We start from the raw sequence: 115,343 nt of genomic DNA, 5'->3' as shown, positions 1-115,343 counted from the left end.
TAAAGTATCAGCATAAAAGTAAACTGGAGGCACTTATGGAAAACAATAACATCATCGATGACTGTCCTATTCAACCAGTTGTGGACATCATTAGTGGAAAATGGACCTCATACATTCTCTGGGAAATTTATAATGGAAATAATCATTATGGTGGTATCACGCGGGCATTACCTGGAATTAGTACCAGAACATTATCAACAAGATTAAAAATGTTAGAAGACAAGCAAATAGTTACGCGTAAAGTCTTTAATACAAACCCTCCCACTGTAGAATATAATTTAACTAAACGTGGAATGGATTTAGCACCTATTTTAAAGTCAATGAAGAAATGGTCAGAACGATATAAAGAAATAGAAGCAGAATGACTTTTGGAAGTCATTCTGCTTCTATTTCTTTATATTAAATTATCAACGATCGACAACCAGCTTATAACCCCGTATTGGTACCGTCTTAATCTTTTCTTTTAATCCAACTTGATCTAACTTGCGTCGAAGTAAACTAATGTCATCTTCAATGGCATCCTCGTCAATAAAACTTCCGTTCGCCCACAGAAACGTCATCAATTCCTTTTTGGATACTAACTTATTCTTATGCTCAATGAAAAGGACCATTAGTGAAGTCTCCGTTGGAGTTAGCTTAATCGACTGTGTATTACTGCTTAGTTCTCCCACTGCCGGATTTAAAGTGAACCCATCAAAACTAAATCCATTACTTTTATCTACCAAATTCTCATCTCCGATTTTATTTATTAAAATTGTCACAAAAAAAGGAAGCTACCAAGTAGCCTCCTTTTAGAGCTTATTAATCGTTGTCGTCCAAATCGTCGACAACCTTTTTGTAATCTTTCATAAATTTATCATAAGCAGCAGAATCGAACTTGTCGAACTTACCAACTTCATGAAGGGTGCGTTTAATTTCATGAATGGCACGGTGTTCTTCTAACCAACGATGAACTTTGTGGCCCTCTTGTGATTCAGTGCCTTCCTTGTCCAAAGTTTTTTGGAGTTCGTTCATAATTTCTGAAATCTTATCTAATGCTTTTGTTTCTTTACTTTCGTCTGACATAACAATCTCTCCCCTTTATTTAAGTATGACATCATTATATCTTGAAACATCAGGGGTTCAAACCAATATGCTCAAGGGTTTAAGAAAGTTATAAGAGTTCTTCTTGATTCTTGTGTCGCTGGACGTACTGCAGGATGTAAACGGCCAAAATAACCAGAACGGCACCAAGAACTTCAATCCAACTGATGTGGGTGTGTAAAAAGATCACACTCAAGATAAAGGTTGCAACCGGTTGAATGGCGTCTAGTAAACTAATAACTTCTGATGAAGTAAAGCGGGAAGCGTAGATCAGTGATGAGAATGTGAGTAGGGTTCCAAAGAGGATGATCCCACAAACACCAAGGACTCCACCCATTCCTAAGTGGGGCACGTTGGTCCAAACGGGATGATTGATGTTAAAGGCTAAACTGGCAATCAGAGTTCCCCAACCAAGAACCACGATTGGTGAATTGTCGTGAGCCAGTGGTCTTGGAAGCACCACGTACAAAGCGGCAGTAATTCCAGAAATAATCCCCCAGAAAAACGAGTCAAAGGGAATGGATAATTGAGAAAGGTCCCCTTTAGTAATTGAAAGGAAAACTCCAGCTAGCGCCAAAATGAAGACCACGATGTCCATCTTCATAGGCTTTTTGTGCATGAACAGAAAACCACCCAGTAGGATGAATAACGGTGACAGGTACTGCAAAATCGTGGTGGCAGCGGCGTTTCCAGTCTGGATACTAACGTAGAAACTTCCCATGTTGGCAGCCAAACCGAACAAACCGTATAAAACTAGCCACATGATTGATTTCCATGAACGGAAAACACTAAAAATGCCTTTTCCGTAAATAATGGCACTGACTAGTAATAATACAATGGCAGCCCCGGTAGTTCGTGCTGACAAGAACCACGCAGCTGGAATCCCAACGTTTTGTGAAACGTACTGCGTAATAACGCCAGCAACACCCCATGAAGTTGAAGCAAACGCCGCTAAACTAATTCCTTTAACGGTGTTGCTCATCTTACCCGTTTTACTTTTCATATTCTCTCCTCACAGTCTACTCTTGATCTAAATGTGACTTTGCCTCATCAATCAACTTCAAATCAACGTAATCATTTAAAAAACGTTCCATCGGTGTGTACAAATGTCGTTTTTTAAAAGATACACTAAAATCCGCCACAATGGCAACCCTTAATTTATTTTCCGTCAAAAAAACCTGACCAATGCGCTGAAAATGTCCCTTAGTATGTTTTCCGATTCGCCAAGTATGAAGTTTAAAATTACCCTGTTCATCCTTCTTAATTACATAATTACCGGAGTCATCCAGTTTAACTGGAACCCCGGTAAAACGAATTACTTTATATTTATCTGCCATGATCTTGGCTAAAGCTTCTGTTGTTTAATATTGCGACGCTTGGAATCCTGCAAGATGTAGATGGCAAGAATTACCAAGGCGGATCCGACAATTTCCATTAAACTAATTTTGGTGTGCAAGAAGATAACACTCAAAATGAAAGTCACTACTGGCTGAACGGCGTCAACTAAACTAACCTCTTCAGAGGAAGCAAAGTGTAAACTGTGAAGCAAACATGCAAATGGGATTACGGTTCCAATGATAACAATGGCACCAATCCCAATGATCGCACCCATCGTTAAGTGAGGTACACCAACCCAAACTGGTTGATGAATGTTAAAGACCAATCCGGCAATCAAGGTTCCCCATCCAAGGACGACAATTGGTGAATTTTCTTCCATTAATGGCCGAGGGATGACAACGTAGCATGCGGCCGTGATTCCTGAAACAATTCCCCAAAGTAACGCTGGCAGCGGAATAGCTAACTGATTAATGTCACCCTTGGTAATTGCCAAAAACACCCCCACAAGTGCCAACAGGAACACAATTAAATCAATCTTATAGGGACGTTTATGAAAGAACAAAAATCCACCTAAAAGAATGAACAGTGGTGATAAATACTGCAAGATGGTTGCTGATGCTGCGTTTCCGTCCTGAACACTAAGGTAAAACGACATCAGGTTGGCACCTAAGCCAATAATTCCATATGCTACAATACAAATAATCGACTTCCAGTCCTTAAAAACATGGAAGATTTTTTTCCCATACATAATCGAACCAATTGCTAAAAGTAGAATCCCGGAAAAAATAGTCCTGACGGACAAGAACCATGAAGCTGGAATAGCGGCATTTTGTGAGACAAACTGCAAAACAACCCCAGAAATACCCCAAAAAGTGGATGCAAGGGTTGCCCAAGCAATGCCTTTTAATACTTTACTTTTTCCAATGCTAGTCTTTTCTTCACTCATATTTTCACCCTAACTCGGCATAAACCGATTTATTTTTTTACACATCAATTTAATAGTTTAATTTTAGGCGTAAAGAACAGGGCGGTCAATAGTCCATGTCATTTTATCTAACATAAAAAAGCGAAACCAGTTTTACCTGGTTTCGCTTTTAAATTAAAAACTAATCTTCGTTTTTATCTCGTTTAAAACTCATTGGTTGATATGTTAACCGAATGGCAGCTGGTAATAGGATTGGCAAGATGATTACTAAGATAATCAAACCAATGATTACCCCGATGGCAACCTGAATCAGTGTCAAAATTCCTGATGGAATCAGTGCGGCAAACGTACCACCTAAAATCACAGCAGCAGATAATACCACTACTCCAATATAGTTGGCCGAATTAACGATTCGTTTCGCAGGCGTTCCGTCTTTGGTTTCTCGGTACCTCATCATCAAGAAGATACTGTAATCAACCCCCAACGCAATCAACATGATAAAGGTAAAGAACGGCGTGTTCCAAGTCAACATGCTCTGTCCGAGGAAAATATCCGAGAAGATCCGTGTCAACGTCAATGAAGTGAAGTACGTCAAAATTAATGTTCCTTCAATGTAAAGTGGTTGTAAAATTGAACGGGTTACAAACATCAGTGCAATCAGGATTCCGACTAACATGATGACAGCTGTTCTGAAGAAGTCTTGTGAGGCAATATCATGGGTGTCAGACATGGTTGCTGTCTCTCCCCCAATTGCAACGGTTGCATCATTTAAACTAGTTCCCTTCAGTGACTGTTTAACTTGATTTTGAACATCCTTAACCAAGTTCATCGACTTAGCGTTTGATGGGTTATCTTTTAAGACAAAGGTGATGCTTGTAATCTTGTCATTAGAAGAAACGTAGTTGTTTAAGGCTTGCTTGAAAGTATCACTTTGAAGCACCTGATTAGGAATATAGAACGTGTTCGCAGCCGCAGCTGAGTTCTGTAAGCCGGTCAAGTATTCATTTGACTGTTGCATGCCCTTATTAATCTTACTTAGGCCATCATTTGCTTGCGACAATTGGGCTTGAACACCCTGGAGTTGTTGCCCCATCGTCTGAGCATTTGCACCAATGTTTTGAGTATCTGAGGCAATCCCGGCCAATTCATTTTGAAGACCTGACATAGAAGCGGCCTGTTGCATTTGCACCTTGGAACTAACACTTTGAAGGCCACTAGCAACAATTTGTAACTGCTGGGGACTCATTGGTGACCCCATAGCGGTGGCTTGTTGTTGCATCTGGGCGATGACTTGCTGACCGGAAGTTTGACCAGGAGCGGTACTTGCTCCACTAGCGCCTTGAATGGTCTTTAAATGATCTCCAATTGATTGTGCCGAAGCACCAATTGCCTTTAGTTGATCGGCATTAAATGAACCACTGTTAGCCCCACTCTGAAGTTGGGTTAAACCAGCATTAGCCTGTTGCATCTTACCGTTCAAAGTCCCCAGCTGATCGTTTAAGTAGAGTTGGTTAATTGGTTCGCCACTTGGCTGGGTGACCGAAGCAACCGTCTTAATTTCCTTATTTTTCTCCAATTGACGAGTAATCCGATCAATTTCCATCATTGACTTCTCGTTATTGACCTTGTGTTTAGATTGAATATAAATCGTTGACGGTTCAGCAGTCCCCTTTGAGAAATGCTTGGATACCGTATTTAATCCTTGTTTTGAAGGCAATGAATTACTTAATTCAACCGAATTATCGTAGTTCAAGCTGCTCTTTCCCGCAAAGAAAATCAACGGCAAAGTCAAAACTAGAACTAAGGCAATCGCCATCACCGGATGTGCAACTGAATGACTGGACAAGAAGTACCAGATTCGACTACCCCGTTTCTTTGGTGACAGATTCTTAGCTGGCCAGTACATGGTCTTACCAAGGAGCGCCATAAAGAACGGATTTAATGAGAGAAGTACCAGTAATAGTACCACCACTCCGATGGCAACTGCCACTCCAGATTGGTAAATTGAGAACTTGGCTAGTCCAAGGGCAAAGAAACCGATTAGGACAGAACCACCACTGTAGAGAATGGTCTTACCGGCTCGTCTTCTGGCATCGACCGTCGCCTCAACTTTGTCCATTCCTTGTCCCAGATTATCCTTAAACCGGTCGTACAGCAGGATATTGTAGTCAGTCCCGATTCCAAACAGCACTACCACCATGAAGACCTGGGTAAAGTTTGAGAGTGGAAAGCCCATATACTTCGCCAAATTCATGACGACACTCAAAGAGACAATGAAAGAAACTCCCACGGTCAAAAGTGAAATCAACGGAACGATTGGAGATTTAAAGACAATGATCAACACAATCAAAATAAAGACTGCCGCAATGATTTCGGTTTGCTTGATGCCGTCGATCATTGACTGCCGCATGTCGTCATCTAAGACATCAGATCCCGTCACGTACGACTTCAAGTTCGCCGTTTTCGCACCCTTTTTGAGTTTGTTGTTCATCGTTTCAACCGAGTCCTTTTTAGAAACATTCAGTTGAACTAATTCGGTCGTACCGTCCTTTGAAATCAGTTGTTTCTTGGCGGCGGCATTCTCGTTTGCTGAGGTAACACCCTTAATTCCATAGTAATCGGCATCATTTTTTAACTTCGAAACGGTTCGATCGATGTTAGCCTGTTTACTAGCATTAATGCGTTTATTGCCGTTGTTATATACCAGTACAACTTGTCTGGTATCGCTAATGTGATGGCCCCAATGCTTTTGAATATTTTCAGCAACCTGACTCTGCATGTTAGCTGGAATCTTAGTTTGTCCATGTTGTGCAGTTACCTGTGAAATGCTAGGCAAAAAGAAAATGGCAGCTAAAACGGCAAGAACCCAAAATATCGCAAAAAATATGTATTTCTTGACGAACCTATTCATCAAACTCCTCCTCAATGTTTAATATTTTACTTAAAACATTAATTCATTCATAACGCTTCCAATTATACAAAATTGATCACAAACAAGCAATCCGCCAAAAGCAGTTCAATCAAAAAAGCACCAACCAATTAGTCAGTGCTGAAGTGATGCTTTTCTGGGTCTGATTGCCAGGATAAAAACGGTACTCAAGACCAAAATGCCACCAATGATTTCATAGATATTGAAACTGGTATGTAAGAAAACCACGGTTCCAATCGTTGCCGACAAAGGTTCAAACGTATCTAGTAGTCCAGCAGTCGTAGCGGACACGTACCTTAAACTCGATGTGAAGCATAGAAATGACAACATTGTGCCAAAAAGCACAATGAAGGCCACTCCCAAAATGCCACCAAGAGAAAGCTTGGGAACATCCACCCAAAAGGGATGAACGCAGGTGAAGATCACTCCACCAACGATCATTGCCCATCCAATGATGACAAACGTGCTGAACTTTTCCTGGAGTTTGACCGGCAGCATGGTCTGAAGCGCGCCAGCAAAGGCCAGGCAGAGGCCAAGCGTAAACGCTTTAGGACTCATTGCGAGATGGGTCAAATCTCCCTTTGTTACCAGTAACCACGTTCCAAGTAGGGCTACCACTACAGCGACACCCTGCTGAATCGTTGGTGCTTTTTTGTACACAATCACCGTCAAAATCATAATGATGACCGTTCCAAGGCTCTGCATGATAGTTGAAGTTGCCGCATTACTGGCTCTCGTTGTCAGTAAGTATAGGTACTGAACGGCCGATAAACCAAAAATCGCATAACAGAGCAGGATGACCCAGCTATATCCGGTGTGCCAAATCTTTAAAATCCTATTTCTTTGAACAAACTTTGTAAATAAAAGAATTAAGATGCCGGCAACCGACATCTTAACTCCCATTAACCATTCCGTTGAAAAATTCTTATCTTGAAACAAGAACTGCGAAACAGGTCCTTGAATTCCCCACATGATGGCTCCAGCAATTGCTAGGATGACACCAATGTAAGTTTTACTTTTCTTCAATATTTGTGCCCCATTTACTTATCTTCGTAACCATTTGGATGCTTAGTCTTCCAGGTCCAAGCGGTTTTAATGATTTCTTCAACGTTATCAAACTGTGGTTTCCAACCAAGAACTTCTCTCGCCTTGTCAGAGTTAGCAATCAAGGTATCAGGATCGCCACCACGTCTTGCGTCAATTTCAACCGGAATCTTCTTACCAGTAACCTTTCGAGCGGCATCAACGATCTGTTTATTGGAAAAACCAGTTGATGAGCCGAGGTTAAAGATGTTACTTGGATTACCCTTTTCCAGATACTTCATGGCTAAAATATGAGCGTCCGCTAAATCAAGGACGTGCACGTAATCACGAACGTTGGTCCCGTCTGGCGTGTCATAGTCATCCCCAAAAATCTTCATGGTATCCTGCTGACCTGCAGCCACCTTTAAGACGATGGGAATTAAATGGGTTTCTGGATGATGATCCTCCCCAATGGAGCCGTCTTCCTTGGCTCCAGCAGCGTTAAAGTATCTAAGAGCAACAAACTTAATGCCGTAAGCTTCATCAACCCACTTCATAATGTGCTCCATGATTAACTTGCTTTCACCATAAGGGTTGATGGGGTCTTTTCGGTCTTTTTCATAGATTGGAATTCGCTCTGGATTACCGTAGGTCGCAGCGGTGGAAGAAAAGACCAAGTACTTAATCCCAGCTTTCTTCATTGACTCCAACAGCTTAATCATCCCAATCACGTTGTTATCAAAATACTTCAAAGGATCCTTCATTGATTCGGGAACCAGTGAGAAAGCATCCATGTGGATTACAGCATCGATATTTTCCTTAGCGAAAACGTCATCCAAAAAGTCAGAATCACGAGTATCCCCCTCATAAAACTTTGCTTTAGGATTAACGGCCTTGCGGTGTCCCGTTGACAAATTATCAACCACTACAACATCGTAACCTTTATTAATTAATTGATCGACCATGTGTGAGCCAATGTATCCGGCTCCTCCAGCAACTAATACAGCCATCTTAATTACCTCCTATTTATCTAATAAATCATCATATTGAGTATTTTTTTCGAAAAATTTAACGGCAAAGGAACAAACTGGTTTGATTAAATCATGGTTTTCTTTGGCGTAATCAATCATTACCATAATTAACTTTCCAGCTAAACCCTGGCCACGATAACTGGGGTTCACAAATGTTTCGTTAATGGAGACTATTCCATTATCTTCAGTAAAAGTAACTTCAGCAATTAAATCACCATGGACATCGTTAGCATAGAAACGGCCTGGTTCATAATCAAATTTCATTTGTCTCACCACCTTAGCGTAAGTATATCACAGTCTTGACATCAATATAAAGGCGCTTACATTGACGGAGTGTCGGACTTTAATTATAATCCATATTAGAAGTTACAATTCAAACTATTCGACGTGGAAAAATTATTTCCAGGAGGAAAATTATGAGTGCAACAGATACTAAACAGGAATATGATAACTGGGTTTCTCAAGAAGATATGCCGGCAGAATTAAAAATCGATTTGGCCAAAATGAGAAACGATTCGGAACAAATTGAAGACGCTTTTGGGTCATCACTTTCATTTGGAACGGCCGGAATGCGTGGAACGCTCGGTGCTGGAACGAACCGGATGAACGTTTATACCGTTAGACAAGCCACTGAGGGTCTCGCCCAATTGATGGACACCCTTGATCCTGAGGTAAAAAAGCGTGGGGTTGTTATTAGTTTTGATCCCCGATACAACTCGCAACTTTTTGCTCACGAAGCGGCTCGGGTACTTGGTGCTCACGGCATCAAGACGTTTGTTTTTGATGACATTCGCCCAACTCCGGAACTTTCGTTTGCTGTGCGTCACTTACACACTTACGCCGGAATCATGATTACCGCTAGTCACAATCCAAAACAATACAATGGTTACAAGATTTACGGTGAAGATGGTGGTCAAATGCCACCCAAAGAATCCGATCTAATAACTACTTACATCCGCAAGGTCAACGACCTCTTCAAAATTCCAGTTTCAGAGGAAAAGGACCTTAGAAAGGATGGGCTCATGAGTATCGTTGGTGAAAACGTCGACGTTCCTTATCTAGAAGCCGTTCAAACGGTCAACGTGAACCATGACCTGATTAATAAGGTAGGAAAAGATCTGAAGTTTGTCTACACTCCCCTTCATGGGACTGGTAAAATTGTTGCTAGACGGGCACTCTCAGACGCTGGGTTCAAGAACTACGACGCGGTTGTTGAACAAACCATCGCCGACCCTGAATTTCCTACTACACCATTTCCTAATCCAGAATTCCCGCAAACCTTCGATCTTGCCATCAAATTGGGTAAAAAAGAAGATGCGGACGTTCTGATTGCGACCGACCCTGACGCTGACCGTTTGGGAGCCGCCGTTAGACAACCTGACGGTGAATACAAACTCATGACTGGAAACCAAATTGCCAGTGTTCTTTTAAATTATATTCTTCAAGCCAAAAAAGACGCTGGTACCCTTCCAAAGGATGGAGTAGTGGTCAAATCAATCGTTTCAACTGAACTCGCTACCGATATTGCCAAGAATTACGGGATTGAGATGAAGAACGTCCTAACCGGGTTCAAGTTTATTGCGGAACAAATCAAAAACTTTGAACAAAATCACGATCACACCTTCCTCTTTGGATTTGAAGAAAGCTACGGTTATCTTATCAAACCGTTTGTAAGAGATAAGGACGCCATTCAGTCAACCCTACTGCTTGCTGAAGTTGCTGCTTACTACCGGGAAAAGGGGATGACCCTGTACGACGGTCTTCAGGATATCTACAAGAAGTACGGTTACTTTAGAGAAAAGACCATCTCCAAGGAATTCGATGGTCTAGAGGGTAAATCCAAGATGGCCGCAATCATGAAAGACTTTAGAGACCATCCCATGACAACATTCAATGGCGCCAAGGTGATTAAGCTTGAAGACTTCCAGACTTCCACCACCACGATGGCTGATGGTTCAACCCAAAAAATTGAGTTACCACAATCGAACGTTTTAAAGTATTGGCTTGATGATGGGACTTGGCTTGCAATTCGTCCTTCTGGAACTGAACCCAAGATCAAGTTTTACATCGGGGTTAAAGCTGATACAGCAAAGGCAGCTGATCAAAAACTCGAGAGCTACACTCAAGCCGTTGACGATGAACTATTAAATAAATAATTTTAAGCAAACAAAAAACTGGACTCGTTTGAGTCCAGTTTTTTGATACTTTCATTTAGTTACTGGTTCATCAGCATTAACAAGTGCGACCGTGTACACTTTTTCAACCTTAAATTCCTTAATGGCCTTCTCACTACGCCAGAACATCTGGATCGCAGCATGACCAGTTGTCCCCTGGCGCATATCACGCCGCATTCCCGTAACATAATCAGAAACATACGTAATCATCTTAATCAACTGCGCAATTAAGGAGGCCAACTTTGATTTTTTGGGTGCGTCCATTCTCTTTAACAATTTAATCGAATAAGCGCATTTTTCAAGCAAGTTATCGTCATTGACTAGGTCACCAATCGCAAACGCAAATGAATTCTCAACGGTGTAACCATCACCACGATAATGAACTAACCCGGAGTTATCTTTAAAACTATTAACAACCGTTTCAAGGTATTTTCCTTCGTTATCAATGAATTGAACGTTATCCGCTAGTTTCGAATCCGAAAGGCTCGGGGTCTCCTTATCCGTCAAATTACTAAACCAACTTTTTAAGCTCAAATTGCCAACCCCTTTCTGATGTTTGGTTTGTGAATTATTACTTTCATTATATCATTAGCTGTAAGCGCTTACCAATAGTAACTTTCTCCCGGTAAAATCATTGGTTTGTTAATTCTTGCTTACATAACCAATTAACAATGATGTATCATTATTATCATAATGATAAATTAAGGAGTGAATCACATGAAAATTGGAGTATTAGGTGCCGGCCATATGGGCAGCGCCATCATTAAAGGACTTGTCAACAAATATAACGCGAGTGACATTTTAGTAAAGGGACATCACGTAACCGACGAGCTCAAAAACTTCTCAAAAGACCTTGGCTTCACAATTGTCACCGATGATTTTCCAAGTGACTTAAACGTCCTATTTGTAACAACTCCCGCACCAATCACAGTGGCAGTGCTGAAGAACACCAAATTGCCAGACCAAACTGTGATCGTTTCAGCGGCCCAGGGGGTTAGTGAACAAGCCATTAATGACGTGCACCAAAACAACTCAGTGGTTTGTATCGTACCTAACATCCCGGTTGCCGTGAACGCCGGTTGCATCGCCGTTGGTAAATCTAAGAATGCTAATGAAGCAGACGTTAAGTCGGCTTTAGACGTTGTCACTAACCTAGGAACGCTCATTAAGACCAGTAACCAAAACCTTGGCATCGTGGGAACGGTTGCTGGATGTGGCCCGGCTTTTGTCGACGTCTTCATGGACGCCTTAGCTGACGCCGCCGTTCAAAATGGCCTTGACCGTGAGACCGCCTTTAAGGTCGCTGCAAGTATGGTTCAAGGTAGTGGCAAATTAGCACTCGATACTGGCATTTCACCGGCAACTTTGAAAGACCAAGTTACCTCACCTGGTGGTTCTACCATTCGTGGGGTGGTTGCTTTAGACGCCACCGGCTTTAGAAATGCCGTCAACAAGGCGGTTAACGACGCCAACAAATAAAATACGGTAATGGAGGAAATTATTTGGATTCAAAAGTAAGCTTAAAAACCAAAATCGCGATCCTCGCCACCGCGTTACTATCATTTTGTGGAATTCTATTAGAAACTTCAATGAACGTTACGTTTCCAGAACTCTCACAAATTTTTCACATTTCGTTAAACTTAGTTCAGTGGATTTCAACTGGATACCTACTAGTCGTTACCATTACCATGGCAACGACAGCATACCTCCTAAAGAAATTCCCACTAAAAAACATTTTCGTCTTTGCGGTCACCGCGTTTATCCTTGGTGATATTTTGTGTGCGGTCGCACCCAACTTCTGGCTCCTATTAGTCGGACGACTAATTCAAGCAGCTGCCACCGGAATCTCACTTCCGATGATGTATCAAATCATTTTTGCTGAAGTACCCCGACCAAAAATCGGTTTTTACACTGGAATTGCTTCAATGGTTATCTCACTAGCTCCCGCACTGGGACCAACTTACGGGGGAACGCTATCATCACTACTTTCATGGCGTTACATCTTCATCGTGGCTTTCCCAATCGTCCTAATTACCCTGTTTATCGGACTTAAGAGCATTGATCTTAAAGCTCCGGGAATCTCCAAACGATTTGATTTCGTTAGCTTTGCCCTCTTGATCGTGACCCTATTCTCATTTGTTTGGGGTGCTAATCAGTTTGGCGTCAAGGGTGCAACGTTTATGAGTGGCTTCATTCCCATCGTCATTGGATTAATCACCCTGGTCTTATTTATCTACCTCAATGGTCATGGTGATTCACAGCTAATGTCGCTTCACCCACTCAAGATCCCCACGGTTTCACTGAACGCCGTGAACTACTTCTTGTTGATGTTCATTAATATTGGGGCGTCATTCGTAATTCCAATTTACGCTGAGACCGTTCTTCATACCAGTGCCATGGTTGCCGGACTGATCCTGCTTCCAGGTTCAATCATTGGTGGACTCATTTCGCCATTTGCGGGAGGCGCTTATGACCGGTTCGGAGCCTTTAAACCAATCATGATTGGGATGGTTCTGCTGTCAATCGCCACGTTCTTATTTAGTTCCATGACGGCGGCCTTCACGGTGGTCGTATTGACACTGTTATTCACACTTTTACGAATTGGATTTAACTTCGCGTTCTCCTGTACCATTACCAATGCTCAAGAAACCGCACCACAATCTGATTCAGCCGACGTGAACTCGTTATTCAACATGCTCCAACAATACGCTGGTTCAATCGGTACCAGTGTCCTGGCAACGATCTACGCCTTTAACCAGAATCAGGCTCACAGTGCTGCCCAATATGTCTCAAAGACGGTCATGGGTGGTCACATGGACTTCTTACTCCTGTTCGTACTGGCCGTTTTCGGCTTAATCCTTGCGCTAGTTAACTGGACCATTCAAAGAAAGCACCTCGCAAAAAATGCATAACAATCAAGCAATTAAGAAACTTGCTCCCAACCTTCACCATTTAACTACGGAACAGGAACAATTTATTAATCAAATCGAACAATTTATTAATCAACAAATCGATCAAAAACAACCGTCCGTTTTCACGATCTTTGGAGATGCCGGTACGGGTAAAAGTGTCATTTTGAGTCAACTCTTTTTCAACATTCAACAAGCCGCAAAGAAAAAAGGCAAGCTTCATGACACTAAGAACTACTTCTTAGTTAACCATCCAGAAATTTTGAAGGTTTACAAACAAATTGCTGGATCCGAAGATAATGTTTTAAAAAAGAACTTTATGCGTCCTACCTCATTTATTAACCAAATGCACAAGCGAAACGAACGTGCTGACGTTGTGATTGTTGATGAGGCCCATTTACTACTGTCTTCACCAGACCATTACAATAATTTCTACCAGGAAAACCAGTTAGAAGAAATCATTAAGTCAAGCAAGGTCGTCATTGCCGTCTTTGACATGAATCAGGTACTACGAACCAAGTGTTACTGGGACAAGCAACGTTTAAACAAACTACTTGAACCCTACTATCACGAAAGTTATCAACTGACCCATCAGTTTCGCATGACCGCTAAACCAGACTTGGTTCACTGGATCAATGAATTTACGAGAGGCAAGTTGCTGCCAATCCCCAAGGACGCCGATACTGGTTACGACTTTCAAATCTTTGATGACGCTGAAAAAATGCGCCAAGCGATTGTGAAGAAAAACCATGAGGTGGGCTTATCCCGAATTGTTTCGACCACCGGCTATCCATCAACTTTAGATGGCGGAAAACATTACATCAAAGAGCTTGGCGGTTTCAAAATGCCGTGGGATCAGTACAATTACACCAGTACCCCGTGGGCGGAAATTCCCCAGACCATCAATGAGGTTGGTTCCATTTACACCTGTCAGGGATTTGATTTGAACTACGTTGGCATTATTTTAGGGCCACCAATCTATCTTGACCCTAAAGACCATCGCGTAAAGGTTGACTTAAAAAAGCAAACCGATGTTGAAAGCAAAAAACACCGAAAAGACATCACGGATCAAAAAGAATTTGCACAAATAAGGCGGCAAATCATCCTGAACTCCGTGAACGTGTTGATGAAGCGCGGTGTCTTTGGGACTTTCATCTTTGCTCACGATCCGAAGCTTAGAGAAGCATTGATGAAATCATTTCAAAAGATCAACCACTAAGTAAGTTCCATTTTAAAGATAATTAAGCTAAAAGGCCCCATAATGTTCGCATTTTGGGACCTTTTTGGTTGTTCTGATAAAAAAATTTACTTTTGTGTAACAAAATGTGCCATCAGTGCTAGTAATTTCCTTTCAATGCGTATAATCTAGTCATAACCCCAAAATACATTTCTTGGAGCTTATGATAAGGAGGACAATTTAATGGGATCAATCATTCAATTCAAAGACGTAGAAAAGTACTACGGCAAATTTCACGCGTTAACCAACATTAACCTTGATATTCACGAAGGTGAAAACGTTGTGTTAATCGGACCATCTGGATCGGGTAAATCAACTTTACTTAGAACCATTAATGGACTAGAGACCATTCAACAGGGACAACTCATTGTTGACGGCAAAGATCTGTCAAGCAACAAAACCAACCTCAATAAACTTAGAACTGACGTTGGGATGGTCTTTCAACATTTCAACCTTTACAACAACAAAACCATCACCGAAAACATCACGTTGGCTCCACGAATCGTCTTAAAACGTCCTCAAGCTGAAAACGAAGAGGTAGCAAAAAAACTACTTGAACGAGTTAACCTACCGGAACAAGGAGCCAAATACCCAGCTCAATTATCTGGTGGTCAACAACAACGAATTGCTATTGCTCGCTCCCTAGCAATGAATCCTAAGGTGTTGCTGTTTGACGAACCAACCTCTGCCCTTGATCCCGAGATGGTCGGAAGTGTGTTAGACATCATGCAGGACATCGCCAACACATCGGACATGACGACCCTCGTTGTTACTCACGAAATGGGCTTTGCCAGATCCGTTGCTGATCGCGTTATTTTCATGGCTGACGGGAAAATCCTGGAAAATTCTAAAACCGATGAATTTTTCGATCACCCTAAGACCGAACGAGCTCGCAAATTCCTATCACAAGTTGAACATAAATAAAAAGTGAGGTAGATTCCATGAGTAAATTTAAGTTAAAACGAGTGGGTTTGATTGCCTCCGTCATCCTAATTGTCATAATCATTGGCGGCATCTTTACTGGTCTTGATGCTAAGAAACACCAATCGGTCGCAACCAATGACTACGCCAGGATCAAGGACAGCCATGTCATGCACTGGGGAGTTAAAGGTGATACCAGACTATTTGGCTTAATCAGTCCCAAGACCGGTCAAAGTGAAGGATTTGATGTCGACATGGCACGCGCCGTCACCGCCCAAATGGCCAAGGACGCCGGAACGAAAATCAAGCCCGAATTCACTTCGGTCACCACTAACTCTAAAATCCAATTACTAAAAAACAATCAGGTTGAAGCAGTAGCCGCAACAATGACCATCACACCCGAGAGAGCCAAAGTGATTGACTTTACCAAACCGTATTTTCCAGCTGGCCAATCAATTCTGGTTAAAAAAGATTCCCCAATTAAGGACATTCGTCAGTTAAACAATCCTAAATACACCGTGATCACGACGATCGGAACCACTGCGATTCAAACCATGAAACAGTTTGCTCCAAAGGCGAAGGTCATCTCGATGCCAGATAACTCCCAGGCCTTAAGTGCTCTTGAATCTGGTCAGGGAGTGGCCGTGACTACCGATAACGCCATTCTATATGGTCTCGCTGATCAAAATCGTTCCACCAAGGTTGTTGGAAAACCATTCACTAATCAACCCTACGGACTAGCAATGAACAAGCACCAACCTGAACTGAAGGCCGCCATGGATAAAGCTTTAGAACAAGTCATTTCCGACGGAACTTACAACAAGTTGATTAAGAAATGGTTCTCAAACGTGCCTGGATTAGATTGGAGGAGTCTTGAAAAATGATAAATATCTTTCTTGAAAATTGGAAAACTCTTCTAGACGGCTTCTGGATTACCATCCTATCCTCAATCATTGGATTAGTTGGATCACTAGTCTTGGGGACCATCTTTGCCCTTCTAGAAATGGCTCCAAATAAATTACTTAAATTCATCGGAAGTGCGTTTGTCGAATTCTTTAGAAACATCCCACTTCTGGTCATCACCTTATTCTTCTACGTGGTGGTCGCAGCTGATTTTCACATTTCTGGATTTTGGTCTGGGACCATTGGATTAATCCTCTATACGTCTGCGTTTATCGCTGAGTGTATTAGAGGTGGCGTTGATTCAGTTGATCCGGGCCAGATGGAAGGTGCCAGAGCGAACGGATTAACGTACACTCAGGCCATGATTCAAGTGGTCTTACCCCAGGGATTCAAGCTAGCCATTCCATCGCTTGGAAACCAGTTCATTAACCTGGTTAAAAACTCATCAATTCTGTCATTTGTGGCCGGATTCGATTTAATGTACCAGGCCAACGTTATCTCTGGTGAAAATCTTGACCCATTTAACACCTACATCATCGTTGGAATTTTGTACCTCATCATCACCGTCTCCGTTTCCAAATGCATGAGCGTGATTGAGCGCAAAGTGAACGGAGGTGTCACACAATGAGTGGAGCATTTAGTTTAATTAACATGCACTATTTACTGGGTGGTCTAGTCGTTACCATTCTGGTATCAGTGATTTCAATTATTATTAGTTTTATCCTAGGAACTCTAATCGGAATTATCCTATTTGAAAAAGTTCCCTACTTTACCAAAACGGTTCGTTTCATTTCCAACACCATCAGAAATCTTCCTTTACTGCTTCTTATCTTCTTCACCTTCTTCGCTTTACCAAAGTTAGGGGTGGAGTTGAATTCCTTTGCGGCCACGGTCGTTGCCATGTCGGTCTTTGAAGCCAGCATGGTTGGTGAGATTATCCGTGGTGGCTTACTCTCAGTTGGAGTTGACCAGGCTGAAGGTGCCCTTTCAACCGGGATGAATAAGGCCCAAACGTTATGGCACATCCTGTTGCCACAGGCCCTAAAGAAGTCCATTCCACCACTGATTTCCCAATTCATTTCACTAGTTAAGGATACTTCGTTAGCAACCGCCATTGTCCTTCCAGAACTAACCTTTAGGTCTCAGGTCATCTACGGTCAGAACCCTAATTACATGATCCCGATGTTTGTCACGATTGCCATCATGTACTTCATTATTAACTACGGACTCTCCTTACTTGCAAAATGGTTTGACAAAAGAATGGTCTAGCCTGCACAAATTGCTTCCCTTTCCCTTGATTTTGAGCTACATTGGATGAGGGCATATGGGAGGTTAATGCATGTTGACAAACAAAATTAAAATCACAGCAACAATGACGAGTAAGAATCAAATTACGATTCCAAAAACCGTCCGTGACATTCTCAATCTTAAGCAAAACGACCAACTGGAATTTACAATTCAAAAAGATGGTTCGGTAACAATGGCACCTAAAGAATCCTTTGAAGGGTTTTGGAAAATAGTTGAAGATCAGGAAAAGAAATACGGTAACGTCAGCAGTTCGGAACAAGATTGGGGCCCTGATCAGGGGTCGGAGGTTATCGATTAATGAATTATAAACAAGGTGAGATTTACTTCGTTAATCTTGAACCGGCACTTGGCACCGAAACCAAGAAAAAACGTCCGTGTCTGGTGGTTAGTAACAATCACTATAATCATCTAATGAACACGGTGATTGTAATCCCAATCAGTTCTTCCGCTAAGTACTTGGAAGAAAAGAAGTACGTGAAATCACCACTATACTTTCAGGTCAATAACAAAAACGTTCATGGGACTGCCATGCTTCAGCACGTCCGAACCGTGGACATGGAAGTTAGAAGTGAAACCAAGTTGGTCGCGAAATTAGACGATCGGGACATGCGGAAAATTACTAATAATATTAAACAGTTCTTTTAAAGGATACGAAAAAGAGGCCACACGAAGGTGTGACCTCTTTTTTATATGGATCCCTTCTAGTCAATTGACTAGAAAAGAAGACGCTGAGCTTCATTGCATGATAACGACTCCACAAAAGTCACATACAATTGGATAACTCTAATGCAACTTCATTTTTATTATAGCAATCAATTCGTCAATTTAGAATAAACCATGTTTTTTATTTATTCTAAATGATATAAAAAGCAGCGGACAACCTGTCTACTGCTTTCTTGTATTCATAAGTCATATGCAGATGGCATAGGTTGCAAAAATAAATATGTGGCTCAATTTTATTTTCGGATAAATAATTGTTCCAACAACATTTGGTCCACATCATTTAATGAAATGATTGTTTCTCATGAATTTAATCGATAATCTTAAATAAAGACATTTAAGTAATTAATTAAGGAGAGCAATAATCATGAAAACCAAAGAACTTGTTTATGACGCACTATTTGCCGCAATCGTCGTTGTGTTAGGCCTCTTTCCACCGCTGACACTGCCGTTTATCCCAGTTCCAATTACGCTACAAAGTATGGGCATCATGCTTCAGGGAAGTTTTCTAGGTAAGAAAAACGGCTTTCTAAGTGCCCTACTGGTAGTCATCCTGGTCTTAATTGGACTGCCAGTCCTTTCAGGTGGACGTGGCGGCTTAGGGATTTTAGCGGGTCCGACCGGTGGTTACTTCATCATTTGGCCCATTGCCGCCTTTCTTATTGGCTTCCTAGTTGAAAAATTGTGGAAGAAGATTAATTTCTGGAAGTATCTTGTTGCTAATGTCATCGGTGGTGTGATTCTGATTGATGTTTTTGGGGCCCTGTACCTTTCAGTGATTGCCCACATGTCAGTGACGGCCTCACTAGTTTCAAACTTAGCCTTCATCCCTGGTGATATCATCAAGGCCGTAATCGTTAGTCTAATCTGCGCTTCCACCAAGAAAATTAGTCTGGTGTTACAACTCAAACATGAATAATTTTATCTTTGGCACATACGCAAACAATCATTCCTTCATGCAGCAATTAGATCCGCGAACCAAGCTCATCAGTATCACGCTCATAACGATCACGTTCATGTGGTCAACCACGACCATTCAAATTGGAATTGGTGCTTTAGGACTAATTGGTCTGTATCACCTGGCACACATCAAGGTAAGCATGGCACTTAGTTCCATCAAGCCCATTTTATTTATTTTAGTGTTTATTTTAATTTATCATGGAATTTTTCCAACCAATCAGAATTTATATATAAATCAAATGAACGTGGGTGGTTGGCTTTATGGAAGCCAAATTTGCGTCAAAATCATCCTTCTGCTTCTAATGGCCGCGCTTTTATCGTTTACGACCAGTCCATCCTATTTATCGCAGGCAATCTCGCGACTACTGAGACCATTAACTTATCTGCATCTACCTGTATCTGAGTTTTCGTTAATGATTACCCTCACCCTGCAGTTTATTCCCATCATTTTAGGTGAACTAAACGACCTGAAAGTTGCCCAAACCAGCCGTGGGGTTGACTTTACTTCATCAAAATTGACCAAGAAAATCAAACTCCACGTTCAACTCATTATTCCACTGTTGTACGCGGTCACAAACCACGCTAATAAGCTAGCCAATACTTTAGATGCCCGTGGCTACACGCCTAAATCTCAATCAACTAGATATCACGAAACCCAGTTTAGTATGCGAGATACTATCTTTGACGGCGGTGTCATCATCTACTTAGCTTTAATTCTTACTTTAAGGTCATTTTAAAACTATCTTGAATCATCTTTTGGACCTGTTTTGAATCAACTTCACCAAGCACAACCGTAATCCAGTGCTCCTTGTTCATGTGATAAGCCGGTAAATATCCCTTAGACTGTTTCAAAAGTCCGGCAACATCTGGATCAACTTTCACGTCTAAGACATCGATCTCATCGGTTCCGTTTAATCCTAACTTATTTTGAGGCACGTTCATGACCAAGCCAAACCACTTCTGGTCATCTTTGTGACGAAAAGCCAAGTACTTCGGATATTCTTTAAAAGGTCGATCTGGTTCAACATCAAACTTCTTTTTAACGTATTCAACTACATCATCACGATTATTCATTTTAATTCCCTAACCCATTCTTAACCTGATACTCATGACTGAATTCAGAAACAGCTTTCATGGCATTCATCACATCTATTGGTGTTACTGAAACTGGTAAATTAGCCATGGTGTCACTTGGATCACACGCTTGAGTGGCTGCCTTCATTAACTCTTCATCACTAGCTTTCCCTAACTTCAGATCCGCTAGCGTCGTTGGTAAGCCAAACTCAAGATCAAATTTCAAATACTTCTCAAATTGACGGTGATCAGAACCAGTCAGAACCAACTCACATAGGGTTCCAAAGGCGACCTTCTGTCCGTGAGATAACTGGTCAATCTCACCACTTAAAGCCGTAAAGCCATTATAAATGGCGTGAGCAGCTGCTAATCCACCACTTTCAAAACCAATTCCACTAAGAAGCGTGTTGGCTTCAGCGACTTTATCAAGTTCGGAAGTAGCCGATCCAACCACGTTTGAAGCCACTGCCAAACTGCCATATTTAAACAACGTTTGTTCACACATTTGTCCAATCGCTTCGCCAGCAAGGGTTGATTTTCCACCTAGCATGTTCGTCCCGTTCGACTTGCGGGTATCTGTCGCCTCAATGTTAGTCGCCATGGCATCAGCCATTCCTGAAATCAGAAACTTGACTGGCGCCTGACTAATCACCTTGGTATCAAGAATCACCATGTCAGGATTCTTCTTATAAAAACGATAGTGGTCAAATTGACCGCTGTCAGTGTAAATTACCGATAACCGTGAACATGGCGCATCCGTCGAGGCAATCGTTGGGGCAATCACTACGGTTGTGTTCAAGTTGTCAGCAATCGCTTTGGCACTATCGGACACCTTGCCACCGCCCAGACCAATGACAATGTCATCATCGTTATTTTGCCCAATCTTAGTGACCCGATCAATCTCACTTTCAGATGACTCCCCGGCAAAATCAACGACGGTTACGTCAAAGTCATGTTGTTTCAAGTAATCAGCAAAGTTATTTCCAACCATTCTTAGTTCCGTCCCACTTGATAAAAGTAGCACCTTTTTCCCAAACTTACCGATTCGGTCCGCACTGTTCATTAATACATCTGAACCTTGGACATAATTACTAGGACTTGCATATAATTCAACCATTTTTTACTCCTCCTTTAAACTGTCATAATTATATTATTCACAAATTAAGAAGTAAATCATTTGAAAAAGGCATAAGAAAAAGCCGGGACGCTTGTCCCGACTTTTTAGACTTGTTCATCTAAACTATTAAAATACTCAACCTTGATATCTTTATCAGTAATAATCAGTTTAGTGATACTACCGTTCTTAGCTGGTTCACCAATATCCAACGCTGGATTATAACGATCAACGATGGAACGAATGGTCATCCCATGAGAAACAATCAGGATCTTGTCACCATCCTTGGTGTTTTTTCGGATTCGATCAATTCCACGGTCAACTCGCTTCCAAAACGTCTTGTTGTCCTCCGCATTATTGTACAAATCGGCTCTGGCAATCAAATCACGAGCCTTTTCAAGACCAAAGTTTTTGAGCACCCCAGCCTCAGAAGTCGTCTTGACCTGCTCACCAACAAACTGCCACATCTGCTCCAAGTTTTCACCCTCAAAGTAGCCGTGGAACTGTTCCCGTAATTCGGGGAACTGATAACTAATGATGTTAATGTTATTGTTGTTGGCTTGCAAAATATGGTGGGCGGTTTGAATGGCTCGACCAGAATCACTACTAAAGGCCGCATCAAAATTGATGTCCTTCAATCGTTCACCAGCGTTATCGGCGTCCTCAAGTCCCTTTTTGGTCAAGGGTGAATCAATCCAACCTTGTACCTTGTTATAAAGATTCATATAGGTTTGTCCGTGTCGTACTAAGTATGCAGTTACTTTCATAATTTATTACCTCACTCGTTTCCTTAACTCTAACCCAATTATAACAAAAAACATTCCCAAAGTATTTTGGGAATGCTAATTTCTATTTATTTCGTTTTCGATAGAATAGCCACTCGCAGAATGCCCCCAAAATTCCAACTAGGGTCAAAAGCAATCCCAGGATCAATCCTGGAGTGCGGTAATGGAAGTGAAGGGTGTGTTTACCGGGCTTTAATTTTATCCCAGTAAGGCCGTCAGCAACCATCAAAGTCTTGACTTTCTTGCCATTCTCAGTCACGTGCCATCCCTTGTCATAAGGAATACTCAATAAGAGCACGTTGCGCTTTGAACTCGTCTTAACGTGACCAGTGAAATCGGATCCTGAAAGTTTCAGGTTCTCAGGATGATCCACTCTCAGCTTGTATGGCTGAGTTTCGTCAACAAATTGATTGAAAGCCACACCGTCTAAGCCAGAGAAGCTCTTTAATAGACTCTTCTCCTTCAGACTATTAGAAGAAATAATCTTAACCGTAAATTTCTGTCCTTTATCAAAATGACCTAACTTAACGTTTTCAGTCCCGATCATCCGGTATCTTTCAGGAATCTTCTTGCCATTCACAAAGATTTTATCCTTGTAGAGGTTGGCCTGACTCAGATACATGTATTGGTTACCGGAAATAACCGGATTAACCGTCAAATTATACTTGTATCCGTCCACCGTATCCATTTGTCTAGTATCGTATGGATCAACCGTCTGATAACGGTACTTACCAGAATTATTAACGGTAACCTGAGCCTTATGCATGAACTTCTTCTTGGTTCCGGACTCGTCTTGAACGAAACGATTCAAGTTCTTAAAAACATGACCCTTGTTTAGTTTGGTCTTAACAATCCGATCAGAAACCGCATAGCCCAGTCCACTATAGCGTTCATTCTTTTTATTGATCGTCTGACCATTTTTCAAAATGGTTAACCGATTAGTAACTCCAAGTAGTTGGTCGGTAATCGGCGAACTACCAATCACGCTAACCCGGCGCACGTTTCTTGACGATAATCCCAGATTAGAAAGGACTGCTTGAGTATGCATGTTTAAAGTTGAACTATAGCCACTTACCCCACGGTAATTAAAGATAATTCCATCATTATACTGGTTGTAATCCTGATCAAAGATCCCACTGTACAGTTGATTATTCACGTCATTACGATGGAACGTCGTTTGATTCTTCTTATTATCAACTTTTTGGTCAATAATGCCTTTAGACTGGTTATAGGCATTTTCAAATTTTTTCTGATTCCCAAACATTGCAGGAGCATTCCTAAACGCATCAATCCGTCGTCCCTGAAGGGAAAGATAGAGGTTAACTCCCATCTCAACACACAGGACTGCGAAAAGCAGGTACCAAATCTTTTTGCCGTAGCGATTCGTTGCCATTAACAACAACGTGGTTACTAAGACAAAGATTAAAGCATAAATTAAGTGGGAATTCCCAGCAATAAGCTGAATGCCATACTGATGCATGTGGTTAAATAAGGCAACCAAATCGCCACAACCGTACCCAATTACTAACAGGAAGGAAACGATTAAACCAGCGTTTTTAACAACTCGATTGTCCTTAAACGCTCCGTTAATGTAAGCTTCATATGCGAACATGATGGTCACAAAACCGAACATGAAGGCTTCTCTATACGGGAATCCAGCTGGATTTTGGAACATGTGCCAAATAGTGTTAAAAGTGGTAATCCACATCCCGACGAAAATTGCCCCAACTAGCCAGAAGGAAGCGTGTTTCTGTCGTTTCGTAATCTTCTTCGATAACCAGAACACCAGGAGGCCCATGATGAAGATCGTACCCACAAAGATACTGGGATCATGGGACAAACGGCCCATAAAGTTATTGGCTCCCACCCCAAGATTAACAAAAACAGCAGGACTAAACCTTGGATAAGGCAGAAAGTCCCAGATTTTGAATAATCCCTTACTGGTTGAAAGCATCCCCACAATTGATGGAATCAACATGAAACACGACAACAGGGCGGCAATGATCGAACTAACGACGTACTTACACGTCATGGAACCATGAACCTTTAAGTAATGCCAAAACCCAGTTTTAGCTGGACGGTTCAAAAAGACGAGGTAGACAAAATAGATCAAAGAGTAAATACACAGCATATAGCCCATGTAGTAATTCATGATAATGATGGCCGTCAAAGCGACGACGTATCCGCCCCATTTCCCCTTATAAAACAGTCGTTCAATTCCAAGGGTTAAAAGCGGTAGAATCATTAAAGCCTCAAGCCACATGAAATCATAGAAGTAGAGGGCAACGTAACCACTCAAACTGTATGCTACGGCAGCCATGATTTGCATCATGTCCTGTCTGTGATACTTCACCTTCAAAAAGAAGGCCATTGACCAACCAATTAGTCCGATCTTAATCAAAATGATGATTGAGATCAGAATTGGCATGTGAACCACACTGAACCATGAAACCAATAAGTTCAGAGGACTCATTAAATAGTAAGTGTAGATCGGAACAGTATTATCACCAATCGAGACCAAAAACGAGTATGCACTAAAGGTATGATGGAGCATTTGATCACGAAGTAACTTAAAAAATGGCATGTACTGCGTGAGCAAATCACTGATAAGTAGATTATGGTTACCAAATGGTGTTATTCCGTAAATTGCGAAGACGATGGAAGCCACTACGACCGGAATGATAAATGCGGCCGCGTAGTATTTCCAAACATGCATTTTCTTTTTCATAGCTAAAAAATCCCTCGATATTAATATTTGTAAAATTATGTAACCACAGTTCATTGTATTATATTTTTGTGACGTAACCTAACAAATGTGACAATTCTTTAGGAATAATTTGTTAGTTCAATCATTTAACGCTAGCGTCTTTGACAAAACCAGCTAGCCTTCATAACTAGGATACGTCAATTATTCCAATTAACTTCCCTTAAAGTTAAATATCTCCCTAAATTACGTCATTTAACATTTCAATGGTGGTTTATTTCTTAAATTTTGGTAAAATGAATTTAAGCTTAGGCTAATAAATAAAAAGGAGTGTTCATATGTTTAGTAAAACAAAGGGCTTTGACCCGTTTTCACTGGTTATCGGAATCCTGAGTGTGATCTTATCACTCTTCATTTTGAAGAATCCATTGAACTCATTTAAGGCATTAGTTTTCGTCATTGCCATCTTGTCAATCGTTGAAGGGATCTTCAAGATTGCTGAAATTTCTCAACTAGACAAATCATTAGGGATGTCACCAGTTTGGCTTGTCATTAACGGTGTGCTTGATATCATCATTGGTATCTTGATCTTCTTAGACCCTGCCGTTGGTGGAATCTACATCTGGTTGATGTTATCAATCTGGTTCATCATCGATTCATTGTTTGAACTATGGTACAGTCGATTTGCCGAAAGAAACCACAAGGGTTACTTCTGGTTTGAAGTCATTCTTGGTATTATTGGCTTGATCTTAGGAATTGTTCTATTATTCCAACCAGCCATGGCAATGTCAGTTGCATTATTCTTAGTGGCATTTTACTTCATGTTCTTTGGAATTTTGTTAATTGTTCGTTCATTCTAATCAAAAATAAAAGATCGCGGATTCGCGATCTTTTTTTGTACCATTAATTATTTGCGATCCTTATTTGGTTCTTCAGGACGGTCACTACGTTCGATGTGTTTATGAATTTCCTTCCCATCGGTTGAACGGTTTTCATGGCCACGATCCTTTTTGTGATCGTCTTTTTCTAACTTATGCAATAAGTTCTTTTCTTGTTTTTCACTAGGTCTTCTGTCACTCATACTAAACCCTCCTCTTCTGTTTATACGTTCCCATTATATCATTATCATCGTGGCTTTCATAAAGAATCATTTCCAAAAATGGTTTAATTGCCTTTTGAAAAGATTCATGCTAGTTTCTAGATAACGAAAATGAAGGAGAAAATACTATGAAATATGGAGTTACTGCCGGAACGGGTCGTTTCGGTGAACGTGCTATCTTGGGCTTGATTCGACTGGTCCCTGTCGAAGACATCGTCGTAATCGCTAGAAACACGGAAAAAGCCAAAAAGATGTATCCTGCGGGAGTTGAAATCAGAAAGGGTGACTATAATGACACTGAAAGTCTGAATCAGGCCTTTGATGGAATTGACAAGCTCCTATTTGTCTCATCGCAACCTGATCCAGAACATCCCCGCTACGTCCAACACGAAAACGTGGTCAACGCCGCCGTCAAAGCTAAGGTCAAGTTTATCGCTTATACGAGCTTCCCCCACGCTGACATCGCCAAGGTGCCACTAGCAGAGGACCACGCCAAGACCGAAAAATTAATTGAGGCAACTGGCATCAACCATTCCTTTCTTAGAAACAACTGGTACCTAGAAAACGACCTCGACCTCATCAAACGTTCCGCTAAGGGAGCGGCTTTTATCTTCTCCGCTGGTGACGGCAAAGTTGGCTGGGCCGAAGAGAAATACTACGCGTTTGCGGCGGCCAAGGTCATGGCAAGCGACGAAAAGACCAAGGATGTCTATGAGTTCTATGGCAACGAACACACCTACGCCGACCTAGCAGCCTCAGTCGTTGCCAATACCAATAAGGACTTTAAAGTTAACTTGTTAAACGATGACAACTACCGCCAAGCTTTAGCAAAACGTGGCTATGACAAGGGTTCAATTAATTTCATGGTCGGCGTTCAAGGCATGATCAGGGCCGGGGTCTTAGATGAAAACATCGACGAACAGGCCGTCAAATTTGGCATGACTCATCAAGAAATCTTGGCAAACAATACTGACAACGATCCGGACCTGCCGCAGGTCATTGGTAGACCACTACCAACCCTTGATGAACAGGTTAAAGATTTATTATCCACTAAACCATCATATGAAATCTAAGCAAAAGAAGTTCTTTGATTAAAATTTTAATCAGAGAGCTTTTTTAAACCCATTGATTGCATGATTTCCCCAAGTGTATTAACTTAAACTTAATTAAAGACTAAACTTTCTAGCAGAATCGAAGTGAGTAACCATGCGGCAAGAATCACTTTTTAATAATCAAGACCAAAACGTCCCCTTGGCCAGTCGGGTTCGTCCCAAGACTTTAGACCAATTTGTGGGACAGCAAAATCTCCTTGGAGAGGGAAAAATTTTAAGAGAACTAATTGAAAACGACCAGGTTTCTTCCATGATTTTCTGGGGACCACCTGGGGTTGGTAAAACCACTTTGGCCGAAATTATCGCCAGAAAAACGCAATCAAACTTTTATAGTTTCAGTGCGGCCGACAGCAGCATCAGCAAAATTAAAAAAATCATGCGTCAGGCTGAGCAAGATCAAGCAATTGGGCAAAAAACGATTGTCTTCGTCGACGAAATTCATCGTTTCAACAAAGCCCAACAGGACGCCTTTTTACCCTACGTCGAACAGGGTAGCATCATCTTGATTGGAGCCACCACCGAGAATCCGTCGTTTGAAGTCAATTCGGCGTTACTATCACGCTGTAAGGTCTTCGTCCTGCACGCTTTAAAACCGTCTGACGTGGTTAGGCTCTTAAGCAACGCCTTAAAGAATCCTAATGGCTTTGGCAAACAGAACATCAAGATTGGCAAAGATGAAATTAACGAAATTGCTAATTTTGCTAACGGTGACGCCCGAAAAGCTTTAAACACCCTGGAAATGGCCGTCCTCAACGGTGACAAAAAAGACGGTGTCACTAAAATAACGTTAGATGGTCTGAAACAACTGATTGGTAATAAGTTTGTGCTGTACGACAAAAATGGCGAAGAACACTACAACATTATCTCAGCTTTGCATAAATCGATGCGTAATAGTGACGTTGACGCCGCCATTTACTGGCTTTCCCGTATGCTAGATGGTGGAGAAGACCCGCTTTACATTGCCAGACGACTGGTGCGGTTTGCAAGTGAAGACGTTGGCTTAGCTGATACCAACGCCTTAAACGTTGCCATTAACGTGTTTCAAGCCTGTCAGTTTCTGGGGATGCCAGAGTGTGACGTCCACCTCGTAGAGGCCGTTACGTACCTCTCACTCGCACCAAAATCAAACGCCCTCTATAAGGCACGACTGGCGGCCAAGAAAGACGTCAAGGAAACCGCTGACGATCCCGTTCCACTGCAAATCAGAAACGCTCCCACCAAGTTGATGAAAAACTTGGGCTACGGGAAAGGATATGAACTCGCGCATAACTATCAAGACAAACTAACGACGATGAAAACGATGCCACCATCAGTTGAAGGCCACGTCTACTACAAACCCACGAGTGAAGGCCATGAGATCCGGTTCAAGGAACGCCTTAAACAAATCAAGAAGTGGCATGAACAACATGATAATAAAAATTAAGTCAAAAAATTGCCAGCCCGATGTTTAATCAGAGCTGACAATTTTAATTTACTGTAATTTTAAGAAAAATCGACGCTACTAATAATTAAATAACGCCCCAAATACAACTAATACCAACATAATCAGTCCGAGAATCCAGAAATTAGCCGCAAACAAACCAATCGTAGCGACTAATAGAAACATCAACAAAAGACAACCACAAGCGGCACTGCTGATAAACTCAAACAGTAACCAGACCAGAAACAAAAAAATAAAGATTGATATTGCAACAGTCATTTTTCGCCTTTCTAAGATACGATTAATTCATACACTTTATATTTAAACACAAAAAATGAACCTCTCAAAGTTCCTTTAGAGATTCATAATATTACATATTTTAAAAGTAAACAACGAATAATTATAACATACTGTAAGAAGCCTCATTACAATAATTACAATTTGCTATCAAGTAATTGTTGAAACTGGTCCATGGTATCATCAAACTTCGGTAGTTTCCCCATATCCTGGGCATTTTCAACAATTTTAATAACCAAATCGTTGAATGGAGTCTTGATTCCATATTTCTTGCCCGTCTCGGAGATCACTCCATTGATGTCATCAACCTCAGTCTTTCTGCCCTTCTCCAAATCTTGCAGCATACTGGCCTTTAGATTCTTACTGTTGTTCATCGCGGACTTCAGGTAGGACAACTGTGCTGGTTCATCATTGGGATGTTCGATAGTAAATGAACTGAGGTCATGATTTCCCATTTTGGCAAATTTCACACCGTCAGCATGACCGACCTTTAATCCTTCATTGACGATTTTTAGCGCACTCTTTAAGCCAACCTCACTATCAGCAACCTGTCCAAACATAGCATCACTTGCGGCTGATAACCCACTAAACGATGAGTTAACCAAAAGTTTAGACCATTTGGTTCCAAGTAAATTATCGGAAATGATGGTGCCACCAACGTGACTCAGCACGTCTTTGACCTTCTTAATGCGGTCGGTGTCTTTCCCGTCAAGTTCACCAATCTGAAACGCCGCATTTTCAAAGGCAGGAAGTGCCGTGGTCAATTCGGATTCCGTGTGGTTAAGTTGGGTCCCACCAAATTCAACCGAACCAGCAACGATGTTTGCGGGATCAATGACCTTTGAAATCGCAATTTCTGGAACCCCGTTTTGAAGTGAAACTAAAGTTCCATCCGGTTTCAACACTTCTTTAACCTTGGGAAGAACTTCATCATTATGAGTCTGCTTGGTTAAAAGTAAGATGAGATCATACTCGTCCGATTTTAATTCATCTGGAGTCTTGGCCGATACAGAAACGGTAAAGTTAGCCGTATCAGTAACCGTCGCACCCTGATCATTTAAATCCTTAACGTGCTGGGGATTGTTGGCAATCAAATCTACGTTGTCTTTGCCGTATGCTTTGGTGAGATATGCACCAATAATGGTCCCAAGTGAACCAGCGCCGTAGACTGCAATTTTCATTATTACCATACTTCTTTCTTTTTGGAATACTTTGGAATACATGGAGAAGTATGTCGCTGTGAAGCGGGAATGTCAAAAACGAGGGCTTATAAAAAATCATTAATGATATTTTGTGAATTAGATTTTCTAATAAAGCAAACCATAAACAATAAACTAACAAGTACCACAATCGACATCGTTGTAACAGCCGAGACAATCTCACTAGCGGGAAGGACTTCATGGATTCCATTACTAGCTGAAGTCGTAAAATTCCACAAGAAGTGCATCAACATTGGAAAAAGAATGGTTCTGGTCCGAAGATAAATCACACCATTAATGATTCCCATTGAGATCGTGAACAGGACCTGAACCAGCGTTATCCATAATCCTTGATGAAGGGTTTCAATGTTAATTAAGTGAGTTCCCGAGAACATCAGACTACTAACCATGACCGCTATGAGACAAATAAGATGGGTTTTATTTTTTAGAACGGGAAGCAAGATTGACAATAACATGGTTAAAATGACTCCTCTAAAAAGAAATTCCTCTAAAACGCCTGAGCCTAACGAAATTATCAATAGCTTAATCATTGCCGTTCTAAAGATATCTACGGAAGACAGTTGCAATACAACTAAGCAAATATAAATTAGTATTATTACATCAATTATCCACTGCTTTTTAAACGAGATGTTTGATTTTAAGTAAATTGGCTGTTTTAACCACCAAAAATTTACCAAATAGAAAAACAAAAATAAAACGACGTATGTAACCGCAAATACAGCAATTCCCTTATTGGTAAGTTCATAAATTAAGTGAACACATGGAAATGATATTAAAATAGCAAAGTAAAACACAATTAATTGAAATAAATGATTTTTGGTTAACGACTTAATTGAAAACACATCCTTAAGTATTTAGGTATAAAAAATGAGTGTTGATAGGCACTCATTTTATCTTTTAATTATAAAATAATAAAACATCTTTCAGTGTGAAATTTAGTTAATCATGATTATTAACTAGCTTGTTGTATTTTTTATAAAAGTCCTTCGTATCCGTATACGCCAAACGATACAACTCATAGTAATTGTTATACTCTTCGTGTCTTTCTGGATTGGGTTCAATTTTTTCATTAATCTTGACCCACTTCTGGACTGCTTGTGGTTGAATTTGATTCAATCCAATTCCTGCCAGAATGGCACTTCCAAGGTCGGCTTCACCACCAGAATCAGTCGTTTTGACGGTCTTACCCGTCACATCCGCAATGATCTGGACCATTTTTTTAGAGCTGCTAACACCACCAACTAGAGTAAACGAGTCGCCAATATGATCCCCAAACTGTTCAATACTCTGACGAACGGAATAGGCAATGGCCTCCTGAAACGCCTTAAATAACTCGTAACGTTTTGTCGTCATTGAAATCCCAAAGATGGTTCCCCGAACGTTAGAATCCCAAACTGGACTGCGTTCTCCCATAAAGTACGGTAAAACAACCAAGCCGTTGCTACCAGTGGGAACGTGCTCACTCTCTTCGTCCAGCATTTTCGTACTGTTATTATTATCAACTTCCTGAGCGAATTCACGGGTGAACCACGCAATTACCGCGCCAGCCGTGTTAGCTCCGGCAAAGTTATAGTAGTATTCCTTCGGTTTGTAAGCGTACGGCCAAATAATCAGATTGTCATCTTTAAGTGGCTTGTCGGTCACAAGCGCCGCATTCATTGACGTTCCTAATGCAATCGTCATGCGACCGGTGCCAAGGACGCCAGTTCCAACCGTCGCTGGTCCAACGTCAACCCCAGTATTAAAGATTGGTGTTCCAGCTTCGATGCCTAGCCTTTGCGCCCACTTGTCAGTGACTTGACCGGCGACATCCGTGCTAGCAATCATCTTTTGTGGCAATTTTTTTAAATCAATGCCTAATTTAGTGGCCAGTTCAGTTGACCACTCATCATCATTAATGTTGAAAATCCCCGCTAAGTTACCAGCCGCAGAGTAATTAATACTGATGTTCCCCGTTAACTTGTAAATGACGTACGATTCTGGTGGCAAAAATTGATAAGTGTCGCGGTACAACTCCGGCTTGTTTTGTTTCAGCCACATAATTTTAGTGTAACCGTAATACGGATCGGCCAAGTTGCCAGTGATATCCATCAGTTCTGACTTACTGACAAGTTTCAGTGCTTCTTCGGTTTCTTTTGTAGCCCGGCGATCCATCCAAATTAACGCGGGACCGTGTGGTTGACCACTTTTGTCAATTGGAACTCCAGAACCACCGTAAAGACCGTCGATGCCAATACCAATGATGTGGGTACTATCGACTTTTTGGGCCAATTTTTTAATCAAGGACGTCACCGCCTGGAGCCAGTCGTCAGCATTCTCTTGCGCCCATTCTGGATGTGGGGTTTCTAACTGATATGAAGCTTTGTCTTGAGCGATAATTTCACCAGTGGTCGTCATCAAGATGGCTTTGGTGCTTGAGGTGCCGATGTCAATTCCTAAAATGTATTGGGTCATGGGAAGTCTCCTTTGCGAAATAAAGTGAGCTGTTTGATGACTTAAGTTTAGCTTATTGAGAGTAATTTGTTAATGAGTGAACATAAAACAATGTATCTCAAAAATAAGTATTACAATTCCATCTCAGTTGCTAGCTTGTGATTATCATGATGTTCAATTACTAGCCTTTCAAAAGCACTTCTATTCTTTGCCATCTGAAACAATGCATCTTGTTGAGTACTTTGTACAATATGGTTATTTTCAATCTGGTTCAGTGTTCCATATCCCATCCCCAATGTTTTAGCAAAGTCCCTACTAGACAATCCATAACTATTCCTGAGCTTTCTAACATCTGTTGGCACCATAAACCCCTTTAATTTACGGTAAGCATCAAATATCTTATGAATATTTTCATCTGGATCATTAAAATCCAGCCATTTTTCACCTGATTCATCAACGAGAAAATGTTCGTTAACATTAACATCTACGCCTTTAAAATTGACAGTTTTATTTTCGTAGACATCTTGGTATTGACCAGTTTGGTCTGTTTCTGGATTATATAATAATTTCGTCATTATTTTCTCCTTCCTACTTATAACGATACTGTATTGGATATTCAGCAATATGAATTGAAATCCAATATACTGAATTCTTCTTCAATTGAAATTTTAAATACAAATCATAATTTAATCTAGTTAACCCGAATACCCAAATGTCTCCAAAAATTGATGGAATGTGGTTATCACTTTCTGGACCACAAACATAATCCTTCCAAGAAAGATTGTCATAAAATTCATGATTCCTACTGAATCCATATCTAATTTAATTTGAGTTTCCAGGTTTTTAGAGCGTCTGCTTACCTACCAAGTTGATCGATTTTGTTCGATCTTCTTTAAAACACTTTTAACTTTAGGCTTAGATGCATTATTCATGGTGCTTATCACCATATCTCCCTTGGCTAATATCATTATACCATTTGTTTCTAATCAGAAACAAAACAATAAATTAACCAATAATAAAAACCACTTAGTTAAATTATTTAACTAAATGGTTTACATCGTGCATATACGCATTAATTACTTATCTTCACAGAGACTTTTTCATAAAAAATACTTTTCTGTTACATCCTACAACTCATACATATACTTCACATCATCCGCCTGGGCATCGGATTTAATCAACAACGTCTCAAACAAATCGGTTAAGCCGACAATTTCATTGGTATGAAAAGTAATGGTGTTCTCTTTTTTATCAATCTCAGTATCAAACGCATTTTCAGTAATACGCCAGTTTTCGTTGGTCCAGTCTTCCTGATTAAAGGCCTGAAAGGCAATGTAGTTATTAATCAACATCTCACCTTGTTTGGACAACCAAGCAAGTACGTTCAGGTCAATGCCTTGAAAACCCTCCCTTAAGTCTGGCTGCAAAATCTTCTCTGGATCATATGGCTGAAAGACCTCTAAATCAATGTTGTCCTTAATCAAATACTTTTTAGCCCCAATGTAACCACGTTGAAGCGAAGCAATGGTGGCCTCTTTCATCTTGTCATCCATGGGTTGCTCAAATTGACCGTAGACCTCCATGAAAGTTGAAAGGAACTTCTGCTGGTCCCGCTGGACGTGGTCGTAGAATTCATCCCCATTGTGATTCATATCAGCCGCTAGTGCTTCCACCGTCGACGGAATATCATCCCGATTAAAGTCAACGTTGACCATGTACACCCCAATTGCAGCGTTTGACAAATAATTATCGACGATTACGTCCATGATTTGCTGCGGAATCGGTCTGACCTTGTTGAAATCAAACTGATTACTGTTATCGTTGACTCCTGTCACTACCAATCGTTTAAACACTCGCCCGTTATCTGCCTTAATAATATGTTTCATTTTAAATACTCCATTCATTAATTGATTGTGATTATGACTATACAACATCACACATTTTTACAAAAGTCATTTCACATCAATTTATCGAAAATAAAAGAGACTTCACGACTGAAATCTCGATTTCATTATTTACTTTTTAGGATGCTCAAGATTTACCAAGAAATCACGGGTCATTTCGTTTGTCCGGTATGGATAACGTCCGTTTCGATCCGTTACCCGGTGAAGTGGCAACACGATCCAGATGGGACTTCTTGAAATGGCAGCCTCCACTTTATCCTGACTAACACCAGAACGGTCTGCCAGATCGGAAACCGTAACTAATTCACCAAACGGAATCTGGGCAATTTCGTTCCAAACCAACCGGTCTTCATCAGAACCGTACCCCATAAAATCAGTTGGCAAATCAAGACTGGTTGACTTACCTCGCAAATAGTTTTTAATTGTTTTACGATACTGCAAGCTGTGCTCACTATTTTTGGCGTACTCAAAATGATCATTCGTATAAAAATCAAGCAGTTGAGACACTCCTTGACCTGGACTGCTTACGAAATTCAATCCATGATCGTCAATCGTGAAGAAGACTTTATCCCCGTTAACATGAACGGAATCCCAATACAATCTTTGCATTTTTTTACCTCATCCCACTCTTTCCATATCATCATTTTATCATAAAATGTGATGGTAACCTAACTCCAGGGAAACAATTATCGCCGTCTGCGTGGTATCCTAGGGGTAGAATACGAAAAAGGAGAACGCTTATGACTAAAGAAATGAATGCCGTTGGTTACACAAAATACCTACCAATTGATGACCCCAAGAGTCTGTTTGATTTCACCACCGAAGTGCCCAAACCGGAACCACACGACCTGTTAGTAAAAGTGGCTGCCGTTTCGGTTAACCCAGTGGATGTTTTCACCCGTGAAGCTCAAAAAGAGCCACTAAAAGAACCGAAAATTATCGGATGGGATGCCGTTGGAATCGTTGAGGTAGTTGGTTCTAAGACCAATCGTTTCAGGGTTGGTGACCGCGTCTTCTACGCCGGTTCACACGTTCGTCCAGGTAGCGATAGTGAGTATCAGGTGGTTGACGAACGCATCGTTGGCATTGCCCCGAAGAAGTTAGACAATGCTCACGCTGCCGCCATGCCACTCACTAGCCTAACGGCGTGGGAGGCCATGTTTGAACAGATGAACATTGACTTTTACGACCGTGACGAACAGAACCACAATAAATCAATCTTAATTATCAATGGTGCTGGTGGAGTTGGTTCAATTGCGACCCAATTGGCCCACCGCGCTAACCTCAAAGTCATTGCCACTGCTGGAAAAGATGAGACGAAACAGTGGGAACTCGATCACGGCGCCGACATCGTTGTTGACTACCACGATGACATCGTTTCAAAGATTCACGACCAGGGCTTCAAATACGTTGACTACATCTTAGATTTACGTAACATCGACGCGTACTGGGACGAAATCTGTGAGTTAATTGCCCCATCTGGCACAATTGTATCAATCACCGGCTCTGGCAAGTCACTCGACATGAGTAAATTAAAGGAAAAACGTGCTCGCTTCGCCTGGGAATACATGTTTACCAAATCCGAATTCCATACTCCTGACATGATCACCCAACACGAAATCTTGGATAAGATTAGTATCATGCTCGATGAGGGGAATTTAGTAAGCACCATGACCAAGCAGTTTGATCCCATCAATGCCGAAAATTTACGAAAAGCTACCAAGTTAGTCGAAAGTAAGCAAATGATTGGGAAAGTCGTGGTGGCCAATGATGAAAACGAAAAATAATAGTGCTACAAAGGAAACCGAAGAACTAAAAAAGAATGGTCAACTCAAAGAGGCACTTGAGGGACAAAAAGACCAGAATCCAGATCACTATTCTGATATTAGTAAAGGCATTAACTGGAATAATCTTTAACACTAAAAAGGATTGAACCTTTCTCAAGGCTCAATCTTTTTTGTATGTCTATTATTTTTTCAACCAATGATAAATTCCCTTAATCATCACGCATCCGACCGTCACAATCCATGCCAACAGTGATAGAGCAACCACTGCCATGAAATGAGCCGGGTTTTGATATCCAACCGTCATCTGATTTTGACCAGCTTTTTCTTTAACCCTTGCCGCTCCAATATCGGAAACGCGATATTGATTACGACTAAGTTTGGCCCCGTTCAGTTTAACCGTCGAACTATGGTACAAAATTACCGGAACGGTTCGATAATCATTCTTCATCTGACTGGTATCAGTGTTCCACTTAACGGTTAAATCACCATTATGGTTCACTTGTTTTTTAAAGCCATGATTATTCATGACATCCGTATGGTACTGCGATCCAACCGAATTAAAGTTGGGATTACCAGAATCATTTGGCAAGTAGTCCCCGTTTGACTCAGAAACGTCGCGCAATGGCTTATCAAGGTTGCCACTTATAAAGTCTAAGCGAACCTGTTTCACGCTCAAATTTTTCTTAAACGGACTCTTAGCTGGTGGCAGGTACTTGCGTGGTGTCTCCACGTTTGGAAGGGCCCTAATCATATTACGCTTAATCGGAGAACTCTTTGGGTTATGCCAAACATCTACACCATACTGAACGTTTGAATATGCAAACCAGAGGGCAACAACCGCCATGACGGATACCACGATCCCGATGAAAATTTTCATGTAATTATAGCGAATATCACCGTGCGATGCACTGATTTTTTCGTACCAGTCACTACTAATCTGACTGATAGATATGAAGAAACCCACCATCAGCAAAATTGCCGCGTACGGAAAGAAACGGTATGGGAACTGGATAAAGTTCTGCATGTAGGTCCACTTCTCACCCATCGCGTTCCAAGGTAGAATTGCCGATGATACTAGGAGAAACAAGCCACCCACAATCGTGACCACGATGTTAGTCAGATTCTTCTTTTTGGCAATAATCATGTAACCCAGTTGGAAGACACAAATTAGAGTCAGCACGATTCCAACTTCATTGGGTAAATTATTATAAAAATTAAAATTAGCCGAATACGTACTCATGTCCTCCATCATAAACGGTGGCATGAGCTCGTTTTTCCCGAAAATGTTCAAGAAGCCCACGAAGTAGTTTCCAGCCAAAATCAACGTTAAGAGCACGTTCAACGCAATCTTGCCTAGATACTGCCACTTAGCTCGGGAACGCCAAAGACCAACGACCGCAAATAGGACTAGCATAATGACCGTGAACAAGGCACTCAGGATGTGCATCTCAAGTAAAATCGCAACGACTAACGCTAATGTCACGTGGATCTTCTTCGGTGAACCGTCCATTAAATCAAGAGCCACCATCACCGCAAACGGCAGGATCGCTGCGCCCCAAGCTAGGAACTGGGCATCAGTCTGCCAACCAGTAATGAAATTTTGCGATAAATAAATAATGGCGCCGGCTGTGGCAAAAAAAAGATTGACCTTGACTCGGCGAAGCAAGCCGTACGAACCCAATCCAGCGATGACATACAGGACAAAACTCGTTACCAGCTGGAAGCTAAACCAACTCTTAGTCGTTAGCAAAACTACACCCAAAATAAATGCCATGTAAGGTCCATAGACCGCGTTGACGATTCGCCCGGTCTGATTGAAGCCATAGTTAGTCATGAAATAATTGAAGTTGCCGGTCTGAAGCTGTCTTTCAACGTCATAAATGCGATTAAAATGAAAGAGCGAGTCGTTTCCTAGTAGGATACTGTGTGAAAAGTACTGAAGCGCAACTAAGAAAAGGGCCGCTAACAAAATTAAAAGAACCGCTAACGTCGTTTTAGCATATTTATTTTTCTTCATGATTTCCTCTTATAAATAATTGTGATTAACTTCTTAATTATCATCAATTATACACTAATTAATTGCCACAAAAAAAGACGGTTACCTATCGTACCGCCATTATCTCGCTATTTTTGATCAGAATTCTGTTGATTGGCTTCCTTTTGAAGTTTCTTCTTCTGGTGAATGTAAACTAGCGCCATTACACAGACGATAAACGTCGTAAAGACCACTAGTAATGCCAATAAAATCGTCCAGATCGAGGTTGGCTTGGTTAAAAAGTAAACCACGATAAAAATCACAACTAGCGGCGTTAAGCCCCAGTTGGCAAAGTTATGCAGATTCTTAATCTTTTTGTTTAATGCTTCCTCTTTACTTTTTGACTCCATTAAAAAGACTCCTTTAGTTTCCCCGTTTTGGTAGCAAAATCGTGATGATCAGTCGTCCACGTGTTAAAAATTGCTGAATTTTGGGCCGCTTTAAATAAATTATCCTGTTGTTTCGTTTGAACTATTTTATCATTTTCAATCCGATTAAGCATGCTTGAACTTATCCCAAGAATTTTAGCAAATTTTCGAACCGTACAACCATATCGTCTACGAACTTTTTTCACTTCGATTGGCGACATAAACCCCTTTATTTCACGATATTTATTAAAGGCGACACGCAAATTTTCTTCAGGATCATTAAAATCAACCCAAAGTTCACCCTCTGAATCCTTTAAATAATGCATTCTTAAAGTAATCGACTCATCTTTAACTTTGATTGTTTCAGTAGGAAAAACATCTTGATAAACGTCATATTTATCTAATTCTTCATTAAAAAGCTTACGTGTCATATAATTCACCTCATTTAAAATGATAATTTATTTTATGTTCAGCAATATGAATTGAAATCCAGCAAATTATCCCGGTATCCTTTATCTGATATTTAAGATATAATTCTTTACCACTAATTTTTAATCCAAATTTCCAAATTTGTCCAGGGACTGGAGGAACGTGATTATCTATTTCAGGACCGGATACATAATCCTCAACTGATAAATTATTAAAAATAAAGTCAAAAACAACTTCTGAAGACATTCCTAACTTTATTAAAGTAAGCATATTTTTTCTACGCTTGCTAATTTTCCACTTTCTTCTTTGTTCTTTTATATTTCTTACCGCCAAACAAACCTCATGTTTATTAATAAATGTCAAAAATCAAACCACCTATAGTAGTTCAATTTAATTATAGCATATGTGTTTCTCTCAAAAAACATAACCATCAATTAAAAGACTACGCATTTTTATGAAATACGTAGAAAAATAGAATAAATGTGTTTTGCATTAAATTTACTCACAAAAAAAGCGCTTTGTAACTACTAGATTCACCCTAGTAATTACAAAGCACTTCAATAAACTTTATATGGCACTCTTCAAAAGGTTCTCACTAGCACCACGTTGACTGATTAGTTCCATGATCTGACCAGCGATCATAAACAAGGCGACGTTATTAGCATAAAACATGTGGTCGGTAAAGACCCCTTCGATTAGTGTAATGATAATAATCAAGGCTAAATATGAGGCCACCGCACTGTCTTTCGACAATAAACGAACAAGTCCAATGGTAATTAAAACCATCAATATTACAAACACAATGTAGCCATCCATAAACAGCACCCGTGAAAAACTGGAATCAATGTAAAAGTAATGTAAGACATCACTCACCTTACCGCCATTTCCACGCTGCTTAATGTATTGACCAAACATGCCTGGCATGTACTTTAAATAGGCTTCATGCACCAGAGCCAACCGGTTACTAAACAGCTTATTTAAAGTTAACCAAAGACTATCATTTTTATAAAAAATCATTGATATGATGGTCCAGAAGGCAATCAAGAGCGGTGTCAGTTCCGCCAGTATCTTCGTGTATCGATTTCTTAAATTAATGGAAAAACATGAAAGGATGATAACAATCACGATCGCGATGTTAAGCAACAGATCGGTTCTGGAATCAGTAATCAAGTAAATGGCAATCGTTCCAACTGCCATTATTAATGCACCAATCAGCTTGTTCTTAAACGATATTTTATTAATCAATAAATAACTCGCTAACGCAACGTTTAAGAAAAAGACCGCTGAGGACAATAATAATGGGTAAACGAATCCTAAACTATTGCGAATTAATCCGTTTCGTGGGAATTGCAGGTTTGGCAAAATACCAAATGCGGAAAATAAAATAACTACCCCAATCACACAGATCGTAACAATTATTTCCGTTTTAATAATCCGTTTAATCGGAACGTCCTTCATACCAACAAGAAACACCATCGTATATAACAAACTTTGGTCTCTGGCAAAATGACCATTTATGAATATGAAGGTAATTAGGACGAAAATTCCCACCAAATAAATCGGCTTTAAGTTATCAAAGAAAAAAATCTTAAAAAACACATAGACAAACGCCAACAGGAGCACTAAATGTAACACGTGTCCAATGACTGGATGCATTTTAATGATCATCGTGGTCCCAACTAATGCATCGAGGATTCCGATTACCAGAGCACACAGATACAAAGAAGATTCATGTTTTTTTAAAAAATAAATTGAATCTTTTATCATTTTTCGGTTACAACTCCATTTACGTAATTCTCATTTAATAATTTCAACTGTTTATTAGCAGAATCGTCATTAGGCACAAAATCCTTATGGTTTTTATACTTAAAGTCGTATTTACATGACCTTAACGTTACTTTACTGCCCACCGTTGCATTACTAATCACTGGTTGCGTAATTATCGTCCCACTGAAGGGATGAATTGGCGGTTGAACGTCCATGCTAACGGGTTTATCAAGCATCGAGACATAGACGGTCTGATTTTTACGTTTACCGTTAACCTTAATCTCATACAAGTAATTATCATCAGATTGATTAATGTTGGTGATCGTACCAGTCTCATCAAAGTTAACTTGATTCGTCCTTTCAATCTCATTCGGGTCCACCGCTCTAGCCTTAACGTACTTAGAGCCAACAAAAAAGATTCCGATGAAGACGATCCCAATACAAACCAGCCATACACCTGTTTTTTTATGATTTGGTTTGATGCCATGGCTATTGCTTGCCTTGTCTTGATAGTAACTATTTCTGATCAAAACATATCCAAGGACTAAAATAACAAACGCTACCAGTAATATTAATAATACAAATAGTTTGCTAGATAGTAGCTCAGAGGCTTTGTATATAACCCATTGCGTATTTGAATATTTGATAATACCACTCCTACTTATAAATGATAATACGATTAATGTATATATTATTTTTAATTAATAGATACGTTAATAATACAGATATTATAGCACAAACCATTGTATCACTTTCATAAGCTTTAGATTAATACCATTTTCACGTCCTGCCAGACAATAAAATAAACAAAAAGTTAATTTCTTGCTAAATATAAAACACAAACCGCCTGAATTGAGTATAATTGTTACATAACTAATACAGAACTGGAGTGAGAGTAGTGAAGCTTTATTCATATTCATTTATTTCCCACAATTTCAATTTTACCAACTACATCTTTATTGGTTTAATCATTGTGATTGCGTTGGTCATCATTGGAACTGGGATCTTCTATTATCGAAATAGAAGTAATCTAAGATTTCGAAGCCTATTCATCCTAGTTACGATGTTAGGGGCACTGATTATCGCGATGCAGACGGGCCGAGTCTTTCAGCAAAAAAACGCTGATAGTCAAACTACTCAGACCGTCCAAATCATGAAAAACATCAGTAAACAGAAAAAAGTTCCGCTAAACCAGATGTATGCTAGTAGCAATAATCTGGTTGATGGAATGACGATTCAAGCGGGAAAAGACGCCTACGTGGTTCACTTCAATACTGACATGACCAACTACACTGTCACCCCAACTAAACTAGTATCTAAACCCAAGCATATCAACAAGGGTGGCTTCACGTGGAGTAGTAGTGACTCTCAATATTGGACCATCTTCTTGAAGTTCCTGATTGGATTCATCATGATTGTCTTACAGATTAACCTTTCTGGTAAAGGTAACCTGGCTCCATCAAATGCCGTCGACCAACTACAAAACTATATTCTTGGTGGAATTATTGGTGGTGTTATTTACAACCAAGACATCACTCCAATTCAATTTGTCATCATTCTGTTAATTTGGTCTGTTATCGTCTTTGCAAGTAAGTTCTTAACCGGAACGAGTAATACGCTGAACAAGCTGATTAACGGAAGTCCGCAGATACTGATTTTAAATGGTGTCGTAAACGTCAACCGTGCATTGCGGAACGGTTTAACTGCTAATCAGCTTGCTTTCAAGCTCAGAACTCATGGGGTTAACGACTTCAAGGACGTTAAGAACGCCACTCTTGAAGAAAACGGTCAATTGACCGTGACGTTAAACGATGAACCTACTATGAACTACCCCATTATCACCGATGGTCAATTAAACGAAAACGTTGCTAAACGTCGTAACTTAAATGACAATCAAGTTGAACAAATGTGTGAAAAACAGGGATGCACCATTCAGGATGTCTACTTAGGTCAGTTTGGATCTAAGGGTGATTTAGACCTTGTGTTGTATCCAAGAAAGAGAAAAAGTTTGAAGAAAACGAATAGATAGTAAATAAATAAGCCCAATCCAAATGGATTGGGCTTATTTATTTACTATCTAGCTTAACAGGGTTTAGCTTGATAAATCGAAGATTAGCAAGACAACTAATTTTCGCACTTTTGGGTGACTCAAAAAAATAGTGACGATCACTATAAGAGACATAAAAATGTTTTTTTGCTCTAGTAAGAGCAACATAAAATAATTTTAATATATCTTTTTTTGCTCTTCCGTCTTCAACACTTGATCCATGATTTTCTTTTATACTTTTTATGTCACCATAATTTGGGAATTCATTGTCTTCAAAATTAGCTAAAATAACATAATCCCACTCTAGTCCCTTAGCTCCATGTATTGTCGAAATAGTAACTCTTTTTTTAACATAAGATATACTTTGTCTCAAATTTTTAGATCCTAAAACATCAAATATATAATCATTTAAGTTACTTCTATGGACTCGATGAATGGCATCATATAAAAAATATTTTAGCAATATAACAAAAGACTTATGATATTGACACTCTTTAAATTCTTCATCAATACTTTTAACGAAATTATCTATCTGTTTTTGTAAAATAGGATTTTTATCAAATTTTATTTTGTATTTGTTTAAAACGAAATTTTGAAACTCAATAAACGTTTTATCTGTATCTTTAAACAATGCATTAAATAAATCTTCAGAAGCTATCATTTTTTCAAGAGTTTTATATAATTTTTTTGTGGTTTTTGAATTTTGTCTAACTAAAATACCAAAATTTGCAGTCGAATTTTTTCTCAAAACTGATTTAATAAGACAAACAATTTTTTTACACTCTTCATTTATTGTTTTTCCATGAATAACTTTTAAATCGGCATCAATTAAACTATTATCATTGATATTTAAACTTTTACCAACTTTTCTTAAATCTGAATCTAAATTTTTAAGATTATCATTATTTTGAAACCGATAATTGGTTTTAAGTGAAATTCTAGTTAATTTTTTAGAAAACAAATTATCGTTATCCATTATGTTTTTAAGCGAACCATTAAAACTAAAAATTTGTTGCATTGGATCACCAAAAGCAACAAGTCTGGTATGGGAACCAAATAATTGTCTAATTATTATAATACAAAGCATATTTGTATCTTGAAATTCATCTATGCAAATAGCACTAAAATAATTTTGATAAAATAACTTAATCTGTGGTTTCTTCTTAAATAATTCAATCACTAAAGAAATGATCGCATTATAAGGTATTTGATTATTATTTAAAAAATGATTAACAACTATCTTATTAAAAGAAATAATACTATTATAAATATCCTCTTTTATATATTCTTGATCGTTTAACTGCTTTTTTAATCCAATACATATTTTCTTGTCGTCATCATTAAGTTTACTAAGTGTTTTATTATCTAAATTCACATATTTAAAATTATCCAAATTTTTAAAATCTACATTATATCCTAAGTAATGCCCATAACTTTTAAGAACTTTACGGCTAAAACCATGAAAATTTGTTGTTTCCACTAAAGATGTTTTATATCTATCATGAATGTCATTATTTAAAATCATTTGAAATATACTATCTTTCATATGATACGCAGCAGTGACTGTATAAGATATGCATAATATTTTTTTTGGATAATTAATTTCACCATTGGAAATCCAGTTAGCTATCATTCCTGACATAACATGAGTCTTGCCAAAACCAGCAGGTCCAGTAATGATCATACTATCATCAGAATTAATAACCCTTAACTGTTGTTCATCAAAAGATCCATCTTTATTCATTCTTATCAACCACACTTAAAATTAATTTTTTATAAGAAGAAGGAACATAACTTAGATTGCGTGCTATAATTTCACCACTAAAAATTGATTTGGCTTTCATTACCTCATTTGAAAGCATACTTTCTTTGATTCTATTGTGTATATCCTTACTTTTATCTTCATCCCAATTTAAAATACATTTCTTAATAAATTCAAAAATACTACTTGCGGTATTTTTTCCTTTTAAATCTTTAATATTATGTAAATTATCTTTTTGTTCAACAGTAAGGAAAGGTTCCCAAATTTTCCCATCATATTTGTGATTAGTCAAAGTGTTATTAAGATCTAATAAATATTCATTAATATTATCAAGACTCATTGCATTAAAACACTCATTTTCAAAATCAACATCATCAGTTTGGATTATCCCCTTATACCTATCATTCTTATGACTATTTTTGTCTTTATCTATAATTGCAGAACAATTAATATGAAATTTTTCAAAAACCCGCCTTAGAGATTTTACATTATCATATCCTTCACACCTTACAATATTAATATTTTTATTAATTAACGAGATATCCAAATTTTCCGCAAAAACAGGAATTGCTCTTTCTTCAGTTTGCCCTTCTACAAGAATAATTCCATCTGCAAACATCGCATTAAGAATATTCTGAAGTTGCATTTTTACATGTTTTTCCAATCTATTGTTAAAATTAATTTCATTCCCAGATGAAACGTTAACTTTACCAGTTGGGGTAGTATAGTATCTACAAATTTTAGTATAATCATCTGACAATATGTTAGGAGAATGGGTTACAACAAAAAACTGTCCCACAATTTTATCTATTCCAAACAAACTTTTTAATAACTTGTTGAAAGATTGATCTTCACCACTTAATAATTTATTTACTTCTTTCATAAGTTTTAATTGCAAATTTGGATGTAAATGGGTTTCTGGTTCATCCAAACAAAAGATAACATTTATAATATTGTTGTCATTGTCTGAACTTTTAACTACATGTTTTTTCCATGTTGTTGGATACTTGTACCACTGAATAAGTTGATCAATTATTTTAAGCGGAATAAGACTACTAAACTGTAAACCATATCCTAAATTAGCAAAGTCTAAGAATCATTTGAAAATTCTGTGTCAGAACTATTATCATCTTTTTTTAAACTAAGAGCATTTAGCAAAAGTTTTACATAATCATCATCAAATCCAACTTTAATATTATTAGTTCTAAAATTTTCAATATTACCAAGTTCACTATTGATATCATTAATAATTTTTCTATTATTATCGGGCATTAATTCTTTTACATTATTACCATTAGACATTTTTTTAACTAAGAATGGAATCAATTTATATGGGCCATTGTTTCTAGTAAGATCATTTTCTTGTATTGGTTTTACACTAGAAGAATATTCAATAAAATTTGATGCTTTTATTTGAGATGTAGAAATGGAATTAGTTAATTCATCTTCATTATCATCATTAACAATCTCAATCTGTTCTTCGGGACTATCTTGTTTAAACTTAAGAACAATTTCGTTATATTTATCCCCTCGCATATTTTTATCAAAAATCCCAATCTCTTCATCTTCTAGACTCAATGTTAATTTAATAATAATTGCATCAGATAAATCAGAAAAATCATCCTCAGAAAAATTCTTTCCATTCAAAATCTTAGATAAAAGATCTAGTGTACTCGTTTTGCCAATATTGTTTTTTCCCTACTAAATAGTTGCCTTCTTTATTAAAACTAATACTAATACTATCTAGATTCCTAAAATTATGTATATCTAGTTTCGTGACTCTCATAATTATCTCCCTCCCATAAGTTATAAATATCAATAATACCTTATCACAAAAAAGCATATTGTGAAAAAAGTAATATTATTTTTTCACAATATGCTTTTATTTTTATGATTTAACTTATGGCAAAATCTCTTTTACAAATGGAACTTTCTTAATCACATAAACCACTAATCCACAAACTACATAAGTAAACAATGGCATAACCAAAATATCAATCCAACTATTGAAAGCCGTATGTGTAATGTGCATAAACAGTTTTAAGAAAAATGGATGTAAAATGTAAATGCCTAAACTAACTGAAGCCATATTAGCTAACAATCTCTGAACTTTAGGTTTTACAAATATCGTATGCAATTCAACAAAATCTTTAATCCAAAGATATAAACCAATAACATACAAAAATAGCAAGGGACTACCATATTCTTTAAGATTATTAAGCCAATCAGGCAATCCTTTAAAAGTAAACAACGCAATGATAATAGAGATAATTAACGCAGCAAAGGCTATCCATTTGGTGATCTTTAGCCACTTTTCATCGAAGTATCCTACCATAATCAAATAACCCATAATAAAGAATCCAACATAACTAGTAGAAGTAATTGGTAAAATATAAGGCGATAGGTCAATATGGAATAAATTATTGTTCACGTATAAAATTAAGGAATTAATTAAGAAATCCAATACTACAATATAAAACAAAACATTCTTATGGCTTTTGGCAAGAACTGACAATATTGGAGTGACTAAATAAAGAGCAATGACACAATAAAAGAACCAAAAGGTTCCATTAATATTTCCTGAAAGAAAACTGGCAAAAAAATCACCAATACTAGGGTTGTGATGGACAAAGTTAACATCTGGAAGGGGATTTTTTACAACAATATCTACAAGGTAGTAAATAATACTCCAGACAACCAAGGGTACTACTACCCTAAAAAATCTTTTCTTAAAAAATATCCTTGTATCATACTTTTCTCGATACCCAATTAAAGTTGTTCCTGAATTCATTAAAAACAGAAATACTGCAGGTGCAACGATTGCTCTAACAACTGAATCAAAAACTCCTAAAGCACTATTAGTTGAATCCCACGATGAATGAATAAACAAAACAAATATAATAGCAATGATGTTGATTACATCAATATAAGTTAATCTTTTTTTCATATTTTCTCCTAAATTATGTAATATTGAACACAAATACAATGATATCAAACTTTTAACTAACAAAAAACACTATTTACGCATATTAAAAACGTGGAAGAATGGTTTCTCCACGTTTTTAACTCTATTTAGCTACACTTTTATATTTTAATTGTCTACTAATCACACACTTACAAAGAATCCAAACTATTAATAAAATCCAACTAAGAAGACTGATCCATAAAGTAATAATTTGTGTAATAGTTTTTTTGTAAACGATATTAATATCGTTTATTCCTCTTCGGACAGGGATGTTAATAGCTTTGTTTTTATCAATTTTAATCGGTACTTCTATATTATTTACATAAGCATGAAATCCAGGATAATAGATATTAGGCATTGTAATACTTTGATAATTCTTTTGAGATTCTAATTTGTAATAGATTTTGTTATATGAAGTGCTCCACTGAATTTGTTGAATTTTTTTAGTGTCTTTATTCAAACTTTTAACAGAATGATCTAATAATGATGATTCAATTGGATTTGTAGTTTGGGGCAAATAATCAAAAACCTGACTATTAGTCATAACCTTAAATCCATTATCATTTTTGGAAATATAATAACCAACAACACTCGCTGGATTCGTCTTTACGTATTCATTAGAAGCAAAAGAAATACACAAACTAAATAACGTTAAACCACCAATGAAAATGACTTTTTTATTAGTATTAAATTTTCTACATAGAATTAACACACATTGGCCTGAAATTAATCCAATCAAAACTGTAACTAGTAGAAGCAACCTATATGGAACTTGTATAAACTTAAGTTCGTTTTGAACAAGTTGCCAAGGAAAAAAATTAGATACCATCAATAGAAAAATTATTGCTTCAAAACTCATATATTTATAAAATATCGATAATCTTTTCCACACAAAGATTGATAAGATTATAATTAGAATTCCAATAATTCCAATTCCAACTCCGAGTCCTGGACCTTGATCAGGCAAAAAATTAAAAATCATATTTTGAATAGGCATAGCATTAGCATACAAAGTTGCAGTTCCTATATTCATTTTCCCTGTAAATTTATAATCTTGAATAAATGGAATCAGAAATACACATGATAAAAGAATCGCAACAATGCCCGAAAGAACAGTAAATAATAATCTTTTAAGTTTGATTTTATTACTATCATGAATAAAAAGTAATAAACCTAGACTAAATAAAACCATTATTGAAGCCAAAAAAGTAGACAATACATGAGTTAGCATTATTAATGCCATTCCAATAGATAGAATCCACCACTTGTGATAATCTTTTACCAATAATTCATATAACCCATAAACAACAATTGGCAAGAAAATAAAGACAATACTTTCAGCTAAATCGCCTTGATAAAACATCACATGAATTTTATATTGAAAAAATCCATATACTAGTGCAGAAACCATACCAGCAAATTTTGATTTAGCAATTTTAGCAGAACATAAGTACATAGAAATAAAAATACCAAAATTGACTATCATGAGAAAGATATAATAAGCAAAGTAACCGTTTTTGATAATCACATGAATAATAGCTTCTGGAGTAACCATGAAAATTGGATAAAATAAATTCTGCGGATATCCAATTTTTCCAAAAGTCTTAGTCATAATATCTGGGAATATACCAAAAAAATTCCCTGATTTTAAGTTTAAATAACTTTCCTGTAAACGTGAAACATGGAAAGGCCCATCAACATTTGTTATTATGCCTGCGCCATGGAAATATGGCAATACAATTAAAACACTAAGTAGTGCAAATAATAAAATTATAAATAGGTTTGAATGTTTCTTGACGATGTTTTTACATTTTGTGATAACAGCACCTCATGGTCAATAAATATTAAATACATATATAATCATATCAGAACTTTTAAAAAATAAGAAATTTAATTTTACATACAAAAAGAGCGTGATGATTTTATCTCCACGCTCTTTTACGTATTATTCTATTTAAGTACTCTAAATCGCTTGCTATCATCCATGAAATCCTTTTCGCTAGCTGGAGTGTTGATTGAACCGAAGTTCATCTCAGCCCGTAATTGCCAATGATCCGGAATATCAAACGTTGAAGCCACCTGCGCATTAATCAATGGGTCATAATGTTGAATGTTAACACCTAAGCCATTTTCTTCAAGGCCGGTCCAAACGGCAAACTGAGCGTTTCCTTGTCCTTCTTCAGACCAGTTGTACATCTCGTATTGATAGGTCTTAAATTGACCTTGCAATTCTTTGACCTTGTCCATATCAGTGAAAAACAAGATTGATGCATAGGCATCCCTAAAAGTTGAGATTTTTGCCTTGGTGCGAAGGAATCCGTCTGCTGGCACCTTTTCTCTAAGGGCATCTTCAACGATATCCCACAACTTATCATGATTTTCGTTAAAAAGTACCACAGCTCGAACTGTCTGCCCGTTGAAGGCACTTGGTGTGTATTTGATTAATTCCTTGATATAAGTATATAGATCGTCTTGTGAGAAAGGCACATCCTTACCCAAGTCATAGATGGTCCGACGATTCTTCTCAAGATCTAAGAATTGTTTCTTTAATTCCATGTTCCAAAACTTCTTTCGTCAAATTTGATTCTTGGTCTTCCCCGTTGTCATTGCTTCGTGGAAGTTATCATAACTAACCTTAATCATGTCAACCGTGGCTGGCTTAGTCAGATAACCCATGTGCGGAGTAATAATAACATTTGGATAACGCTTCATCAATTCTAACACGTCTTTGTTTGGAAGATCATCTAATGAGTTGAATTCGTTACCGTCAATCTGATTCTCATCAATAATCACGTCAGCAGCGTAACCACCAATGTTACTACCCGACAATGCAATCGTAACGGCCTTGGTATCTACCAGTTCACCACGCGCCGTGTTAACTAAAATAGCGTTCCGTTTCATCTTGGCTAATTCTGGAGCCCCAATCATTTCATCATTTTCACCCGGTACATAAGGAACATGAAGTGAAACAATGTCCGACTTCTTTAACAATTCGTCTTCGTCAACGAAAGTCACATCTGGATTGTCATTTGGATGACGTTGATAGCCAAGCACATTGGCACCAAGATTGTGGTATAACTTGGCCTCCGCACTACCCATGTGACCAACTCCAATAATTCCAACGGTTGCATCATGAATTTCATTACTAAAATACGTTGGCAGGACCCGAAAGTCAGCGTTATTTGTATTTACCGTTGCCTGGGAAACGTGTCTGAATAGGTCCATTCCCATCGTGAGTGCTAATTCGGCAACGGAGTATGGTGAATAACTGGGAACGTTAGCAACCATGATCCCGTCTGCTTCAGCAGCATCTAGGTCAATATTGTTGTACCCAACAAAACGGGTAAACAGATACTTAATTCCCATATCCTTGACCTTATCCAAGACATCTTTATCAGCGATACAAGAACCGTCAATCAGGATGGCATCCGTGCCCATTGCCTCGTCAACCGTATCAATCTTCAATGGTTTTTCAACCAAATTTAAATCAAAGTCATATGAATTTAAATCCACAAAGTATTCTTTTTCAAATGGCCTTACATCATAAGCAGTAATCTTTGCCATTATATCTCTCCTTAGTTTAATGGATGAAGTGGTTTCCCGGTCTCAATCACTTTTTGAAAGTTATCAAAACTGATCCGAACCATGTCCTTATTGGCTTCCTCAGTGAACGAACCCATGTGTGGCGTGACGATCACATTGGGATAGTTCTTCATTAGCTTCTTGTCTTCAGCATTAGGAACATCATCCAAACTATTGAATTCTTTACCCATAATTTGACCTTCATCTAGTAGGACATCGGTTCCATAGCCACCAATTTCAAAGTTTTCAACGGCGTCAGCAACGGCGTTGTTATCAACCACGCCGCCTCGAGCTGTATTGACCAGGATGGCATCGTTCTTCATCTGATCAAGTTCGGTCTTGCCAATTAATTTCTCCGTACCAGAAGTGAGTGGTACGTGAATGGAAACAATATCCGATTTTGTAAGTAACTCATCCATGTCAACAAACTTAACGGAATGATTATCAGGATCAGCGTGACGTTGATATGCTAAAACGTTCGCTCCAACCGCATCATACATCTGAGCCTCAGCCGTTCCGATTCTGCCTGCTCCAATGATTCCAACCGTTGAATCGTGAATCTCACGACTAAAGTACAGTGGTAAGATACGAAAATCAGCGTCATGCGTGTTGGCGGTTGCTTGAGCAACATGTCTAAAGAGGGTCATTCCAAGGGTAAACGCCAATCCTGCTACCGAATGTGGTGAATAGTCGGGCACGTTAGCAACTTTAATGCCTTTTTCGGTTGCCCGCTTAATGTCAATGTTATTAACTCCAACCGAACGAGTAAATAAGTACTCAACGCCATAATCGGCTAAGTGGTCAACGATTGTCCCGTCAGCGTCACACATCCCGTCGATCAAAACCCCGTTTGATCCCTGAGCCTGGCTTACATTGGCCATCGTTAACTTTTCATTAACAAACTTTAAGTCGAATTCTGTTTGATTATAATCTTCAAAGTATTGCTTCTGCATTTCATCAGCATGGTATATTGTTATTTTAAACATTAAACTATCTCCTTATCTTAACAACCCAATTATGAATTAAATCGTGGTTAAAATGCAATTCTTTTCTCTTATTAAATGCTAAAATGTTCATAACCAATCAGAGGAGAATAGTATGGCAAACAAATTTAATAACTTTCACAAAACTCAAGTTAAACGAATCGTAGTAATGGCAGTGGTAATGATCATCCTGGTCATCGCTGGTATTTACGCAATTTTAACGAAATAATTAAGAAAAAGACGACTGATTAGTCGTCTTTTTTCAGATTAATAATTTCCAGCTACTTTAATACTTTTAGCTTTAAACATATGAGCATAACATGTGTTTTGCCAATCGTTTGGATTATCAGAGAGAATATCCCATAAACCATAATCCGAGTACGGAACACTATTTATTTTCGGCACAGTAATGTTTCCATTATTTTTCTTATTTTTTAGTTTAGTTTTAATCATATCTTGTTGTTGCAATAGCTCCATATCCGTTTTATATGAGAGAATGAATCCAGTACTTAAAGTTAATAATACATATCCACACAAACAAACTACAAAAGAATTTATCACTATTTTTATTAAATCATTATTAGACGACAATGGTATTAACTGAACAATGGCAATAATCAATAGCATCGTTCCAAAAAAGTAGCATCTTGATTGATCAACAGATTCAGGAGATAGTAATAATGCATAAAATGTAATAAGTGCTGAAATAAACAAAATACAACTACTTAAAATTGCATAACGATTCTTAACTAAATAAATATTAATAAATAGAACAATAATAAAGATAATAAGCAAAGGAAGAATATGTTGAAGAATATATTGATTAATTGTGGGAATATTAGTGGCAATCTTTTGAATAAATGATTTATTCAAAAAGCTTTGATCTCTGGACCTTCCTCGAACCATATTACCTGGAGCAATGAGCAACATTACATAACCAAAAACATAAGCAATCAATGAGATAACTTTTTTAACATTTAATCCTTTATATTTCTGAGTTGAAATTAACGTTAATCCAATAAGCAGAACAATTATTCCAATTCCAAGATTTTCATTACACCAACCTGCGACTATCCCCAGAACAATTAACAAAATACTATAAGAAATATTTCTTAATTTACTCGTATTGTTTTTATATTGAATCCACAAAATAACAAACAGTAAATTTATTATTCCAGTCCATAAATAATTCCCCGAAATTGCTCTGTATAGGAAATTAAGTGAGAAATTTGGGAAAAAAGCAAAAATCATTGCGACTATTAAGATGTACTTTAAATTTTTGTGCTTTGTATTGCCCGAAAACTTAAATGTTAGAACCAACATAAGTAATGGGAGAAGGATAAAAATTAAAGCATTAACTAGTCCATAAATTGATGGTGGTAAATTCACAAGAATTCTATAAAATGTTTGACCTACAAACCTTCCATTCCACACAAACCAATCATTTATTCCACTATGTAAAATTTCACTAGGACTCATCCTAACTGCTAAAGCATCATCTGAAAATAATGGAGTAATCATTCCCCAAAACGACACTAAGATAAACAAACAAACTGAAACAATTAATATAAAATACTTTTTACAAAAAGACACTATATTATCCATAGATAATTCACCTCATAATATAGATATTATAATTGTATCATAAGAAAAAATATCAAAATACAGAAAAAAGGGCTATACACATAGCATAGTCCTTTCATTCTCGTTTTAATAAATCTTATTGAGCCGTGTAGCCACCATCGACCACTAACTCACTACCAGTCGTGAATTCAGATTCATCAGAAGCCAAGTAAACAGCTGCATATGCGATGTCTTCTGGTTTACCTAAGTGTCCCATTGGAGTTTTGGTTCTTTGTGACATGGCTTTCGCAAAGTCTGGTTTAACCATTGGAGTTTGAATATATCCAGGATGAACAGAGTTAATCCGAATATCATAATCTTTCAACGCACAATCAAGTGCCGCTGATTTGGACATCATACGAACTGCACCTTTAGAAGCATTGTAAGCGCCTAGGTTAGGATCACCAACTAATCCTTCAATCGACGACATGTTCACAATTGAAGCACCAACACCTTTATTCTTCATTTGTTTGATGCCTTCACGTATCCCATAAAAGACTCCGTCTAGATCGATGCTTAGAACTTTATGCCACTCTTCGGTTGTAGTATCTTCAATAGACTTACCAAGGGCAATTCCAGCGTTATTAATTAGGGTCGTTACCTGTCCGAAATCTTTTTTGGTTTCTTCAAAGACTTCTGGCCAACGGTCTGGATCAGAAACATCCTGTTTCATGAATTTTACAGTTCCAGGATACTTTTTATCAATCGATTCAACTGCTTCGCGTCCACGATCTTCATTACGTCCAGTAATCGTTACTTTAGCTCCTTCTTTAGCGAACATTTCAGCAATAGCATAGCCAATTCCTAGTGTTCCACCAGTAATGATTGCAACTTTGTTTTTTAATCTGTCTGTCATAATATATCCCTCCAATTACTTAGTCATTTACCGACTTAACTGTATCATGAACCCTTATAAACGCACACAAAAAGGCTCATGACTTTCATCATGAGCCTTCCGCGCTAAAACTAATTTAGTACCAGTTATTACTTTCCCAATGCTTCTTAGCATTTTGCCATGAACCATAACGATCATGAACGTAGTTGTCAGCAGTACGTTCTTGATTCTCCTTCGAGTAATCCCCGTGAAGGTAAGTCTTAGTCAATTGATACTTGCCATACACTTGTGGATTAGTTGGATTCTCAGCATGATACTCACCACGTGATTCATGATAAGCAATCCAATTCTTAGCTGTCATCTCTGACGGACTTAATTTCGACACTGAACTTTCTGATTTTATAACTTTGACAGGTTTATTGGCGTGTGGTGCTTTTCGAAATTTGACTAGCTTATTAACGGTGGTGTAGCGCGATGAATCAGCATTAACATTAGCGCGTGAACTATTTGCGACTGCTATGCCCGTGGTAAAAATAGCTGTAACACTAACTGCTGTGAGAATAATATGTTTCCACTCCATTTTGTTCCTCCTCTCAACAGTCAATACATTAAGGGGAAAAAATTTCAATAATATTAGTAAAATATTACACGGATGTTAAAAAACATTGCAGAAATCGGGATTTAGTATTATTAATTTCCGCAAGTCATTTTACTATTTTGTATTCATAAATGAAGTGTTATTGAGCTTCCCCGAATCGAGAATGGGCTCCCTTACGTCCTTTCCTTCAGTGCTTTCTGGGGAGATTTTCAAAATGTGACTTTTCAAGATTATCTTGGCAAATTCACATGGAGTAATTAATTTTTCGTTTGTTAAATGATACATCCCATATGGTAAATCACTTTGGATTACAAACAACATAAACTCCGCCAATCTTCGGGTATCGGTTACCTGCATTGGTTGGTTACTAGTCTTAATCTCACCACTTTTTAATAATTCATCAACAAATTTACTTCCATTTTCATCATATAGATTGGCCGTTCGAATCGTATAATATTTCGTACTAATTTCTTCGATGGCACGTTCTGCCATGCGTTTCTGCTTACCATACTCACTTATTGGATTGGGAATGTCCGTTATCTCATGTGATTTAGAATTATCATTTCCGTCAAACACTCGATTCGTACTGATATGGACTAACGTTGCATTCACATCTCTAGCGGCTAAAGCCACATACTGGGTGCCAAGAAAGTTCACGTTCTTATTGATGGTCTTACCCGGTTCCTTTTCGGCGTTAACAATGTCGGTGTATCCAACGCAATCAAAAACAACTTCTGGTTGATGGACCTGAAAATAATCCATTACTTGTTTCTGATTAGTTACATCAACTTCTTTTGAAGAAGGTGCATCAAATTCGATTTGTTTCTCATTTAGCAGATTTGCTAACGTTTGACCTAACTGACCAGTTGAACCCAGCACTAATACTTTCATCATAAAATCACTCCCATAAAAAAATAACGACGTGATGATCATTAGCTAATAATATTAACTAATAGATTAACACGTCGTTTCTTAATTATCTTTCTTTTATCTTTTTAATAGTAATATTAATAATATTAGGTCTTAAAATCAGTAACATAATGCTATAAATGATTATACCAAGTAAAACTTCAATAATTAAGTGGCTCCACGAGATATGAAGATATAGATTAAGACCGAATACGATAGCAAACATTAAAACTCCTGCAGTTAGATACTTCCAAAAGTCTCTGAATAAGTTTTTAAAACTAATTTCATCCTTAATTGCATATAATTGTACAGCAGTGACACTTGCTTCTGACAGAACCGTTGCAATAGTAGTTCCAATTGCTCCCCATAATAAAATTAAAGGAACGTTGGCAACAATGTTAATAACAGCTCCAATAATAACTGAATAATTGTAGGCCTTGTTTTGGTTGGTAGGAACCAGGTACTGAACTCCAATTGCATTACTCCAGGCGATCATAACCACTACAATAGATTCAATCATCATAAGTGGAATGACTTCTAAGAATCTTTTAGATAAGAATAATGGAACAAATGTTGGTGCAACAGCCGCAATTCCAAATGCAATTGGAATGGATAGCGCCGTAACAAACTCAAAGCTTTGATAAAGATAACCTTTAACCTTCTCATGTTTTCCATGCATAAAGGCATTTGCCACATGGGGAAGCATGACTGTTCCCGTTGCAGTGACAACGGCTAACGATAATTTAACAATCTTATCAGATTGATCAAAGTAACCAGCCGCAGTAACAGAAGTCATTGCTCCCAGCATCGTTTTATTAACCACTAAGTAAATTTGAGTGGCAATCTCAGGAATAAAAAGAACCATTGACGGCCAAAAATGCCTAAACCAGTGGAAATTTTGCCAATCTACTTTCCCTAAATATCCCTTTAAGCTTGGAAATAAAGTCAAATTTCCAATCAACAATGACATCGACAAAATAAATATGTATAGCCATAAGTCATTGTAAGATTTAACAAAAGAAAAAATACTAATAAGAGTTATTATCTTTACAACAAAGTTTCTTAGAACCGTAACTCTAAAATTCTCCACACCCTGGAAAAACCAAGAAATATCAAAAGCTGCCGCAAGCAATGAGAAAGATTGCGCAATATAATAACTATGATAACGATGAACGAGAGCTAAAAAAATAAAAAAGGCGATGTAAGCAATACCAATTGTTACTATTCGCATAAAGAATATTTCATAAAAAGTATTGGTTAGTTTTTGCTTATTGTTTCGCACATACGCAATCTGCCGATTACCGTAAAGTGCGACCCCAACACTTCCAAAAATAATGAAGTATTGGATATTAGCATTAGTATATGAATTAATTCCCACACCCTGTGGGCCTAAAATACGTGCCAAATAAGGTGTGGTTAACAAAGGAACTATTAATATAAATAGTTGATAGGAAGCATTATATAAATAGTTCTTAATTACTTTACCCAAATTTATTCACCAAATTCGTTTTTAACTAGTCTCAAAGCTGACATGATGGTTTGATCCATGTTGTAGTAACGATACTGACCTAAACGGCCACCAAAGACAACGTTTGGCGCATCTTTTTCAGCTAATTCTACGTAATTCTTGTACAAAGAACGATTCTTTTTATCATCGATTGGATAGTATGGTTCATCCCCACGATGCCAGGTCTTGGGATACTCATGAGTGATGACGGTCTTGTGTTTGTTACCCTTACCGAACTCAAAGTGCTTGTGTTCAATGACTCTGGTATATGGAGTTTCAGCATCAGTATAATTGACAACCGCATTTCCTTGATAATTGTCAACATCTTTCACTTCAGTATCAAACTTCAAACTCCGGTACTCCAGAGCTCCCAATTGATATTCAAAGAATTGATCAATCATTCCGGTAAAGATAATGCGCTTATCGGACTTTAGATATTCGTCCTTTTTATCAAAGAAGTCAGTGTTAGTTTTAACATCGATTAAGTCGCTAGCAAGCATTTTTTCGATAATTTGAGTGTATCCACCAATTGGAATTCCCTGGTATGGATCACTAAAGTAGTTGTTATCATAAATGAATCGCACTGGGATTCTTCTAATAATGAAAGCTGGAAGATCAGTGGCTTTTCTGCCCCACTGTTTCTCAGTGTAGCCCTTCACCAATTTTTCGTACAAGTCAGGACCCACTAGTGAGATAGCCTGTTCTTCCAGGTTAGTTGGCTTATCCGGAATATGGGCACTCCGCTTTTGTTCCTCAATCTTAGCCTTAGCTTCTTCTGGTGTTCTAACACCCCATAGTTTATTAAAGGTGTTCATGTTAAATGGCATGTTATAGATTTCGCCGTGGTAATTGGCAATGGGACTGTTAACGTAGTTGTTAAAGTCAGCAAATTGATGGACATAATCCCAGATGTCTTTCATTTTGGTATGAAAAATATGAGCTCCATATTCGTGAACTTGGATGCCCTCTACTTCCTTGGTATAGATATTGCCACCAACGTGATCACGTTTTTCGATCACCTCAACGTGATTTCCGCGTTTAGCAGCTTCGTATGCAAAGGTTGATCCAAATAATCCAGAACCAACAACTAAATAGTCCATTAACATTCATCCTTTCTCATAACAAATTATTCACGGCAATTGACACAAACTATAATAAAAACAAACAACAATAATCATGATAACACAGTAAATATATCTCTTTCATTTCTATTTTATATGACAAATTAACATGTTACATTAAAACAAAAAACATATCTAAGATACATAACTATTATTTTACTTAACACTTTCAATTGATGGATTAAAGAATAAACCTGCAAAAAATCCTTTAATAAGAATCCAAACTTTTTTTAATTTATGATCTGTTTTAGTAAATAAAATCTCAAAAGACACACAAATACGATCAATAAAATACTTAATTACTTTTTTAAATCCAGCTTTTTTACACATAAAGCATCGATTTCGTGTTTCATAATAGTATCTCCCAATTCTTTTATAATCATCCGTAATTATATTAGCGCCATTATTAGTTTTGGTATGATGAACAACTTGACTGTCCATTACAAAATAAGAGGGATACTTTTGAGAAACTCTCTGTGAAAATTCTGCATCATCTCCCCAAATGAAGAATTCTTTAATTGGAAGACCACAATTCTCAAGCGCCCTATTACTTACAAGCATAGAAACAAATGATGCTGCTTTTAGTTCAACAATGTCATCTTCAACTTTGCCATTCCAAACTCCATTTACAGTTGGAACATTCATTAACGCTGGCGATCCATCAGTCCAGACCACATCACTTGCCAAAAATCCAATATCATCGCTCAATAAATCAGTAGTGTTCATTAACTTCCCTAAAGACGAAGACTCAGGATAAGTATCATCATCCATTATCCAATAATAATCGTATGGACCAGATTTATGAGCATACTTTAAACCAGCATTAAACCCACCAGCACCACCAACGTTTTTCTCTAAATTTTTTACATGAAGATTTGATTTGGTTTGTTTTAACTGCTTTAAATAATTACTAGTACCATCATTACTATCATTATTAATAACATAAACATCAGTTACCGGATAATCCTGTTCATAAATCTTTTCCAATGAACCCCTTAGCAAGTCGAGTCTGTTATAAGTAACAAGAACTAAAGCTACTTTCTTATCCATATAATTCTCCTATTTAATAATTTCATTTACATCATTTACAAATCTATTAGAATATTCATTATCATACAAAAAACTAATAGAATTCTTTATTTCTTGCCCATTAAAGTGAACATCATCATCAATAAATTTTTTCAAATATTTTTGAAGCTTTTCATAATCTCCAATATCGTATAAATATCCATTCTTACCTTGTTTAATCATATCATTAGGTCCCGTAGGACAATCTGTCGATATACATGGGATTCCAAAACTTAATGCTTCAGCAAGAACCATAGGAAATCCTTCGTAGTTAGAATTTAGTAATAATACATTGGCTCGATTGATTTTACTCCATGGATCACTTGACCAACCCTTAAAAATAACTTTATTTTTTAAAGATTTACTACTATCAACAAACTTCTCTAGCTTTTCCATATCATTACCACTGCCATATACATCTAGTTCCCAATTGCCAGACGTTTTACTTAAAAGATTGATAAGAGGAAATAAATTCTTTTGATTTTTAGCTTCTAATCTCCCAATATATATGAACTTACATACTTTAGAGTCAGGGACAATGGTCTTTTTTTCTTTTTTAACTGGATTGTAAATTATCTGTATACTTGTTGGATTAACTCCAGCATGGATCATTTCATCTCTTATTCCAGATGAAATAACAAGATGATCATCTGCCATTTTAATCATCCATACCCGTTCTTTTAAACCGTTTTGAATTAAAGCAGTATGAATCCACGAAATAACTTTATACTTTTTTCTAAAAATAATTTTAACGTATTTTGCAAATAAAATTTGAACCGGATTAGTAATTATAAGTGCATCGCCATCATATGTAATAAGAAAATGCAAATATCTCATCAGACACAAAAACTTTGAGGACATATTTGTATAATTAGTCTTCAATCCTTTCAATTTATTTTCAAGATCATGAAATTCGAATCGATTATAGCCAAATAATGAAAGATCTAAGCTCTTAGTGATTAAATTATCATGCATAACATGGTCAATAACCGTTTCTACTCCACCTCTCCCAGATAAAGCGACGACGATTGTTACTTTATTTTTCAAATCAACACACCTCTAGTTAGAAAAGCCTTGTAAAGCTTTAATAAATCTATTTTCATAGTTTTGGGGGTAAGCAAAATCAACTGATTTCTTAATAGTTTCAGGATTAAAAGTTACATTATTGTCAATGATACTATTCAAATCTTGAATCATTGTTCCGTAATCACCTACAGGATATAGAAAACCATTTTTACCATTTATAATCATATCATTTGGTCCTGTTTTACAGTCAGACGAAACACAAGGTATGCCGAAACTCAACGCTTCAGCAAGAACCATAGGAAATCCTTCAAAATTAGAATTAAGTAATAGTGCATTGGCATACTTAATTTTTGTCCAGGGATCATTAGTCCAACCTTTAAATGAAATTCTACGTCTTAAATTTGCGTCATTGTTAACATAATCTTCTAATTGGTCTTTTTGTGGACCATCACCGTATATATCAAAAGTCCAATTTCCAGATAATTTATTTATATGTTTAACTAACGGAAGAAGGTTTTTTTGGCTTTCGGTTTCTAAACGACCAACGAATATAAATTTACAAACATTTGGATTAGGAAAAATAGTCCTATTTTTTTCAGACACAGGATTATATATAATCTGAATATTTTTAGGATCTACACCATTTTTAATCAATTCATTTTTAATTCCAGATGAAATCACTAAATGATAATCTGCCATAGCAACTCGCTTGACATTACTTTGAACAGATTTATTTCCTAACGAAAAATGCATCCAAGAAATTATTTTAAAATGCTTATTTAATATTTTTCTAATATAATAAGCAATCATTATCATGGTCTGATTGGTAATTATTAAAGCATCACCACTGAAGTTAATTAAAAAAGATATATATCTAATCGTACATAAGAATTTATTATTTAACTTAGTTTTGCTGATCTTATTAAATCCAGCAGAATCAATAAACTTTTTATATCGAACATTATCAAAAAGAAAAAGGTTTAAATTAAAAGAATCATTTATTTTTTTATCATTGCCGATAAATGACAAAACAGTTTCGGTACCACCATGCCCACTTAAAAAAGAGGCTGCAATAGTAATGTTCTTTTTCATTTTAAATCTCACTTTCTTAATTTTTTACTTCATTAACGGCTTTCCCATTAATTTTGGTTCTTTTTTTGTCTCCGTTTAAAAACCAAGTATACTCCACATCGAAATGTCCGATATCAAGAACCTGTTTGTTTAAGGTTTTAGTCAGGTCATACGAAAGAATGGTCGCCGTTGGTCCCAGTGCAACTAGGACTAAGTCTGGATTTTCTTTTATGATGAGGTCTTTCGACTGCGTCAAGATGTCATCATACTGTTCAAAAGCATTATGACTTGGACATTCCACCCTCAGAACCTTACTGGCACTTTCTAACAAATCGTTTCCCTGGCCAAAGTGAGTTTGGTTTCCCTCAATTACTAACACCTTTTTATTTGCGACATATTTCTTAAATTCATTAAAAACGTGCTTAGCAATGTTCTTATCTTTTAAGTCCATGTACGGACGCGTCACACTGGTATTATAGTAAGTCTTATTTCGATCTAAATCTTTGAGCCATTCTGAGCCATACTTTCCCATTTCACGTTCCCAGTACATGTCAGCGTTCATGATACTTGGATCTCTAAATGCTTGAGGAAGACCAATTCCATGACCATTAAGATTCGAGTGCAGCACTTCCAAAAGTCGTTTGCTTAATTCTTTTGAATCGCGTTCAAACGATTTCTGACCCGTCATGTTAATCCATTTAAACTCGCCATCACCAAATCGGCTAAGGGAAATATGATACCTAGTAATCGCATCGATGGTTTGTTCAATGGACTTAACTTTCAAAGCTTGAAATTGTTTCTTATATTTAATTTGATAGATTGGGATGTAAAGAGCGTCGTTAAACGCCTTATACATAAAAGATTTTAAGTTCAAATCTATTTCTCACTTTCGTTTTGAATACAACTTAATGTAAGTCTTGGGCATCATGAAAGCCAAAATAATTGCAACAACATACTTCTTGCTCAATTCCTTTAAATCGGACGAACTAATTAAAGGTCGCAAGATCAAACGCTGCGATTGAGCGTCCCAATTCGGATTATTCAAGATGTTGCGGTGAACGTAAAACAAGTCAATCCGCGCCTTGAAGCTTCTGAAGTATTTCGCTAATTCTGGGTGGTTTGCGATTAATTTATCGACCTTATCAATGTACTCATTACACTTATCAAGTAATTGAGGATCATATGTATTCGTAGTAGATCCCTCGTGCTTGTTCAATAAATACATTGGTTGATTAATGTAGCCAATCTGTTCCCGATTAATCGACAACAGGTACTGAAGTACAAACAAACTGTCTTCAAAAAAGTTCTTGTTGCTCATCTTAATCTGATTTTTATCAATAATGGCTTTAACAAAAATCTTATTCCAAAGGCCGACGTCCATTTCTTGGTTCTTAGTCAGGTAATCCCCAAGCAGCTGAGCATCACTAGTAGCATCCTCCATTACCGAATGATCCTCAACCTCGACCCGACCATTCGGAAATTTCTTCTCGATTCCCGCAATTACTAGTTGCCTATCTTGAATCTTCTCACCCATCGCTTGAATGTATCCGGGTAAATATTCATCATCATCATCAGAAAACATGATGTATTTCCCGGCAGCATGACTAAGCCCCTTGTTTCTGGCCTCAGCTTGATACTGATGGTCAGTATAAAAAAGATGGATGCTCTTGTGATGGAGCATCCGTGACTTGATAATATTTACAGTGTCGTCGGAGGATCCATCATCAATAACTAAAAGCTCAAAGCTAAAATCGGTTTTCTGATTGAAAATCGAATCAATGGCGTTTCCAATTGATTTTTCCGAATTAAAACTGGGCATGATGATACTAATGTCATAGTCAGTCATTAATGGACTCCTCTTTCTAGTAATGCGTTTCGTCTTTTCCGACGTTACTGGAGAACTTTCGTTTTACAAAGCCCCACGCCTTTTTAACTAAATGACGATCGCCGATTTGAATCCAGTTGCATTCGATATATTTAACGTGATTTTTATTAATCCAAACGTCCATCAAAACTTCGGATAAATAACCGAAGACCCGCGCTTCTTGAACCGAATAATTGGAAATGTCAATTCGTTTTTCGACGTTAAACAGAATGTTAAAGAGCCATTTACAATAGTCGTCAAAGTAATTTGTTTTCATGATGAACATGTTAAACATGTGGGCTGAACGACTGTGCATGACCTGGTCAAAACTGGCTAAGTAATCGGGATCGATTTCTGAAATGACCTGACGAGTCTCCTCTAACGGCTCTTTGTAGTGAGAGTGCACATAATGCGAATAAATGGTTTCAACGACATAGTACCGTCTTCGTGGCAACACGACTGGAGCCTTTTCTAGCATCCTTTCGGCCTGCTCCTTAGTTAGCACCTTATCAAGCGAACGATCAAGGTGTTTGCTGAAAAGACGACGATAGTGGACTAGTCCAATCGCGTCAACGTCATGTAAGTTCTTCCATGCCCAGTAAACAGCAGTTAATTCATTGTAATTGGGATTTTTGGCCGAGATGTTGTCACCTTGATTATCCAGTTGAAAACCCTTTTGGCCCTTGTAATTTTTGTCAGCACCAACCAAAACTGGTCGGTACAAATCTTGATCTTTTGGCATCGGCGCATCTTTATGGGACGCCACCAAAATTGCAATTTTCATCCTTCAACCTCTTTAATAAGCAGCGTTTGGAACCACCATAATCTGAACCGTCTTGCATATGATCTTCAGATCAAACCAGAAACCACTGTTCATAATGTAGACGATGTCCAAATAAACCATGTCATCAAAACCGACGTTATTTCTCCCCGTCACCTGCCACAAACCAGTACAGCCAGGTTTGACTAACAGTCTCTGGCGGTCATAGTCCGTGTATTCGGCGACTTCTTTTGGAAGCGGTGGACGCGGTCCCACTAGTGACATTTCACCAATTAAGACGTTCACTAACTGAGGCAGTTCGTCTAAACTATACTTTCGAATGAAACGTCCGACTTTGGTAACTCGGGGGTCATCCTTCATCTTAAACATGGCCCCGTCAACTTCATTAAATTTTTTAAGTTCAGCTAATTTTTTGTCAGCGTTAGGGATCATCGACCGAAACTTATACATGTTGAAGACGTCCCCATTACAACCAACTCGTTTTTGCGTGTAAAAAACCTTACCATGAGACCCATCACACTTGATTAGAATGCTAAGCACTAAGAATAAAGGACTTAGTAAGATAAGCCCAATTAGACTGGCAGTGATGTCAAATATTCTTTTACACGTAAAGTAGACTGGGCGATTCTGGACTTTTTTGGGATCAAGCCAGATCGTCTTTCTCTTTAGGTTCTCTTCCATTCATCATGACTCCCTCATACTTAGTTCTAATTACCCTTTACGCTAAAATGTTCTCCTCATAAACTTAGGAGAACATCTCGTTGCTATTTAAATCTAGTGATAAGCTGCGGTTCCAGTCTTAGCGGCAGGCAAACCTAGATTCTTCCGAATAAAGTTGGTAGTCTGTTGCAATTGACTTTCCGTTGGCACCTGCATTGCTGAGTTCTCAATCATCTGGTTTTCACCCTGAAGATGATTATCAACAAAGTCACCGTGTTCTCGGTAACTAGTAGCAAGTTTCGTCAAATCACTTGAGTCCAAATCAGTCTGACTGGACTTGGCAATTGAACTAATGAAGTCGTTGTTCATGAGATGTGATACCGAACCACCCTTAGCTGCAATTGCTTGAAGAACCTGACGTTGCCGCATTGTTCTTCCGTAATCACCAGCTGGGTCAGAATATCTCATTCTTGAATAAGAAAGTGCTTCTTTTCCGTCCATCTTAGTTGGTTGACCTTTCTTGAAGTTATAGCCTTCATAACTAAAGGACAACGTTGGTGTGATAGTCACTCCACCTACTTGGTCAACGATTTCCTTTAAGCCACCCATGTTAATTAAGACATAGAAATCAATTGGAACGTTTAACAGTTTTTCAACGGTCTTAATGGCGGTCCCAGCACTTCCGTAAGTGTAAGCGGCATTAATCTTAGATGGTGAATACTGTGGGTATCCGGGAATATTAACGGCAGTATCACGTGGGATACTTGTGAGCGTCATTTTCTTGGTCTCTGGATTAAGGGTGGCAACCATTAAAGTATCGGTTCGACCTTTATAATCACGATCAAGAGCACCCGTATCAGTCCCAAGTAATAGGATTGAAATTGGTTTTTTATGATTTAACAGCGCGTCAGTATCTCGTTGTTTCTTGATTCCTGCACTCTTATAAGCTTTGTTAATTTCATTTGATGCAGATTTATACTTGTAAGCACCATATCCTAAAAACGCTAAAACAATCGCTACGATCACGATCACAACTAGAATAATGATGTTACGAGTCTTATGAGATTTCTTCTCCATGTGACGGCTTCTCATATTATTTCTCCTTAGAATAAAATCGATTTTGAATTAATCATAGTGTAATAATATCATAAGCTGCTAACGATGAAAACTTTATAAGGCAATAAGTTACCTTTTGTTACCATTATTTAAACTACATTATGTTAAAATTTGGGCGAAAATAGGAAAAAGACTGAGGTGAACTAAGTTGGCGACATACTTTAATAAAATGACACGCAACGGCTACAAACAGATTCAAAATGAAATCAAAAAGCTTCAAAAAAAGCGTCCGGGAAAAATCCAAGCCTTACACGATGCCGCTGCTCTGGGTGACCGTTCTGAAAACGCGGAATACAGTACCTCTAAAAGAGAGCTCCATCGATTAGAAAGTCGCTTGCGTTATTTTAGAAAACAGGAACAATATGCCGAGATTGTTAGAAAACCTGATAATGACCGAATCGGCATTGGTAGCGAGGTCAAAGTGCAATTTTTAGAAGACGGTGATTTAGATTCCTTCCTTATTGTTGGGAAACAAGAAGCTGAATTCTCTAAATTAGATGAAAACAAAATTTTTTACGATTCTCCGCTTGGAAAATCATTACTAGGTCATCATCTTAATGAAACAATTTCAGTAAAAGCCCCCGAAGTAAACTATAAATTAAAAATCTTGCAAATCGGCACCAGTCAAGGGAAATAGTTTGACCAACGTTGACCAAACCCGGTAGATATGAGCTAATTACTATGCATTCAATTCAAAACTGGTATAATTAGAATTGGAACTTGAGATATGTTCCTATTGTTTATCTTATGTAGTTATAAACTCACCAAGTGGTGAAAATAGGAAAGAGGGAAATTGCACATGGCAGACAATTTTGGAAATGATCCATTCGGAAACGGAATGGACGATTTATTTAATAGTCTAATGAATGGAGGAATGGGTCAAAACCCTAATGCTCGTTACGTTGTTAACGGTCACGAACTTACTCCTGAAGAAGTTGAAGCAATGAGAAAATCAGGTCAAATTCCTGGTCGTCGTGGTAGAAACGGCGGAGGCAACAACGCCAAGCAACAAAAGAAAGCCGAAAGTTACTTGGACAAAGTTGGCCGAAATCTAACTGATGAAGCTAAACAAGGTTTACTTGACCCAGTTATTGGACGTGACAAAGAAATTCAAGAAACCGCTGAAATTTTGAGTCGTCGTATCAAAAATAACCCAATTTTAGTTGGTGACGCTGGTGTTGGTAAGACTGCCATCGTTGAAGGTTTAGCTCAAAAGATCGTTAAGGGTGATGTCCCTGGCGCAATCAAAGACAAGCAAATCATTTCAATCGATTTATCTTCTCTTGAAGCCGGTACTCAATACCGTGGTTCATACGAAGAAAATATTCAAAAATTAATCAAAGAAGTTGAAGAACGTAAAAACGTTATTCTATTCTTTGATGAAATTCATCAAATCGTCGGTGCCGGTGCTTCTGGTGACGAATCTGGAAGCAAAGGGTTAGCTGACATGATCAAACCAGCTTTGAGTCGTGGTGAAATCTCAGTTATTGGTGCCACTACTCAAGACGAATACAGAAACACCATTATGAAAGACTCTGCACTTGCACGTCGTTTCAATGACGTTACCGTTGACGCTCCAAGTAAAGCTACTACCCTTGAAATCTTGAAGGGCATCAAGAAAGCTTACGAAGACCATCACCAAGTTACCTTACCTGACGATGTTTTAAAAGCTGCCGTTGACTACTCAGTTCAATACATCCCTCAACGTTCATTACCTGACAAGGCCATTGACTTGATCGATATGACCGCTGCTCACTTAGCCGCAAAGCACCCTGTTACTGACAAGGTTACCCTTGAAAGTGAATTAAAGGACGCTAAGAAGGAAAAAGAAGACGCAGCTAAAGCTGAAAAGTACGAAGACGCAGCTAAGGCTAAGACTAAGATCGAAGATATCGAAAAGAAACTTAAGAGTGACGACACTAACACTGACCGTCCTGTTGCAAAGGTATCTGACATTGCCGACTCAGTTGAAAGATTAACTGGTATTCCAGTTTCACAAATGAGTGCTAACGACCTTGAAAGATTGAAAGGCATGGACACTCGACTTAAGGGCCGTGTTATTGGACAAGACCAAGCTGTTGACTTAGTTGTTAACGCTATCCGTAGAAACCGTGCCGGATTTGACGAAGGTAACCGTCCAATCGGTTCATTCTTATTCGTTGGACCTACTGGTGTTGGTAAAACTGAATTAGTTAAGCAATTGGCTAAAGACATGTTCAACGATGAAAACTCAATCATCAGACTTGATATGTCAGAATACCAAGATGTAACTGCTGTATCCAAGATGATTGGTACTTCAGCTGGTTACGTTGGTTACGGTGACAATGGTAATACCCTTACTGAACAAGTAAGAAGAAACCCATACTCAATCGTATTGCTTGATGAAATTGAAAAGGCTAACCCACAAGTAATTACCCTATTACTTCAAGTTATGGACGATGGTCGTTTGACTGATGGTCAAGGTAACGTGGTCGACTTTAAGAACACCGTTATCATTGCTACTTCAAACGCCGGATTCGGAAACGATTCGATGAGCAAGAACAACAAGAAGGACATGTCAATTATGGACCGTTTGGCTCCATACTTCAGACCTGAATTCTTGAACCGATTCAATGCCATTGTTGAGTTCTCACACTTGACTAAGGAAGACTTAAGCAAGATTGTTGATCTTATGATCGGTAACTTAAACGACACCTTAGCTCAAAAAGACATGGAACTTTACGTAACTCCAGATGCTAAGAAATGGTTGATGGATCAAGGTTACGACGAAGCCATGGGTGCTCGTCCATTACGTCGAGTAATCGAACAACAATTAAGAGATAAGATTGCAATGTACTACTTGGATCACCAAGATGTAAAACACCTTAAGGCTGATCTTAGAAAAGACACCATCGAAATCACTAAGAATACTGACAAGACTAAACTTGCTAGTGGTGACTAATTAAGTTAGTTATATTTTTAAAAACATCTACTAATTCTGGTAGATGTTTTTTTGTGCCCAAAATCTTTTTCTTAAGATTTGCTGAAACCCGTATACAGTGCGGTCTTTGCGTGCTAGACTTGCTGTTATACAAACTAATAATTAGGGATCCAATAATATGAATAATAAAACTACAAAACGTCGGTTTATTACCGGCTTCACCGGCTTACGGGCACTTGCCGTTATCTGTGTCATCTTATACCACCTGTCACCTAGCGTATTTACTGGAGGATACCTAGGGGTTCCGGTGTTTTTGACGTTGTCAGGGTATTTGGTTACCGATCATCTGATTACCGAATATCATGAAACGAACCATTTCCGTTACGGCTATTTTTGGTCAAAACGATTAAAGCGGCTGTATCCCACCCTCATTACGATGTTATTTGCGACCGCTGCATACATAACATTGTTTCAACGTAATCTACTAGCGAATCTATGGCAGAGCGTGGTATCTAACTTAGCTTACGTATATAACTGGTGGGAAATCATGAATGGTCAATCATACTTCCAGAACTTTGCTGGAAGTGCTTCCCCATTTACTCACCTTTGGACCCTAGCAATTGAAGGACAATTCTACCTAATTTGGCCACTAATTGCCTACTTCTTACTTAAAAAATTCCACGGAAACAAACACCCCATCTTCTACACTGCCATTTTATTATCAGTTCTTTCAGTCCTTTTAATGGCCGTTCTGTATCATCCTGGTAGTGATCCTAGTCGAGTTTACTACGGGACTGACACCCGAATGTTCTCAATTCTTTTTGGCGCTGCCCTGGCCGTTTTCTGGCCGAGTACCCAGAAACGCGATAATGACAACCAAAAGTCATTTCTACTGGACGTCTTTGGTTTAATCGGAATGGTAGGAATGGGTTGGATCATCGTTACCACTGGTTCACAATCACCGTTTTTGTATCATGGTGGCATGGCACTGTTCTCAATCTTTACCATAATGGCCATGATGGCGGTTGTTCATCCTAATAGTCACTGGAATCGCATCCTAACCAACAAGTTATTTGACTGGATTGGTTCTAGAAGTTATGAAATCTATGTTTACCAGTTCCCTGTTTTTGTCTTCTTTGCCGACAAATTTAAAGATGTAGCTGATCATCAATGGTTATACGCTCTTATCGAAATTGCGATTATCATCGTTATCTCAGAATTATCGTACCGCTTCATTGAGGTTCCGCTCGCTAAATACGATTACCATCGGGTCCCTGAGTTTTTCAAGACTCTCTTCAACGTTTACAAGATGAGTCTTAACCAGATTAAAGATTGGCTGACCTCGTGCTTTAAACATCACATGGTCCTAAAGGTCCTAGCAATTATTGTATTAACCATTGGCACGGTTGGTATCTTCCAATCAACCACGGTTAATCCGAAGGCCGCCAATCACACGCAACTGGCCAACCGAATTCAAAAGAACTCTAAGGCGCAAGATAAGCACAACGAAAAACTAGCCAAAGAAATCAAATCCGGTAAAAAATCAAAGAACACGAAAGTCAATAAGAAGCTGGAAAAAGACGGCCTAACCAAGCAACAACTCCAAGAAGCTCAGAACCTCTCTGGAAGTGCGATCGGTGACTCAGTCATGCTATCTGGACGCGATAACCTCCAAAAGATCTTTCCAAAACTGTACATTGATGCTGCCACCTCGCGTCACCCTCAAGATGGCGTTGCCATCATGAAGAGTATGCAACAACAAGGTTTGTTGGGTAAAAACGTCATTATCGGCCTTGGAACTAACGGGGCTATCAGTGACGAGACGCTGAAGCAATACATGGAAATTGCCGGAAAGGACCGTCACGTCTTCTGGATTAACACTTACGTTCCAACTCAACCATGGCAGAATCAAGTTAACTCGTTTCTAAAGAAGGCTCAAAAGAAGTATAAGAACTTGTATGTGATCGACTGGTATGATTATGCTAAGTCACATCCACAGTACCTCTATCAAGACCAGACGCACCCTAACGTGCAAGGAACGCCGAAGTATGCTTCCTTCATCGCTCAAAACGTTTTGAAGCACGCCGAAAAATAATTAATAAGCCAACCCAAATGGTTGGCTTATTTTTTTCGAAAGAATAGACGTGGCTAAGATTTTCTTATAAGATATAGCTATAACATTTGGAGGAGTCTTTTATCATCGTAGAATTCATTAAAGAACATCGCATGGACATTTTAAAATACCTTGGCATTGTCATCGCCGTCCTCTTCTTTTACATCCTATTCATGGATTATTGGCCAGAGATTAAAATGATGTTCAATCCAGCTACCCGTGGCACGGCGATTCAAGAAATCCGTGACCACGGTCTAATTGATGCTGTCTTATTGATCTTCTTGTTGTACATCTTGACCATGATTCCAGGGGCACCAGTCGCAGTTGTCGGCGTTATCACTGGGATTTGTTTTGGAAAATGGCTTGGCATTATCATCAACGTGATTGGACTTTCAGCCGGAAACTTTGGGACGACTAAGATTGTTTCATCATTTAAAGGGATTGCTAGAAAATACGAGAACAATAAGTACGCCAAACACTTTAAACACTTAAAGCATCCCCTCCTCGGTCTGATTATCGGATATTCGATCCCCTTTATCCCAACGTTTCTAGTCAGTTTTCAGGCCAATCAGGATAAGAAACGGTTTCCAGACAAGAAAGTGAAGATTGCGACGATTCTAGGAAGCATTCCCATCTCAATCATCTATTCGCTTGGTGGTGACACGATTTTGCAGGGGAGTTTCAAGAAACTGATGGTGTTAGTCGGTATCATCGTCGTTTTTGCCCTCATTGTGTTCTTTTTAATTAAACGACTGGTAACCGATAAACTCTAATCGAGGTACCCGTTTCCAATTGTTTTTAAAAATGGTAATATAGTAGAGTATAGTAACAATTTATTAATGGAGGTTTTACCATGGCTAAGCATGACAAAAAAGATCAAATTAAAAACTTGCTTGACTTGGAATCCGATAACGGTCCAGTTTTAACAATCACTGTACCCTTGGATCCTAAGGAAGACAATACTCGTAGAGACAACACCCAAATCAATAGTTTGGTTGACACTGCTAAAAAAGCATTTCAAAAGCAATATAAACCAGAACTTTGGAACGCCTATGATTTTCAAATTAAGAACTACTTAAAGACTTTACAACCTAAGGCAACCATTGCTAAGGGGATCATCATGTACGTAACTAACGATTCCATCGAAGTTGCTCAATTGAACTACGCTCCACAAACAGCATTCTCATTCTCAGACAAATTGCAAATCTTACCAATCGTAAGACAATACCAATTCGTTCCTGACTTTGACATGTTGTTCTTACAACGTGACGACTTCAAAGTATTTCACGTTAACGACTTGAGCGTTGTTGATGATGACACCGATACCCCAGATCCATTTGACTCAGACAAGACTGAGACTGAGACCCAAGATGATCCTAGAAAGAACGGAGCTAAGTGGGACACTCACGAATACTACGAATTGGTTGACAAATATGTTCAAAAACATGTTTCAAACAAGGACCACAATCCATTAGTAGTTGTTGCAAACGCTGAAGACGAAGGCCGTTTCAACCGTGCTACTCACAACCCATACGTGGTTGAAGACAAACACGTTGAAATGGATGCCGCCGTTAAAAATGCTGGCGAAAACGTTCAAGAAGTTGCTCAAACCATCCATGATAACTTCGTTTCAGATGGTGAGAAATCAATGAAAGATGTCTATGACAAAGCCGACGGTGCTAAGAAAACCACTGATGACTACGATGAAATCTTGAAGGCTGCCATTGACGACCGTATTGCTAACTTAATCATCCAACAGGATGCTTACGTTCAAAGCAAGGATAACGGTGAGGACGTTGAAGTTAACGCCGAAGGTTCACGTCCATCTAATGAATTAAACTCATTAGCATTGACGGTTCTTGGCCTTGATGGTGATGTTACTGTATTGCCTGCTGACGATATGCCAACTGACAAGAAAGTTGCGGCTATCTTAAGATGGTAATTTTAAAAAAGAGCTTGGTAACCAAGCTCTTTTTTTATGCGCAAATTTAATATATTTTTAGCGTATGTATATTAAGGAAATTTAAATATGTCAATAGATGAGCAGCTAAACAGGGAATTACCTCAAGTTTTAGTCCTTACTAACTATAAAAATAGTAAATTAAAACAAATTAACGAATACAAAATGTTGTTAAAAAAGACATTAAAAAATAAATATATAACTAAAATTAGGATTCATAAGACACAATCAATAATTCCAAATAACAATTCATTTTTTATTGATTTTCTTAATAAAAACGAACTATTAGTAAGACGTTTAGGTCTTTCTGAAAAACGATTTGACTTAAATATAAATTTAATGAAGCAAATAAATAAACAATCAGAAGCATTAATTCACGAAGAAACTATTTATGGCTTAAAAGATTATAAGGGTTTAGATCGAATTCTAGGACAAATTAATCAATACGTTTTTGGAAAAGATCTTCATCCAACTATCATTGATAAAGCTACCTACATTTGGTATAAAATTGCTAAGAATCAATTCTTCACTAACGGAAATAAAAGGACGGCATTATTAGCTAGTCTTACTTTCCTTCAGCGTAACTATTATTATTTTGATGTAACTAGTAAATATGCACTATACGATATATCTTTAAAAATATCAATTAATAAAATGACTCAAATTGATTTAAAAAACTATATAACTAAACATTCTTTTCTTGATTTTAAACTAATGAAGAAGTATGCTAAAAGGTAGATTTTAATATGAATAGTTTAATTATTAAGGAGGCTCCATTAAAATGAAGAATGTAATGTCTAAATCTCAAGAGGAAGAATTGAAACAAATTCATGAAAATTTAAATGATCCTCACACAAGACAAAAGTTTTATAACGAAGCCGATAAACGAGTAACAAAAAATCCAAAAGTCATTGATGCTTTAAAAATGCTTTCTAAAATATAACTAACCACACAAAAAGACCTTGAACTCCACAGTTCAAGGCCTTTATTTTTACTTTTTTGCAAAGAAATCGTTCGCAATATCCTGATAAGCATTAATCGTATCAAGATAACTCGATAGTGTCGTATACTCGTTAATCTGGTGTGACGTGTTGTTCTTGTCAGGTCCTAACAAGATGACTGCCATCTTCTCGTTTTCCTGAACGTAAACACTCGCATCAGTTGCACCGTTATTGACAATCAACTCGGGCTTGCGATTCTGATAATCCTTTTTGGTAACCTCATAAGCATCTTGGACGAACTGATTGTCCTTATCGGTTTCAATTGGATAAAAGTTGTGAACCAACTTAAATTCGAGGTGATATGGCGTCTCGTCGTTCACTTTATCAACGACTGTTTGAATCAATTCAATCACGTTGTCGTTATTAAATGCAGGGGTCGGACGGACGTTTCCAAGCAAACTAGCCGAACCAGGAATGATGTTAACCTGTTCCCCACCGTTAATGACGGTGATACTGTGCTGGACTTTGCCAAGCACTGGATCAACTGGTAAATCGTTGAAGAAATCCGGCTCATCCTGAATGTATTTAACCAAACCAGTAATGGCGTTCAATCCCAAGTCAGGAGTCGAACTGTGAGCTGGTTTTCCGGTACTCGTGATCTGATAGTTCAAACTTCCAGAGTGGGCATAGGTGACATCCCCATCGGAGGGTTCACCGACAATCATAGCGTCCACATCGTCAATATACTTTGGTTCAATCTTATAAGCACCAGGAGCACCGAATTCTTCTCCTGAAGTCGCAATCAAACGAATCTTCCCATCAGGAACTTCGCCCTTATCAGCTAACTCACAGAGCGCAATCACCTCGGCCGCTAGCCCACTCTTCATGTCAGCGGCACCACGACCGTAGATCTTGTCACCCACGATTTCACCCTTAAACGGATCGTGTTTCCAATTTTCCGGATGAGCAACCGCCACCGTGTCTTGGTGTCCCTCTAAAGCCAGCACCTTGCCGGATTCACCAGTTCCAAGTTCAGCAATCAGGTTGGCACGACCGTCGCCAAACGGAAAAATCTTACTGTCAATACCGTGCTTTTTCAGCAGCTTCGACAAGTACTCTGAGATCTCAATTTCATTACCGTTCACGGACTTAATCTGAATTAAATCCTGTAGAATTTTGATTTTCTCTGCTTTTTCCATTCTTAAACACCCTTCTTTAAATTCTTATTTATTAACCTTGATCAGCGTGGTTAGCGAACTTGGCCCAGACGTCACCAACAACTTGAATAATCAGAACCATGATGACAACTAGGATCGTTGCGACCAAGGTCGTGTCGTTTGCGAAACGGTTGTACCCGTATGAGATGGCCATGTTACCAAGACCACCAGCACCAATGGCACCGGCCATTGCGGTTAAACCAACTAAACTAATTAATGTAACCGTTGATACTCGAATCAACTCTGAACGCGCTTCACTAAGGTACACGCCGAAGATTAAGTCCCAGTTCGTGGCCCCTAGTGATTCCGCCGATTCAATGATGCCATGATCGACACTCTCAAGGGCGACTTGGACCTGCCGCGCATAAAACGGAAAGACCCCGACTGATAGAGGTACTAAAGCGGCCGTCGTTCCGATTTGGGTTCCAACGATCTTTTGCGTCACTGGGGCAATGAAGGCCAGCAAGATGATAAATGGAACGGCTCGGAATAGCGAAACAACTTTGTCGATAATCCAGAACAGTGGATGACACGGCATAATCCCGTTATCCGCAAAAATCACTAAACAAACTCCAAAGATGATTCCTGCAATCCCACCAAAGATTGCGGACCAAAACGTCATGTAAATTGTCTGATTAACGGCTGTAATCCAGCCTTCTTCCCCATTTAATCCCTGTGAAACCACGTTGGGAAAATGAGTTGCAAACCAAGCTCCCATTATTCTGCCTCCTTCAATTCAGTGACCTTGATGTCTTGACCATTAAGGTACTTAACCGCTGCTTCTTGATCCTCTTGACTTCCAAGTAAATCAACAATCAACGTTCCAACGACCTGCTCACCCAATTTTTCAATATTACTGTAGATGATACTTGCCGAAATATGGAACTTCTCGTATAAGCTCACGATGATTGGATCACTAATGTCATCGGAGAGATACGTCAACTGAACTAGATTTCGCTTATTAACGTCAATGTTCATCGACTTCAAGATTTCAAGTGCGTTGAAACTGTTTCCAACAATCTTTCTGGTAGTTGGATTCTTCGAATCAACGAAAATATCAAGTAGATTACCAACATCAACCACTTTTCCTTGACTCATGATGGCAACTTCCTGACAAATCCGTTTGATGGCTTCCATTTCATGGGTAATCAAGATAATCGTTAAGCCGTATTTCTCGTTCAATTCTTTTAGTAAATCCAAGATTTGATCGGTGTTCTTGGGGTCAAGTGCAGATGTGGCTTCGTCAGAGATCAAAATCTTAGGGTCGTTAGCGAGCGCTCTAGCAATCGCTACTCGTTGCTGTTGACCACCAGAGAGTTGGGATGGATAGGCTTTTAAGTAATCACCCAAACCAACAATGTCGAGCATCTTCTTGGCTTTCGCTTCACGTTCCTTTTCCTTTAGACCACTGTGTTTTAATCCGAACTCAACGTTGCGTTGGACGTTTTGTTCCTCAAGTAAGTTGAAGTGTTGAAAAATCATCCCAATTTGACGCCGTTCATCACGCAACTTTTTCGTATTAATTGAAGAAACTTGGTCGCCTTCTTTTTTATAGAAGGTTTTCCCAAACACATCGACTTCCCCGTCGGTTGGTTTCTGTAGCAGGTTGATGGTTCGAACTAACGTCGATTTACCGGCACCGGAGTAGCCAGCAATTCCAAAAATTTCACCCTTAGGAATTTCCAACGATACGTCTGAAACGGCGTGAATCACATTCTTTTTTTGTTTGAACGTAACTGAGACGTCCTTGAATTGCACAATATTATTACTCATTAGTTCCTCCTAAAATTTACGATTCCAAGCAGGAATTTCGGTGTTTCCATAATACTTCTTGACCAGTTGCTCGGTTTTCTTGGTCTGGAATGATTTTACAACGTCTTTGTAGTTCTTGTTATTCTTCTGGTCCTTGTTAGCAGCAATCAAATTGATCCACTGTTTCGAATCATTGTTGAGTGGTTCGGTAAAGATCGTTTCCTTATCACCTAAGTGAGCGGGAACGGCGTAAGTGTTATTAATAACGGCACCATCGACACTGTTTAGTACTCGTGGGGTTTGTGATGCGTCCACTTCCTTGAAATTCAAGTGCTTGGGATTACTCTGAATGGCGTTTAATCCTAAAAAGCCCTTCTGGTTTTTCAAAGTGATAAGTCCCGCGTTCTTAAGGAGGTAAAGCGAACGACTCTCATTAGAAGTATCGTTTGGAACGGCAATCGTCCCACCATCCGGAATGTCCTTAACGTTCTTGTACTTCTTTGAATAAAGTCTGATAGGAGCGATGTAGGTGTTACCAACGGAAACAATGTCAGAATGATTTTGCTTATTCCAGTTGTCTAAGAAGGCATAATGTTGAAATGAGTTCAAATCAATCTCGTGTTGAGTCAAAGCCTTGTTCGGTTGTGTGTAATCAGTGAAGTGAGTGAACTTAACGTTAACCCCATACTTCTTCTTGGCAGTCTCAGCGACTGACTTCCAAATCTCATCGTCTGATTTAGAGCCGCTCATTAGACCAACGTTAACGGTTTTTTTACTCTCAGCCGAGTGTCTAGCAAAACTAAACCACCCTAACCCAACGATCACAACCACAATGATAATTCCAATAATCCACTTAGTACTTCTCCTCATGATGTCCACTTCCTAATTTTTATTTGATTGCTTAATTCATTAAATTAAATAAAAAAAGCATCCGCCCTTTAATTAAAAAGGACGAATGCTTTCGTGTTACCACCTTAGTTTACAGTTACCCTTTCAAGTAACTGCCTCAAAGACTGCTCTAGTCGACGTCTGAACTAGAAAAGCCTTGCGATGATATCGGTAGCAACCCCGTCACTGGTTTGAAAATCTCGCCAGCAAATGATTAAAAGTCCATATTCCCCGAATGCATCTCATCCCTTCACACCAACCAGAGACTCTCTTAGAAAATTCAACGGGTACTCAGCTTTTCCATCTCGTTTATTTAATTTGTTGTAAGTATACTAATCCGTCGACCAATATCTGTCAACAAAAATTTTAATTATTTTTTAAAACTAGCTAGTGAACCCATTGGGTCCCAAGGTTCAAGCATCTTAGGGGCCTGTTTTTGTTCCTCAAGTTGCTTGTCAGACATGTACTTCTTGTTGATAACGGTCTGGTAAACAAATTCGTTGAACCAGTCGTCACTCATGACAAAGTAACCTTTTTCACCGACCTTTTCACCCCAGCTGTTTTCAACCTTCCACTTGGTTGGTTGATCATCGACTAGGTCAACGCCGGTAATCACCATGGCGTGGGTCATCATGCTTTCCTTGTAGTCAAGTCTTGCACCCTTACTCATCTTAAGGTCGGTACTAAATAAAGCATCCTTGTGGTACAAGTGCGTATCCATGATGCCCTTTTTACGGTCAGAATCTTGGACAACGTCACAGCCGAACCAAACCGCTTCACCGTTCTTTAATTGCTTAATAGCTAAGTCTTTCAATTCATCAATCTTCAGGTTTAAATGCTTAACCTGTCTGCCACCAACGACGTTCCCTAACATTTCAATCGTGTAGGTCTGGTCAAAGGGCTTGTCACCAGTTGGTGAGTTAATCAATGAAACGTAGTCTTCCAGGTTGATGTTGACGTACTTATCAAAGAATTCTTTCGGAGTCAGGTCCTTATCAATGTGGTACTTATTGTCAGTATCACGGTATTCAAAATCAAAGCGCTTCGTTGGGCGACCCAGCGAGTATGCCAAAATGCGGTAAACATCGTTTAACATCTCACTCTTAGTTGATTCAAGCTTTTCTTCGGTCGCACCGTCCTTCACCATTTTACGCAATTCTTCCGCATCCCGACGTAATTTCAGGTTTAAAGTCTGATTCAATTCATCAGAGCGATTACTATTGTAAGTTTCAACCATGGTTAAACTTGGAACAACTCCGTACTTTTCAATGATGGCGCACAACATGTCCCACTGGCCCCCGTCTTGTTGTGGGGTTTCCATTAAGAAGTCGATCTTGCGTGAACCTAATGGTTGATCAGCGGTTTTAATCACGTTTTCTAAGAAATAGTTTGATTTTTCAAACTTATCCCAGAAGTTAACGTAGTTTTGTGATAATTCAAATTTTGGTGAAACCTTGTAGTTTTCGGCAATCTTAAAACGCATGGTGTTAAGTGCTGAAAACATCCAGCACCTTCCACTTTGCTTCTGATCAGCAACGTGTTGTTCGGGAACTTCGACCGAGAAAACTCGTTTCATTTTTTCATCAGCCTTGTAATCAGCAGCACTGTTGTTAATTCCATTATGAGAAACGGCCCGTTCTAAGACCAGACTGTCGTCTTTGTCTTCATAACTTTTTTCATACCATTCCAGGTCTTGCGGATTAATTGCTTTCTTATCCAAAATGATCACTCCTTAATATTTTTCTTGTCAGTATTGTATCACTTGTCCTCTCGTTTGAGACACTTTTAACTTGACCAATCCTAATCAAATCTCAATTTCAATCGTTAATCAAAAATTTGCATAACTAAACCCCTTCACAAAGGGATTTTCATCCGCTAAAAGTTACATAATCAAAGATGTGTATCATTTTCATTATTTAGCTCCCCTTACTCATGTCACAAGTTTTGTAACGTCAAGTAAAAACGTTGATATAACGTCACTTGCTTTAAAAATTTATTAAGATTCTTAAGAAAAATATAAAAAACGTATTTACTTTTGTGAAACACGCGCGTATATTCGACAAAAAGCAAAACAGCAAACATGGAGGTGTTTCATTTGAACCATAAGAAGATATTTTCAGTAGCATTCATTGGTGCCGCTTTAGCGCTAATGCTTACTGGTTGTTCTTCTGGAAGTAGTAAATCGGGGAGTAAGGACATGGCCGTCAACTCCAGCGATATTATTTCTACGATGGACTCAAGTATGGTAACGGATAGTATTGGAGCGCAAAACCTAAACAACACGATGGAAGGTCTTTACCGCTACAATAACCGCAAGATTGAACCTGGCATTGCGACCAAAGTCGTTACCCCAACCAAAGGTGGAACTCAGTATAATTTCGATCTGAGAAACGCCAAATGGTCAAATGGAGACCCCGTGACCGCGTATGACTTTGTCTACGCATGGAGAAGAATCGTTGATCCAAAGACGGCTTCTCAATACTCCTACATTTTTGAGGGAGTTAAAAACGCTGACAAGATTACCAACGGGAAGGCTTCACCAAAGACCCTAGGAGTTAAGGCCATTGGTCCCCATAAGTTACAAGTTAACCTGTCGCAACCAATTCCCTACTTCAACGCCCTATTAACCGGAGCATCATACTTGCCACTTAATCAGAAGGTCGTTGAAAAAGCGGGAAGTCAGTATGGATTAAACAGTAAGGACATGGTATTCGATGGACCATTCAAGTTAGATAAATGGCAAGTTGGAAACACCGCCTGGACTGAGAGCAAGAATAACTCGTACTGGAACCAAAAGAACATTAGATTGAACGCCGTTAAATACTACGTTGTTAAAGATCCCAATACCGGACTTAACTTGTACTCTAGTCACGTAATTGACCAGTACAACGGCCTAACCGGTGATTCAGCTAACCAACTGAAAAACGAAAAAGACTTCTCAACGAAACCAACTTCAAGTACTTTCTACATTGAGATGAACGAGAAGAAGGATCCGTTCTTCAAGAACACCAAGATTAGACAGGCCATTGGGCATTCAATCAATCGGCAACTCCTCTCTAACCAAGTGTTAGGTAAGACTGCTACACCGGATTCAAGTGTCGTTCCAGCTAAGATGAGTTGGAACAAACAAACGGGAGTCGACTTTAAAGACGAAAGTCAAAGTAAACAGGATGCAAATTATAACGACTACAATCCTAAGTTAGCTAAAAAGCTTTGGACTGAGGGTCTAAAGGAGACCGGAAAGAAAAATCTCAACTTAACCTTATTAGGTGACGATACCGATTCTTCCTTAAAACAATCCGAATTCTTGCAGGCTGAACTCCAGAAATTGCCTGGACTAAAAGTGACCCTTTCAAACGTGCCATTTAAGAACCGACTTCAACGTTCTTCTAGTGGGGACTTCGACATGGTTGTCTCAGCTTGGAACGCCGACTTCCCAGATCCAGTAACTTTCTTGAACCTCTTTGAAACTGGTGGTGCTATGAATGACGGTCACTGGTCCAACAAAGAGTTTGACCAACAGATCAAACAAGCATCTGATAAAAACGCCGGCAACTATCAAGCCCGTTGGCAGAACCTCCTGAACGCTCAGACCATCTTGACTAAGCAAGAGGGAGTCGTTCCACTTTACCAGCAAAACACCGCTGCTCTTACCAGAAGCGACGTTCACAATTACAACCTGTCACCAAACGGGAATTTCAATCTCGCGGCTACCTACAAGAAATAAAGAGAGGTAAATTAAAATGACTAAATACATCATCCGTCGAATTTTCTACCTAGTCCTCACTTTATTCATTGTTGCTTCGGTTACCTTCTTCCTGATGAAATTTTTACCCGGTACGCCTTACTCAAACCAGGCAAAACTCCAGCCAAGTCAAATCGCAATAATGAACCAAAAGTACGGATTAAACAAATCACTTTGGGATCAGTACTTAATCTACATGGGAAATTTACTCCACGGAAATCTAGGTACTTCATTTCAATTTAACAACCAACCAGTTACTCAATTGATTGCCCATGACATTGGTCCTTCAATGCAGATTGGTACCCAAGCCATGGTCGTTGGTTCTGTTCTTGGCATCATCCTTGGTGCCGTTGCCGCCATCAAGAAAAATACCTGGGTTGATTCAAGTGCCACCTTCATCTCAATCCTTGGAATCTCAATCCCAAGTTTCGTTTTAGCCGTTCTGCTTCAGTACTACTTTGGCTACAAACTACAATGGTTCCCAGTTGCCCTCTGGCAGAACTTCAGTTCTAGTATCCTACCGACGTTAGCGCTTGCGGCCTTTCCACTCGCAAACGTCGCCCGGTTCATGAGAACTGAAATGGTTGATGTCTTAGACAGTGACTACATTGAACTGGCAAAAGCCAAGGGTGATTCGGAAAGAAAGACGATTACGCATCATGCGCTAAGAAACTCACTGATTCCGGTCATCACCATCGTTGGTCCCATGGCCGTTTCAATCATGACGGGTTCACTAGTTGTTGAAAACATCTTCTCAATTCCTGGAATTGGTAATCAATTCGTTCAGTCCATTCTGACGAACGATTACCCCACCATCATGGGACTCACAATCTTCTACTCATTCTTATTAGTTGTCATTATCTTAGTTGTCGATATTCTTTACGGAATCATCGATCCACGAATCAGACTAGGAAACGGAGGTAAAGAATAATGGCCGAAAACTTACCACCACTTGAAGATCAGTTCCAGTTCGCAAGTGACGACCTTTCAAACTTGGACACTGAATCGGAATCAATTAACACCCCATCTTTAACGTACTTTCAAGACGTTAAACGAAGACTAGTTCGAAATAAAGTTGCCATGACTTCTTTGATTCTCTTAGTCATTATCGCCCTAGTCGCAATCTTCGCCCCGATTCTTTCACCACACGATCCAAACGCTCAAAACGTCCTGTATGCGAACTTACCACCAAAGTGGGGTTCACTTAACATCCCCGGTCTAAATGGGATTCACGAAGCCGGTGGCCACATGGTCAACGCATATCAAGCAGAACACGTTCCAAAGGGAACCTACTACATCATGGGGACCGACTACCTTGGTCGTGACCTCTTCTCAAGAATTCTCTACGGGACCCGGTTATCACTGTTTATCGCGGTCGTTGCGACAGCCGTCGACCTCTTAGTCGGTGTTCCTTACGGTTTAATCTCGGGTTGGGTCGGTGGTGCCGTTGACACCTTCATGCAGAGAATCGTTGAAATCCTTTCATCAATTCCTAACCTAATCGTCGTTGTTTTATTACTACTAATCCTTAAACCCGGAATCACTTCAATCATCATCGCCATTGCCTTTACCGGATGGATCACCATGTCACGTTTAGTTCGTGCTCAGACCTTTAAACTAAAGGAATCCGAATACGTCCTAGCCGCCAGAACCCTTGGTGAATCACCATTCAAGATTGCGATGAAACACCTGATTCCAAACCTCAGTTCTACTATCATTATTCAAACCATGTTTACCATTCCATCGGCCATCTTCTTTGAAGCCTTCCTAAGTTTCATTGGAATCGGGATCCCAGCACCAAACGCATCCCTTGGTACACTTCTAAACGATGGTCAGAAGGCCTTTCATTTCTTACCATATCAAATGTGGGTTCCAGCAATCGTACTGTCTGTCATTATGATTACGACCAACCTGCTTGGAGATGGATTAAGAGATGCGTTCGATCCAAAATCTAAGTAAAGGAGACAGATAAGATGGCTCAAAAAGTTTTAGACGTTAAAAACCTGTCAATTGATTTTGCTACCCTAAACGGAACCGTGAAGGCCATTCGTGACGTTAGCTTCCACCTTGATAAGGGAGAAACGCTCGCCCTTGTTGGTGAATCTGGTTCAGGGAAATCAATCACCGTGAGAACTATCATGCGTCTTCTAGCTGATAACGAAACCATCACCAACGGTACAATTGATTTTGAAGGCAAAGATATTTTAAAAGAATCCAAAAAACAAATGGATAAGATTCGGGGCGGCAAGATTGCCATGATTTCTCAGGATCCAATGACCTCACTGGACCCCACCATGAACATCGGTAATCAGGTGGCCGAACCACTCCGAGTTCACGAGGGAATGTCTAAGGGTAAAGCCCTTGAACAGGCCGCTGAAGTCTTAGAAGAAGTTGGAATTCCCAACGCTAGAGAACGAATGCGCGACTATCCCCACCAGTTCTCCGGTGGTCAACGACAAAGAATCGTGATTGCGATGGCAATTATCGATAAACCCGATATTCTGATTGCCGACGAACCGACTACCGCCCTGGACGTTACGGTTCAAGCTCAAATCATTAAGCTACTAAGAGAGTTAAAGGACAGAATTGGAACGTCGATTATCTTCATCACCCATGATTTAGGGGTGGTTGCTAACATCGCTGACCGAGTAGCCGTCATGTACGCCGGTAAGATTGTCGAGTATGGAACCGTTGACGACATTTTCTACAATCCACAACATCCCTACACGTGGGGACTACTTGATTCCATGCCAACTTTATCCATGAAGAGTGATCGATTAAACACGATTCCAGGGACCCCACCAAACTTGATTAACCCACCAAAGGGTGACGCTTTCTATGCCCGTAACAAGTACGCTTTAAAGATCGACCATGAACAACAACCACCCTTCTTCAAGGTCAGTGACAGCCACTACGCCGCCACCTGGTTGTTAGACAAGCGAGCTCCAAAGGTTACCCCACCGAAATCAATTCAAAAGCGTCAGGCTGAATTTAAGAAACGAGGTGAAAACGACCATGACTAAAAAGGATCCAATTGTTTCAGTTAAACATTTAAAACAATACTTTAACGTCGGAAAGCCCGACGAAGTTAAGGCCGTTGACGACATCTCATTCAACATTTATCCTGGTGAAACGCTGGGACTGGTTGGTGAATCTGGTTCTGGTAAAAGTACGACTGGAAGAGACATCATTCGTTTATACGACCCAACTGATGGTGAAATTGACTTTGAGGGGCAAAACATCTCGAAGCTAAAACGCAAACAGATGAAAAACCTCCGAAGTCAGATGCAGATGATCTTTCAGGATCCGTATGCCTCACTGAACCCCCGAATGAAAGTGGAGGATATCATCGCCGAAGGCCTTGATATCAATCACCTGGTTAAAGATTCTGATGAACGAGATAACCGAGTTCAAGAGCTCCTTCACCTCGTTAACCTAAACGAAGAGCATGCCAGTCGTTACCCATACGAGTTCTCCGGTGGTCAACGACAACGAATTGGAATTGCTAGAGCCCTAGCGGTTAAACCTAAGTTCATCATCGCCGATGAACCAATTTCCGCCCTTGACGTTTCCGTTCAAGCCCAGGTTGTAAACCTAATGCAGGACATTCAAGAAAAAGAGGGTCTAACGTACCTATTCATCGCTCATGACCTTTCAATGGTGAAGTACATTAGTGACCGAATCGCCGTTATGTACGCTGGTAAAATCGTGGAAATGGCTGATACCGATGAGTTATACAACCATCCCCTTCACAAGTACACCCAAAGCTTGTTGTCAGCGGTGCCAGTTCCTGACCCACACTCAGAGAAGCAGCACAAGATTATCAAGTTCGACCATAGTCAACCATTTAAAGAAGACCAATACCTTCAGGAAGTCCGTCCTGGTCACTGGCTCTACTGTAGTGATGAGGAAGCCCAACAATACAAATAGCCGTTTCAAAAACGTTCGATTGAAAATAAATTCAGTCGAACGTTTTTTATTTCTCTTAATTCAGCCTTCAATTGCGGGAGTAACAAGGGAATGGTATTATTAATGTGAATAATGAATTCAATCACAAGATGGAGGCTTATCTCAATGAATAACACTAACGAAAAATTCTGCATTAAATGTGGCAAGAAGATCCCAAAGGAAACAAAGTTCTGTCAGTATTGTGGTGCCAAACAACCAGAAATCAATTCGACCCCGCATAATGAGTCACAACCAAGTCCAGCAAGTATGCAACCTCAGACTACTAGCAATCAGGGCAATCCTGAAACCATCAGTACCCTTCTACTGGTGTTCGGTTGGATTTCCGCCGTTTTGTCGACCCTCTTTATCCCCATCGTGTTTGGAATTATCGGAATTGTCCTTGGCGCAATCGAACTTAAGTATCACCAAAACGCTGGAATTATTTTGATAATTGCGTCGGTCGTTTTGATGATCATTGGAATTATTTTCGGGATGGTCATGGGTTCACAAGTATTTTGAAAGTAGGATGAAATCTAATGAATAATACAAAGTTTTGTGTCAACTGTGGTAAAAAGATCAAAAAAGACGCGAGCTTTTGTCCGTATTGTGGAGTTGAGGAGCCCAAGACTACCCAGCAACAAACCAAAACCGCTCCGACTGAGAATCATCCCCAAAACAATAAAAGTAACTTGAAGAAACTGTTAGGTGGGATTGGAACCATTGTCCTTGCCGTTATTTTCGGTTTGAACTTCTACTTTAGGGCGCGCCATGTTTTCCCTAATCAGGATACGAATGCTAGTAGCGTGATTAAGTCGATTAATCACACAGCCCGTCCTGACAACGATGCACCTAATGGATTTTCATTAAGTGATGAACTTAGTGAAGCACATGCCACGTTAATGTACAATACGAAAGACAAATCATATAAATTTTACATAAAACATCCAAACGATAAAAAGAATGCAAATTATGGTAGCTTCTACTTGATCAAGGCCAAACTACCACACCAAAATCAGTCATTTTACATGTATAAAGTTCTAAACAATGACGATTCTAACGAAGATCCTAAAAAACTCCCCTTACAATTAGCTAGTAGTCTCACTGATACTTTCCACCTAACTAAAACCGCTATTAATATCAATTGGGGAAACAATATGAAATCGGGAAAACAATTTATTATGGGTCCACAACAATAATAATATATATACAAAAAACACTGCCGATTAAGCAGTGTTTTTTTACTGACTATTTTAATTTCTTCAAATAGCTAACATCTGGTCCGCCAAATCGATTGCCTTCGTCCACAGAGCTAAACAACATGAAAATGAAAACGATGATACTTCCAACAAATGGAATCAGTTGTAACCACCAGAAACCAGCTGAATAATTGATGTCATGAAATCTACGACAGGTAGAAGTGATTTGTGCAATACCTGCGGCAACACCAAAAACAAGAAATGCAATTCCAATCAATATTGTAATCGCGTATGCCACCGAAGAATCTATACTACCGAACACAAACATCAAGAAATAAAAAGCAACTGTAATTAAACATACATCTAAGTATGACCACCAATACGACGCCCTGCTCATCCTTCCAGAAATATGAAACATGTTCCCAAATAGGTCCTTAAACGATGTAATCATGTTAGGTGATGAATATTTCGAGCGAATATCCGCTCCATTATTGGATTCTGGCCGATAAGTCTGCTGCTCATTATTAGTTTCTTGATAACCATAATTAGCCTGTTGATTATCAGTGCTTTGATTACTTTGGGCATCAGCCATCTCGGGTTGAGCTTGACCGCAATAAGGACAGAATTTAACATCCGCCTTTAACAACTTGCCACAATTGGGACAGTGCTTGGTGTCATCCATCGTAAAACCTCCATAGTATGTATTTAAATCGATGCTAATGTAACATCTACTTTTATTTTACACTATTTGCCATGTCAAAATAGGCGAAAATGAACATTTTTGAACTATCTCCGTCAATTTGAGTCTGAATTGCCAAGTTAAAGGCACCATCACAGTTATTTTCTTTCACAATATCTCTAATTTTATTAAAAGCTTCCTGTTGAAAATCCCGCAAAATCTGATCATCATCTGGAATATAGTGGTCACTTAATGCCACTGACCCGTTTTGATTGAATTCATATCCATCAGGAATTGCACCAGCTGAAACAGGAATCACAATTTTAAGTTGACCATCGTCTTGTTTTTCATTTGAGCCAACTTCAACCGTAGTTGTCTCCTCTTCCTGATTCATTTCTTCCAACTCATCAATAGTAGGTTGTTTGTACCCACATTTCGTACAGAACTTCACGTCAACTGGAATTTCAGCTCCACAGTTAGGACAAAACCTTGTTTTTAATGTCATTTTTCTTTCACCTTTTCGTATGTATTAAAAGAACTCCAGCTAAAGCTAGAGTTCCGATCTATTTAGTTAAATACCATTCCACCATCAATTAACAATGACTGACCAGTCATGTAGTTAGAGTCAGGACCAGCTAAGAATGAAACACAGCCAGCCACGTCTTCAGGTTTTGAAAGTCGTTTCAAGGCAATGTTTTTTGCAAACTGTTCCATTCCCCATTCAAATGGTTTCCCGGCTTCATCAGCCACATTTTGGGCAATATCATTCATCATGGGAGTGACCACGATGCCAGGGCAGTATGCATTAACGGTAATCCCGTCATCGGCAAGTTCCTTGGCGGTTGTTTCAGTAATTCCTCTGATAGCGAACTTAGTTGAACCATAAACGGTCAAGTTCTCATTACCGGTCATCCCAGCTTGAGATGAAGCATTAATAATCTTACCGCAATGACCAAGTTCTTTGAATTTCTTAGCGGCAGCCTGAATTCCCCAAATAGTACCACCCACGTTAATTTTTTCGGCTTGTTCCAAGACCTCTGGAGTAACGGTCTGAATTGGTGTGGTTGGCGCAATTCCAGCGTTGTTCACAATCACGTTGAAGTCACCAAAATGTTTAGCGGCCTTTTCAACGGCTGCAAAAACTTCGTCACGATTGGCAACGTCAGCTTTAATGGCAATGGCGTCCCCATTGTCACTTTGAATCTCTTTAGCAACCTCTTCCACCTTATCCAAATGACGACCAACCAGTGCCACGGAAAAGCCATCTTTACTCAATCGTTTGGCAATAGCCTCTCCGATTCCTTGTCCAGCACCTGTCACTAGAGCCACTTTCTTATCCATCGTTCAATTTCCTCACTTACTATAATAATCAATCTTTATGTTAATTTTATCACAGCTAAATGCTTCTAAGATATAAAAAACGGAAAACTATTCTTAGTTTTCCATTCTTACTTATTTAAATGCCAGTTCAAAAATAAATCATGATTACCCAGTATATAATCTATATATTTTGTATTTTAATTTAATTGATTGGTAACAATTTGTTGGTAATTAAGCCAAAGTGCTGTATACGGAGAATTACTATTAAGCTGCCATGGTTTGGGTTTACCACAGAAATGAATTATAACCGTATTTTTCATAACCCAATCAAGGTCTTCTTTTCCCCCACTACGAGTTAAATAATTTAAAGATTGACGCGCATCAAAATTCCAGATATCTTCAGAGATTTCCTTGGTATCATTGCCATATAAATAATTTAGAATATCTTGATCTGGTAAAATTAGATAATCATTGTACTTTTTAATAGTATCAATAATGTCTTGAAGCCTAATTTTTTTACGCATTTGATCCAAATCCATCACCATAACTCCTGAATTATAATAACCCCCATCGGTATCAAGACGTAGATTATTAATAGATCTCATCATGTCAGTGAGCCCTTTATGAACTGCAGCCGCAAACATTTTTCCATCTAAGGGGAGATTCCAAAGAGGTTGAATGTCGTTAATAACTAAAAGATCAGGATCCAAATAAATTACTTTTTTTAAATCTTTTGGTAGAACATTACCACATAACAATCTAAAATACATTTCTTTTGGATAATGATAAACACTTAAAAAAGAATCTGGAATTTTTAAATTTTGACCCGTTTGGATTGATTGAAGTTCCATATGTAGTTCACCAGCATAATTAATAAGTTGTTGATCATTTTCTGGTGTAAAATCAGCTTGTAAAACCCAAATTCTAAAATTAACATCTGGATTGTTGAGTCTAAGTGAATATAACATAATTTTTAATGGATTAATGTACCCTTGATTGATAGTTACAAGAATTTCAATTGGTTGTTTTGTAGTCATATTTTACTCCCATAATTTATTTGATATTATTTCACCACATTTGAATATATTTCTCAACAATTATGTATAAATAATGGGAAGCCATCTCACGGCTTCCCATTTATCAATTATTCTTCATTTTGCAATCGAGAATGGTGAATCCCGTAAACAAAGTAGATCACGATTCCCAATGCTAACCAACCAATTACCGCAATCTTGGTCACGTTCGGTAACATGATAATGAAGTAGATACTCATCAGTCCGGCTAGGATTGGCAAGTACGGGTAAAGGGGCATCTTGTAACCAGTATTCTTGATGTCCTTTCTTCGTCTCAATGGAATGATCCCAAATGAGATAAAGGCAAACGCAACCAAGGTTCCAGCGTTAATCAATGAAACTAGTTGAGTCAATGGAACAACTCCAGCAAAGATGGCCTGAATGATAACAGCCAACCAAACCGCGTAGGTTGGAATTCCAGTCTTGTGGTTAATCTTCCCCATTTTCTTAGAAATTAGTCCGTCACGTCCAAGTGAGTAAACCAGTCGGGAACTCCCGATGACCATGGTGACCATGGCGGTGAAAATCCCAAACAGTGCTCCAATCGTGATGGCCTTGTTCATGAAGTTCAGGTGCACCATGGAGAATGCCAAAGCGGCTGGATCGTCAACGTTTAGTAGTGAGTAATGAACCATTCCAGTCAGGACCAAAGAGAACCCGACGTACAGGACGGCCGCAATCAGAACGGTTCCAAGAATTCCCTTGGCCATATTCTTATTAGGATTAATGGTTTCAGCGGAGTTCGATGCCAACGCGTCAAAGCCCATGAAGGCAAAAAAGACGGTCGCAGCGGCGGTCGAAATTCCACCCAAACCAAACGGTGGGGTGTGAAATTGCTTGGGGTAAAACGGAACGTAGTTACTTGACTTGATGTAAAAAACACCCACAACGATAAACAAAACAATGATGCCAATCTTGACCAGCACGGCAACGTTCTCAATCTTCTTGGAAAAATTAGTTCCCATTAAAGCGAGTAATCCAACTAACAGGGTAATGACAACGGCACTGATGTTGACGATGCCACCTTCCATTGGCCCACTTTGAAGAAACTTCGGAATGTTAATCCCAATGGCGGCTAAAATATTGTTATTAAAGTACGAAGCAAATCCGGTGGCCTCAGCGGAAACCGCCAAGAAGTACTCTAGGATTAGTCCCCAACCAAGAATCCACCCGATAATCTCGCCGTAAACGACGCTTCCAAAGGAGTATGCTGAACCAGCAACGGGCATCGCCGACGAAAACTCGGCATACGCCATACCCACGACCCCAGCTAAGATGGCAGCAAGCAAGAATGCCAGTGCAACCGCTGGTCCTGCGTGTAAAGCCGCTTCGTGTCCTGGAAGAATAAAGATCCCAGTTCCGACAACGGCTCCGACGCCAAGACCGATTAGATCTTTAGCGGTCAGCGTTCGCTTTAAGCCAGCATCGGCTTTGACGAAACTAGCAACCGATTCTTTCTTGAACATATTATGCATATGCATCACTCCTTTTCATTTGTATTGCATTGAATTGTACCGTGAAAAAAAGATGATGACAATTACTTTTTAAAGATTTTCTTAAATAAAAAAGAACTGAGACCATTGCATCCCAGTTCTTAATTAATTCTTTTACTTTTTAACCGCCCACTGTGGTTGTTCACCCTTTAGGACTTTTACAATTTCACTGGCAGCGTCATGCGCCATCCGGTTCATGCATTCCACCGTGTTAGAGGCAATGTGCGGTGTCAACAAGACGTTATCCAGCTTGTAGAGTGGACTGTCCATTGGTAGCGGTTCAGAATCAAACACATCCAGGGCAGCGGCCTTAATTTCGTGACTCTTTAAAGCGTCGATTAGATCATCTGTATTAATGAGTGCTCCACGAGCCAAATTAATGAGAACCGCCGAGTTGTCCATCATCTCAAATTCACGTTTACCAACGCTTTGTTTAGTAGAGGGTAGCACTGGCATGTGTAAAGTGACGATATCTGAATCAGTAAAGATGGCATCGCGATTAACCGCTTTACCGTATTCAGAGTCTTCAGCATGTGGTGAATTGTAGATGACATTCATCCCCAGTCCACTCACCTTCTTAGCGACCATCTTGCCGATTCGGCCATAACCGAGAATTCCGAGGACCTTGCCTTCTAAATCAAAACCCATATGATCTTTCTTGTAGTTCCAGTTCCCCTTACGCATCTCGTGCGAATCATTGGTAACGTTCTTTGATACGTCAAAGATTTCGGCTAACGTCGTCTCCGCAACCGTTGAGGCATTGGCGAGCGGCGTAATTGTTACATATATGCCATGTTGTAACATAAAGGGAACGTCGATGTTGTCATAACCCACACCGTTTCTAGCAATGATTTTTAAGTTCGGCATCTTTTCAATGGTGTCATTTGGAAACGGGGTCGTGCCAATCAGGATGCCATAAGCATCGGCGGCCATGTCAAGCAACGTTGAAATCTTCTTGTCAGGTAATTCCACAACATCAAAGCCACTGTCTTTCAGTAGCTGTTTTCCATCTGGAGCCAAACTTGCTTGTACTGCAACTTTTTTAGCCATCATAATCTCTCCCATCTACTTACGATTCACTAACGTGTTCTTTTTTATAAAATTCATTTAATTCACTTGGAGTAGGATAGCCGTCGTTATCACCGGGCGTCTGAACCTGAAGCGCTCCAACGGCATTTCCACGCATGACCGCACTCTTTAGATTTTTGCCCTCTAATAGTGCGGTAATTACCCCGAGCGCAAACCCATCACCGGCACCAACCGTGTCGACGACGTGATCGACCTTAAAACCGGAGACCGTGTACGAATCTCCATCTTTGGTCTTCACATACGCACCATCAGGGCCCAACTTAATGAGCACCGCGTTCGTGCGTTCGCCATTTTGGAGGTAAAAGTCAGCGATTTTTTCCGGGTCATCACTTCCCATGAGAACCTTGCCTTCGTTTACACCTGGCATCACAATGTCAGCGTTTTTAGCCAATTCGTTAATCGTTTTAATCATTCGATCATGATCACCCCACAGTCCGGGACGCAGGTTTGGATCAAACGTTATCTTGATTTCATTATTAATCAATCGGTCCATTAATGCACGATATGAGCCTTCCGCTTCAGCTGACAAAGCCGGGAAGATCCCCGTTAGATGAGCCATTTTGACGTCGTCAAGATTAATCTCGTCAATGACTCCCCGTTTTAAATGCGAAGCAGCCGATCCCGTGCGATAGTTGAACGTCTGGGGATCACCATGCGTTACCATCTGTTTTAATTGATGACCCGTCCAATGATCGGGATCGTCTTTAACATAGTCAATGCCAACGCCGTGGTCGATAATCACGTCTTTGGCGTATTTACCCAGCGGATCGGTTCCTACTTGAGACACATACTCAGCGGAATGTCCCAGTCGTTTAGCACCAATGGCCACGTTTAGTTCTGCCCCTCCGAGGATTTTTAGATAGTGGGTTGAATCAGCTAAAGTAGCGTCAGGATCGGTTGAGGCGAACGTCACCACTGGTTCACCAATTGTCAGAAATTCACTCATAATTTTCACCTTTCTTTAATCATCTATCCGAAGAATAAGTACACTAATATTTCGTTTAAAATGGAGACAATCCACATGATCGGAACTCCCAGTTTCAACAGTTGCTGAGGACGAACCTTCATGTAGTCAAGGCCCCAGACGTTCCATGACTGAGTGATATCAGTTGAAACCGCCATCAGGGTTGGAACGTACATTAACGGTAAGAGGAACATGTCATTAAACATTCCAGTAGCGGAAAGGACGGCGGCCGTCGCAGCTCCTGCACCCCAGACCTGAAGTGGTCCTCTAAACAATGCTAAGGGAGCAAGAACCCCGATTCCAAGTGCTAGAAGTAAATGACTGTTTGGTAGGATGGCACTGAAGATTCCCTTGAAACGACCAGCGTTTAACTGAGCCGCACCGGCAAACATAACCAGTGCCATCAAGAACATGATTAAGCCCGAAATGTCGTTAATGGACTGTTTAATCGTGGTATTAAGAAATTCTTTGAATTTTTTGTAGCCGTTCATCTTACCAGTCACAAGCATCGCTAGGATACTAGAAAGGATCAAAGCCGGAATGGCATCCCAGCCGAGCGCCATGTTCAAAATAACGGGAACAACTGGGATAGCGTACGCAATGTACGGAATCTTGTCGACGTCTCCCGGGTCAGTTGCCCCGATTTTCTTCAGGTTGGCCTCGGCATTCTTTGGATTGAACGTGTGACGTTTCATCACTAGAAACAAGATCACCGCAATTAGTTGCACCGCCATGGCCGCCCACCCAAATTCAAGGTAATGCAGATTGTATTGAGCCTTGGGGAAGAACGCCTTAATCTGATTAAATAACACGACGTTGACGTACATGGCCGAGCCAATCGACAAGGCAAACGTCGTTAGGGCCACGTCTCGTGGAATCCCCAACGACAAGAGGATTGGTAACAAAATGACACCGATGGCAATGACCGAACCCACTCCGTAGGAACTGACAAACAGCAGGGCCGTAACTAAGACAATCAGGATGGCGGCTAGTAAGGGATGCGATTTCCCAACCTTATTCGTTTTCTGTGAAATTGATGGCGCAATGCCACTGTCAACCAGCACCCGTCCAAACCATGAACCAAAGACAATGTAGATAATCGTCGAACCATACTTCAGAGCGGGTGTTGAGAAGACCGCCGTCAAAGCGGTGTGATATGGGATTAGGCCGATGACGGTCCAAAGAATCGCCATCACGAAGAAACCAATGGTTAGGTCCCCACCTTTAACAATGTAAAAGATAAAGCCAGCAAAGGTAATTAGTAACAGAATCGCAATAATGGTATTCATCAACTACATCACCTCATCTCTCAGCAACTTGACTTGACGTTCAACGTGTTCGTCGTCTTCCATCGGGAATTCAAGCGCCAAATCCGCCGTTTTCGGTAACTCGTTCAGGATGTTTTTCCAATCAAACATGCCGTCGTTTAGATCGTCCGCGGTCTGTAAGTCATCTTCATCAAACTGGTTGACATTCTTTAGATGAATATAATCGGTATACTGGTACAAAGAATCAGCCGCATAGTCCGCACTTTGATGGGTAAACGCCCAGTTTCCAAGGTCATACACGTACTTAATGGGCAGCCCATTCTTTTTCGCTTGGTTTAAAAAGTGTTTAACATTAGCCATTTTGCCACTCAATTTGGTTTGATCGTTTTCCACGTTCATTTGAATCTGATCGAGTGGTAAACCATCAAACGCGTGAGCTAAGTCACCATGGAAAGCCCGGAAGTTTCCCACGTTAAACTTGATTTTAGTAATTCCCATTTGTTGCCCCTCGTTGAAATACTGCTTCAATTTCGGATTAACCGAACCGTCCTTTAAAAACAGCTCATCGGGGACACTGTAATTCACTAGTAATCCCGTTCTCAATCTGGCATCATCAATCTCATCTAGTTCCTTTGAAAAATCCTTGATGTATTCTCGTCGAACCTCAATCCCGTCAACGTTCATTTGCTTCACGCGTGGAAATAACGCTGCCTGACTCGTACCGGCTTCGATGTCATTTACAAAGATCCATGTATTTAAAAACAATCGCATCAGTATTCACTCCTTTTTTAATTTGATACCGCTTTCATATTGATATTTATGGTAAACGTTTACATAAAAGTAGTCAATACTATTTGGTAATCTTTTTTCTAAAAATATGTAATCGTTTTCCATGACGCCATAAAAAAAGACCAGCCGCACTGGCTAGTCTTATTATTTTAAAATTGGGCTGGAATCTCAATTTTTTTCGCAATCGGTTGAAAATCACTCTCAATCCCCTCAATCAGGATCTGAGCTGCATTCACCCCAATCTGAAACGGATCCTGATTAATAACCTTGATTCCTGGATCAATATTATCTACCAGTGAAGTGTCGGAAAATCCCGTCATGTGCACCCCATCGGACTTCCGGATGACTCCATCCCGAATCAACTTAGGCAAAAACTTCAAGAGCCACCGTTCCTTTAAAGCAAAAATCAGACCCCCATTTGTTTCTTTGATGTCATTTTTCAGTTTGGAGTATGCCTGACGAAATGAAGCCTCATCGTTTCCCGGTTGAATGATCGTGACGTGGTTCCCATAGACTGCTTTAATCCCGTTCAGTCGTTGTTCTCGGGTGGAAACGTTTTTTACATTATTTGTAATCACAAAGACGTGGCTTAATCCCTGGTCTTTAAAGTATCGCGCCGCTTTCTTACTGACCTCATAGTTATTTGTAACCACACTCGGCCACGGACTGCCCTTAATCTGCCGATCTAACATGACCACCGGTACATTTGTGGGAATTGAGCTTTGAAAGGCGTCCAGGTCGTTACTTAACGGCTGAATCAAGACGCCACCAAACATTTGTTGGTTAAGTGACGATAACGTGGCAAGTTCCCGCCGTTCATCACTATCGGAGTCCATTAAGACCGCGATGAAGTTGTTCTTTTTTAAAACCGAATTAACACCCTTAAAAATCTCCGTGGAAAAGTAATCATCAACATCCGCCGCAATGACCGCCACCAATCGACTTTGCTTGGTAATGAGCTGTCTGGCGGATTCGTTTGGCACGTAGTTCAACTTCTTGATCGCTTCGGTAACCCGCTTCGCAGTAGCATCGGACATGTGGTTGGTCTTTCCGTTTAAGTAGCGTGAGATGGTGGCAGTTGACACTCCTGCTTCTGACGCAACGTCTCTAATCGTAGCTACTGAACCCATTTGGACCCCTCCCATCGTTTTTTTCATTCTACCATTTATTAAGCCATTGTTTCAGACCAATAAAAGAATTCATCAATTAATTGATGAATTCTTATTGAGTTACTTAAATTTAAGGTTCCAAGCCGCTTGTTGATTAATCCCGGACTCTTTCTTAATCAGTTTAGCGGTCTTCTCGGTCTGATAGGCTTTCACTAATTCCTTGATTTTCTTGCTATGTTCGTCGCGCTTCTTTGCGGCAATGAAGTTGACCCACTTATGCGAATCCTTGGTAAATGGTGCCGTATAAATGGCCTTCTTCGGACTCAGGTTCGAACTTTCAGCGAAGTTCCCGTTCACAACGGAAGCTCCCGCTGAATTCAGTAATCGTGGCGTTTGCGAGGCGTCAACTTCCTTAATCTTCAGGTTCTTCGGATTACTAGTAATGTCCTTGACGGTGGTGAACGCCTTTTTCGGATTTAACTTAATCAACCCCGCACTCTGAAGGACGTGTAAAGCCCGGGACTCGTTGTTAGTGTCGTTTGGCACCGCAATGGAAGTTCCACTGGAAATTTCATTAACCGACTTAAACTGATTAGAGTAAATCCTCATCGGTTCAATCACGGTATCTCCAACCGGCACGATGTCCGTGTGGTGGACGTCATTCCAATTGTCCAAAAATGGGTAGTTTTGGTAGGCATTCACGTCGATGTCTCCGTTAGTCAGAGCGTTGTTAGGCTGTGAATAATCGGTAAACGTCTGAAACTGAACGTTTAGGCCGTACTTATCCTTGGCGTCTTTAGCCACTTCGTTCCAGATGGCCTGTTCCTGTTTGGATCCGGCCATGATGCCAACGGTAATGGTGTTCGCTTCAGCTTCTGATTGGTGGAAAAAGCTGAAGTATCCGGCGATTCCAATAAACAATATAATTCCAATCCAAATTAAGTATTTAACCCATCTTCTCATCTGCGTTCCTCCCATTTATTAACCAAACAAAAAAGCATCCATCCTGTAAAAAGGACGAATGCTTCCGCGGTACCACCTTAGTTCATAGCCGTCTCACAACGGACTACCTCAACGGTTACTTGTAAAAATAACCGGGCCATGATATCGGCGGCATCCCGTCACCAGCTCACGATTTACTGATGAAAACTCCAAGTCCATCTTCAACAGCGCTAACTCATCTCATCGCACCAACCTGAGACTCTCTTTGAGTTTCTTCTGTCTACTCAACTTTTCCGTTTAGTTAATTTATTGTTTTTAATGGTCGTTACTTTACATGCTTTAAAACTCAATGTCAATCATTTTTGAGAAAAAATAGAATAACTTTTAAAGTTATTCTATAATAATGATATTAACTCACAAGGGGGAATTACCATTTCAAAGTTCTTACATAAGCATTTTACGCTATTTTCAATGATTTTATTTTTAATTCTAAGTGTGGCAATCGTTAGTCCCTATTTCTTTGGCAATCCAGTCCTACCACGCGAGGACATGCGTTTTCACCTTGCCCGGGCGTACGAGAGTTACATCCAGGTTCAACACGGTGGCTTCTTACATATGATTCCAGGGATGATGACGAAAACTTTTGTCAAGGTTGGCTATCCACTAAACGGGTTCTATCCGATCTTTGCCGTCTTACCCGAGGCCGTGATTCATCTGGTCATTAAGAATCCGTACACATCCTACTTACTTTACCTAATCCTAATCCACTTTCTGGTATTTATCTCCATGTATCTAGCAACCTGGAAAATTACCAATCGGAAACTGACTGGGCTCGCATCCGCCATCATCTACGGTTTATCGACGTATCTAACGTTCGACCTCTTTGTTCGCTTTGATGTGGCTGAAGGAATGGCGTTTGTCTTTCTGCCAGTTGTTCTCTACGGAATTTATCAAGTATGTATCAAAAACTATCGTCAGTGGTGGGTCTTAAGTGTTGGATTAACATTTTTAGTCTTAACCCACCTCTTGTCGTTTTTAATTGCTGGTACCTTTGCCGCCATGACGATCATTATTATCATGTTAAACCATGATTCATTGAAACTTAAGGTGAAGCGGGTCATAGCGCTAATCGCCGCTGCCGTCGGAACCTTTTTTCTGTCAGCTTTCTTTTTACTGCCATTAATTCAGAATTACCACTACGACCAAGAAATTTCCATCATGAAGTGTCGCCTCCAAGACATGAGCATCCCGGTCACCAATCTGTTTTTTGGTCCCACTCCGAACGGACCGTGGCAGTATGGCGCTGGCATTGGCATTGTCGGACTAATGATCATCATTTTGCTGTTCGTCTTCTGGCATCGAATCGACTTGTTCTCTAGATCAATGACGGTCCTCTCACTGCTCTTTCTGCTTTTTAGTTCCAATCTCTTTCCGTGGGACCTTTTGCAAAAGTGGGTGGGAATGATCCAATTCCCATTCCGTTTTCTGATCATCACCACCGTTCTATTAGCGTTTTTAGGCGGAGAAATTATCACCAAGATTTTTGCCAAAAACAATTCTACGGGAGCTCTCCTGATTTTAGGCGTTTTAGGACTTAGTCTCTGTTCGTCACTTGCCACCAATTTGCAGCTCAAATCGTGGGAACCTCAGGCTTCTTCACCACAGGAATTTGAAAAGGTGGGAAAATCGGCTGTTTATTGGGACTACCTCCCTCATGCTTCCGATTCACTAGAACCGCTACTCAAAGAACACTCTATTTTAAAAATGAATCCAAATCAGAAGGGCTTAAAACAAAAGAAACGGACTACCTCGTACAATCAAATTGAGTACCAGTTAGACGCTGAAAGTGCCACCAGGGTTCGTTTGCCAAATGTTTACTTCCCTGGCTACGTAGTGACCGTTAACAATCAGGCCGTTCCAATTAAAGTAGACCAAAAGCGTGCCATCCACATTCCCGTCAAAAAGGGAGCAAACACCATCAAATTGACGTATCACCGCACCCGCGTTCACATCATTGGGATTTGGATCAGCGTTATTTCTTGGTTACTTTTACTGGGATACCTTGGGCTGGCATTTTACAAAAAACATTTTAAATAAACGAAAATGGGACTCACGTGACGTGAATCCCATTTTTTAATAAAAAAGAACCGAAGCAATTACTCCGGTTCTTCCCTGGCTTATTAATCTCTTATTCTATTTTTCAACCTGATTGTTGGTCGTAACTTGACCATCAATCATTTCACCGTCATCTTTTAACTGTAAGAAGTTATTCTTGAAATCAAGTTTTAGACCTGGTCCGAAGAAAGTCATATCATTCTTGCTGGTTAAAACGTCAGCACCTTGATTGTTTTCAAGTTTAACATCATAGTCTGATGGTGCTTTTGAAACACCAACAACTTGAAAGGCATCTCCAACGGTGCAAGCACCGCCGGCACCTTCAGAGAAGTTATTTGATCCGTCATTTGCGGCCAACAGGTATGCGTTAGCACCTGCTAATCTTTTCTTCATGTAGGCCATTGCGTCATCAGTAATTGTTAGTTTCATATTTATAACCTCCTATAAGTGATTCAGAAATGAACCTCTTCAAATCTTCACTATTTATGATAGCAGGAATTCACCATAACGCAAGTAAAATGTACACAACTTAATTTTAAAGGGTCAATCAGTTCTTTCCCCTTTATATTAGTCTCTTAATGGGTTATTATAGTGTCAGAAACAAGTCCAATCCGCTTAACAGGATTAGAAATGTAGAGGTGTATATTATATGGTTATGTATAAAGATCTTGAAGGCAAGACGGCCGTAATCACTGGAGGAGACTCAGGGATTGGTGCTGCCATTGCTGAACGTTTGGGTCAAGAACACATGAACGTGGTTATTAACTACCACAAAAACGAAGATGCAGCTAACCAAGTTGTTGAAATCGTTGAAAAAAACGGTGGCCACGCCGTTACTAAGCAAGGCGACATTGGCGATGATGCTGGTGCTGAATCATTAGTACAAGCCGCCGTTGATTCCTTTGGTGATTTGGACGTTTGGTTCAACAACGCTGGGATGGAAAAGAAGACCCCTACAAACGAAGTTACCCTTGAAGAATGGGAAGCAGTCGTTAACGTTGATTTGACTGGTACTTTCTTGGGTACTAAAGCTGCTTTAAACTACTTCTTAAAGCACAACAAGAAGGGTAGTATCGTTCAAACTTCATCAGTTCACCAACAAATTCCATGGCCGACATTTGCAAGTTACGCTGCAAGTAAGGGTGGCGTTAAATTATTCACCGAAACTGCCGCAATGGAATTTGCTCAACAAAACATTCGAATTAACTCGATTTGTCCTGGTGCCATTAACACCCCAATCAACGCCAAGAAGTTCGCTAATCCAAAGACTTACGAATCAACTGTTAACATGGTTCCAATGCACCGGATTGGTAAACCTTCCGAAGTTGCAGCTGCTGCCGTTTGGTTAGCTTCTGACCAAGCTAGCTACGTTACTGGAATCTCACTTTACGTTGATGGTGGAATGACCTTATACCCATCATTTCAAAATGGTAACGGTTAAAATTACCAACCAAAAAGACTACGAATTCAAATTCGTAGTCTTTTTTTTGGTCTAAAATACCTTTAAAATTCTTTTGATTAACTCATTAATTCCGTGCCATCCAAACAGGACGCATGCAGCAACTAGTAAAACTCCTTCAAAAAAGAGGACCAACCGTTCTCTTTGATCCAGGATAAAATATGCAGCAATCACCCCGATTACAAGTAAACACGCAACTGTTAGTCTAATTTTGGCTTTGATTGGTCCACATCTCCTCAGCATTTCTGTCTCAATTCTACCAATCATTTCACTAAATTCAACTACTTAAAATACTGCTGAGAAAAGTTGACGACTTTTTGCGTATACGTATCAGGATCCTGACTCCGACCTTCAATGTGGCCAGCACCCTTAATGATCCAGATTTGTTTTGGACCAGCATCGTTCTTGTAGTTCTCATAGGCATTTTTAACGGGGACAAACTTGTCAACGTCACCGTGAATGATAAACAACGGAATCTGGTTGTGCTTCAGGGTCTTCTTTGTATTCCCATCGTTCATGTTATACTTCGCAAACATTCTTACATAGAGATTAACCGTCGGAACCAGTGGGAAACTCGGAATGTTAAATAGCCGCTTCAATTGGCCACCCAACTCCCCTTCGACACTGGCATAACCACTGTCTTCAATCGCAAACTTCACGTTGCTTGGCATTTTTGGCAGGGAATACATGACGGCCGAAGCTCCCATGCTTGTCCCAAATAACCCTAATTCGCCATCGGGGTGGTCATAATTGAGCACTCGAGCCCATTTTTCCAGGTTAGTGGCATCTTTGACACCGTACCCGATGTATTTACCACCACTGCCACCAAACGACTGGTTATCGGGTGCAAGAACATTATAACCGGCATCATGAAAGATTTTTATAAAGGATTCCATCTCTTCACTATTACTACCGTACCCGTGAACGACAATCATCGTCTTGTTGGTTGGTTTTTCCGATGGGACGTATCTAGCAACTAGATTGGTCCCATCACTCGCCTTTTCGTGTAGAACCTGTGCGTGATTATCACTAAACCACTCGGTATCGGGCGTCCCAGCATTTTCGTTGTACAAGCTGGCTAGTCCCGTCTTCCCAAAGGCAAAGTTAAACAGGAGATAGCCAACCGCCAAATCAAGGATGATTGCGAAAATGACAAAGAAGAAAGCCGTCACTCCAGTCCATTTCAGTATTCTTTTCATTGGACTTGCTCCTTTCTAATTGATTTTCACTTTTAAAAATGATTTTAATAAGTCTATGTACTATCTTAGTGGAGGTCAGACACAATGACACAAAAAAGGTTTAGTTTAGTGAAAAATTAATGAAAATAAAATACACCTATGAAAACCATAGGTGTATTTGTGCTTGTATAAGGATAAAATTACTAATTATATAATATGTTTATTTATTAGAATTGTTATCTGAACCTTGCTGGTTTGAATTCTGCTTCTCAGAGTCTGGTGTAACGTCCTTCCAATCACCCTTAGTTCCATCATCGTTAATCAAGTTCGTCTTAAGCGTACTAATGTTAGTAAATACCTGCCACATGATAATGGCCATCACAATGTGTGAAATCCATCCCACAATTGGAATGACTGCGATTATTGACAAGACAATCCCAACGATGAACTTGGGTTTGATGTTATCAATTTCAGCCTTAACTTTACCATCACTGAGTGAACTCACCATCTGCGAACTGATGATGAAACAAGTGATGTAAAGACCTAGTAGTACCAAGAGTGGAATCCAAAGCATGCTAACAATGATGATCCCGCCAAGAATTGGGAACAACAAAACCGTCTCAATAATTGAAATTACTAGGGTTAGAACATACAAGAAGTCTAACTTTTGAACAATATCTGATTTCTTCATAAATTCCTCCAATTAAATCTTTTCTATATTATTATTTTACCCTAAAATCGAATTCATTTGGGGAAATTAATCGTGATACAATTGGTGTAATTGCTTAATGGAGATGAACAACTTGCCGAAACGCACACACCACATTGATTTTTCAGACATTCGATACGTTCTCTTTGCAACCATTATTGGAACGCTGACGGGTGCCGTAATTGCGTCTTTTCGTTACCTAATCCAGGTCGCTTTAAAATGGTCGCTTACAATTTATCATGGACTTGACCACAATCTCAATCTTCTGTGGTTGGTAATTCCCACTTTCTTACTCATCTCAATCGTGACCGGTCTTATCATGAAGGGCGATCCTGACGTTAAAGGCTCTGGGATTCCACAGGTTGAAGCTCAACTTGCGGGCAACATTGAAACTAATTGGGTCTCTGTCTTATGGCGGAAATTTGTCACTGGTGTCCTAACCGTTGGAACCGGAATTTTCGTTGGACGAGAAGGGCCCTCCGTTCAGTTAGGTGGTGCCATTGGTCAAGGAATTGCCCAGGGCTTTAAAGAAGGCGGTTCTGAGCGGCGATTGATGATCGCAACCGGAGCTGCTTCTGGACTGTCGGCTACCTTTAGTGCGCCACTAGCGGGCACGTTTTTCGTCATGGAGGGCGTCTATCGCAATTTCTCCCCCGCCGTCTGGCTTTCGTCCCTCACGGGGTCAATCTGTGCAAATTTTGTTTCATTAAAAGTTTTCGGCTTAAAACCAATTTTACCCATTTTTTACAGCCACATTTTTCAACTCCAGAACTACTGGCAACTCATCATCTTGGGCATTATTCTAGGTGTTCTAGGCTACGTCTATAATTTAGGTTTATTAGACCTGCCAAAGTGGTTCGCTAAGATTAAAATTATTCCATGGTACTTTATGTGTGCGATTCCGATTTTACTGGTTATTCCCGTTGGAATGTTCTTTCCGACCACCATCGGAAGTGGTAGTCGGGTCATTATGACCGTCGCCACTCACAACGTGCCCTTAACCGCCATCTTTGTCTTTTTAATCGTCCGGTTTGTCTTCGGGTTAATTACGTATGGTGCCGGAATACCTGGTGGTTTCTTCATGCCGGTCTTGGCCGTTGGATCACTGATTGGTGCGGCTTACGGTGGTTTTATGTCACAGACTGGACTGCTCGGTTCCGGGTACGTCAACAACTTGTTAATTTTCGGGATGGCTGGATATTTTGCAGCCGTCAGTAAGGCGCCTTTTACCTCCATCATGTTAATCACCGAACTGGTCGGTAACACCAAGAACTTCATGGCGTTAGCGCTCGTGGTCCTTATCTCGTACGTCGTGGTCGACATGCTGGGTGGTCAACCAATCTATCAAGCCCTAGCCGAACGGTTAACGGCCATCAAGACATACTTCAACGCTGACAGCAAGACGGACAAGATTCAGGTCCCGGTCTACGAATTCAGTTCAATTGAAAACAAATTAGTCAAAAACATCCACTGGCCGAACCACTCCATTCTAATCACAATTAGTCGGGGTAATCTCCACATTATCCCTAATGGAAACACTAAGATTAAAGCCGGTGACACACTGATCGTTCTCGCCCATCGAGATAACATCGGACCAGTTAAGAAGCAGCTGGTGAAAATGGCGATGGAGATTGATGAATAATACCTAATCTCTAACAACTAACCATTTCGGTTAGTTGTTTTTTCTTTGTCATCATTAAATTAATATTCATTGAAAACGATTACATAACCTGCTAGTCTTAAATTAAGAGTTGTAACTACAAGGAATATTTATGAAAGTTGGTGCACACATGGAAAAGAACGTTTTAGGAATCGACCTCGGCACGGGATCGGTCAAAGTCACTGCTGTCAACAAGCTTGGTGATATCGTGGGACAAGAATCAACGGAGTATCCGAATCCGCATCCCAAACCAGGTTGGAGTGAACAAAATCCCAATGACTGGGTGAATGGTACGATTGCGGCCATCAGAAAACTAGTCAATGATGATAATGTTGATCCGGAGTCCATTAGTGGAGCTAGTTTCTCGGGCCAAATGCATGGACTAGTCTTGTTGGACAAAGATAATCAGGTCATCAGACCAGCCATCTTGTGGAACGACACTAGAACCACAAAACAACGCAAAGAGATTGAGGATAAACTAGGGAAGCGATTCGTTGAAATCACCGGTAATCAACCACTGGAGGGCTTTACCATCACCAAGCTCCTCTGGGTCAAAGAAAACGAACCGGAGAACTGGGCGAAAGTAAAAACCTTCCTATTACCAAAGGACTACCTGCGCTTTAAGATGACCGGTAACATTGCGATCGACTTCTCTGACGCCACCGGAACTACCCTCTTAGACATTCACGATAACAAGTGGAGTCTTGAAATCTGTAAGGCCTTGGGAATTCCCGAGAAAATCCTCCCGCCACTAATTCAGTCCATTGACTACGCGGGAAACGTCATCCCCGACTTCGCCGATCAAGCCGATATGTCAACCATTACCAAGGTCTATGGTGGAGCCGCCGACAACTCCGCTGGCGCAGTTGGAGCGGGCATCATGTCCCCCAATAACGCGCTAGTTAGTGTCGGAACCTCTGGCGTAGTCTTACATCACGAAGTCGACCTCTCAACCGACTATGGTGGTCGTCTGCAAATGGAAGACCATTCCATTCCGAACACCTACTATTCAATGGGTGTCACGCTGGCCGCGGGTGATTCATTAACATGGTACAAAAACACTTTCGTCAAGGACGAAGACTTTACCGAGATGACTAATGAAGCCGGTAAATCTCCGATTGGAGCCAACGGTCTCTTATTCACTCCGTACATTGCTGGGGAACGAATGCCTCACGCTGATTCGCAAATTCGCGGGAGCTTCATTGGAATTGACCGCACCCAGGTCCGACGCGACTTCACTAGAGCCGTGATGGAAGGGATCACCTTCAGTCTCCAAGATATCCTTACCATTTACGCCGAAATGGGTGCGACCATTGATCACGTGACCTCAATTGGTGGCGGCGCTAAAAGTTCCGTTTGGACCCAAATGCAGGCGGATATCTTCGACAAACCCGTCATCACCCTCGCAAACGAACAGGGACCTGGCATTGGAGCGGCCATGATTGCGGCTGTCGGACTTGGCTGGTTTACCGGCTTTCCCGCCTGTGCCGATCAGTTCATCAAGTTCGGTAAGACTTACGAACCAATTACCGCTAACGCAGCTAAATACGCCAAGATTTTTAAAATTTATCAACAAATTTATCCCCAAACGAAAAAGATTAGTCACGAATTACAGGATTTACGTTAATTCAAACCCCAAAATAAAAGGGCGCAGCCTAGGCTGCGTCCTTTTTACTAGTGAAACGAGTTTTAATTAATCCGATCAGAGCCGGAAGTAACGTAATCAAGATAATTGATAAAATCACGGCCGAAAAGTGTTCCTTAACGAACGGAATGTTGCCAAAGAAGTATCCGCCACCACAACATAGTGCGACCCATGCCACACATGCGGTAATGTCATACTTCACGAACTTTTGGTAACTGTAGTCACTGCTGGCAGCGACGAACGGAACAAACGTCCGCACAATCGGCATAAACCGACCAAGTAATATGGCCCATGATCCATACTTATCAAAGAATTGATGGGCTTTTTCAAAATCCTTGGGCTTAATGAACCTGCTCAAATGCCTATTGTCAGTGATGGCTAACCCAACTTTTCTTCCCAGAAAGAAATCCAGTGAGTCCCCCAAGGCGGACGCCAGAAAGAACAAAATCACAAAAATCCAGATGTTTAAATCATTGGTACTAGCAGCGGCCAAGGCGGCGGCCGCAAACAAAAGTGAATCACCCGGCAGAAATGGCATGATCACGGCGCCGGTTTCGATGAAGATAACCGCAAACAGGATCAGATAGGTCCAATTGCCAAACATGTTGACGAGTGTGACTAGGTGGTGGTCAATGTGAAGCACAAAATCGACTAAAAAACTCATATAATTAATCCCCACTTAAATTTAGTTATTTTCTAATTTTACCAAAATGCCGCTAGCTAGGATAGCCACGGAGCACCTATCGGCTTCTATTTAAACTAAAATTAATGAATATCAAAAAGACGACCGAACTATCTGAAAGTTCAATCGTCTTTTAATTTTTCCAAATTTAATTACAATTTCGGTTGAATCAGTAAGATGACCCCGATGACGGCCACCACTAGAATGGCAATGGCAAAGTAACGTTCGTACTTACCAAAGATTGGTTGACCAGGTGCGTACTGTTTTCTCGCGTACATAAACAGTGGAATCCCTAAGGCATAAATCACGAAGGCAATCGTCAGGTATTCCAATCCGGCGGCGTACCCCATGAACAGGGTGCCAAGGATCGCCAAGGCCGACACGAAGTAGGCACTCTTTCTTGAGACCGACAGCTTATTGCCATCTGGATTGAACGTTTTCTCATTGCGACTAATCTTGAACAGGTACATCATCGAAATCAGGTACGGTGGCACCGTCATCGTTCCCACGATCGTCAGCGTGAAATTAAAGGCCCGCCCCGCAAAATGGGTAAAGATAATGATTAATTGAATGACGATAACCGTCATGAACAGCGAGTGAATCGGAACGTTGTTCTTGCCCATCTTTCTAAAGAACTTCGGGAAGGTCCCGTCCATGGAGGCAGCTCGTGGCATCTCAGACAGAACTAAGACCCACGTCAACCAACTGGATAAGACGGCGACAATGACGCCAAAGGTGATGATTAAGCGTCCCAGTGGTCCCAAAACAATCTGCATCAAGGCCCCAGTTGACGGACTCTGCAGGTTCGCCAGTTGACCGTAACTGCGTAAGCCTAGTGGCAAAATCGAAACCAAGGCGTACAGAACCAAACAAATCAAGAAACCGTATTTAGTGGCCTGACGCACGTCCTTTTGACTCTTGGCGTTACTTGACAGAACCACGGCTCCTTCAACCCCAGAAAAGACCCACATTGTGGTCATCATGGCATTTCGGACTTGGGAAAACAAACTCCCCATGGCCTTGTCATCAACCTTTGGTAACGTCTGAGACGCAAACATGTTAGTGGAAAAAGCGTGCCAGTTGAACACCACAATCATCGTAATGATGAAGATGGCCACAATCGTCAGCATGCAGATGGTTCCAAACACATCGACGTGACTGGTAACCCGGATGCCCTTTAAAATCAGGTAGGTCATGAGCCACAACACGATGGTTCCTCCAATAATTGAGATCCAGTTATTGCCACCCGTAAACGTCCCAGGCCAAAACGCGTTTAAAGTCGACATCAAGAGGACCGAATACGCGGCAACGGCAAACGACTGACAGATCCAGTACCCCCAACTTACAAAGAAGGCGGTAAAGTTGCCAAAGCCAGCGTGGGCATAATGATACAAACCAGTGGTGTACTGTGGTCGAACCTCCGATAGGGTCATAAACGAACGCACAATAAACCAGATAATTAATCCCGATAGCACCCAAGCGATGATTTGGGCAATTGCGCCGGCATGGAGCGCCATGTTTTGGGGCAAATCGTAGATTCCACCACCAACCATCGCTGATAGTACAAACGCGGTCAGACCAATAGTTCCAACCTTTTCTTTTTTACTACTCAAATCTTCACTTCTTTCATCTTGAATTAAAAGAAAAAGGCGATATTATTCGCCCTCTTCTTGATAATTAATCCATTCGCATAATGTTTTTACTATTTAATTTCTTGGCTTCTTTAATCTGACTCTTCATGCTTCGACTCTGAAAGTTGACTTCAACGGAATTCCCGTCGTTACGCAAGTCTTCAGCGGTTTTTAGGGCCTTATCAAGAATCTGATTCTTAACGTCAGCTTCCTTATCTTTCACGTCGGTCGCAATGAAGTAGTCAATCGAATCACTGTCATCGTTAGAGTTCACGATGGTTGCCAACCGTTCCTCACCAAAGGCAAAGCCCACGCCACCGGTATCTTCTGGTCCACCAAACTCTTCCACCATGTGGTTGTAACGACCACCAGCACAAATCGTGGTGTAATCGTCTCCGAAGCTCGGATCCTTGGCCATGATTTCAAACACCGTATCGGTGTAATAATCAAGCCCGCGAACCAACCGATCATCAACGGTGTACGGAATGTCTAAAGCATCAAGGGCCGATAAAACATCATTAAAGTACTGCTTGGATTCATCCGTTAAACTGTCTTCTAATTTCGGAGCGTCAGCGACCAACTGCTGGTCCCCCTTATCCTTACTGTCTAAAATCCGGAGCGGATTCTGTTTTAAGCGCCGTTTGGAGTCTTCACTTAATTGGTCCTCATACTTTGAGAAGTAGGCTACTAGAACGTCATGGTAACGTTTCCGACTCTCTTCATCACCTAACGTGTTAATTTCAACCTTTAAGTCGTTAATGTCAACGCCCTTGAAGATGTCCAGGGCTAACGCAATCGTTTCAGCGTCAATCTGGGGACTGGTAGCTCCGATTGATTCACACCCAATCTGATGGAACTCCCGGTTATGAGTAGCACCCGGACGTTCGTATCTAAACATCGCCCCCATGTAGAAAACCTTAACGGGCTTGGGATGTTCTGGTCCAAAGAGCTTGTTTTCAACGAAGGAACGGACTACTCCAGCCGTTCCTTCCGGTCGTAGTGAGATGTCTCGCCCACTTTTGTCCTGGAAACTGTACATCTGCTTGGTGACGATATCCGAACTATCACCAGAGGTTCTGGTAAAGACAGGGGTTTTCTCAACTAGCGGAGTGCGCATCTCATGAAAGTCGTATCGAGCGAAAACGTCCCGCGCCGTATCTTCGATTCGTTGCCAAACACTGGTCTCATCAGGCAAAATGTCTGACATCCCTCGCACTTTCTTAAATTTGTCATCCATAATATTCCCATCTTTCTATTAATTGTTTAATTAAAATTCTGTCAAATAGATATACGTAGATTTTACCATTATTGAATTACTCTGTCTTGTCCGTCTTTATAAATCAGTCAAGCGCCAACTACATATGATTAAAGTTAACCAAAGAAAAATTGTTCGAGTTGTCATTGATGTTGCAACGTTTTTTATGGTATTCTATTAACAATTTATATAAAACTGAACAATAGGAGGAGTACGATGAAGGATTGGAATTATAAATTCGGGAAACAAGGATTAACATTTGACGATGTTCTCTTAATTCCTGCAGCAAGTGACGTGTTACCAAACCAAGTTGACTTAAGAACGACCTTAGGCAAAAACTTAAAGTTAAACCTACCCGTTCTAAGCGCAAGTATGGATACTGTCACAGAGGCACCTTTAGCGATTGCGATGGCTCAAAACGGTGGACTCGGCGTGGTTCACAAAAACATGAGCGCCAAAAAGCAAGCGGCTGAAGTTAAAACGGTTAAAAATGCTGAAGTTACCGGTGCCAATGCTGCGGTTGATGACCATGGTCATTTATTAGTAGCGGGGGCCGTTGGGGTAACTAACGATACCTTCGATCGAACTCAATTATTATTTGATGCCGGGGCAGACGCCGTCATCATCGATACCGCCCACGGTCATTCCAAGGGTGTATTAGAGAAAATTGCTGAAATCAGAAACAAGTTCCCAGACAAAACTTTGATTGCTGGAAACATTGCCACTGGTGCTGGTGCCAAAGCCCTCTTTGACGCTGGTGTTGACATTGCCAAAGTCGGCATTGGACCCGGTTCAATTTGTACCACCCGCATCGTGGCCGGTGTGGGAGTTCCCCAAATTACCGCTGCCTTCGATGCCGCCCAAGTTGCCGCCGATTACGGCAAGCAAATCATCGTTGACGGTGGGATGCAGTACACCGGAGACATCGTTAAGGCGCTCGCAGCGGGTGGAAGTGCCGTCATGCTAGGAAGTATGCTGGCAGGTACAACGGAGGCCCCTGGAGACGTTTATACGGGTGCTGACGGCAAGAAGTACAAAGCATACCGTGGCATGGGCTCACTGGCAGCCATGGAAAATGGTTCTTCTGACCGATACTTTCAAGGTAAGGTCAAAGAAGAAAAGAAACTCGTCCCAGAAGGAATTGAGGGTCAAACCCCATACAAGGGTGACGTCTCAACCGTTCTCTTTCAGATTGCGGGTGGCCTTCGTTCCGGGATGGGTTACACCGGCTCTCACACCATTTCCGACTTAATTAATAACGCTCAATTTGTTAGAATTACTAATGCAGGACTACGTGAATCACATCCCCACGATGTGCAAATCACCAAATCCGCACCAAACTATTCAATCGATAAATAGGAGGAATTTGATGGCAACTGGTACAAAAAAACGTGATTATGATGAGATTTTAGTTCTCGACTTTGGGAGTCAATACAACCAATTAATCACCCGTCGCATTCGTGACATGGGCGTTTATTCAGAACTAAAACCACACACCATCACTGCCAAAGAAATAAAAGCGATCGCCCCTAAGGGCATCATCTTTTCTGGCGGTCCCAACAGTGTCAACGGCAAAGACGCTTTAGACGTCGACCCTGAGATTTTAAACATGGGCATTCCGATTTTGGGAATCTGTTACGGCATGCAACTATTGGCCCACGACTTAAAGGGTGGTCAAACCACCACCGCTGACGACAGTCAGTACGGTCCCGCTGAAATCAAGGTCACAAGTAATGACTCCGGTACCTTTAAAGGACTGGACCCCGATCAAACCGTTTTAATGAGTCACGGAGACTTTGTGACCAAGGTTCCAGACGGTTTCAAAGTCACCGCCACTAGCGAACAGTGTGCCATTTCTGCCATGGAGGATCCCGATAAAGACATTTACGCCGTCCAATTCCATCCGGAAGTTAACCTCACCAAACAGGGAAACCAAATGCTGCATAATTTTGTCTTTGACATTGCCCATGCTAAGGACAACTGGTCAATGGACGACTTCATTGAAGATGCCATTGAGAACATCAAAGAAGAAGTTGGCGACAAACGCGTCTTACTGGGTCTCTCTGGTGGCGTTGATTCTAGTGTGGTTGCCGTCCTTTTACACCGAGCAATTGGCGACCAACTGATCTCCGTCTTCGTTGACCACGGTTTGTTGCGCAAGAATGAAGCCCAACAGGTCCTACACACTTTAGGCGATGAGTTTGGCTTAAACATTGACTTTGTAGATGCCAGTGATGAATTCTTATCCAAACTAAAGGGCGTAACTGACCCCGAAAAGAAACGTAAAATCATCGGGAAAGAATTCGTCGACACCTTTTCAAGTGAAGCCCGGAAGTTCAAGGACGTTGATTTCTTGGCCCAGGGAACCCTGTACACCGATGTAATTGAATCCGGAACGGATACCGCGCAAACGATTAAGTCCCACCATAACGTTGGTGGACTACCTAAAGACCTCAAGTTCAAGTTGATTGAACCCTTAAACAAACTCTTCAAGGATGAGGTCAGAGAAATCGGTGAAAAACTGGGAATGCCAGACGAGATGGTTTGGCGCCAACCTTTCCCCGGTCCCGGTCTTGCCATTCGCATTATCGGTGACGTGACTCCCGAACGATTAAAGAAGGTCAGAGATTCTGACGCCATTCTACGCGACGAGTTCAAAAATGCCGGTCTGGACAAGAAGGTTTGGCAGTATTTCACTGCCCTTCCTGGGATTCGGACCGTTGGTGTCATGGGTGATGAACGGACCTATGACGAGGCCATCAACATTCGTGCCGTTAATTCCGTTGATGGGATGACCGCTGAATTTGCGGAAATTCCGTGGGACGTCTTGAGTAAGGTCTCATCACGAATCGTCGATGAAGTTCCCGGGATTAACCGCGTACTCTACGATATTACCGGGAAGCCACCGGCAACCATTGAGTATCAATAAAAATAAATATACAAAAAAGATCCTCACTAAAAGTGAGGATCTTTTTTACTGATTACGGTCTCAACACCGCATACGCCTTGCCAATGAAGTCTTCAATTGCTTGAGAATCTGGCAATACAAATGAAACTTTCGGATAAAATGCAAAATTAGTCAAAATATCAAAGTGCCATTCATAGACATCACTCGTCGTTCCATTGGTGGTCGTACTAGCACCTCCGACCGCAAAGTTAATATTTTTAATTTGTAGTGGGATTGCTCCACCAACCGTGCCAGAGTTAGAAGTGGTCTGCGAACCAGTATGAACCCGTTCACGGCTGACTTCTTTGATGTTATCTTTGTTATAGATTACTAGCAGGTCTTTATCCAATTCAAAATACATAAATCCCTTATCGTAATAAATAATGGCCTGATTATCAGTTTTAAAGCTACGCCAAAAACTGTCATTCAATCCTAATTGATCCACTAAATTATTAATCAATTTATCCATATATTGATAGTAATAATCCAAATAAGTCTTTCTAGCATTGGCTAAGTTTTTTCTAACCATGTTAGGAAAAAGCCCTTTTTTACGCATCAAAAAAGCTAGAATCCAGAACAGAATTCCCAAACCATCTGCCACCAAAAAGAAGAAACCTAAAACAATCATTATCCATTTACCGAAGTTTAAAAGCACCAAGTAAGTGCCGTCTTGTGATTCAGTTTGAACATAATTCCTAGTAATTTCCTCGCCCTTTTCAGAATGCGCAAAATCTGGAAGTCCGGTGAATTCAAATAATTTATATTTGCCGGGTATTTTTATTTTATTGTTCATTTCTCTCTTCCTTAGTTGCCACTCCGTCCATAAACCACCGTGTGATTGTTATTACTAGTCCAAACCACAATCATATCAGTGTCATTTGGTTTGCCGTTAGACGTGTAAGAAGTTGTGGTTCCCTTTGGAAAGAAACTGACCGACCAGTTAATTGGTGTGTCTTCGTCTTGAAGCGAAGCAACCAACGAACCGTTATTTTCCTTATAAGTTAATGAATGTGACCCACTATTGTCGGTTAACGAATTAGCGTTCATCTTAATGTCACTATTTGAAATTTCATCTTTAGTAACACTCAAGTTGTCCGTTCCACCAGGTTGAACAGTTGGACCTTGAGTGCCAGAGCCACCCACATTATTTTCAATGTGACCGACTTCTTTCCACTGACCGGCAATGCTACTGTAATCACCGGACTGAATCTGACTAAGGTTCATTGCCGCCACTTTAGGGGCTGCAGTCTTAGTATCAGACTTACTGGTCGTTGCCCTTTTAGGCGCACTCTCTTTCTTGTGTTTAACCACGCTGGAAGAACTCGACGATTCCTTTTTAGGACTGTCGTTTTTAGAAGTACCACATCCAGCAAGGGTTAGAACGCTCAAGGCGGCAATGCCCACTAACATAACTTTTTTAGTTTTCATCTTTGGTATACTCCACTCCCATCAACTTAAATGACTTTCTATCATGCGTGATTTGTCCAGCCGTTTTAGCTTTGTGTTTCCCATTTTCTTCGGTCAACTTAATTTGGTTGTCCTTAATTTCATAGGAACCCTTTTTATTTCCCATTTGAGTAAAGTAATTCCCTTTAAACGTAAAACTCGGCTTCACTTTGGCTGGTACATTTTTGCCATCAGCGGAATACGTGCCACCAATATGGTTTCGATAATTGGTATACACTCCAATCCCAAGTAGTAGCAGCACTAAAATCGACATCACAATCCAAGTCAACCAACTGTGATGATTAGCTTGTTTTTTATCATTTTTCATCTTTGGTATATTTCATCCCCATCACATCTAACGACTTCCGATTATCGGATAATTTCCCTTCAACCGTACTGTTTTTACCATTATTCTTTTCGGTCAACTCAATATTATTACCATCAATCTTATAAGTTCCCTTTTTGCCGTCATCTTCAGTAAAACCGTTGCCTTTAAAGGTAACTCTACTTTTCACGTTCGTAATTAAGAGATTGGTATTATGCGTATAAGTTCCACTAAGATGAGTTCGTTGATCGTGGTAGATTCCAAATCCAACACCAAATATCACGACAACCACAGCAACGATGGCAGCAATACTAACATAACTAGCTTTAATCTCGTTCCCCGTTTTTTGACTCATTTT

At 39.8% G+C, this 115,343-nt stretch carries 116 protein-coding genes and 2 other annotated features (1 of these 118 only partly in view); of the genes, 39 read left to right on the top strand and 77 right to left on the bottom strand.

Translation table 11 applies throughout. The annotated features are described in order from the left end of the window. Positions 1 to 35 precede the first annotated feature (35 nt). On the top strand, positions 36 to 365 hold the full coding sequence (locus AC6UDF_RS00805) for a winged helix-turn-helix transcriptional regulator (RefSeq protein WP_500693397.1): 330 nt from the start codon (positions 36 to 38) through the stop codon (positions 363 to 365). Between the two features lie 42 nt (positions 366 to 407). On the opposite strand, the gene AC6UDF_RS00800 is transcribed toward AC6UDF_RS00805, so the two are convergent. The 9 genes from AC6UDF_RS00800 to AC6UDF_RS00760 form a co-directional block, all read right to left on the bottom strand. Next, a complete protein-coding gene (locus tag AC6UDF_RS00800; RefSeq protein WP_500693396.1) occupies positions 408 to 725 on the bottom strand; it encodes a winged helix-turn-helix domain-containing protein in 318 nt (105 codons plus the stop codon). A 76-nt stretch (positions 726 to 801) separates the two neighbouring features. Further along, complete coding sequence (locus AC6UDF_RS00795) at positions 802 to 1,065, bottom strand: hypothetical protein (protein WP_500693395.1); 264 nt, start codon at positions 1,063 to 1,065, stop codon at positions 802 to 804. 88 nt (positions 1,066 to 1,153) lie between these two features. Continuing rightward, a complete protein-coding gene (locus AC6UDF_RS00790) occupies positions 1,154 to 2,086 on the bottom strand; it encodes a DMT family transporter (RefSeq protein WP_500693394.1) in 933 nt (310 codons plus the stop codon). Positions 2,087 to 2,102: 16 nt separating this feature from the next. Beyond that, complete coding sequence (locus tag AC6UDF_RS00785) at positions 2,103 to 2,420, bottom strand: DUF7671 family protein (protein WP_500693393.1); 318 nt, start codon at positions 2,418 to 2,420, stop codon at positions 2,103 to 2,105. Between the two features lie 8 nt (positions 2,421 to 2,428). Then, on the bottom strand, positions 2,429 to 3,367 hold the full coding sequence (locus AC6UDF_RS00780; protein ID WP_500723738.1) for a DMT family transporter: 939 nt from the start codon (positions 3,365 to 3,367) through the stop codon (positions 2,429 to 2,431). 160 nt (positions 3,368 to 3,527) lie between these two features. Then, positions 3,528 to 6,257: an MMPL family transporter gene (locus AC6UDF_RS00775; RefSeq protein ID WP_500693391.1), complete on the bottom strand. Its 2,730-nt coding sequence runs from the start codon at positions 6,255 to 6,257 to the stop codon at positions 3,528 to 3,530. 132 nt (positions 6,258 to 6,389) lie between these two features. Beyond that, positions 6,390 to 7,301, bottom strand: coding sequence for a DMT family transporter (locus tag AC6UDF_RS00770; protein WP_500693390.1), 912 nt, complete (start codon positions 7,299 to 7,301; stop codon positions 6,390 to 6,392). Positions 7,302 to 7,315: 14 nt separating this feature from the next. Beyond that, positions 7,316 to 8,308, bottom strand: coding sequence for a UDP-glucose 4-epimerase GalE (gene galE, locus AC6UDF_RS00765; RefSeq protein ID WP_500693389.1), 993 nt, complete (start codon positions 8,306 to 8,308; stop codon positions 7,316 to 7,318). Positions 8,309 to 8,320: 12 nt separating this feature from the next. Then, positions 8,321 to 8,593 (bottom strand): GNAT family N-acetyltransferase, encoded by a 273-nt coding sequence (locus tag AC6UDF_RS00760; protein ID WP_500693388.1) that lies wholly within the window; start codon positions 8,591 to 8,593, stop codon positions 8,321 to 8,323. A 152-nt stretch (positions 8,594 to 8,745) separates the two neighbouring features. Between AC6UDF_RS00760 and AC6UDF_RS00755 the strand changes: the two genes are divergently transcribed. Further along, complete coding sequence (locus AC6UDF_RS00755) at positions 8,746 to 10,485, top strand: phospho-sugar mutase (protein WP_500693387.1); 1,740 nt, start codon at positions 8,746 to 8,748, stop codon at positions 10,483 to 10,485. A 51-nt stretch (positions 10,486 to 10,536) separates the two neighbouring features. Here the strand turns inward: AC6UDF_RS00755 and AC6UDF_RS00750 are convergent, their stop codons facing one another. Next, positions 10,537 to 11,037: a hypothetical protein gene (locus AC6UDF_RS00750; RefSeq protein WP_500693386.1), complete on the bottom strand. Its 501-nt coding sequence runs from the start codon at positions 11,035 to 11,037 to the stop codon at positions 10,537 to 10,539. Between the two features lie 183 nt (positions 11,038 to 11,220). Between AC6UDF_RS00750 and AC6UDF_RS00745 the strand changes: the two genes are divergently transcribed. The 11 genes from AC6UDF_RS00745 to AC6UDF_RS00695 all read left to right on the top strand — a co-directional run bounded on the left by AC6UDF_RS00745 (position 11,221) and on the right by AC6UDF_RS00695 (position 20,198). Continuing rightward, positions 11,221 to 11,982 (top strand): pyrroline-5-carboxylate reductase family protein, encoded by a 762-nt coding sequence (locus tag AC6UDF_RS00745; RefSeq protein WP_500693385.1) that lies wholly within the window; start codon positions 11,221 to 11,223, stop codon positions 11,980 to 11,982. Between the two features lie 23 nt (positions 11,983 to 12,005). Further along, on the top strand, positions 12,006 to 13,415 hold the full coding sequence (locus AC6UDF_RS00740) for an MFS transporter (RefSeq protein ID WP_500693384.1): 1,410 nt from the start codon (positions 12,006 to 12,008) through the stop codon (positions 13,413 to 13,415). After that, on the top strand, positions 13,408 to 14,631 hold the full coding sequence (locus AC6UDF_RS00735) for a DUF2075 domain-containing protein (protein ID WP_500723736.1): 1,224 nt from the start codon (positions 13,408 to 13,410) through the stop codon (positions 14,629 to 14,631). The genes AC6UDF_RS00740 and AC6UDF_RS00735 overlap by 8 nt, the downstream gene beginning before the upstream one ends. Positions 14,632 to 14,832: 201 nt before the next feature. Beyond that, entirely contained in the window at positions 14,833 to 15,573 is a 741-nt protein-coding gene (locus tag AC6UDF_RS00730) for an amino acid ABC transporter ATP-binding protein (RefSeq protein ID WP_500693382.1), read from the top strand. 17 nt (positions 15,574 to 15,590) lie between these two features. Beyond that, positions 15,591 to 16,454, top strand: a complete 864-nt coding sequence (locus AC6UDF_RS00725) for a transporter substrate-binding domain-containing protein (RefSeq protein WP_500693381.1) — start codon at positions 15,591 to 15,593, stop codon at positions 16,452 to 16,454. Continuing rightward, positions 16,451 to 17,101, top strand: a complete 651-nt coding sequence (locus AC6UDF_RS00720; protein ID WP_500693380.1) for an amino acid ABC transporter permease — start codon at positions 16,451 to 16,453, stop codon at positions 17,099 to 17,101. Before AC6UDF_RS00725 ends, AC6UDF_RS00720 begins: the two co-directional genes overlap by 4 nt. Next, positions 17,098 to 17,742, top strand: a complete 645-nt coding sequence (locus AC6UDF_RS00715) for an amino acid ABC transporter permease (RefSeq protein WP_500693379.1) — start codon at positions 17,098 to 17,100, stop codon at positions 17,740 to 17,742. Before AC6UDF_RS00720 ends, AC6UDF_RS00715 begins: the two co-directional genes overlap by 4 nt. A gap of 70 nt (positions 17,743 to 17,812) precedes the next feature. Continuing rightward, the gene (locus AC6UDF_RS00710) at positions 17,813 to 18,079 is read left to right on the top strand and encodes an AbrB/MazE/SpoVT family DNA-binding domain-containing protein (RefSeq protein ID WP_500693378.1); all 267 of its coding nucleotides are present in this window, start codon (positions 17,813 to 17,815) and stop codon (positions 18,077 to 18,079) included. After that, positions 18,079 to 18,426: a type II toxin-antitoxin system PemK/MazF family toxin gene (locus AC6UDF_RS00705; RefSeq protein WP_500693377.1), complete on the top strand. Its 348-nt coding sequence runs from the start codon at positions 18,079 to 18,081 to the stop codon at positions 18,424 to 18,426. The genes AC6UDF_RS00710 and AC6UDF_RS00705 overlap by 1 nt, the downstream gene beginning before the upstream one ends. Before the next feature lie 442 nt (positions 18,427 to 18,868). After that, on the top strand, positions 18,869 to 19,420 hold the full coding sequence (locus AC6UDF_RS00700; protein WP_500693376.1) for a biotin transporter BioY: 552 nt from the start codon (positions 18,869 to 18,871) through the stop codon (positions 19,418 to 19,420). Continuing rightward, positions 19,413 to 20,198: an energy-coupling factor transporter transmembrane component T family protein gene (locus AC6UDF_RS00695; RefSeq protein ID WP_500693375.1), complete on the top strand. Its 786-nt coding sequence runs from the start codon at positions 19,413 to 19,415 to the stop codon at positions 20,196 to 20,198. Before AC6UDF_RS00700 ends, AC6UDF_RS00695 begins: the two co-directional genes overlap by 8 nt. Here AC6UDF_RS00695 and AC6UDF_RS00690 read toward each other — a convergent pair. From AC6UDF_RS00690 to AC6UDF_RS00675, 4 genes are all read right to left on the bottom strand, one after another. Beyond that, on the bottom strand, positions 20,179 to 20,535 hold the full coding sequence (locus AC6UDF_RS00690; protein ID WP_500693374.1) for an MmcQ/YjbR family DNA-binding protein: 357 nt from the start codon (positions 20,533 to 20,535) through the stop codon (positions 20,179 to 20,181). The two genes, AC6UDF_RS00695 and AC6UDF_RS00690, sit on opposite strands and share 20 nt — an antisense overlap. A gap of 1 nt (position 20,536) precedes the next feature. Further along, on the bottom strand, positions 20,537 to 21,652 hold the full coding sequence (locus tag AC6UDF_RS00685; protein WP_500693373.1) for a glycerol dehydrogenase: 1,116 nt from the start codon (positions 21,650 to 21,652) through the stop codon (positions 20,537 to 20,539). A 104-nt stretch (positions 21,653 to 21,756) separates the two neighbouring features. Next, positions 21,757 to 22,416: a histidine phosphatase family protein gene (locus tag AC6UDF_RS00680; RefSeq protein ID WP_500693372.1), complete on the bottom strand. Its 660-nt coding sequence runs from the start codon at positions 22,414 to 22,416 to the stop codon at positions 21,757 to 21,759. A gap of 82 nt (positions 22,417 to 22,498) precedes the next feature. After that, positions 22,499 to 25,162, bottom strand: coding sequence for a YfhO family protein (locus AC6UDF_RS00675; RefSeq protein WP_500693371.1), 2,664 nt, complete (start codon positions 25,160 to 25,162; stop codon positions 22,499 to 22,501). A gap of 314 nt (positions 25,163 to 25,476) precedes the next feature. Here AC6UDF_RS00675 and AC6UDF_RS00670 point away from each other — a divergent pair, with 314 nt between their 5' ends. Then, positions 25,477 to 25,998: an HdeD family acid-resistance protein gene (locus tag AC6UDF_RS00670; protein ID WP_500693370.1), complete on the top strand. Its 522-nt coding sequence runs from the start codon at positions 25,477 to 25,479 to the stop codon at positions 25,996 to 25,998. A 47-nt stretch (positions 25,999 to 26,045) separates the two neighbouring features. On the opposite strand, the gene AC6UDF_RS00665 is transcribed toward AC6UDF_RS00670, so the two are convergent. Then, a complete protein-coding gene (locus AC6UDF_RS00665) occupies positions 26,046 to 26,219 on the bottom strand; it encodes a hypothetical protein (RefSeq protein ID WP_500693369.1) in 174 nt (57 codons plus the stop codon). Between the two features lie 146 nt (positions 26,220 to 26,365). On the opposite strand from AC6UDF_RS00665, the gene AC6UDF_RS00660 reads away from it, so the two are divergent. Beyond that, the gene (locus tag AC6UDF_RS00660; RefSeq protein WP_500693368.1) at positions 26,366 to 27,310 is read left to right on the top strand and encodes an NmrA family NAD(P)-binding protein; all 945 of its coding nucleotides are present in this window, start codon (positions 26,366 to 26,368) and stop codon (positions 27,308 to 27,310) included. A gap of 133 nt (positions 27,311 to 27,443) precedes the next feature. Further along, positions 27,444 to 28,772: a replication-associated recombination protein A gene (locus tag AC6UDF_RS00655; protein ID WP_500693367.1), complete on the top strand. Its 1,329-nt coding sequence runs from the start codon at positions 27,444 to 27,446 to the stop codon at positions 28,770 to 28,772. Between the two features lie 78 nt (positions 28,773 to 28,850). Here the strand turns inward: AC6UDF_RS00655 and AC6UDF_RS00650 are convergent, their stop codons facing one another. The 7 genes from AC6UDF_RS00650 to AC6UDF_RS00620 form a co-directional block, all read right to left on the bottom strand. Beyond that, positions 28,851 to 29,048, bottom strand: a complete 198-nt coding sequence (locus tag AC6UDF_RS00650) for a hypothetical protein (protein WP_500693366.1) — start codon at positions 29,046 to 29,048, stop codon at positions 28,851 to 28,853. A 155-nt stretch (positions 29,049 to 29,203) separates the two neighbouring features. Next, complete coding sequence (locus AC6UDF_RS00645; protein ID WP_500693365.1) at positions 29,204 to 30,247, bottom strand: ketopantoate reductase family protein; 1,044 nt, start codon at positions 30,245 to 30,247, stop codon at positions 29,204 to 29,206. Positions 30,248 to 30,333: 86 nt separating this feature from the next. Then, positions 30,334 to 30,816: a CPBP family intramembrane glutamic endopeptidase gene (locus AC6UDF_RS00640; protein WP_500693364.1), complete on the bottom strand. Its 483-nt coding sequence runs from the start codon at positions 30,814 to 30,816 to the stop codon at positions 30,334 to 30,336. Positions 30,817 to 31,225: 409 nt separating this feature from the next. Then, positions 31,226 to 32,740, bottom strand: coding sequence for an FGGY-family carbohydrate kinase (locus AC6UDF_RS00635; RefSeq protein ID WP_500693363.1), 1,515 nt, complete (start codon positions 32,738 to 32,740; stop codon positions 31,226 to 31,228). Positions 32,741 to 32,850: 110 nt separating this feature from the next. Next, a complete protein-coding gene (locus AC6UDF_RS00630) occupies positions 32,851 to 33,294 on the bottom strand; it encodes a helix-turn-helix domain-containing protein (RefSeq protein WP_500693362.1) in 444 nt (147 codons plus the stop codon). 552 nt (positions 33,295 to 33,846) lie between these two features. After that, positions 33,847 to 34,605 carry a hypothetical protein gene (locus AC6UDF_RS00625; protein ID WP_500723734.1) on the bottom strand — a complete coding sequence of 253 codons (759 nt, stop codon included), beginning with the start codon at positions 34,603 to 34,605 and terminating at the stop codon, positions 33,847 to 33,849. 129 nt (positions 34,606 to 34,734) lie between these two features. Then, the gene (locus tag AC6UDF_RS00620; protein WP_500699003.1) at positions 34,735 to 35,232 is read right to left on the bottom strand and encodes a methylated-DNA--[protein]-cysteine S-methyltransferase; all 498 of its coding nucleotides are present in this window, start codon (positions 35,230 to 35,232) and stop codon (positions 34,735 to 34,737) included. Positions 35,233 to 35,363: 131 nt separating this feature from the next. Here AC6UDF_RS00620 and AC6UDF_RS00615 point away from each other — a divergent pair, with 131 nt between their 5' ends. Together AC6UDF_RS00615 and AC6UDF_RS00610 are read left to right on the top strand one after the other, a co-directional pair. Then, positions 35,364 to 36,410, top strand: a complete 1,047-nt coding sequence (locus AC6UDF_RS00615) for a zinc-binding alcohol dehydrogenase family protein (RefSeq protein ID WP_500693359.1) — start codon at positions 35,364 to 35,366, stop codon at positions 36,408 to 36,410. Further along, positions 36,394 to 36,540, top strand: a complete 147-nt coding sequence (locus AC6UDF_RS00610; protein WP_500693358.1) for a hypothetical protein — start codon at positions 36,394 to 36,396, stop codon at positions 36,538 to 36,540. The genes AC6UDF_RS00615 and AC6UDF_RS00610 overlap by 17 nt, the downstream gene beginning before the upstream one ends. A 51-nt stretch (positions 36,541 to 36,591) precedes the next feature. Here the strand turns inward: AC6UDF_RS00610 and AC6UDF_RS00605 are convergent, their stop codons facing one another. The 6 genes from AC6UDF_RS00605 to AC6UDF_RS00580 all read right to left on the bottom strand — a co-directional run bounded on the left by AC6UDF_RS00605 (position 36,592) and on the right by AC6UDF_RS00580 (position 41,539). Further along, complete coding sequence (locus AC6UDF_RS00605) at positions 36,592 to 38,427, bottom strand: putative glycosyltransferase family protein (protein WP_500693357.1); 1,836 nt, start codon at positions 38,425 to 38,427, stop codon at positions 36,592 to 36,594. A 107-nt stretch (positions 38,428 to 38,534) separates the two neighbouring features. Further along, entirely contained in the window at positions 38,535 to 38,795 is a 261-nt protein-coding gene (locus AC6UDF_RS00600; protein ID WP_500693356.1) for a hypothetical protein, read from the bottom strand. Continuing rightward, a complete protein-coding gene (locus AC6UDF_RS00595; protein WP_500693355.1) occupies positions 38,795 to 39,244 on the bottom strand; it encodes a helix-turn-helix domain-containing protein in 450 nt (149 codons plus the stop codon). The genes AC6UDF_RS00600 and AC6UDF_RS00595 overlap by 1 nt, the downstream gene beginning before the upstream one ends. 10 nt (positions 39,245 to 39,254) lie before the next feature. Next, positions 39,255 to 39,605, bottom strand: a complete 351-nt coding sequence (locus AC6UDF_RS00590) for a hypothetical protein (protein WP_500693354.1) — start codon at positions 39,603 to 39,605, stop codon at positions 39,255 to 39,257. Positions 39,606 to 39,809: 204 nt separating this feature from the next. Next, positions 39,810 to 41,009 (bottom strand): hypothetical protein, encoded by a 1,200-nt coding sequence (locus tag AC6UDF_RS00585; protein WP_500693353.1) that lies wholly within the window; start codon positions 41,007 to 41,009, stop codon positions 39,810 to 39,812. Continuing rightward, positions 41,006 to 41,539: a hypothetical protein gene (locus AC6UDF_RS00580; protein WP_500693352.1), complete on the bottom strand. Its 534-nt coding sequence runs from the start codon at positions 41,537 to 41,539 to the stop codon at positions 41,006 to 41,008. Before AC6UDF_RS00580 ends, AC6UDF_RS00585 begins: the two co-directional genes overlap by 4 nt. A gap of 368 nt (positions 41,540 to 41,907) precedes the next feature. On the opposite strand from AC6UDF_RS00580, the gene AC6UDF_RS00575 reads away from it, so the two are divergent. Continuing rightward, entirely contained in the window at positions 41,908 to 43,038 is a 1,131-nt protein-coding gene (locus AC6UDF_RS00575; RefSeq protein ID WP_500693351.1) for a DUF3290 family protein, read from the top strand. Between the two features lie 37 nt (positions 43,039 to 43,075). Here the strand turns inward: AC6UDF_RS00575 and AC6UDF_RS00570 are convergent, their stop codons facing one another. The 22 genes from AC6UDF_RS00570 to AC6UDF_RS00465 all read right to left on the bottom strand — a co-directional run bounded on the left by AC6UDF_RS00570 (position 43,076) and on the right by AC6UDF_RS00465 (position 66,503). Further along, positions 43,076 to 44,800, bottom strand: coding sequence for a UvrD-helicase domain-containing protein (locus AC6UDF_RS00570; protein WP_500693350.1), 1,725 nt, complete (start codon positions 44,798 to 44,800; stop codon positions 43,076 to 43,078). After that, positions 44,793 to 45,767 (bottom strand): ATP-dependent nuclease, encoded by a 975-nt coding sequence (locus AC6UDF_RS00565; RefSeq protein WP_500723782.1) that lies wholly within the window; start codon positions 45,765 to 45,767, stop codon positions 44,793 to 44,795. Before AC6UDF_RS00565 ends, AC6UDF_RS00570 begins: the two co-directional genes overlap by 8 nt. Positions 45,768 to 45,907: 140 nt before the next feature. After that, a complete protein-coding gene (locus AC6UDF_RS00560; protein WP_500693349.1) occupies positions 45,908 to 46,465 on the bottom strand; it encodes a hypothetical protein in 558 nt (185 codons plus the stop codon). A gap of 253 nt (positions 46,466 to 46,718) precedes the next feature. Beyond that, positions 46,719 to 47,765, bottom strand: coding sequence for an acyltransferase (locus AC6UDF_RS00555; RefSeq protein ID WP_500693348.1), 1,047 nt, complete (start codon positions 47,763 to 47,765; stop codon positions 46,719 to 46,721). 121 nt (positions 47,766 to 47,886) lie between these two features. Further along, complete coding sequence (locus AC6UDF_RS00550; RefSeq protein WP_500693347.1) at positions 47,887 to 49,395, bottom strand: 6-pyruvoyl-tetrahydropterin synthase-related protein; 1,509 nt, start codon at positions 49,393 to 49,395, stop codon at positions 47,887 to 47,889. A gap of 338 nt (positions 49,396 to 49,733) precedes the next feature. Continuing rightward, complete coding sequence (locus AC6UDF_RS00545) at positions 49,734 to 50,339, bottom strand: nitroreductase family protein (RefSeq protein ID WP_500693346.1); 606 nt, start codon at positions 50,337 to 50,339, stop codon at positions 49,734 to 49,736. Between the two features lie 18 nt (positions 50,340 to 50,357). Next, positions 50,358 to 51,347: an NAD(P)-dependent oxidoreductase gene (locus AC6UDF_RS00540; RefSeq protein WP_500693345.1), complete on the bottom strand. Its 990-nt coding sequence runs from the start codon at positions 51,345 to 51,347 to the stop codon at positions 50,358 to 50,360. An 11-nt stretch (positions 51,348 to 51,358) separates the two neighbouring features. Continuing rightward, positions 51,359 to 52,351 (bottom strand): NAD(P)-dependent oxidoreductase, encoded by a 993-nt coding sequence (locus AC6UDF_RS00535; protein WP_500693344.1) that lies wholly within the window; start codon positions 52,349 to 52,351, stop codon positions 51,359 to 51,361. A 264-nt stretch (positions 52,352 to 52,615) separates the two neighbouring features. Further along, positions 52,616 to 53,953: a DUF6056 family protein gene (locus AC6UDF_RS00530; protein WP_500693343.1), complete on the bottom strand. Its 1,338-nt coding sequence runs from the start codon at positions 53,951 to 53,953 to the stop codon at positions 52,616 to 52,618. Between the two features lie 115 nt (positions 53,954 to 54,068). Further along, the gene (locus AC6UDF_RS00525) at positions 54,069 to 54,827 is read right to left on the bottom strand and encodes an NADP-dependent (R)-specific alcohol dehydrogenase (RefSeq protein WP_500693342.1); all 759 of its coding nucleotides are present in this window, start codon (positions 54,825 to 54,827) and stop codon (positions 54,069 to 54,071) included. A 115-nt stretch (positions 54,828 to 54,942) separates the two neighbouring features. Continuing rightward, positions 54,943 to 55,386: an aggregation-promoting factor C-terminal-like domain-containing protein gene (locus AC6UDF_RS00520; RefSeq protein WP_500693341.1), complete on the bottom strand. Its 444-nt coding sequence runs from the start codon at positions 55,384 to 55,386 to the stop codon at positions 54,943 to 54,945. A 132-nt stretch (positions 55,387 to 55,518) separates the two neighbouring features. Continuing rightward, on the bottom strand, positions 55,519 to 56,298 hold the full coding sequence (locus tag AC6UDF_RS00515; protein WP_500693340.1) for an SDR family oxidoreductase: 780 nt from the start codon (positions 56,296 to 56,298) through the stop codon (positions 55,519 to 55,521). 82 nt (positions 56,299 to 56,380) lie between these two features. Then, the gene (locus AC6UDF_RS00510) at positions 56,381 to 57,802 is read right to left on the bottom strand and encodes an oligosaccharide flippase family protein (protein ID WP_500693339.1); all 1,422 of its coding nucleotides are present in this window, start codon (positions 57,800 to 57,802) and stop codon (positions 56,381 to 56,383) included. A gap of 2 nt (positions 57,803 to 57,804) precedes the next feature. Then, positions 57,805 to 58,920, bottom strand: a complete 1,116-nt coding sequence (gene glf / locus AC6UDF_RS00505; protein WP_500693338.1) for a UDP-galactopyranose mutase — start codon at positions 58,918 to 58,920, stop codon at positions 57,805 to 57,807. Between the two features lie 177 nt (positions 58,921 to 59,097). Further along, on the bottom strand, positions 59,098 to 59,991 hold the full coding sequence (locus tag AC6UDF_RS00500; protein ID WP_500693337.1) for a glycosyltransferase family 2 protein: 894 nt from the start codon (positions 59,989 to 59,991) through the stop codon (positions 59,098 to 59,100). Positions 59,992 to 60,000: 9 nt separating this feature from the next. After that, positions 60,001 to 61,056, bottom strand: a complete 1,056-nt coding sequence (locus tag AC6UDF_RS00495) for a glycosyltransferase (protein WP_500693336.1) — start codon at positions 61,054 to 61,056, stop codon at positions 60,001 to 60,003. A 12-nt stretch (positions 61,057 to 61,068) separates the two neighbouring features. Continuing rightward, positions 61,069 to 62,127: a glycosyltransferase gene (locus AC6UDF_RS00490; protein WP_500693335.1), complete on the bottom strand. Its 1,059-nt coding sequence runs from the start codon at positions 62,125 to 62,127 to the stop codon at positions 61,069 to 61,071. A 16-nt stretch (positions 62,128 to 62,143) separates the two neighbouring features. After that, positions 62,144 to 62,980, bottom strand: a complete 837-nt coding sequence (locus AC6UDF_RS00485) for a GT-D fold domain-containing glycosyltransferase (RefSeq protein ID WP_500698956.1) — start codon at positions 62,978 to 62,980, stop codon at positions 62,144 to 62,146. A 9-nt stretch (positions 62,981 to 62,989) separates the two neighbouring features. Beyond that, the gene (locus AC6UDF_RS00480) at positions 62,990 to 63,952 is read right to left on the bottom strand and encodes a glycosyltransferase family 2 protein (RefSeq protein WP_500693333.1); all 963 of its coding nucleotides are present in this window, start codon (positions 63,950 to 63,952) and stop codon (positions 62,990 to 62,992) included. 16 nt (positions 63,953 to 63,968) lie between these two features. Beyond that, positions 63,969 to 64,754, bottom strand: a complete 786-nt coding sequence (locus tag AC6UDF_RS00475; protein ID WP_500693332.1) for a DUF4422 domain-containing protein — start codon at positions 64,752 to 64,754, stop codon at positions 63,969 to 63,971. A gap of 12 nt (positions 64,755 to 64,766) precedes the next feature. Next, positions 64,767 to 65,432 carry a sugar transferase gene (locus tag AC6UDF_RS00470; RefSeq protein ID WP_500693331.1) on the bottom strand — a complete coding sequence of 222 codons (666 nt, stop codon included), beginning with the start codon at positions 65,430 to 65,432 and terminating at the stop codon, positions 64,767 to 64,769. A gap of 93 nt (positions 65,433 to 65,525) precedes the next feature. Beyond that, positions 65,526 to 66,503, bottom strand: coding sequence for an LCP family protein (locus AC6UDF_RS00465; protein WP_500693330.1), 978 nt, complete (start codon positions 66,501 to 66,503; stop codon positions 65,526 to 65,528). Positions 66,504 to 66,675: 172 nt separating this feature from the next. Between AC6UDF_RS00465 and greA the strand changes: the two genes are divergently transcribed. The 7 genes from greA to AC6UDF_RS00430 all read left to right on the top strand — a co-directional run bounded on the left by greA (position 66,676) and on the right by AC6UDF_RS00430 (position 74,463). Next, positions 66,676 to 67,164, top strand: coding sequence for a transcription elongation factor GreA (gene greA / locus AC6UDF_RS00460; RefSeq protein WP_500693329.1), 489 nt, complete (start codon positions 66,676 to 66,678; stop codon positions 67,162 to 67,164). Positions 67,165 to 67,326: 162 nt separating this feature from the next. After that, positions 67,327 to 69,468: an ATP-dependent Clp protease ATP-binding subunit gene (locus AC6UDF_RS00455; RefSeq protein ID WP_500693328.1), complete on the top strand. Its 2,142-nt coding sequence runs from the start codon at positions 67,327 to 67,329 to the stop codon at positions 69,466 to 69,468. Between the two features lie 157 nt (positions 69,469 to 69,625). Beyond that, a complete protein-coding gene (locus AC6UDF_RS00450; RefSeq protein WP_500693327.1) occupies positions 69,626 to 71,542 on the top strand; it encodes an acyltransferase family protein in 1,917 nt (638 codons plus the stop codon). 131 nt (positions 71,543 to 71,673) lie between these two features. Next, positions 71,674 to 72,333 (top strand): TVP38/TMEM64 family protein, encoded by a 660-nt coding sequence (locus AC6UDF_RS00445; RefSeq protein WP_500693326.1) that lies wholly within the window; start codon positions 71,674 to 71,676, stop codon positions 72,331 to 72,333. An 80-nt stretch (positions 72,334 to 72,413) separates the two neighbouring features. Beyond that, positions 72,414 to 73,502, top strand: coding sequence for a baeRF3 domain-containing protein (locus AC6UDF_RS00440; protein ID WP_500698945.1), 1,089 nt, complete (start codon positions 72,414 to 72,416; stop codon positions 73,500 to 73,502). Positions 73,503 to 73,589: 87 nt separating this feature from the next. Next, the gene (locus AC6UDF_RS00435) at positions 73,590 to 74,258 is read left to right on the top strand and encodes a type II toxin-antitoxin system death-on-curing family toxin (RefSeq protein ID WP_500693324.1); all 669 of its coding nucleotides are present in this window, start codon (positions 73,590 to 73,592) and stop codon (positions 74,256 to 74,258) included. Between the two features lie 43 nt (positions 74,259 to 74,301). Further along, positions 74,302 to 74,463: a hypothetical protein gene (locus tag AC6UDF_RS00430; RefSeq protein ID WP_500693323.1), complete on the top strand. Its 162-nt coding sequence runs from the start codon at positions 74,302 to 74,304 to the stop codon at positions 74,461 to 74,463. A gap of 48 nt (positions 74,464 to 74,511) precedes the next feature. Here the strand turns inward: AC6UDF_RS00430 and AC6UDF_RS00425 are convergent, their stop codons facing one another. The 5 genes from AC6UDF_RS00425 to AC6UDF_RS00405 all read right to left on the bottom strand — a co-directional run bounded on the left by AC6UDF_RS00425 (position 74,512) and on the right by AC6UDF_RS00405 (position 80,038). Then, complete coding sequence (locus tag AC6UDF_RS00425; protein WP_500693322.1) at positions 74,512 to 75,660, bottom strand: ArgE/DapE family deacylase; 1,149 nt, start codon at positions 75,658 to 75,660, stop codon at positions 74,512 to 74,514. Between the two features lie 31 nt (positions 75,661 to 75,691). After that, complete coding sequence (locus AC6UDF_RS00420; protein WP_010022396.1) at positions 75,692 to 76,396, bottom strand: methionine ABC transporter permease; 705 nt, start codon at positions 76,394 to 76,396, stop codon at positions 75,692 to 75,694. Further along, a complete protein-coding gene (locus AC6UDF_RS00415) occupies positions 76,396 to 77,451 on the bottom strand; it encodes a methionine ABC transporter ATP-binding protein (RefSeq protein ID WP_500693321.1) in 1,056 nt (351 codons plus the stop codon). Before AC6UDF_RS00415 ends, AC6UDF_RS00420 begins: the two co-directional genes overlap by 1 nt. A gap of 9 nt (positions 77,452 to 77,460) precedes the next feature. Next, on the bottom strand, positions 77,461 to 78,300 hold the full coding sequence (locus AC6UDF_RS00410) for a MetQ/NlpA family ABC transporter substrate-binding protein (RefSeq protein WP_500693320.1): 840 nt from the start codon (positions 78,298 to 78,300) through the stop codon (positions 77,461 to 77,463). 74 nt (positions 78,301 to 78,374) lie between these two features. Beyond that, positions 78,375 to 78,631 (bottom strand) — a binding site (T-box leader). A gap of 57 nt (positions 78,632 to 78,688) precedes the next feature. Further along, positions 78,689 to 80,038 carry a C1 family peptidase gene (locus tag AC6UDF_RS00405; RefSeq protein WP_500723732.1) on the bottom strand — a complete coding sequence of 450 codons (1,350 nt, stop codon included), beginning with the start codon at positions 80,036 to 80,038 and terminating at the stop codon, positions 78,689 to 78,691. A gap of 366 nt (positions 80,039 to 80,404) precedes the next feature. Between AC6UDF_RS00405 and AC6UDF_RS00400 the strand changes: the two genes are divergently transcribed. The 7 genes from AC6UDF_RS00400 to AC6UDF_RS00370 all read left to right on the top strand — a co-directional run bounded on the left by AC6UDF_RS00400 (position 80,405) and on the right by AC6UDF_RS00370 (position 87,207). Further along, positions 80,405 to 82,045 carry a peptide ABC transporter substrate-binding protein gene (locus tag AC6UDF_RS00400; RefSeq protein ID WP_500693606.1) on the top strand — a complete coding sequence of 547 codons (1,641 nt, stop codon included), beginning with the start codon at positions 80,405 to 80,407 and terminating at the stop codon, positions 82,043 to 82,045. Positions 82,046 to 82,061: 16 nt separating this feature from the next. Next, complete coding sequence (gene opp3b / locus AC6UDF_RS00395; protein WP_500693318.1) at positions 82,062 to 82,994, top strand: oligopeptide ABC transporter permease; 933 nt, start codon at positions 82,062 to 82,064, stop codon at positions 82,992 to 82,994. Further along, a complete protein-coding gene (locus AC6UDF_RS00390) occupies positions 82,994 to 84,022 on the top strand; it encodes an ABC transporter permease (RefSeq protein WP_500693317.1) in 1,029 nt (342 codons plus the stop codon). Before opp3b ends, AC6UDF_RS00390 begins: the two co-directional genes overlap by 1 nt. Positions 84,023 to 84,036: 14 nt before the next feature. Beyond that, on the top strand, positions 84,037 to 85,086 hold the full coding sequence (locus tag AC6UDF_RS00385) for an ABC transporter ATP-binding protein (protein WP_500706182.1): 1,050 nt from the start codon (positions 84,037 to 84,039) through the stop codon (positions 85,084 to 85,086). Next, the gene (locus AC6UDF_RS00380; protein WP_500706181.1) at positions 85,079 to 85,993 is read left to right on the top strand and encodes an ABC transporter ATP-binding protein; all 915 of its coding nucleotides are present in this window, start codon (positions 85,079 to 85,081) and stop codon (positions 85,991 to 85,993) included. The genes AC6UDF_RS00385 and AC6UDF_RS00380 overlap by 8 nt, the downstream gene beginning before the upstream one ends. Before the next feature lie 144 nt (positions 85,994 to 86,137). Further along, entirely contained in the window at positions 86,138 to 86,530 is a 393-nt protein-coding gene (locus tag AC6UDF_RS00375) for a zinc-ribbon domain-containing protein (RefSeq protein WP_500706180.1), read from the top strand. Between the two features lie 17 nt (positions 86,531 to 86,547). Then, the gene (locus AC6UDF_RS00370) at positions 86,548 to 87,207 is read left to right on the top strand and encodes a zinc ribbon domain-containing protein (protein ID WP_500706179.1); all 660 of its coding nucleotides are present in this window, start codon (positions 86,548 to 86,550) and stop codon (positions 87,205 to 87,207) included. A 49-nt stretch (positions 87,208 to 87,256) separates the two neighbouring features. On the opposite strand, the gene AC6UDF_RS00365 is transcribed toward AC6UDF_RS00370, so the two are convergent. From AC6UDF_RS00365 to AC6UDF_RS00315, 11 genes are all read right to left on the bottom strand, one after another. After that, entirely contained in the window at positions 87,257 to 87,889 is a 633-nt protein-coding gene (locus tag AC6UDF_RS00365; RefSeq protein ID WP_500706178.1) for a DUF805 domain-containing protein, read from the bottom strand. 52 nt (positions 87,890 to 87,941) lie between these two features. Further along, the gene (locus AC6UDF_RS00360) at positions 87,942 to 88,391 is read right to left on the bottom strand and encodes a zinc ribbon domain-containing protein (RefSeq protein ID WP_500706177.1); all 450 of its coding nucleotides are present in this window, start codon (positions 88,389 to 88,391) and stop codon (positions 87,942 to 87,944) included. Positions 88,392 to 88,453: 62 nt separating this feature from the next. Continuing rightward, positions 88,454 to 89,227, bottom strand: a complete 774-nt coding sequence (locus AC6UDF_RS00355; RefSeq protein ID WP_500706176.1) for a (S)-acetoin forming diacetyl reductase — start codon at positions 89,225 to 89,227, stop codon at positions 88,454 to 88,456. 176 nt (positions 89,228 to 89,403) lie between these two features. Then, the gene (locus AC6UDF_RS00350; protein WP_500706175.1) at positions 89,404 to 90,243 is read right to left on the bottom strand and encodes a glycosyltransferase family 8 protein; all 840 of its coding nucleotides are present in this window, start codon (positions 90,241 to 90,243) and stop codon (positions 89,404 to 89,406) included. 107 nt (positions 90,244 to 90,350) lie between these two features. Further along, on the bottom strand, positions 90,351 to 91,754 hold the full coding sequence (locus AC6UDF_RS00345) for an APC family permease (RefSeq protein WP_500693307.1): 1,404 nt from the start codon (positions 91,752 to 91,754) through the stop codon (positions 90,351 to 90,353). A 132-nt stretch (positions 91,755 to 91,886) separates the two neighbouring features. Then, the gene (locus AC6UDF_RS00340) at positions 91,887 to 92,822 is read right to left on the bottom strand and encodes a phosphoglycerate dehydrogenase (RefSeq protein WP_500693306.1); all 936 of its coding nucleotides are present in this window, start codon (positions 92,820 to 92,822) and stop codon (positions 91,887 to 91,889) included. Positions 92,823 to 92,841: 19 nt separating this feature from the next. Beyond that, a complete protein-coding gene (locus tag AC6UDF_RS00335) occupies positions 92,842 to 93,807 on the bottom strand; it encodes a sugar kinase (protein WP_500723730.1) in 966 nt (321 codons plus the stop codon). Between the two features lie 23 nt (positions 93,808 to 93,830). Beyond that, a complete protein-coding gene (locus AC6UDF_RS00330) occupies positions 93,831 to 95,117 on the bottom strand; it encodes a Na+/H+ antiporter NhaC family protein (protein ID WP_500693304.1) in 1,287 nt (428 codons plus the stop codon). Beyond that, positions 95,118 to 95,864 carry a sugar phosphate isomerase/epimerase family protein gene (locus AC6UDF_RS00325; protein WP_500723728.1) on the bottom strand — a complete coding sequence of 249 codons (747 nt, stop codon included), beginning with the start codon at positions 95,862 to 95,864 and terminating at the stop codon, positions 95,118 to 95,120. 167 nt (positions 95,865 to 96,031) lie between these two features. Further along, complete coding sequence (locus AC6UDF_RS00320) at positions 96,032 to 97,012, bottom strand: LacI family DNA-binding transcriptional regulator (protein WP_500693302.1); 981 nt, start codon at positions 97,010 to 97,012, stop codon at positions 96,032 to 96,034. 99 nt (positions 97,013 to 97,111) lie between these two features. Beyond that, positions 97,112 to 97,954, bottom strand: a complete 843-nt coding sequence (locus AC6UDF_RS00315; protein WP_500693301.1) for a MetQ/NlpA family ABC transporter substrate-binding protein — start codon at positions 97,952 to 97,954, stop codon at positions 97,112 to 97,114. Between the two features lie 47 nt (positions 97,955 to 98,001). Beyond that, positions 98,002 to 98,236 (bottom strand) — a binding site (T-box leader). 168 nt (positions 98,237 to 98,404) lie between these two features. On the opposite strand from AC6UDF_RS00315, the gene AC6UDF_RS00310 reads away from it, so the two are divergent. After that, positions 98,405 to 100,030 (top strand): YfhO family protein, encoded by a 1,626-nt coding sequence (locus tag AC6UDF_RS00310; RefSeq protein ID WP_500693300.1) that lies wholly within the window; start codon positions 98,405 to 98,407, stop codon positions 100,028 to 100,030. Positions 100,031 to 100,126: 96 nt separating this feature from the next. Here the strand turns inward: AC6UDF_RS00310 and AC6UDF_RS00305 are convergent, their stop codons facing one another. Further along, positions 100,127 to 100,477, bottom strand: coding sequence for an iron-sulfur cluster biosynthesis family protein (locus AC6UDF_RS00305; RefSeq protein WP_500693299.1), 351 nt, complete (start codon positions 100,475 to 100,477; stop codon positions 100,127 to 100,129). 226 nt (positions 100,478 to 100,703) lie between these two features. Between AC6UDF_RS00305 and AC6UDF_RS00300 the strand changes: the two genes are divergently transcribed. Next, positions 100,704 to 101,489, top strand: coding sequence for a glucose 1-dehydrogenase (locus AC6UDF_RS00300; protein ID WP_500693605.1), 786 nt, complete (start codon positions 100,704 to 100,706; stop codon positions 101,487 to 101,489). A 51-nt stretch (positions 101,490 to 101,540) separates the two neighbouring features. Here the strand turns inward: AC6UDF_RS00300 and AC6UDF_RS00295 are convergent, their stop codons facing one another. The 3 genes from AC6UDF_RS00295 to AC6UDF_RS00285 all read right to left on the bottom strand — a co-directional run bounded on the left by AC6UDF_RS00295 (position 101,541) and on the right by AC6UDF_RS00285 (position 103,376). Further along, complete coding sequence (locus AC6UDF_RS00295; RefSeq protein ID WP_500693298.1) at positions 101,541 to 101,774, bottom strand: hypothetical protein; 234 nt, start codon at positions 101,772 to 101,774, stop codon at positions 101,541 to 101,543. Positions 101,775 to 101,788: 14 nt separating this feature from the next. After that, complete coding sequence (locus tag AC6UDF_RS00290; RefSeq protein WP_500693297.1) at positions 101,789 to 102,706, bottom strand: alpha/beta hydrolase; 918 nt, start codon at positions 102,704 to 102,706, stop codon at positions 101,789 to 101,791. Positions 102,707 to 102,905: 199 nt separating this feature from the next. Then, a complete protein-coding gene (locus tag AC6UDF_RS00285) occupies positions 102,906 to 103,376 on the bottom strand; it encodes a hypothetical protein (RefSeq protein WP_500723726.1) in 471 nt (156 codons plus the stop codon). Between the two features lie 112 nt (positions 103,377 to 103,488). Between AC6UDF_RS00285 and AC6UDF_RS00280 the strand changes: the two genes are divergently transcribed. Both AC6UDF_RS00280 and xylB read left to right on the top strand, forming a co-directional pair. Further along, positions 103,489 to 105,036: a ClC family H(+)/Cl(-) exchange transporter gene (locus tag AC6UDF_RS00280; RefSeq protein ID WP_500706166.1), complete on the top strand. Its 1,548-nt coding sequence runs from the start codon at positions 103,489 to 103,491 to the stop codon at positions 105,034 to 105,036. A gap of 148 nt (positions 105,037 to 105,184) precedes the next feature. Then, complete coding sequence (xylB, locus tag AC6UDF_RS00275; protein WP_500706343.1) at positions 105,185 to 106,681, top strand: xylulokinase; 1,497 nt, start codon at positions 105,185 to 105,187, stop codon at positions 106,679 to 106,681. Positions 106,682 to 106,709: 28 nt separating this feature from the next. On the opposite strand, the gene AC6UDF_RS00270 is transcribed toward xylB, so the two are convergent. The 3 genes from AC6UDF_RS00270 to hisS form a co-directional block, all read right to left on the bottom strand. Further along, positions 106,710 to 107,363 (bottom strand): VTT domain-containing protein, encoded by a 654-nt coding sequence (locus tag AC6UDF_RS00270; RefSeq protein ID WP_500706165.1) that lies wholly within the window; start codon positions 107,361 to 107,363, stop codon positions 106,710 to 106,712. Positions 107,364 to 107,533: 170 nt separating this feature from the next. Further along, positions 107,534 to 108,994 carry an amino acid permease gene (locus AC6UDF_RS00265; protein ID WP_500706164.1) on the bottom strand — a complete coding sequence of 487 codons (1,461 nt, stop codon included), beginning with the start codon at positions 108,992 to 108,994 and terminating at the stop codon, positions 107,534 to 107,536. 64 nt (positions 108,995 to 109,058) lie between these two features. Beyond that, positions 109,059 to 110,249, bottom strand: a complete 1,191-nt coding sequence (hisS, locus tag AC6UDF_RS00260) for a histidine--tRNA ligase (RefSeq protein WP_500695457.1) — start codon at positions 110,247 to 110,249, stop codon at positions 109,059 to 109,061. Positions 110,250 to 110,483: 234 nt separating this feature from the next. Between hisS and guaB the strand changes: the two genes are divergently transcribed. Together guaB and guaA are read left to right on the top strand one after the other, a co-directional pair. Beyond that, on the top strand, positions 110,484 to 111,626 hold the full coding sequence (gene guaB, locus AC6UDF_RS00255; protein WP_500706163.1) for an IMP dehydrogenase: 1,143 nt from the start codon (positions 110,484 to 110,486) through the stop codon (positions 111,624 to 111,626). A 10-nt stretch (positions 111,627 to 111,636) separates the two neighbouring features. Continuing rightward, entirely contained in the window at positions 111,637 to 113,196 is a 1,560-nt protein-coding gene (gene guaA / locus AC6UDF_RS00250; RefSeq protein WP_500706162.1) for a glutamine-hydrolyzing GMP synthase, read from the top strand. 52 nt (positions 113,197 to 113,248) lie between these two features. Here the strand turns inward: guaA and AC6UDF_RS00245 are convergent, their stop codons facing one another. The 4 genes in view from AC6UDF_RS00245 to AC6UDF_RS00230 are tightly spaced (at most 11 nt apart) and all read right to left on the bottom strand, a layout consistent with a single transcriptional unit that may run on beyond the window. Then, positions 113,249 to 114,007 (bottom strand): hypothetical protein, encoded by a 759-nt coding sequence (locus AC6UDF_RS00245; protein WP_500698894.1) that lies wholly within the window; start codon positions 114,005 to 114,007, stop codon positions 113,249 to 113,251. Between the two features lie 11 nt (positions 114,008 to 114,018). Continuing rightward, complete coding sequence (locus AC6UDF_RS00240; RefSeq protein ID WP_500706161.1) at positions 114,019 to 114,642, bottom strand: hypothetical protein; 624 nt, start codon at positions 114,640 to 114,642, stop codon at positions 114,019 to 114,021. After that, complete coding sequence (locus tag AC6UDF_RS00235; RefSeq protein WP_500706160.1) at positions 114,632 to 114,988, bottom strand: hypothetical protein; 357 nt, start codon at positions 114,986 to 114,988, stop codon at positions 114,632 to 114,634. The genes AC6UDF_RS00240 and AC6UDF_RS00235 overlap by 11 nt, the downstream gene beginning before the upstream one ends. Continuing rightward, positions 114,978 to 115,343, bottom strand: the 3' portion of a protein-coding gene (locus AC6UDF_RS00230; RefSeq protein WP_500706159.1) for a hypothetical protein. 192 nt of this gene lie beyond the right edge of the window; only the last 366 of its 558 coding nucleotides appear in the window; its start codon lies beyond the right edge, outside the window; the stop codon is at positions 114,978 to 114,980. Before AC6UDF_RS00230 ends, AC6UDF_RS00235 begins: the two co-directional genes overlap by 11 nt.

It is taken from the genome of Fructilactobacillus sp. X2R6C1, from assembly GCF_059901295.1.
Note: the sequence above shows the minus strand (reverse complement) of the source record. Positions and strands in the feature narration are given on the sequence as shown.

Bases quoted from the DNA above. Each gene is read 5' to 3' on its own strand.
- AC6UDF_RS00525 (WP_500693342.1), bottom strand. From the start codon at position 54,827: ATGACAGACAGATTAAAAAACAAAGTTGCAATCATTACTGGTGGAACA.
- AC6UDF_RS00725 (WP_500693381.1), top strand. From the start codon at position 15,591: ATGAGTAAATTTAAGTTAAAACGAGTGGGTTTGATTGCCTCCGTCATC.
- AC6UDF_RS00595 (WP_500693355.1), bottom strand. From the start codon at position 39,244: ATGACACGTAAGCTTTTTAATGAAGAATTAGATAAATATGACGTTTAT.
- AC6UDF_RS00655 (WP_500693367.1), top strand. From the start codon at position 27,444: ATGCGGCAAGAATCACTTTTTAATAATCAAGACCAAAACGTCCCCTTG.
- AC6UDF_RS00445 (WP_500693326.1), top strand. From the start codon at position 71,674: ATGGACATTTTAAAATACCTTGGCATTGTCATCGCCGTCCTCTTCTTT.
- AC6UDF_RS00375 (WP_500706180.1), top strand. From the start codon at position 86,138: ATGAATAACACTAACGAAAAATTCTGCATTAAATGTGGCAAGAAGATC.
- AC6UDF_RS00325 (WP_500723728.1), bottom strand. From the start codon at position 95,864: ATGCGATTGTTTTTAAATACATGGATCTTTGTAAATGACATCGAAGCC.
- guaA (WP_500706162.1), top strand. From the start codon at position 111,637: ATGGCAACTGGTACAAAAAAACGTGATTATGATGAGATTTTAGTTCTC.
- AC6UDF_RS00530 (WP_500693343.1), bottom strand. From the start codon at position 53,953: ATGGATAATATAGTGTCTTTTTGTAAAAAGTATTTTATATTAATTGTT.
- AC6UDF_RS00755 (WP_500693387.1), top strand. From the start codon at position 8,746: ATGAGTGCAACAGATACTAAACAGGAATATGATAACTGGGTTTCTCAA.
- AC6UDF_RS00630 (WP_500693362.1), bottom strand. From the start codon at position 33,294: ATGACGAAATTATTATATAATCCAGAAACAGACCAAACTGGTCAATAC.
- AC6UDF_RS00665 (WP_500693369.1), bottom strand. From the start codon at position 26,219: ATGAGTGACAGAAGACCTAGTGAAAAACAAGAAAAGAACTTATTGCAT.
- AC6UDF_RS00805 (WP_500693397.1), top strand. From the start codon at position 36: ATGGAAAACAATAACATCATCGATGACTGTCCTATTCAACCAGTTGTG.
- AC6UDF_RS00635 (WP_500693363.1), bottom strand. From the start codon at position 32,740: ATGACCCAATACATTTTAGGAATTGACATCGGCACCTCAAGCACCAAA.
- AC6UDF_RS00350 (WP_500706175.1), bottom strand. From the start codon at position 90,243: ATGACTACAAAACAACCAATTGAAATTCTTGTAACTATCAATCAAGGG.
- AC6UDF_RS00435 (WP_500693324.1), top strand. From the start codon at position 73,590: ATGTCAATAGATGAGCAGCTAAACAGGGAATTACCTCAAGTTTTAGTC.
- AC6UDF_RS00385 (WP_500706182.1), top strand. From the start codon at position 84,037: ATGGCTCAAAAAGTTTTAGACGTTAAAAACCTGTCAATTGATTTTGCT.
- hisS (WP_500695457.1), bottom strand. From the start codon at position 110,249: ATGGATGACAAATTTAAGAAAGTGCGAGGGATGTCAGACATTTTGCCT.
- AC6UDF_RS00345 (WP_500693307.1), bottom strand. From the start codon at position 91,754: ATGCATAATATGTTCAAGAAAGAATCGGTTGCTAGTTTCGTCAAAGCC.
- AC6UDF_RS00540 (WP_500693345.1), bottom strand. From the start codon at position 51,347: ATGGCAAAGATTACTGCTTATGATGTAAGGCCATTTGAAAAAGAATAC.
- AC6UDF_RS00515 (WP_500693340.1), bottom strand. From the start codon at position 56,298: ATGATGAAAGTATTAGTGCTGGGTTCAACTGGTCAGTTAGGTCAAACG.
- AC6UDF_RS00780 (WP_500723738.1), bottom strand. From the start codon at position 3,367: ATGAGTGAAGAAAAGACTAGCATTGGAAAAAGTAAAGTATTAAAAGGC.
- AC6UDF_RS00315 (WP_500693301.1), bottom strand. From the start codon at position 97,954: ATGAGAAGATGGGTTAAATACTTAATTTGGATTGGAATTATATTGTTT.
- AC6UDF_RS00685 (WP_500693373.1), bottom strand. From the start codon at position 21,652: ATGGTTGAATTATATGCAAGTCCTAGTAATTATGTCCAAGGTTCAGAT.
- AC6UDF_RS00490 (WP_500693335.1), bottom strand. From the start codon at position 62,127: ATGAAAAAGAACATTACTATTGCAGCCTCTTTTTTAAGTGGGCATGGT.
- glf (WP_500693338.1), bottom strand. From the start codon at position 58,920: ATGGACTATTTAGTTGTTGGTTCTGGATTATTTGGATCAACCTTTGCA.
- AC6UDF_RS00340 (WP_500693306.1), bottom strand. From the start codon at position 92,822: ATGGCTAAAAAAGTTGCAGTACAAGCAAGTTTGGCTCCAGATGGAAAA.
- AC6UDF_RS00645 (WP_500693365.1), bottom strand. From the start codon at position 30,247: ATGAAAATTGCAGTCTACGGCGCTGGTTCACTTGGGACCATTATTGGT.
- AC6UDF_RS00760 (WP_500693388.1), bottom strand. From the start codon at position 8,593: ATGAAATTTGATTATGAACCAGGCCGTTTCTATGCTAACGATGTCCAT.
- AC6UDF_RS00535 (WP_500693344.1), bottom strand. From the start codon at position 52,351: ATGTTTAAAATAACAATATACCATGCTGATGAAATGCAGAAGCAATAC.
- AC6UDF_RS00390 (WP_500693317.1), top strand. From the start codon at position 82,994: ATGGCCGAAAACTTACCACCACTTGAAGATCAGTTCCAGTTCGCAAGT.
- AC6UDF_RS00555 (WP_500693348.1), bottom strand. From the start codon at position 47,765: ATGAAAAAAAGATTAACTTATATTGATGTAATCAACATCATTGCTATT.
- AC6UDF_RS00570 (WP_500693350.1), bottom strand. From the start codon at position 44,800: ATGAATAAAGATGGATCTTTTGATGAACAACAGTTAAGGGTTATTAAT.
- AC6UDF_RS00465 (WP_500693330.1), bottom strand. From the start codon at position 66,503: ATGAGAAGCCGTCACATGGAGAAGAAATCTCATAAGACTCGTAACATC.
- AC6UDF_RS00370 (WP_500706179.1), top strand. From the start codon at position 86,548: ATGAATAATACAAAGTTTTGTGTCAACTGTGGTAAAAAGATCAAAAAA.
- AC6UDF_RS00425 (WP_500693322.1), bottom strand. From the start codon at position 75,660: ATGGAAAAAGCAGAGAAAATCAAAATTCTACAGGATTTAATTCAGATT.
- AC6UDF_RS00245 (WP_500698894.1), bottom strand. From the start codon at position 114,007: ATGAACAATAAAATAAAAATACCCGGCAAATATAAATTATTTGAATTC.
- AC6UDF_RS00615 (WP_500693359.1), top strand. From the start codon at position 35,364: ATGACTAAAGAAATGAATGCCGTTGGTTACACAAAATACCTACCAATT.
- AC6UDF_RS00285 (WP_500723726.1), bottom strand. From the start codon at position 103,376: ATGAAGAAATCAGATATTGTTCAAAAGTTAGACTTCTTGTATGTTCTA.
- AC6UDF_RS00415 (WP_500693321.1), bottom strand. From the start codon at position 77,451: ATGAGTAATAATATTGTGCAATTCAAGGACGTCTCAGTTACGTTCAAA.
- AC6UDF_RS00380 (WP_500706181.1), top strand. From the start codon at position 85,079: ATGACTAAAAAGGATCCAATTGTTTCAGTTAAACATTTAAAACAATAC.
- AC6UDF_RS00470 (WP_500693331.1), bottom strand. From the start codon at position 65,432: ATGGAAGAGAACCTAAAGAGAAAGACGATCTGGCTTGATCCCAAAAAA.
- AC6UDF_RS00360 (WP_500706177.1), bottom strand. From the start codon at position 88,391: ATGACATTAAAAACAAGGTTTTGTCCTAACTGTGGAGCTGAAATTCCA.
- AC6UDF_RS00650 (WP_500693366.1), bottom strand. From the start codon at position 29,048: ATGACTGTTGCAATATCAATCTTTATTTTTTTGTTTCTGGTCTGGTTA.
- AC6UDF_RS00320 (WP_500693302.1), bottom strand. From the start codon at position 97,012: ATGGGTTCAGTAGCTACGATTAGAGACGTTGCGTCAGAAGCAGGAGTG.
- AC6UDF_RS00420 (WP_010022396.1), bottom strand. From the start codon at position 76,396: ATGGGAGCTTGGTTTGCAACTCATTTTCCCAACGTGGTTTCACAGGGA.
- AC6UDF_RS00600 (WP_500693356.1), bottom strand. From the start codon at position 38,795: ATGGAGTCAAAAAGTAAAGAGGAAGCATTAAACAAAAAGATTAAGAAT.
- AC6UDF_RS00695 (WP_500693375.1), top strand. From the start codon at position 19,413: ATGAATAATTTTATCTTTGGCACATACGCAAACAATCATTCCTTCATG.
- AC6UDF_RS00620 (WP_500699003.1), bottom strand. From the start codon at position 35,232: ATGCAAAGATTGTATTGGGATTCCGTTCATGTTAACGGGGATAAAGTC.
- AC6UDF_RS00585 (WP_500693353.1), bottom strand. From the start codon at position 41,009: ATGATAAAAGATTCAATTTATTTTTTAAAAAAACATGAATCTTCTTTG.
- AC6UDF_RS00710 (WP_500693378.1), top strand. From the start codon at position 17,813: ATGTTGACAAACAAAATTAAAATCACAGCAACAATGACGAGTAAGAAT.
- AC6UDF_RS00365 (WP_500706178.1), bottom strand. From the start codon at position 87,889: ATGGATGACACCAAGCACTGTCCCAATTGTGGCAAGTTGTTAAAGGCG.
- AC6UDF_RS00735 (WP_500723736.1), top strand. From the start codon at position 13,408: ATGCATAACAATCAAGCAATTAAGAAACTTGCTCCCAACCTTCACCAT.
- AC6UDF_RS00500 (WP_500693337.1), bottom strand. From the start codon at position 59,991: ATGGATAAGAAAGTAGCTTTAGTTCTTGTTACTTATAACAGACTCGAC.
- AC6UDF_RS00715 (WP_500693379.1), top strand. From the start codon at position 17,098: ATGAGTGGAGCATTTAGTTTAATTAACATGCACTATTTACTGGGTGGT.
- AC6UDF_RS00625 (WP_500723734.1), bottom strand. From the start codon at position 34,605: ATGAAACATATTATTAAGGCAGATAACGGGCGAGTGTTTAAACGATTG.
- AC6UDF_RS00290 (WP_500693297.1), bottom strand. From the start codon at position 102,706: ATGAAAAGAATACTGAAATGGACTGGAGTGACGGCTTTCTTCTTTGTC.
- AC6UDF_RS00455 (WP_500693328.1), top strand. From the start codon at position 67,327: ATGGCAGACAATTTTGGAAATGATCCATTCGGAAACGGAATGGACGAT.
- xylB (WP_500706343.1), top strand. From the start codon at position 105,185: ATGGAAAAGAACGTTTTAGGAATCGACCTCGGCACGGGATCGGTCAAA.
- AC6UDF_RS00675 (WP_500693371.1), bottom strand. From the start codon at position 25,162: ATGAAAAAGAAAATGCATGTTTGGAAATACTACGCGGCCGCATTTATC.
- AC6UDF_RS00670 (WP_500693370.1), top strand. From the start codon at position 25,477: ATGTTTAGTAAAACAAAGGGCTTTGACCCGTTTTCACTGGTTATCGGA.
- AC6UDF_RS00240 (WP_500706161.1), bottom strand. From the start codon at position 114,642: ATGAAAACTAAAAAAGTTATGTTAGTGGGCATTGCCGCCTTGAGCGTT.
- AC6UDF_RS00720 (WP_500693380.1), top strand. From the start codon at position 16,451: ATGATAAATATCTTTCTTGAAAATTGGAAAACTCTTCTAGACGGCTTC.
- AC6UDF_RS00305 (WP_500693299.1), bottom strand. From the start codon at position 100,477: ATGAAACTAACAATTACTGATGACGCAATGGCCTACATGAAGAAAAGA.
- AC6UDF_RS00335 (WP_500723730.1), bottom strand. From the start codon at position 93,807: ATGAGTGAATTTCTGACAATTGGTGAACCAGTGGTGACGTTCGCCTCA.
- AC6UDF_RS00475 (WP_500693332.1), bottom strand. From the start codon at position 64,754: ATGAAAATTGCAATTTTGGTGGCGTCCCATAAAGATGCGCCGATGCCA.
- AC6UDF_RS00440 (WP_500698945.1), top strand. From the start codon at position 72,414: ATGGCTAAGCATGACAAAAAAGATCAAATTAAAAACTTGCTTGACTTG.
- AC6UDF_RS00660 (WP_500693368.1), top strand. From the start codon at position 26,366: ATGAAATATGGAGTTACTGCCGGAACGGGTCGTTTCGGTGAACGTGCT.
- opp3b (WP_500693318.1), top strand. From the start codon at position 82,062: ATGACTAAATACATCATCCGTCGAATTTTCTACCTAGTCCTCACTTTA.
- galE (WP_500693389.1), bottom strand. From the start codon at position 8,308: ATGGCTGTATTAGTTGCTGGAGGAGCCGGATACATTGGCTCACACATG.
- AC6UDF_RS00235 (WP_500706160.1), bottom strand. From the start codon at position 114,988: ATGAAAAATGATAAAAAACAAGCTAATCATCACAGTTGGTTGACTTGG.
- AC6UDF_RS00520 (WP_500693341.1), bottom strand. From the start codon at position 55,386: ATGGAGTGGAAACATATTATTCTCACAGCAGTTAGTGTTACAGCTATT.
- AC6UDF_RS00295 (WP_500693298.1), bottom strand. From the start codon at position 101,774: ATGATTGGTAGAATTGAGACAGAAATGCTGAGGAGATGTGGACCAATC.
- AC6UDF_RS00705 (WP_500693377.1), top strand. From the start codon at position 18,079: ATGAATTATAAACAAGGTGAGATTTACTTCGTTAATCTTGAACCGGCA.
- AC6UDF_RS00270 (WP_500706165.1), bottom strand. From the start codon at position 107,363: ATGAGTTTTTTAGTCGATTTTGTGCTTCACATTGACCACCACCTAGTC.
- AC6UDF_RS00700 (WP_500693376.1), top strand. From the start codon at position 18,869: ATGAAAACCAAAGAACTTGTTTATGACGCACTATTTGCCGCAATCGTC.
- AC6UDF_RS00430 (WP_500693323.1), top strand. From the start codon at position 74,302: ATGAAGAATGTAATGTCTAAATCTCAAGAGGAAGAATTGAAACAAATT.
- AC6UDF_RS00775 (WP_500693391.1), bottom strand. From the start codon at position 6,257: ATGAATAGGTTCGTCAAGAAATACATATTTTTTGCGATATTTTGGGTT.
- AC6UDF_RS00410 (WP_500693320.1), bottom strand. From the start codon at position 78,300: ATGAGGAGAAGTACTAAGTGGATTATTGGAATTATCATTGTGGTTGTG.
- AC6UDF_RS00680 (WP_500693372.1), bottom strand. From the start codon at position 22,416: ATGAAAGTAACTGCATACTTAGTACGACACGGACAAACCTATATGAAT.
- AC6UDF_RS00790 (WP_500693394.1), bottom strand. From the start codon at position 2,086: ATGAAAAGTAAAACGGGTAAGATGAGCAACACCGTTAAAGGAATTAGT.
- AC6UDF_RS00690 (WP_500693374.1), bottom strand. From the start codon at position 20,535: ATGAATAATCGTGATGATGTAGTTGAATACGTTAAAAAGAAGTTTGAT.
- AC6UDF_RS00550 (WP_500693347.1), bottom strand. From the start codon at position 49,395: ATGACTAAGACTTTTGGAAAAATTGGATATCCGCAGAATTTATTTTAT.
- AC6UDF_RS00605 (WP_500693357.1), bottom strand. From the start codon at position 38,427: ATGAAGAAAAATAAATATGCTAAAACGACGTTAGCGGTTCTTTTAATT.
- AC6UDF_RS00480 (WP_500693333.1), bottom strand. From the start codon at position 63,952: ATGACTGACTATGACATTAGTATCATCATGCCCAGTTTTAATTCGGAA.
- AC6UDF_RS00730 (WP_500693382.1), top strand. From the start codon at position 14,833: ATGGGATCAATCATTCAATTCAAAGACGTAGAAAAGTACTACGGCAAA.
- AC6UDF_RS00545 (WP_500693346.1), bottom strand. From the start codon at position 50,339: ATGGAATTAAAGAAACAATTCTTAGATCTTGAGAAGAATCGTCGGACC.
- AC6UDF_RS00640 (WP_500693364.1), bottom strand. From the start codon at position 30,816: ATGATTAAGCTATTGATAATTTCGTTAGGCTCAGGCGTTTTAGAGGAA.
- AC6UDF_RS00355 (WP_500706176.1), bottom strand. From the start codon at position 89,227: ATGGATAAGAAAGTGGCTCTAGTGACAGGTGCTGGACAAGGAATCGGA.
- guaB (WP_500706163.1), top strand. From the start codon at position 110,484: ATGAAGGATTGGAATTATAAATTCGGGAAACAAGGATTAACATTTGAC.
- AC6UDF_RS00450 (WP_500693327.1), top strand. From the start codon at position 69,626: ATGAATAATAAAACTACAAAACGTCGGTTTATTACCGGCTTCACCGGC.
- AC6UDF_RS00610 (WP_500693358.1), top strand. From the start codon at position 36,394: ATGAAAACGAAAAATAATAGTGCTACAAAGGAAACCGAAGAACTAAAA.
- AC6UDF_RS00310 (WP_500693300.1), top strand. From the start codon at position 98,405: ATGATTTTATTTTTAATTCTAAGTGTGGCAATCGTTAGTCCCTATTTC.
- AC6UDF_RS00785 (WP_500693393.1), bottom strand. From the start codon at position 2,420: ATGGCAGATAAATATAAAGTAATTCGTTTTACCGGGGTTCCAGTTAAA.
- AC6UDF_RS00745 (WP_500693385.1), top strand. From the start codon at position 11,221: ATGAAAATTGGAGTATTAGGTGCCGGCCATATGGGCAGCGCCATCATT.
- AC6UDF_RS00795 (WP_500693395.1), bottom strand. From the start codon at position 1,065: ATGTCAGACGAAAGTAAAGAAACAAAAGCATTAGATAAGATTTCAGAA.
- AC6UDF_RS00300 (WP_500693605.1), top strand. From the start codon at position 100,704: ATGTATAAAGATCTTGAAGGCAAGACGGCCGTAATCACTGGAGGAGAC.